Origin of the sequence: Microbacterium sp. Se63.02b, assembly GCF_014171575.1 — a bacterium.
In the GTDB taxonomy this organism is placed as follows: Bacteria; Actinomycetota; Actinomycetes; order Actinomycetales; family Microbacteriaceae; genus Microbacterium.
Genome location: NZ_CP050453.1, coordinates 2,326,082 through 2,440,699 on the forward strand (window position 1 = coordinate 2,326,082; position 114,618 = coordinate 2,440,699).

The 114,618-nt window shown below is 68.1% G+C and carries 106 protein-coding genes, 2 tRNA genes and 20 pseudogenes (1 of these 128 running past the window's edge); 38 read left to right on the plus strand and 90 right to left on the minus strand.

Features of this window, described 5'->3' with window-relative positions; all coding sequences use genetic code 11:
- Positions 1–480 precede the first annotated feature (480 nt).
- Both G4G29_RS11460 and G4G29_RS11465 read left to right on the plus strand, forming a co-directional pair.
- Positions 481–1,071 carry a DUF305 domain-containing protein gene (locus G4G29_RS11460; protein ID WP_183150217.1) on the plus strand — a complete coding sequence of 197 codons (591 nt, stop codon included), beginning with the start codon at positions 481–483 and terminating at the stop codon, positions 1,069–1,071.
- Between the two features lie 281 nt (positions 1,072–1,352).
- On the plus strand, positions 1,353–1,763 hold the full coding sequence (locus tag G4G29_RS11465; RefSeq protein ID WP_244631930.1) for a CueP family metal-binding protein: 411 nt from the start codon (positions 1,353–1,355) through the stop codon (positions 1,761–1,763).
- Between the two features lie 78 nt (positions 1,764–1,841).
- Here G4G29_RS11465 and G4G29_RS11470 read toward each other — a convergent pair whose 3' ends face one another.
- The 9 genes from G4G29_RS11470 to G4G29_RS11505 form a co-directional block, all read right to left on the minus strand.
- Complete coding sequence (locus tag G4G29_RS11470) at positions 1,842–2,126, minus strand: hypothetical protein (protein ID WP_183150218.1); 285 nt, start codon at positions 2,124–2,126, stop codon at positions 1,842–1,844.
- A gap of 107 nt (positions 2,127–2,233) precedes the next feature.
- Positions 2,234–3,241, minus strand: a complete 1,008-nt coding sequence (locus tag G4G29_RS11475; RefSeq protein WP_244631932.1) for an Lrp/AsnC family transcriptional regulator — start codon at positions 3,239–3,241, stop codon at positions 2,234–2,236.
- Between the two features lie 23 nt (positions 3,242–3,264).
- On the minus strand, positions 3,265–4,164 hold the full coding sequence (locus G4G29_RS11480; protein WP_183150219.1) for an alpha/beta hydrolase: 900 nt from the start codon (positions 4,162–4,164) through the stop codon (positions 3,265–3,267).
- 29 nt (positions 4,165–4,193) lie between these two features.
- Complete coding sequence (locus tag G4G29_RS11485; RefSeq protein WP_183150220.1) at positions 4,194–5,372, minus strand: Xaa-Pro peptidase family protein; 1,179 nt, start codon at positions 5,370–5,372, stop codon at positions 4,194–4,196.
- A gap of 9 nt (positions 5,373–5,381) precedes the next feature.
- Complete coding sequence (locus tag G4G29_RS11490) at positions 5,382–6,077, minus strand: ABC transporter permease (protein WP_244631934.1); 696 nt, start codon at positions 6,075–6,077, stop codon at positions 5,382–5,384.
- A 32-nt stretch (positions 6,078–6,109) separates the two neighbouring features.
- Positions 6,110–6,166 (minus strand): hypothetical protein, encoded by a 57-nt coding sequence (locus tag G4G29_RS22050; protein ID WP_244632588.1) that lies wholly within the window; start codon positions 6,164–6,166, stop codon positions 6,110–6,112.
- Positions 6,167–6,277: 111 nt separating this feature from the next.
- On the minus strand, positions 6,278–7,240 hold the full coding sequence (locus tag G4G29_RS11495; RefSeq protein ID WP_183150221.1) for an ABC transporter permease: 963 nt from the start codon (positions 7,238–7,240) through the stop codon (positions 6,278–6,280).
- A gap of 32 nt (positions 7,241–7,272) precedes the next feature.
- Positions 7,273–8,892 carry an ABC transporter substrate-binding protein gene (locus G4G29_RS11500; protein WP_183150222.1) on the minus strand — a complete coding sequence of 540 codons (1,620 nt, stop codon included), beginning with the start codon at positions 8,890–8,892 and terminating at the stop codon, positions 7,273–7,275.
- Positions 8,892–10,097 carry a membrane dipeptidase gene (locus G4G29_RS11505; protein WP_202045229.1) on the minus strand — a complete coding sequence of 402 codons (1,206 nt, stop codon included), beginning with the start codon at positions 10,095–10,097 and terminating at the stop codon, positions 8,892–8,894. Before G4G29_RS11505 ends, G4G29_RS11500 begins: the two co-directional genes overlap by 1 nt.
- Positions 10,098–10,266: 169 nt before the next feature.
- Here G4G29_RS11505 and G4G29_RS22055 point away from each other — a divergent pair.
- Together G4G29_RS22055 and G4G29_RS23435 are read left to right on the plus strand one after the other, a co-directional pair.
- Positions 10,267–11,370: pseudogene (locus G4G29_RS22055) on the plus strand (ATP-binding cassette domain-containing protein); the annotation flags it as partial.
- Positions 11,371–11,524: 154 nt separating this feature from the next.
- The gene (locus G4G29_RS23435) at positions 11,525–11,971 is read left to right on the plus strand and encodes an ABC transporter ATP-binding protein (RefSeq protein ID WP_274601242.1); all 447 of its coding nucleotides are present in this window, start codon (positions 11,525–11,527) and stop codon (positions 11,969–11,971) included.
- Here G4G29_RS23435 and G4G29_RS11515 read toward each other — a convergent pair.
- From G4G29_RS11515 to rplU, 10 genes and pseudogenes are all read right to left on the minus strand, one after another.
- Complete coding sequence (locus G4G29_RS11515) at positions 11,937–12,629, minus strand: SDR family oxidoreductase (RefSeq protein WP_183150224.1); 693 nt, start codon at positions 12,627–12,629, stop codon at positions 11,937–11,939. The genes G4G29_RS23435 and G4G29_RS11515 overlap by 35 nt on opposite strands.
- Position 12,630: 1 nt before the next feature.
- Positions 12,631–13,011 carry a ribosome silencing factor gene (gene rsfS / locus G4G29_RS11520; protein ID WP_028501610.1) on the minus strand — a complete coding sequence of 127 codons (381 nt, stop codon included), beginning with the start codon at positions 13,009–13,011 and terminating at the stop codon, positions 12,631–12,633.
- Complete coding sequence (locus G4G29_RS11525; RefSeq protein ID WP_183150225.1) at positions 13,011–14,180, minus strand: hypothetical protein; 1,170 nt, start codon at positions 14,178–14,180, stop codon at positions 13,011–13,013. Before G4G29_RS11525 ends, rsfS begins: the two co-directional genes overlap by 1 nt.
- A complete protein-coding gene (nadD, locus tag G4G29_RS11530) occupies positions 14,177–14,782 on the minus strand; it encodes a nicotinate-nucleotide adenylyltransferase (RefSeq protein ID WP_183150226.1) in 606 nt (201 codons plus the stop codon). The genes G4G29_RS11525 and nadD overlap by 4 nt, the downstream gene beginning before the upstream one ends.
- A gap of 6 nt (positions 14,783–14,788) precedes the next feature.
- Positions 14,789–15,013: a hypothetical protein gene (locus G4G29_RS11535; protein ID WP_183150227.1), complete on the minus strand. Its 225-nt coding sequence runs from the start codon at positions 15,011–15,013 to the stop codon at positions 14,789–14,791.
- Between the two features lie 64 nt (positions 15,014–15,077).
- A pseudogene (locus G4G29_RS11540) lies at positions 15,078–16,330 on the minus strand (glutamate-5-semialdehyde dehydrogenase).
- A 9-nt stretch (positions 16,331–16,339) separates the two neighbouring features.
- Positions 16,340–17,122: a glutamate 5-kinase gene (proB, locus tag G4G29_RS11545; protein WP_183150228.1), complete on the minus strand. Its 783-nt coding sequence runs from the start codon at positions 17,120–17,122 to the stop codon at positions 16,340–16,342.
- A pseudogene (obgE, locus tag G4G29_RS11550) lies at positions 17,119–18,617 on the minus strand (GTPase ObgE). The gene proB and the pseudogene obgE overlap by 4 nt, the downstream one beginning before the upstream one ends.
- Positions 18,618–18,718: 101 nt before the next feature.
- On the minus strand, positions 18,719–18,976 hold the full coding sequence (gene rpmA, locus G4G29_RS11555; RefSeq protein WP_017202370.1) for a 50S ribosomal protein L27: 258 nt from the start codon (positions 18,974–18,976) through the stop codon (positions 18,719–18,721).
- An 18-nt stretch (positions 18,977–18,994) separates the two neighbouring features.
- Positions 18,995–19,303 (minus strand): 50S ribosomal protein L21, encoded by a 309-nt coding sequence (rplU, locus tag G4G29_RS11560; RefSeq protein WP_045258321.1) that lies wholly within the window; start codon positions 19,301–19,303, stop codon positions 18,995–18,997.
- A 245-nt stretch (positions 19,304–19,548) separates the two neighbouring features.
- Here rplU and G4G29_RS11565 point away from each other — a divergent pair, with 245 nt between their 5' ends.
- Complete coding sequence (locus G4G29_RS11565) at positions 19,549–19,815, plus strand: DUF4031 domain-containing protein (RefSeq protein WP_183150229.1); 267 nt, start codon at positions 19,549–19,551, stop codon at positions 19,813–19,815.
- On the opposite strand, the gene G4G29_RS11570 is transcribed toward G4G29_RS11565, so the two are convergent.
- Positions 19,780–22,464 carry an Rne/Rng family ribonuclease gene (locus G4G29_RS11570; protein WP_183150230.1) on the minus strand — a complete coding sequence of 895 codons (2,685 nt, stop codon included), beginning with the start codon at positions 22,462–22,464 and terminating at the stop codon, positions 19,780–19,782. The two genes, G4G29_RS11565 and G4G29_RS11570, sit on opposite strands and share 36 nt — an antisense overlap.
- 283 nt (positions 22,465–22,747) lie before the next feature.
- Here G4G29_RS11570 and G4G29_RS11575 point away from each other — a divergent pair, with 283 nt between their 5' ends.
- Positions 22,748–23,365 (plus strand): vitamin K epoxide reductase family protein, encoded by a 618-nt coding sequence (locus G4G29_RS11575; protein ID WP_183150231.1) that lies wholly within the window; start codon positions 22,748–22,750, stop codon positions 23,363–23,365.
- Positions 23,366–23,438: 73 nt separating this feature from the next.
- On the opposite strand, the gene ndk is transcribed toward G4G29_RS11575, so the two are convergent.
- From ndk to ileS, 4 genes are read right to left on the minus strand one after another with little or no spacing between them, the layout of a single operon-like run.
- Positions 23,439–23,855: a nucleoside-diphosphate kinase gene (ndk, locus tag G4G29_RS11580; protein WP_017830321.1), complete on the minus strand. Its 417-nt coding sequence runs from the start codon at positions 23,853–23,855 to the stop codon at positions 23,439–23,441.
- Position 23,856: 1 nt separating this feature from the next.
- Positions 23,857–24,273 (minus strand): DUF4233 domain-containing protein, encoded by a 417-nt coding sequence (locus tag G4G29_RS11585; RefSeq protein WP_244631936.1) that lies wholly within the window; start codon positions 24,271–24,273, stop codon positions 23,857–23,859.
- Positions 24,270–25,622 (minus strand): folylpolyglutamate synthase/dihydrofolate synthase family protein, encoded by a 1,353-nt coding sequence (locus G4G29_RS11590; protein ID WP_183150233.1) that lies wholly within the window; start codon positions 25,620–25,622, stop codon positions 24,270–24,272. Before G4G29_RS11590 ends, G4G29_RS11585 begins: the two co-directional genes overlap by 4 nt.
- The gene (gene ileS, locus G4G29_RS11595; RefSeq protein WP_183150234.1) at positions 25,619–29,011 is read right to left on the minus strand and encodes an isoleucine--tRNA ligase; all 3,393 of its coding nucleotides are present in this window, start codon (positions 29,009–29,011) and stop codon (positions 25,619–25,621) included. Before ileS ends, G4G29_RS11590 begins: the two co-directional genes overlap by 4 nt.
- Positions 29,012–29,333: 322 nt before the next feature.
- On the opposite strand from ileS, the gene G4G29_RS11600 reads away from it, so the two are divergent.
- The gene (locus tag G4G29_RS11600) at positions 29,334–29,984 is read left to right on the plus strand and encodes a pentapeptide repeat-containing protein (protein ID WP_183150235.1); all 651 of its coding nucleotides are present in this window, start codon (positions 29,334–29,336) and stop codon (positions 29,982–29,984) included.
- Here the strand turns inward: G4G29_RS11600 and G4G29_RS24040 are convergent.
- From G4G29_RS24040 to G4G29_RS11655, 18 genes and pseudogenes are all read right to left on the minus strand, one after another.
- Entirely contained in the window at positions 29,974–30,144 is a 171-nt protein-coding gene (locus tag G4G29_RS24040) for an ABC transporter ATP-binding protein (protein ID WP_345941201.1), read from the minus strand. The genes G4G29_RS11600 and G4G29_RS24040 overlap by 11 nt on opposite strands.
- A pseudogene (locus G4G29_RS11605) lies at positions 30,144–31,193 on the minus strand (ATP-binding cassette domain-containing protein); the annotation flags it as partial. The pseudogene G4G29_RS11605 and the gene G4G29_RS24040, both read right to left, overlap by 1 nt.
- Before the next feature lie 100 nt (positions 31,194–31,293).
- Positions 31,294–31,581, minus strand: a pseudogene (locus tag G4G29_RS24045) (ATP-binding cassette domain-containing protein); the annotation flags it as partial.
- Positions 31,476–31,832: an ABC transporter permease subunit gene (locus tag G4G29_RS22065; protein WP_244631938.1), complete on the minus strand. Its 357-nt coding sequence runs from the start codon at positions 31,830–31,832 to the stop codon at positions 31,476–31,478. The gene G4G29_RS22065 and the pseudogene G4G29_RS24045, both read right to left, overlap by 106 nt.
- Before the next feature lie 450 nt (positions 31,833–32,282).
- The gene (locus G4G29_RS11615) at positions 32,283–33,230 is read right to left on the minus strand and encodes an ABC transporter permease (RefSeq protein ID WP_183150236.1); all 948 of its coding nucleotides are present in this window, start codon (positions 33,228–33,230) and stop codon (positions 32,283–32,285) included.
- Between the two features lie 25 nt (positions 33,231–33,255).
- Complete coding sequence (locus G4G29_RS11620) at positions 33,256–34,752, minus strand: ABC transporter substrate-binding protein (protein ID WP_244631940.1); 1,497 nt, start codon at positions 34,750–34,752, stop codon at positions 33,256–33,258.
- A gap of 207 nt (positions 34,753–34,959) precedes the next feature.
- On the minus strand, positions 34,960–36,036 hold the full coding sequence (locus G4G29_RS22070; protein WP_202045231.1) for a serine hydrolase domain-containing protein: 1,077 nt from the start codon (positions 36,034–36,036) through the stop codon (positions 34,960–34,962).
- A 119-nt stretch (positions 36,037–36,155) separates the two neighbouring features.
- Positions 36,156–36,482: pseudogene (locus tag G4G29_RS23440) on the minus strand (serine hydrolase domain-containing protein); the annotation flags it as partial.
- Positions 36,479–36,667: a hypothetical protein gene (locus G4G29_RS20640; protein ID WP_202045233.1), complete on the minus strand. Its 189-nt coding sequence runs from the start codon at positions 36,665–36,667 to the stop codon at positions 36,479–36,481. The gene G4G29_RS20640 and the pseudogene G4G29_RS23440, both read right to left, overlap by 4 nt.
- Before the next feature lie 214 nt (positions 36,668–36,881).
- Complete coding sequence (locus tag G4G29_RS20645; RefSeq protein ID WP_202045235.1) at positions 36,882–37,109, minus strand: gamma-glutamyl-gamma-aminobutyrate hydrolase family protein; 228 nt, start codon at positions 37,107–37,109, stop codon at positions 36,882–36,884.
- A 76-nt stretch (positions 37,110–37,185) separates the two neighbouring features.
- Complete coding sequence (locus G4G29_RS22075; protein ID WP_244631942.1) at positions 37,186–37,662, minus strand: membrane dipeptidase; 477 nt, start codon at positions 37,660–37,662, stop codon at positions 37,186–37,188.
- A gap of 41 nt (positions 37,663–37,703) precedes the next feature.
- A pseudogene (locus G4G29_RS22080) lies at positions 37,704–37,778 on the minus strand (hypothetical protein); the annotation flags it as partial.
- Complete coding sequence (locus G4G29_RS22085) at positions 37,775–38,278, minus strand: membrane dipeptidase (RefSeq protein WP_244631944.1); 504 nt, start codon at positions 38,276–38,278, stop codon at positions 37,775–37,777. The gene G4G29_RS22085 and the pseudogene G4G29_RS22080, both read right to left, overlap by 4 nt.
- An 18-nt stretch (positions 38,279–38,296) precedes the next feature.
- On the minus strand, positions 38,297–38,596 hold the full coding sequence (locus G4G29_RS23445) for an aminotransferase class IV (RefSeq protein ID WP_274601165.1): 300 nt from the start codon (positions 38,594–38,596) through the stop codon (positions 38,297–38,299).
- Between the two features lie 115 nt (positions 38,597–38,711).
- Positions 38,712–39,188 (minus strand): annotated as a pseudogene (locus tag G4G29_RS23450) (aminotransferase class IV); the annotation flags it as partial.
- A 26-nt stretch (positions 39,189–39,214) separates the two neighbouring features.
- Positions 39,215–40,363: an o-succinylbenzoate synthase gene (menC, locus tag G4G29_RS11645; protein ID WP_183150237.1), complete on the minus strand. Its 1,149-nt coding sequence runs from the start codon at positions 40,361–40,363 to the stop codon at positions 39,215–39,217.
- Positions 40,360–41,049 (minus strand): SIS domain-containing protein, encoded by a 690-nt coding sequence (locus G4G29_RS11650; RefSeq protein WP_183150238.1) that lies wholly within the window; start codon positions 41,047–41,049, stop codon positions 40,360–40,362. The genes menC and G4G29_RS11650 overlap by 4 nt, the downstream gene beginning before the upstream one ends.
- On the minus strand, positions 41,046–41,825 hold the full coding sequence (locus tag G4G29_RS11655; protein WP_183150239.1) for a GNAT family N-acetyltransferase: 780 nt from the start codon (positions 41,823–41,825) through the stop codon (positions 41,046–41,048). The genes G4G29_RS11650 and G4G29_RS11655 overlap by 4 nt, the downstream gene beginning before the upstream one ends.
- A 119-nt stretch (positions 41,826–41,944) precedes the next feature.
- Between G4G29_RS11655 and G4G29_RS22090 the strand changes: the two genes are divergently transcribed.
- The 13 genes and pseudogenes from G4G29_RS22090 (at position 41,945) to G4G29_RS23465 (ending at position 51,449) form a co-directional block, all read left to right on the plus strand.
- Positions 41,945–42,118 (plus strand): hypothetical protein, encoded by a 174-nt coding sequence (locus G4G29_RS22090; protein ID WP_244631946.1) that lies wholly within the window; start codon positions 41,945–41,947, stop codon positions 42,116–42,118.
- Positions 42,079–43,269, plus strand: a complete 1,191-nt coding sequence (locus tag G4G29_RS11660; protein ID WP_244631947.1) for a M20/M25/M40 family metallo-hydrolase — start codon at positions 42,079–42,081, stop codon at positions 43,267–43,269. Before G4G29_RS22090 ends, G4G29_RS11660 begins: the two co-directional genes overlap by 40 nt.
- An 83-nt stretch (positions 43,270–43,352) precedes the next feature.
- Positions 43,353–45,185, plus strand: a complete 1,833-nt coding sequence (locus tag G4G29_RS11665) for an ABC transporter substrate-binding protein (protein ID WP_183150240.1) — start codon at positions 43,353–43,355, stop codon at positions 45,183–45,185.
- Between the two features lie 72 nt (positions 45,186–45,257).
- Entirely contained in the window at positions 45,258–46,301 is a 1,044-nt protein-coding gene (locus tag G4G29_RS11670) for an ABC transporter permease (RefSeq protein WP_183150241.1), read from the plus strand.
- Positions 46,298–47,212: an ABC transporter permease gene (locus tag G4G29_RS11675; protein ID WP_183150242.1), complete on the plus strand. Its 915-nt coding sequence runs from the start codon at positions 46,298–46,300 to the stop codon at positions 47,210–47,212. The genes G4G29_RS11670 and G4G29_RS11675 overlap by 4 nt, the downstream gene beginning before the upstream one ends.
- Before the next feature lies 1 nt (position 47,213).
- Positions 47,214–48,377, plus strand: a complete 1,164-nt coding sequence (locus G4G29_RS11680) for an ATP-binding cassette domain-containing protein (RefSeq protein ID WP_244631950.1) — start codon at positions 47,214–47,216, stop codon at positions 48,375–48,377.
- Positions 48,278–48,862 (plus strand): ATP-binding cassette domain-containing protein, encoded by a 585-nt coding sequence (locus tag G4G29_RS22095; protein ID WP_244632590.1) that lies wholly within the window; start codon positions 48,278–48,280, stop codon positions 48,860–48,862. The genes G4G29_RS11680 and G4G29_RS22095 overlap by 100 nt, the downstream gene beginning before the upstream one ends.
- A complete protein-coding gene (locus tag G4G29_RS11685) occupies positions 48,859–49,563 on the plus strand; it encodes an LD-carboxypeptidase (RefSeq protein ID WP_244631951.1) in 705 nt (234 codons plus the stop codon). The genes G4G29_RS22095 and G4G29_RS11685 overlap by 4 nt, the downstream gene beginning before the upstream one ends.
- Positions 49,560–49,811, plus strand: coding sequence for a hypothetical protein (locus G4G29_RS22100; protein ID WP_244631953.1), 252 nt, complete (start codon positions 49,560–49,562; stop codon positions 49,809–49,811). The genes G4G29_RS11685 and G4G29_RS22100 overlap by 4 nt, the downstream gene beginning before the upstream one ends.
- Positions 49,808–50,641: a serine hydrolase gene (locus G4G29_RS11690; protein WP_183150243.1), complete on the plus strand. Its 834-nt coding sequence runs from the start codon at positions 49,808–49,810 to the stop codon at positions 50,639–50,641. The genes G4G29_RS22100 and G4G29_RS11690 overlap by 4 nt, the downstream gene beginning before the upstream one ends.
- Positions 50,638–50,964 (plus strand): annotated as a pseudogene (locus tag G4G29_RS23455) (serine hydrolase); the annotation flags it as partial. The gene G4G29_RS11690 and the pseudogene G4G29_RS23455, both read left to right, overlap by 4 nt.
- Before the next feature lie 116 nt (positions 50,965–51,080).
- Positions 51,081–51,296: pseudogene (locus G4G29_RS23460) on the plus strand (serine hydrolase); the annotation flags it as partial.
- A 21-nt stretch (positions 51,297–51,317) separates the two neighbouring features.
- Positions 51,318–51,449: a hypothetical protein gene (locus G4G29_RS23465; protein ID WP_274601266.1), complete on the plus strand. Its 132-nt coding sequence runs from the start codon at positions 51,318–51,320 to the stop codon at positions 51,447–51,449.
- 38 nt (positions 51,450–51,487) lie between these two features.
- On the opposite strand, the gene G4G29_RS22105 is transcribed toward G4G29_RS23465, so the two are convergent.
- Positions 51,488–52,069, minus strand: coding sequence for a P1 family peptidase (locus tag G4G29_RS22105; protein ID WP_244632591.1), 582 nt, complete (start codon positions 52,067–52,069; stop codon positions 51,488–51,490).
- Positions 51,961–52,533, minus strand: a complete 573-nt coding sequence (locus G4G29_RS22110) for a P1 family peptidase (RefSeq protein WP_244631957.1) — start codon at positions 52,531–52,533, stop codon at positions 51,961–51,963. The genes G4G29_RS22105 and G4G29_RS22110 overlap by 109 nt, the downstream gene beginning before the upstream one ends.
- 158 nt (positions 52,534–52,691) lie before the next feature.
- Between G4G29_RS22110 and valS the strand changes: the two genes are divergently transcribed.
- Together valS and G4G29_RS11710 are read left to right on the plus strand one after the other, a co-directional pair.
- Complete coding sequence (valS, locus tag G4G29_RS11705; RefSeq protein ID WP_183150244.1) at positions 52,692–55,307, plus strand: valine--tRNA ligase; 2,616 nt, start codon at positions 52,692–52,694, stop codon at positions 55,305–55,307.
- Entirely contained in the window at positions 55,307–55,522 is a 216-nt protein-coding gene (locus G4G29_RS11710; protein ID WP_183150245.1) for a hypothetical protein, read from the plus strand. Before valS ends, G4G29_RS11710 begins: the two co-directional genes overlap by 1 nt.
- Before the next feature lie 237 nt (positions 55,523–55,759).
- Here the strand turns inward: G4G29_RS11710 and G4G29_RS11715 are convergent, their stop codons facing one another.
- Positions 55,760–56,383, minus strand: a complete 624-nt coding sequence (locus G4G29_RS11715; RefSeq protein ID WP_183150246.1) for a helix-turn-helix domain-containing protein — start codon at positions 56,381–56,383, stop codon at positions 55,760–55,762.
- Between the two features lie 121 nt (positions 56,384–56,504).
- Here G4G29_RS11715 and G4G29_RS11720 point away from each other — a divergent pair.
- Positions 56,505–58,555: pseudogene (locus tag G4G29_RS11720) on the plus strand (M3 family metallopeptidase).
- Positions 58,556–58,629: 74 nt separating this feature from the next.
- Here the strand turns inward: G4G29_RS11720 and G4G29_RS11725 are convergent.
- From G4G29_RS11725 to G4G29_RS11775, 12 genes and pseudogenes are all read right to left on the minus strand, one after another.
- The gene (locus G4G29_RS11725) at positions 58,630–59,415 is read right to left on the minus strand and encodes a hypothetical protein (protein WP_183150247.1); all 786 of its coding nucleotides are present in this window, start codon (positions 59,413–59,415) and stop codon (positions 58,630–58,632) included.
- Positions 59,412–60,680 (minus strand): ATP-dependent Clp protease ATP-binding subunit ClpX, encoded by a 1,269-nt coding sequence (clpX, locus tag G4G29_RS11730; protein ID WP_183150248.1) that lies wholly within the window; start codon positions 60,678–60,680, stop codon positions 59,412–59,414. The genes G4G29_RS11725 and clpX overlap by 4 nt, the downstream gene beginning before the upstream one ends.
- 176 nt (positions 60,681–60,856) lie before the next feature.
- Entirely contained in the window at positions 60,857–61,708 is an 852-nt protein-coding gene (locus tag G4G29_RS11735; protein ID WP_183150249.1) for an aldehyde dehydrogenase family protein, read from the minus strand.
- Positions 61,705–63,144 (minus strand): annotated as a pseudogene (locus tag G4G29_RS11740) (aldehyde dehydrogenase family protein). The gene G4G29_RS11735 and the pseudogene G4G29_RS11740 overlap by 4 nt, the downstream one beginning before the upstream one ends.
- Before the next feature lie 13 nt (positions 63,145–63,157).
- Positions 63,158–64,158 (minus strand): annotated as a pseudogene (deoC, locus tag G4G29_RS11745) (deoxyribose-phosphate aldolase).
- Entirely contained in the window at positions 64,155–64,670 is a 516-nt protein-coding gene (locus G4G29_RS23470; protein ID WP_258566824.1) for a sugar-binding domain-containing protein, read from the minus strand. Before G4G29_RS23470 ends, deoC begins: the two are co-directional and overlap by 4 nt.
- Complete coding sequence (locus tag G4G29_RS23475) at positions 64,667–65,083, minus strand: sugar-binding domain-containing protein (protein ID WP_274601166.1); 417 nt, start codon at positions 65,081–65,083, stop codon at positions 64,667–64,669. The genes G4G29_RS23470 and G4G29_RS23475 overlap by 4 nt, the downstream gene beginning before the upstream one ends.
- A gap of 153 nt (positions 65,084–65,236) precedes the next feature.
- The gene (locus G4G29_RS11755; RefSeq protein WP_183150250.1) at positions 65,237–65,878 is read right to left on the minus strand and encodes an ATP-dependent Clp protease proteolytic subunit; all 642 of its coding nucleotides are present in this window, start codon (positions 65,876–65,878) and stop codon (positions 65,237–65,239) included.
- Between the two features lie 20 nt (positions 65,879–65,898).
- A complete protein-coding gene (locus G4G29_RS11760) occupies positions 65,899–66,492 on the minus strand; it encodes an ATP-dependent Clp protease proteolytic subunit (RefSeq protein ID WP_183150251.1) in 594 nt (197 codons plus the stop codon).
- An 82-nt stretch (positions 66,493–66,574) separates the two neighbouring features.
- Complete coding sequence (locus G4G29_RS11765) at positions 66,575–67,069, minus strand: tetratricopeptide repeat protein (RefSeq protein ID WP_183150252.1); 495 nt, start codon at positions 67,067–67,069, stop codon at positions 66,575–66,577.
- 71 nt (positions 67,070–67,140) lie between these two features.
- Positions 67,141–68,625, minus strand: coding sequence for a trigger factor (gene tig / locus G4G29_RS11770; protein WP_183150253.1), 1,485 nt, complete (start codon positions 68,623–68,625; stop codon positions 67,141–67,143).
- A 63-nt stretch (positions 68,626–68,688) separates the two neighbouring features.
- Positions 68,689–68,762: transfer RNA gene (locus G4G29_RS11775), tRNA-Pro, on the minus strand.
- Between the two features lie 123 nt (positions 68,763–68,885).
- On the opposite strand from G4G29_RS11775, the gene G4G29_RS11780 reads away from it, so the two are divergent.
- From G4G29_RS11780 to G4G29_RS11790, 3 genes are all read left to right on the plus strand, one after another.
- A tRNA-Gly gene (locus tag G4G29_RS11780) sits at positions 68,886–68,956 on the plus strand.
- A 124-nt stretch (positions 68,957–69,080) separates the two neighbouring features.
- Positions 69,081–69,251: a hypothetical protein gene (locus G4G29_RS11785; protein ID WP_183150254.1), complete on the plus strand. Its 171-nt coding sequence runs from the start codon at positions 69,081–69,083 to the stop codon at positions 69,249–69,251.
- A complete protein-coding gene (locus G4G29_RS11790) occupies positions 69,248–70,315 on the plus strand; it encodes a hypothetical protein (protein WP_183150255.1) in 1,068 nt (355 codons plus the stop codon). The genes G4G29_RS11785 and G4G29_RS11790 overlap by 4 nt, the downstream gene beginning before the upstream one ends.
- 74 nt (positions 70,316–70,389) lie before the next feature.
- On the opposite strand, the gene G4G29_RS11795 is transcribed toward G4G29_RS11790, so the two are convergent.
- The 15 genes and pseudogenes from G4G29_RS11795 to G4G29_RS11865 all read right to left on the minus strand — a co-directional run bounded on the left by G4G29_RS11795 (position 70,390) and on the right by G4G29_RS11865 (position 86,419).
- Positions 70,390–70,743: an RNA polymerase-binding protein RbpA gene (locus tag G4G29_RS11795; RefSeq protein ID WP_183150256.1), complete on the minus strand. Its 354-nt coding sequence runs from the start codon at positions 70,741–70,743 to the stop codon at positions 70,390–70,392.
- Positions 70,743–70,991 carry a preprotein translocase subunit SecG gene (secG, locus tag G4G29_RS11800; protein ID WP_183150257.1) on the minus strand — a complete coding sequence of 83 codons (249 nt, stop codon included), beginning with the start codon at positions 70,989–70,991 and terminating at the stop codon, positions 70,743–70,745. The genes G4G29_RS11795 and secG overlap by 1 nt, the downstream gene beginning before the upstream one ends.
- An 81-nt stretch (positions 70,992–71,072) precedes the next feature.
- The gene (gene tpiA / locus G4G29_RS11805) at positions 71,073–71,864 is read right to left on the minus strand and encodes a triose-phosphate isomerase (RefSeq protein WP_183150258.1); all 792 of its coding nucleotides are present in this window, start codon (positions 71,862–71,864) and stop codon (positions 71,073–71,075) included.
- Positions 71,855–73,067, minus strand: a pseudogene (locus G4G29_RS11810) (phosphoglycerate kinase). The gene tpiA and the pseudogene G4G29_RS11810 overlap by 10 nt, the downstream one beginning before the upstream one ends.
- 10 nt (positions 73,068–73,077) lie before the next feature.
- Positions 73,078–74,088 (minus strand): type I glyceraldehyde-3-phosphate dehydrogenase, encoded by a 1,011-nt coding sequence (gene gap, locus G4G29_RS11815; protein ID WP_183150259.1) that lies wholly within the window; start codon positions 74,086–74,088, stop codon positions 73,078–73,080.
- A 114-nt stretch (positions 74,089–74,202) separates the two neighbouring features.
- Positions 74,203–74,829, minus strand: a complete 627-nt coding sequence (locus G4G29_RS11820; protein ID WP_183150260.1) for a superoxide dismutase — start codon at positions 74,827–74,829, stop codon at positions 74,203–74,205.
- A 212-nt stretch (positions 74,830–75,041) separates the two neighbouring features.
- Positions 75,042–76,018: pseudogene (whiA, locus tag G4G29_RS11825) on the minus strand (DNA-binding protein WhiA).
- Between the two features lie 67 nt (positions 76,019–76,085).
- Entirely contained in the window at positions 76,086–76,958 is an 873-nt protein-coding gene (gene rapZ / locus G4G29_RS11830; RefSeq protein WP_183150261.1) for an RNase adapter RapZ, read from the minus strand.
- 36 nt (positions 76,959–76,994) lie between these two features.
- The gene (uvrC, locus tag G4G29_RS11835) at positions 76,995–78,899 is read right to left on the minus strand and encodes an excinuclease ABC subunit UvrC (protein WP_183150262.1); all 1,905 of its coding nucleotides are present in this window, start codon (positions 78,897–78,899) and stop codon (positions 76,995–76,997) included.
- Positions 78,899–81,787 (minus strand): excinuclease ABC subunit UvrA, encoded by a 2,889-nt coding sequence (gene uvrA / locus G4G29_RS11840; RefSeq protein WP_183150263.1) that lies wholly within the window; start codon positions 81,785–81,787, stop codon positions 78,899–78,901. Before uvrA ends, uvrC begins: the two co-directional genes overlap by 1 nt.
- Positions 81,788–82,364: 577 nt before the next feature.
- Positions 82,365–83,510: a DUF58 domain-containing protein gene (locus G4G29_RS11845; RefSeq protein ID WP_183150264.1), complete on the minus strand. Its 1,146-nt coding sequence runs from the start codon at positions 83,508–83,510 to the stop codon at positions 82,365–82,367.
- Positions 83,511–83,671: 161 nt separating this feature from the next.
- A pseudogene (locus tag G4G29_RS11850) lies at positions 83,672–84,642 on the minus strand (MoxR family ATPase).
- Entirely contained in the window at positions 84,632–84,766 is a 135-nt protein-coding gene (locus G4G29_RS23480; protein WP_274601167.1) for a hypothetical protein, read from the minus strand. The pseudogene G4G29_RS11850 and the gene G4G29_RS23480 overlap by 11 nt, the downstream one beginning before the upstream one ends.
- A 45-nt stretch (positions 84,767–84,811) precedes the next feature.
- Positions 84,812–85,906: a DUF4129 domain-containing protein gene (locus G4G29_RS11860; RefSeq protein WP_244631960.1), complete on the minus strand. Its 1,095-nt coding sequence runs from the start codon at positions 85,904–85,906 to the stop codon at positions 84,812–84,814.
- Positions 85,907–85,975: 69 nt separating this feature from the next.
- Entirely contained in the window at positions 85,976–86,419 is a 444-nt protein-coding gene (locus G4G29_RS11865) for a MarR family transcriptional regulator (protein ID WP_183150266.1), read from the minus strand.
- A gap of 44 nt (positions 86,420–86,463) precedes the next feature.
- On the opposite strand from G4G29_RS11865, the gene G4G29_RS22115 reads away from it, so the two are divergent.
- Entirely contained in the window at positions 86,464–86,706 is a 243-nt protein-coding gene (locus G4G29_RS22115) for a hypothetical protein (RefSeq protein ID WP_220173433.1), read from the plus strand.
- A gap of 72 nt (positions 86,707–86,778) precedes the next feature.
- Here G4G29_RS22115 and G4G29_RS11870 read toward each other — a convergent pair whose 3' ends face one another.
- From G4G29_RS11870 to rpsA, 11 genes and pseudogenes are all read right to left on the minus strand, one after another.
- Positions 86,779–87,057 carry a TfoX/Sxy family protein gene (locus G4G29_RS11870; protein ID WP_244631962.1) on the minus strand — a complete coding sequence of 93 codons (279 nt, stop codon included), beginning with the start codon at positions 87,055–87,057 and terminating at the stop codon, positions 86,779–86,781.
- A 15-nt stretch (positions 87,058–87,072) separates the two neighbouring features.
- Positions 87,073–89,145 carry an excinuclease ABC subunit UvrB gene (uvrB, locus tag G4G29_RS11875; protein WP_183150267.1) on the minus strand — a complete coding sequence of 691 codons (2,073 nt, stop codon included), beginning with the start codon at positions 89,143–89,145 and terminating at the stop codon, positions 87,073–87,075.
- Between the two features lie 37 nt (positions 89,146–89,182).
- Positions 89,183–89,437, minus strand: coding sequence for a hypothetical protein (locus G4G29_RS11880; protein WP_183150268.1), 255 nt, complete (start codon positions 89,435–89,437; stop codon positions 89,183–89,185).
- Between the two features lie 395 nt (positions 89,438–89,832).
- Positions 89,833–90,432 carry a dephospho-CoA kinase gene (gene coaE / locus G4G29_RS11885; RefSeq protein WP_183150269.1) on the minus strand — a complete coding sequence of 200 codons (600 nt, stop codon included), beginning with the start codon at positions 90,430–90,432 and terminating at the stop codon, positions 89,833–89,835.
- A gap of 30 nt (positions 90,433–90,462) precedes the next feature.
- Complete coding sequence (locus G4G29_RS11890; protein ID WP_244631963.1) at positions 90,463–91,047, minus strand: CoA-binding protein; 585 nt, start codon at positions 91,045–91,047, stop codon at positions 90,463–90,465.
- Positions 91,044–92,345, minus strand: a pseudogene (locus G4G29_RS11895) (O-acetylhomoserine aminocarboxypropyltransferase/cysteine synthase family protein). The gene G4G29_RS11890 and the pseudogene G4G29_RS11895 overlap by 4 nt, the downstream one beginning before the upstream one ends.
- Positions 92,342–94,338: pseudogene (gene acs / locus G4G29_RS11900) on the minus strand (acetate--CoA ligase). The pseudogenes G4G29_RS11895 and acs overlap by 4 nt, the downstream one beginning before the upstream one ends.
- Before the next feature lie 2 nt (positions 94,339–94,340).
- Positions 94,341–95,198, minus strand: coding sequence for an ABC transporter permease (locus tag G4G29_RS11905; protein WP_244631965.1), 858 nt, complete (start codon positions 95,196–95,198; stop codon positions 94,341–94,343).
- Positions 95,195–96,235, minus strand: coding sequence for an aliphatic sulfonate ABC transporter substrate-binding protein (locus tag G4G29_RS11910; protein ID WP_183150270.1), 1,041 nt, complete (start codon positions 96,233–96,235; stop codon positions 95,195–95,197). The genes G4G29_RS11905 and G4G29_RS11910 overlap by 4 nt, the downstream gene beginning before the upstream one ends.
- Positions 96,232–96,965, minus strand: a pseudogene (locus tag G4G29_RS11915) (ABC transporter ATP-binding protein); the annotation flags it as partial. The gene G4G29_RS11910 and the pseudogene G4G29_RS11915, both read right to left, overlap by 4 nt.
- A gap of 256 nt (positions 96,966–97,221) precedes the next feature.
- Complete coding sequence (gene rpsA / locus G4G29_RS11920) at positions 97,222–98,676, minus strand: 30S ribosomal protein S1 (protein WP_183150271.1); 1,455 nt, start codon at positions 98,674–98,676, stop codon at positions 97,222–97,224.
- A 235-nt stretch (positions 98,677–98,911) separates the two neighbouring features.
- Here rpsA and G4G29_RS11925 point away from each other — a divergent pair, with 235 nt between their 5' ends.
- The 3 genes from G4G29_RS11925 (at position 98,912) to G4G29_RS11935 (ending at position 101,236) form a co-directional block, all read left to right on the plus strand.
- Entirely contained in the window at positions 98,912–99,460 is a 549-nt protein-coding gene (locus G4G29_RS11925) for a hypothetical protein (RefSeq protein WP_183150272.1), read from the plus strand.
- 251 nt (positions 99,461–99,711) lie between these two features.
- A complete protein-coding gene (locus G4G29_RS11930; RefSeq protein WP_210274171.1) occupies positions 99,712–100,218 on the plus strand; it encodes a hypothetical protein in 507 nt (168 codons plus the stop codon).
- 79 nt (positions 100,219–100,297) lie between these two features.
- On the plus strand, positions 100,298–101,236 hold the full coding sequence (locus G4G29_RS11935) for a 5'-3' exonuclease (protein WP_183150274.1): 939 nt from the start codon (positions 100,298–100,300) through the stop codon (positions 101,234–101,236).
- 17 nt (positions 101,237–101,253) lie between these two features.
- On the opposite strand, the gene G4G29_RS11940 is transcribed toward G4G29_RS11935, so the two are convergent.
- Together G4G29_RS11940 and trpD are read right to left on the minus strand one after the other, a co-directional pair.
- Complete coding sequence (locus tag G4G29_RS11940) at positions 101,254–102,240, minus strand: PHP domain-containing protein (protein ID WP_183150275.1); 987 nt, start codon at positions 102,238–102,240, stop codon at positions 101,254–101,256.
- Positions 102,241–102,243: 3 nt separating this feature from the next.
- Entirely contained in the window at positions 102,244–103,314 is a 1,071-nt protein-coding gene (gene trpD / locus G4G29_RS11945) for an anthranilate phosphoribosyltransferase (protein WP_183150276.1), read from the minus strand.
- A 288-nt stretch (positions 103,315–103,602) separates the two neighbouring features.
- Here trpD and G4G29_RS11950 point away from each other — a divergent pair, with 288 nt between their 5' ends.
- The 7 genes from G4G29_RS11950 to G4G29_RS11980 all read left to right on the plus strand — a co-directional run bounded on the left by G4G29_RS11950 (position 103,603) and on the right by G4G29_RS11980 (position 109,430).
- Entirely contained in the window at positions 103,603–104,160 is a 558-nt protein-coding gene (locus tag G4G29_RS11950) for a heme-copper oxidase subunit III (protein WP_205828862.1), read from the plus strand.
- 20 nt (positions 104,161–104,180) lie between these two features.
- On the plus strand, positions 104,181–104,981 hold the full coding sequence (locus tag G4G29_RS11955) for a cytochrome c (RefSeq protein ID WP_183150277.1): 801 nt from the start codon (positions 104,181–104,183) through the stop codon (positions 104,979–104,981).
- Positions 104,982–105,017: 36 nt separating this feature from the next.
- Positions 105,018–106,094, plus strand: coding sequence for a Rieske (2Fe-2S) protein (locus tag G4G29_RS11960; RefSeq protein WP_183150278.1), 1,077 nt, complete (start codon positions 105,018–105,020; stop codon positions 106,092–106,094).
- Positions 106,091–107,908, plus strand: a complete 1,818-nt coding sequence (locus tag G4G29_RS11965; RefSeq protein WP_183150279.1) for a cytochrome bc complex cytochrome b subunit — start codon at positions 106,091–106,093, stop codon at positions 107,906–107,908. The genes G4G29_RS11960 and G4G29_RS11965 overlap by 4 nt, the downstream gene beginning before the upstream one ends.
- A 76-nt stretch (positions 107,909–107,984) precedes the next feature.
- The gene (locus G4G29_RS11970; RefSeq protein ID WP_183150280.1) at positions 107,985–108,389 is read left to right on the plus strand and encodes a Rid family hydrolase; all 405 of its coding nucleotides are present in this window, start codon (positions 107,985–107,987) and stop codon (positions 108,387–108,389) included.
- Between the two features lie 62 nt (positions 108,390–108,451).
- Positions 108,452–108,928 (plus strand): GNAT family N-acetyltransferase, encoded by a 477-nt coding sequence (locus G4G29_RS11975; protein ID WP_309491575.1) that lies wholly within the window; start codon positions 108,452–108,454, stop codon positions 108,926–108,928.
- An 82-nt stretch (positions 108,929–109,010) separates the two neighbouring features.
- The gene (locus G4G29_RS11980) at positions 109,011–109,430 is read left to right on the plus strand and encodes a rhodanese-like domain-containing protein (protein WP_183150282.1); all 420 of its coding nucleotides are present in this window, start codon (positions 109,011–109,013) and stop codon (positions 109,428–109,430) included.
- 59 nt (positions 109,431–109,489) lie between these two features.
- Here the strand turns inward: G4G29_RS11980 and G4G29_RS11985 are convergent, their stop codons facing one another.
- From G4G29_RS11985 to G4G29_RS12005, 5 genes and pseudogenes are all read right to left on the minus strand, one after another.
- The gene (locus tag G4G29_RS11985) at positions 109,490–109,924 is read right to left on the minus strand and encodes a cytochrome c oxidase subunit 4 (protein WP_183150283.1); all 435 of its coding nucleotides are present in this window, start codon (positions 109,922–109,924) and stop codon (positions 109,490–109,492) included.
- A 3-nt stretch (positions 109,925–109,927) separates the two neighbouring features.
- Entirely contained in the window at positions 109,928–111,580 is a 1,653-nt protein-coding gene (ctaD, locus tag G4G29_RS11990; RefSeq protein ID WP_051662515.1) for a cytochrome c oxidase subunit I, read from the minus strand.
- 84 nt (positions 111,581–111,664) lie between these two features.
- On the minus strand, positions 111,665–112,567 hold the full coding sequence (coxB, locus tag G4G29_RS11995; protein ID WP_183150285.1) for a cytochrome c oxidase subunit II: 903 nt from the start codon (positions 112,565–112,567) through the stop codon (positions 111,665–111,667).
- Between the two features lie 108 nt (positions 112,568–112,675).
- Positions 112,676–113,038, minus strand: coding sequence for an iron-sulfur cluster insertion protein ErpA (gene erpA, locus G4G29_RS12000; protein WP_183150286.1), 363 nt, complete (start codon positions 113,036–113,038; stop codon positions 112,676–112,678).
- Between the two features lie 70 nt (positions 113,039–113,108).
- A pseudogene (locus G4G29_RS12005) lies at positions 113,109–114,511 on the minus strand (dipeptidase).
- 45 nt (positions 114,512–114,556) lie between these two features.
- Here G4G29_RS12005 and G4G29_RS12010 point away from each other — a divergent pair.
- Positions 114,557–114,618, plus strand: partial view of a DUF3043 domain-containing protein gene (locus G4G29_RS12010; protein ID WP_244632592.1) — the beginning only. 508 nt of this gene lie beyond the right edge of the window; 62 of the gene's 570 nt are visible here — the first part of the coding sequence; its start codon is at positions 114,557–114,559; its stop codon lies off the right edge, out of view.

Consider the following 114,618-nt stretch of genomic DNA (forward strand, 5'->3'; position numbering starts at 1 on the left):
GGCTGCTGGCCACCGGGATCATCGTCGGTCTCCTGGCGATGCACACCCTGAATCTGCACGGCACCGCAGCGGCGGACGCCCCTACGTCTCTCTCGGCGTCCGTCTCCGAGCCGGCTGCGGCACACCACGTCAGCGCGGCGGCGCGACTCCGGTCACGGGTCAGGCGACCGCGACATGTCCTGTGCGGGGTGCGGAACCGACGATCACGCGGGCATGGCGATGGCGTGTGTGCTCGCTCTCCTGCTGCTCCTGCTCCTGGTCGCCCCGCCGCACCTCCTGCGGGCATGGACGCGACTGTTTCTCTGGTCGCCTCTCGACGGGGTGCCGGGGCGCGGGTCCTCCCCACGCGCCCTCTCTGCACGTTCTCTGCATCAGTCGTACCTGAGCCGACACGAGCCGACGTTCCCACGCCAGGCTCACCGCTCGCACCGGCGCGACGCCATCCGGCCGCGCTGACGACTATGCACATTTGGAGAACACATGAAGATTCGTGCTGCGGCCGTGTCCGCACTCACCCTGTCCGCCGTCCTGATCCTGTCCGGTTGCGCCGATGGCGCCGATGACGGCTCCACGCCCGGCATGGACCATGGCTCGAGCGCCGCATCCACCGAGGCGAACGACGCCGACGTGATGTTCGGCTCGATGATGATCGTGCACCACGAGCAGGCGATCGAGATGAGCGACATCGTGCTCGCCGCGGAGGACGTAGACCCGGCGGTGACCGCCCTCGCCGAGCGCATCAAGAATGCGCAAGGCCCCGAGATCGAGCAGCTCGAGGGCTGGCTGGACGAGTGGGGCGTCGAGGCCGAGGACCGCGACGCCGTCGGGATGGACCACGGCGACGGGATGATGAGCGACGACGACCTCGCCGCCCTCCAGGCCGCCGACGGCGCTGAGGCGTCGCGGTTGTTCCTGGAGCAGATGATCGTGCACCACGAGGGCGCGGTCGAGATGGCCCAGGCGCAGGTCGACGACGGGGAGAACCCCGAAGCGGTCGAGCTCGCCCAGGCGATCATCGACGCCCAGAACCAGGAGATCCAGGAGATGAAGGACCTCCTGGCCGCTCTCTGACGACGCTCGACGGGGCCGGTGCCGGAGCGTTCGGCCGGCATCGGCCCCACCCCGTACGAAGGACCACACCATGAACAACCCCGGGCCCACGTCTCCCGTATCCTCTCGCCGATGGAGGATGTCGGCAGTGCTCGCCGTGCTGGCGGTCGCCGGCCTCACCCTCGCGGGGATGCGCCGCCCCCGCCCCGGAGGCCGCCGGACCCGCACCTGCGGACGAGATCCTCGCCCGCTATGACCTCGCAGGCCTCGACGTCGGAGAGGTCATCGAACGGCTCGACGCGATGCCGATCGAGGACCGCCCGACCGACCTGCTCGCGTCGGTGCAACCGGACTCCCTCGTGCTACGCGATGACACAGGACGAGAGACGCGCATGCCTCTCCCCGCGGACGAGGTGTACATCTCCGTCGCGCCGTTCCGCGAACAGACCCACGAGTGCCACTTCCACAGCCTCACCACCTGTGTCGGAGAACTCGCCGACACAGAGCTCCGCGTCATCCTGACCGGCGACGACGGAGAGGTGTTGATCGACGAGACACGGCGCACGTACGACAACGGCTTCGCGGGACTCTGGGTGCCCCGCGGCGTCTCGGCAACACTCACGATCGAGCACGCCGGACGCACAGGGAGCGCGCCGATCTCCACCACATCACCCGATGATCCGACCTGCATCACGAACCTGCAGCTGGTCTGAGAATCGCGGACGAAGAGGAAAGCGCGCCTCCTCGACGATCGAGGAGGCGCGCTTCTGCCACAGCTCTCGGCGCGGCGGCTACGTGGTCGCGAGCGGCGGACGATGGGCGATCGAGATCGGGCGTGTCGCCCTGCTCGACCCTCGCATCCTCTCGACGTCTTCGAGCACCTCGAAGACGGTCCCGTAACGGCTCGCGAGCGGAAGGTCGCGCAGCCAGGTCACCTCGACCTCGGTCTCGGCGAGCTCGTACACGCAGGCGACCACATGTCGCGGATCGTTGGGTGCGTAGCGAAGATCGTTGATCACCCATTCCGACGCGGTGATGCGGTTCAAGATGAACCGCGGATCCGGAAGTTCAGACATCTGGGGGCCCTCCAGGACTCTCTCTTCCTCAAGAGTGCGGCCCTGACCGTGGCTGGGGAAGCCCCTTGACACCGCGCGCCGAGGATGCGGTGGGCGGACGATCGCCGCTACGACACGGATTCGACCCCGCCGGCGGACGCGACCTGCGCACGCCACCACGGCGTCTCGATGAAGCCGCGCTTCATGAAGACCAGCTCCATCGCCGCGTTCCACCCGCGGACGCCCTTGAGATGCGCGATCGTCCCGGTGAGGAAGTCGTGCAGCGTCTCGGTGCTCGGCAGGATGATCTCGCAGTACAGCGAGTTCTCCTCCAGGGCGGCCGCGAGGAATCGGACCGATACGTGGTGGGCGAGCGTCTGCGCCACCGCCGCGATCCGCGAGGGCTCGACCCGCAGGATGAGCAGCGTCTCGGCGCTCATCCCCAGTGCGGATGCCGGCACCATCGTCACCGTGGTCAGGCAGCCCGCGTTGCGCATCCGCTCGTACCGGCGACGAACGCTGCTCTCGTTCATGTCGAGCGTGTCGCCGATGGACTGGAACGACGCCCTGCCGTTGTGACGCAGTTCTTCGACGATCGCCCGGTCGGCGTCGTCGAAGTGCGTCGGATCGCAGGTGTTGGGCGCCGGCATGTACGACTGCGGGTCGGTCGTGGCCTCGGCATGTGCGTCGTAGAGCTGCCGCCCCCAGTCGAAGCTCACCTTGTAGGTGTGCACGACGAGATCGCTGCGCCAGCGCTCGACTCCCGGTATGGCCTGCAGGTCGGTGAGCACGTGCGCGTACGTCGCGGAGTCACCCGGGATCACGACCTCGGCGAAGACGTCGAACTTCCCGGTGACCAGCGTCACGAATCGCACGTACGGCGACCCGATCAGCGCCTGCGCGACGCCCAGCTGAGAGCCCGGGGTGCAGTTGATCCGCACGAAGAACGTCTCCACGTGGCCTTCGCTGCCGAGCGTCGGCACGATCCCGACCCGCACCAGTCCCTCAGCGAGCAGCTGCTGACCGCGGCGCGTGACGGTGGACACCGGAGCACCGGCGAACTCGGCGATCGAGGTCCAGCTCGCCCGTCCGTCCTGCTGCAACGCGACGACGATCCGGCGGTCGAGGTCGCTCACTTCCCTCGTCAGGTGGATACCGCTCATCGGGTCGGCGGGTACACCCGGTGCAGGAACGTGCGCACCGTCTTCGTCCACGCCTCTGCCTCCTCGATCTGCGGGGAGTGCCCCGATTTCTCGAACACCACCATCTCGGAGTCCGGGATGAGATCGGCGATCGTCTGGCTACACGATACTGGCGTGATCCAGTCCGTCCGCCCCACCGTGATGAGTGTCGGCACACCGATCTCGGGCAGTCGCGGCTTGAGGTCGTAGTTCGGGAGGTTCACCGAGAAGGCGTAGTTGTGGGCGCGGTACCGGTACGGCGTCGCCTGCACCTTCCGCTCGACGGCCTCCGGGTCGTAGGTGAAGTCGTAGAGCGGCAGGATCTCCCGCCAGCAGTCCTTGAGGTCCTCGTCGTCGCGGACCTGACCGACGTCGATGCGATCGAACTTCTCCATGTCGATCGTCACGCGGTCGGAGGCCAGGGCGTTCTCGCGCGCAAGGTGAGCGTTGGAGTTGTCGGGAGATGTGTCCCGCAGCACCATCGCAGCCACCCGATCCGGGTACCGCAACGCGTACTCCATCGCCATGAAGCCGCCGTACGAGCCGCCGGCGATCGCGATCCTGTCGGCGCCGATCCACTCCCGCAGACCGTCGATGTCGGCGGCCCACTGCTCGTGACTGTAGGTGCCTTCGCCCTCGCTCTGGCCACTCCCGCGAGCATCGAACACCACGACACGGTATTCGTCGGCGAGGCGCCCGAAGCTGGCCCGAGGCTCCGCGCGGGAGCCGAGCCCCGGTGCGCCGTGGTGCGTGATGATGACGGGCGCGCCCTCCGGGCCGAGCACCTCGACGGCGAGATGGTTGCCGTTGATCTCGACCCACTCGTGGGCGCTGGTCGCTGCGGCGAACTCCGGGGATACGGGCGGGGTGGATGTCATGTCGTGGTCTCTCTCTCGGTTCCGGGGCGTCAGAGCGCGATGATGCAGTCGTCGAGGCTGCGGGGGAAGGTGGTCAGAGGCTCGGCACCTGTGGCGGTCACGAGCATGCTGTCGCTGATGCGGTACCCCGCATGGCCGGGGACGTAGATGCCCGGCTCGTTGGAGACGACCATGCCCTCCTGCAGCAGCGTGGCGTCGCCGTCTTCCAGCCACGGGGCCTCGTGCATGCCGAGTCCGATGCCATGCCCCTGGCGATGGCGGATGAACTCGCCGAGCCCGGCGTCGCGGATCACGTCGAGACAGAGCCGGTTCGCCTCGCGGCACTCGAGTCCGGCGCGGATCGTCTCGCGTCCGCGCAGCTGTGCCGCGTGGATCGTGTCGTGATAGCGCCGCTGCTCGGCGGTCGGCTCCCCGAGCACGAAGGTCCGCTCGCCCTCGATGAACCTGCCGCCGACCGCGCACCCGAGCGAGAGCATGAAGGTGTCTCCCGCCTTGAGGCGGTTCACCGACGGCAGGCCGTGCGGGAACGCGGAGTTCGCCCCCGAGTACACCAGGCCGCCCGCCAAGAGCGAAGCCACCACCACGTTGCGGTGCTCGGCGTACATGATGCCCGTGCCCGTCGCGGTGACATGGCGCTCGAGCTCGGCCTCGGTGGGGAGCTCGCCCCGGGCGGTAACAGCATCAACCACCAGCTGCACACCGGCGTCCAGCATCCGATCCGTGACCCGTGCCGCCTCGCGGTGCAGCGCCACCTCCTCGGGGAACTTGACGTACCGGATCCGTGTGAGAAGGTCCGAAGGGACGAGTGCCGCCTGCCCCATGGCGGCCTGCGCCGCGGACAGCCGCTGGTACGGCATCGTCGACGCGAAGCCGACCCGCCCGCGCGGCATCACCGCGGCGGCGAGCACCTCGAACGGCGCGACCACGCCCGGGTACTCGAAGAAGGCGACGAGCTCGGCCCTGGACGACTGCGAGTCCGCGTACTCCCGCTCCAGCTCCGGCAGCAGCATCACGATGCGGCCGGTGGCCTCGATCCATATCGCCACCGGACGCTCTGAGGGGTGGTGGAAGAAGCCGGTGAGGTACGCGATGTCCTCCGGATGATCGGTGAGGAAGGCGTCGAACCCCTCCTCCGCCATCTGCGCACGCACACGTGCCTGCACGCGGTCGAAGAACTCGGGTGCGAGCCGCTGATCGAATTCGGCCATCTCATGCTCCTATCGGGCGAGGTGACGCGGGTTGCGCGCGTCGTTATAGGCGATCGAGAGGAGGGTCGCGGAGAGCACCAGGATAAGGATCGCGATGGAGGGGAAGAGCGTCAGCCACCACGCGCTCACCATCGCGCCGGCCTGCTGAGCCTCGTACAGGATGCGACCCCACGACCAGGTCGTCGGGTCGCCGAGGCCGAGGAACGCGAGTCCTGCCGCCGAGAGCACGGCCCGCGACGCGGTCACGACCACGGACACCACCACCACGGGTGTCACCGCCGGAAGGACGTGCCTGGTGATGATCCACACGGGGGAGGTCGTCATCAACCGCGAGGCGTCGACGTAGGGAAGGCCGACCACGGTCAGGGCCTGCGATCGCACGAGGCGCGTGACCTCGGGCCAGGAGAACGCCGCGACCACGAAGATGATCGTCGATGTGCTCGGCCCGACCAGGGCGGCGATCAGGATCATGAGCGGCAGCACCGGCAGCGAGAGCGTCATGTCGACGATCACGCTGATGACGCTGTCGAGTCGGCGGAAGTAGGCGCCGAGCACGGCGATGATCGTGCCGAACACGATCGCGATCACGGATGCGGCGACCGCGACGAGCACGCTCTGCTGCGTCCCCCAGATCACCTCGGAGAACACGTCGCGGCCGAGCGCGTCGGTGCCGAACCAGTGATCACCGCTCGGCGGACGCAGCACGTCGGGGCCGTAGCTGGCCGGGTACGGTGCGATCAGAGGGCGGCCAGGGCGACGATCACGAGCAGCACGAGCAGCCCGAGGGAGATCATGCCGAGCGGGTCGCGGCGGAACGCACGCCAGGTGTGGGCGCTCGCCCGCTCGCTCCCCCGCGGCGGTCGGCTCGCTCGGGGCGAGGGTCTCTGAGGAGGGCATCGGAGCGGTCATGAGGTCTTCACTCTCGGGTCCAGGTAGCCGTAGATGATGTCGGTGATCGTGTTCGCCACGACCACGGTGACGGCGAGCATGAGGAACGCTCCCTGCAGGACGGGGAAGTCGAGCTGGGTGACGGCCTCGTAGATGCCGCGGCCGATCCCCGGATAGGCGAACACCGTCTCGGTGAGCACGGCACCGCCGACCAGGAATCCGAGTTGCAGACCGATCAGCGTCGTCGTCGGCAGCAGGGCGTTGCGCAGCGCGTGCTTCCAGAGGATGCGACCGCCGCGGATGCCGTTGGCCTTCGCCAGGAGGATGTAGTCCTCGCCGAGTGTCTCGATCAACGTCGAGCGCATCGTGAGCACGTACGAGCCGACCTGGATCAGCATGAGCGACACGGCGGGCAGCACGAGGTGCTGTGCGACGCTGAGGTACCACTCGAAGCCGTAGGTGTTGTTGGTGTACGCCCCGCCGATCGGGAACCAGCCGAGGTTCAGGCCGAAGACGAACAGGAGCAGGATCGCGACGCTGGGGACGAACAGCGACTGTCCCGTCACGCCGACGACCTGCACCGCCCTGTCGATGAAGCGTCCCTTGTGCGAGGCGGCCGCGACCCCGAGCGGGACGCCGATGACGATCGTGAGCACCAGCGCGGTGATCGTCAGCAGCAGGGTCCACGGCAGTCGCTGCAGCAGGACATCGGTGACCGGGATCGACTGGGTGAACGAGATCCCCATGTTCCCCTGCAGCAGCTGCCACATGTACAAGCCGTACTGCACGATCAGGGGCTGGTCCAGCCCGTACTGCTCGAGGATGGTCGCCCGGATGTCGTCCGTCATGTTCGGGCTCGCCAGCGCCAGGGCCGGATCGCCGGGGAGCAGGCGCAGGAGCAGGAACGTCACGGTCACGGCGAACCAGATCGTGAGCAGACCTCTCCCTGCGCGACGGAGTATGAACGATGCTCGGGACACCCGGGCGACCTTCCTCGAGAGTGCGGTGGTGGTTACTCGACCGGGTGTGCGCTCGCGAGCGAGAGCGGGTTCACGATCGAGAGCAGCTCGCTCGGCTTCGAGATGAAGCCGGCCCATTCGTCGCTGGCCGCGAAGAACAGATTCTGCGTGTACATGATGTTGTCGTAGACCTGCTCGTGGACGATCTTGTTCGCCTCGCGCATGATCGAGATCTTCTCGTCCTCGTCGAACGTGACCATGCCCTCTTCGATCAGGGCGTTCAGGTCGGCGTCGTCCACGTGCGTGTAGTTGATCGCGCCGCCTGGCAGGTACGAGAGGGCGAAGTTCGTCACCGGGTCGTCCATGATGGCGAAGTTGCCGGCGTAGATGTCGTAGTCGCCCTCGTTGGTCATCGAGAGGTACGTGTTCCGCTCCGTGCCCTGCAGCGCGATCGTGATGCCGGCCTCGGCCGCGCTGTCCTTGACCATCTGCGCCCACTGGCTCGTCACGCTGTCCTGCAGGGAGTAGATCAGCCGGAACGAGACCGGGAAGGTGCCATCGGAACCGGCGGTGTAACCGGCCTCCTCCATCAACGAGCGCGACTTCTCCGGATCGAACTCGTACTCGGTCACCGAGTCGTCGTAGTACTTGGCGAGCACGGGCATGAGCGCGCTGGACCCGGTCGACACGGCCTGGCCCTGCAGCACCACGGTACGGATCGCGTCATAGTCGACCGCATGGGCGAGCGCCTGACGCACCTCGGTCTTCGCGAGGTCGGGCTTGTCCATGTTGTAGACGAGGTGCGCGTAGCCGAGGCCGGGAGCCTCGATGACCTGGAGGCCGTCGGTGCTGCTGAGCTGCTCGACCTGTGCGGGCGGCAGGGCGTTGGCGATCACGTCGATCTCGCCGCTCTGCAGCGCCAGGATCTCGGTGTTCACATCCGGGTACACGCGGTAGACGACCTCGGCGGGGCCGGGAACGCCGCCGTCGACGAGGGGATAGTCCTCGACGCGCTCGAGCGTGTAGTGCTGGCCGACCTGGAAGTCGCTCATGATGAACGGCCCCATGCCCACCCAGCGGCCGTCGCTGCCGTCGTTCGCGAATTCGGCGATCGAGCCCTTCGGCTCGAACACGTGTTGAGGGACGACGACGCCCCAGAACCCGATCTCGTCGATGATGGACGAGTCCGGCTGCGTGAGCGTGAGCTCGACCCTGGTGTCGGAGACGGCCGTCGCGGTCTCGAGATTGCCGAGCTGTCCGTAGAACGTGCCGGGCGCCTGATCGCGCTTGACCGCGTTCAGGGTCCAGGCCACGTCCTCGGCGGTCAGCGGTTCGCCGTCGCTCCAGGTGAGGTCGTCGCGGATCTCGTAGAACCCCGTGGTGTCGTCGACGTAGCCCCAGTCGGTGGCCACGTGGGCTTCCTTGGTGCCGTCGTCGCTGATGCTCAGCAGGTGCGGATACATCAGGTTCGTGATCCACGAGTCCGTGCGGCTGTTGCCGAGCACCGGGTTGAAGTTGACGACATCGGTGGTGGTGCCGATGCTGAGCGTCTCATCGCTGGGACCGGTGGAGCCGGACGACTCCCCCGGTTCCGGCGCGGACGGGGCGCACGCGGCGAGACCGACGGCGAGAACCGTGGCCGCGCCGAGGGCGAGGAACTTGCTGTACTTCATCAGACCCAGACCTCCTCGAGTACGCGCATGGTGTTCCCTCCGACGACGGCGCGAATCTCGTCGTCGGAGTAGTCGTGCTTCACGAGCCAGCCGATGATGTTGTAGAAGGCCTCGGCCGGGTTCTCGATGCCGTCGACGTACGGCTGCTTCTCATAGTCGACGTTGGCGTGCGCCTGTCCGAGCGACAGGTTCGAGGAGAACGCGTCGTGCAGGCCGACATGGTCGCCGAACAGGGTGTCCGGACCGAAGCTGACGTGCTCCAGACCCACCAGGTCGACGCAGTACTGGAAGTGGTCCATGACCGACTCCAGCGAGTGCTTCGGGTGCTGGGGCGAGATGGTCGTGTGGGGAGCTGCCTCGATGCCGATCACCCCACCGCGCTTCGCGCACTCGATGATCGTCTCGTCGGTCTTCATCCGGTTCGTCGGCCACAGCCCGCGGGCGCCGGCGTGCGTGATGAACACCGGCTTCTTCGAATGCGCGATCACATCGAGACAGGTCTGATCGCCGGAGTGCGAGATGTCGATGGCGATGCCGAGCTTGTTCATCCGCTCGACCGCGCGCTCGCCGAAGTAGGTGAGTCCGCCGTCGCCGCGTTCCTTGAGCCCGCCGCCGAGCATGTTGGCCTCGGAGTAGGCGATGCCCATCTGCCGCACGCCGAAGCCGTAGAGCACGTCGAGGCGGTCGACCTCGTTCTCGATCATGGTCGAGGCTTCGAGCGCGAAGATGTGCGCGACACGACCGGTCTCGGCGGCGTGGCGGATGTCCTTGATCGACTCGGCCTTGATCACGAAGTCCTGATGCGCGAGGTCGGCCATGCGCACGCCCAGGTCGAACAGCACGTCCTGGTATTTCCATCCGGCGTCGCTGGAGATGCAGCAGGTGCCGTCCATACCGTTGTCGAACACGGCGGTCAGACCGGAGCGGGCGAGGCCCTGGTAGCCGGTGGGTTCGCGGCCCTGACGGATGTGGTCGCGGAGTTCGCCCATGTCCTCGGGGAACACCTGCACGTGCTCATGCAGCGAGATCACGGTCTCTTCACGGAGCAGGCGCTCGGTGCGTTCCTGCTGCGCGTCGCTCAGGCCGAGGTCGTACGCCGGCACGCGGCCGATCTGCTTGGCATAGCGGAACTCGCGGTAGTCCTTGCCAGCTTCGAGGTAGTCGTAGGCGGTGTAGCCGGTGTACCGGCCTGCTTCTTCGAGCACGGATGCGCTCCTTCGGTTCGATGATGCGGATGCCACTCCCGATCGACGAGCGGGAGATTCCTCGAATCTGGAGGAATTCGGCATAGAAGTCAACTCTTGTGATTATCTTCGGCTGAAATGTTTCCTGTTCGAAACAATTCAGAACTCGGAAGCTGGCATGATGGCATCCATGGAGAACACTTCCGACACCGCGAACGCCGTCGTCCTCGACGTCGAGGGACTCACCGTCACCCTGACCGGCGATGGCCGTCACAATCGCGTCGTCGACGGGATCGACATCGCCGTCCGCCGAGGCGAGGTGTTCGCACTGCTGGGCGAATCAGGGTCGGGCAAGTCGATGACCGCCCGGGCGATCATGGGCCTCATCGACAACGGAGACGTCGAGGCGACCACCATGGCACTCGGCGGAACGGACCTCCTCTCGCTCTCGCCGGAGCAGCATCGCCGCCTGCGGGGCGTGCAGGTGAGCCTGGTCATGCAGGACGCGCTCTCCGCGTTGAACCCGGTCCTCAGCATCGGCGACCAGATCATCGACCTCATCCGCGCTCACCGCGGCATCAGCCGGCGCGCCGCCGAAGAGCGCGCGGTGGAACTGCTCGGTCTCGTCGGCATCCCCACCCCCGACAAGCGCGTGCACGACTACCCGCACCAGTTCTCCGGCGGCCAGCGCCAGCGCATCCTGATCGCGATGGCGATCGCCCTGGATCCCGATCTCATCATCGCGGATGAGCCGACGACGGCACTCGATGTGACGGTGCAGGCGCAGATCCTCGATCTGCTGCTGTCGCTGCGGGAACGACTCGGCATGGGGATCCTGCTCATCACGCACGATCTGGGTGTCGTGATGGAGGTCGCAGACCAGGTCGCGGTCATGCGCACGGGTCGCATCGTCGAGTCCGGCACGGCCGATGACGTGCTCACGAAGCCGCAGCATCCCTATACGATCCAGCTCCTGGACTCGATGCCGCGCGAGGTGAGCGCGGCTGCCGACGACGACGGCACGGCGCCCATCCTGGAAGGTCGTGGCCTCGAGCGCACGTTCCGCTCGGGAAGCGGGCGACGCGCCCACCGCGTCGCCGCGGTCGCCGGGGTCGACCTCGAGCTCCGGCAGGGCGAGATCCTCGCGATCGTCGGCGAGTCGGGCAGCGGGAAGTCGACGCTGGCCCGGATGCTGGTGGGCCTCGATGCACCGGATGCGGGCACGCTGCGCTATCGGGACCAGGACGTGACACGCGGCCGTCTGCAGGACAGGAAGATCCTGCGACGAGGGGTGCAGATGGTGTTCCAGGACCCGTACATGTCTCTCAACCCGCGGATGACCGTGCAGCAGATCATCGCCGAACCCCTCGCGGCCACGCGCACCGGTTCCCCGCGAGCCGGCGTGAGCGCGTCGCCGAGCTGCTCGCGCTCGTCGGGCTCACCCCGAGATGGGCTCGCGCTTTCCCCACCAGTTCTCCGGCGGCCAGCGCCAGCGCATCGGCATCGCCAGGGCGCTCGCGCTCGACCCGGACGTCCTGGTGTGCGACGAACCCGTGTCCGCGCTGGACGTGTCGATCCGCGCGCAGATCATCGACCTGCTGTGCGAGCTACGCGAGCGGCTGGGCATGTCGATCGTCTTCATCGCCCACGACCTGTCCCTCGTGCGGCACATCGCCGACCGGGTCGCCGTGATGTATCTCGGCGAGATGGTCGAGATCGGAGACACGGAAGAGGTCTACCGGCACCCGGAGCACCCGTACACGCGGTCGCTGCTGTCCGCCATCCGCCGCAGACGCGTGCCGATCGCGGCATGCTGCAGCGTCGGACACGCCTCACGGCCTGAGGGGCGATTCCCGCTCCTCAGCGGCTGCCGGGTCGGACCGTCAGATCGGTGATCTCCGCGTCGCGCGGAAGGTCGAGTGCGGTGAGGATCGTCGAGGCGACGGAATCCGGCGTCATGAAACGATCGGCGTCGTAGTCCGCGCCCTCCTGATGGTGGACGCGTTCCTGCATGGGAGTCGCCGTGCGCCCGGGGAAGATCGACGTCACCCGCACACCGTGCTCCGCCTCTTCTGCGCGCAGTGCGTCGGCGAGGGCTTTGAGACCGTGCTTGGACGCCGCGTACGCCGACCAGCCGGCGTTGGCGCGCAGCCCCGCACCCGAGTTCACGAACACCACCTGGCCTTGAGACACGCGCAGAACGGGAAGGAGGAGTCGAGTGAGCTCGGCGGGGGCGACGAGGTTCACTGCGAGCTGCTGCTCCCAGAGGGAGGCGGGGAGGTCCGCCACATCGCCGAGGTCGACGACCCCGGCCACGTGCACGAGCGAGTCGATGCGGTCGGGCAGGTGCTGCTTCGACAGCGCCCAGGAGAGGCGCCCCGGTTGGGACAGGTCACCCACGAGGGGCGTCGCCCCAGGAAGGTCGGCAGCGATCTGGGTGGCCCGACCCACGTCACGTGCCAGGACGACCACGTCGTCTCCGCGATCCAGCAGCCGCCTCGCGAGCACCGCGCCGATTCCGGAGCCCGCTCCGGTGATCAGGTGCGTCGCCATGTCAGCTGGGGTCTGCGGCCGGCTCGACGACGTCGATCGGGACGACCGGGCAGTCCTTCCACAGGCGCTCGAGCCCGTAGTAGACGCGCTCCTCCTGGTGGAAGACGTGCACGATCAGATCGCCGAAGTCGAGCAGCACCCAGCGGGCTTCCGCGCGCCCCTCGCGGCGCACGCGCTTGTGGCCCGACTCGATCAGCCGGTCTTCGATCTCGTCCGCGATCGCGGCGACGTTGCGCTCGCTGTTTCCGGTGACCAGCAGGAAGATGTCGACGAGCGGAAGGGGCTCCGAGACGTTGAGTGCGACGAGATCCTCACCGCCCTTGTCGATCGCGGCTTGTGCTGCAAGGCGCAGCATCTCTTCGGCGGTTTCAGGTGATTGCATCAGAGCACATTCGTTGTGAAGGCGAAAATGAGGGCGACGCCCAAGGCGAGGGCGAGCCCTCCGGCGACGATCGCCAGGGTCAGCATGAGACGGTTGCCCTTCTCAGGGGCCGGGGGCCGGATGACTTCACCGGCGGGCTTGATGGTGCTGACGGCCGAACTCGCGGCGATCGGCGTGGGCGAGGATGCCGGGGGCAGCTCACCGTCGATGAGGACCGCGTCGACGTCCTTGCCGTCGGTCGTGCCGAGAGCGTGCCCCTGGGAGCCCATGCCCTGCGGCAACTCGTAGGAGCCGGTGACCAGGATCTCACCGGTCGATGCGACCGGGCCGGACAACGACCCCTCGCCCGGAGACGGCGTGAAGATCAACGCGTTCGGGGCGGAGTGCTGCGAACCCGTGGAATCGCCCACCGTGAGGAGATCGTCGAACGAGGGACGGAACGGGGCGTGGGGATCGGGCGCGTCCGCGAGGATCCCCTCGCCGAATGCCGAATTGACCGTGGGGCGGACACCGGGGGTCTCCGTGTCGTCGACGGCTTCGTCGACGTCCGCGAGCACGTCGTCGTCGGGCGCGGTCTCGGAGTCCTCCGCGTCGAGTCCGAGCACGGCCTCGACGTCGTGCGCGCTCTGGGCCTCGTCCGATGGCGCCTCTTCCGCCTCGAGCGGGACCGCACCCACGGAGTCGGCGGCGGCGGACGCGCTCACCGGAACGACCGCGATCTCGTCATCGACGACATCGTCATCATCGAGGTCGGTGCGGCTGAAGTCCGGGATCCCCGAGACGATGGCGGCAGGCGCGACGACGGGCGACGGTGCGGGGATGACGGGCTCGGACGCAGGTTCGTCCGCCGACTCAGCCGAGTCGTCCGCCTCTTCGGCGTCGGCTCCGACCACCGGGACGGAGGCCGTGCGGACTTTCTCCTGCTCACGCGCCTGCCGTCGGGTCAGCGGGGCATCGGCACGCTGGTCTGCGGCGACGGGCTCAGGTACCGGCGGCGCGGCGGTCGCGACGGGTTCGGCGGCGCGCGGCAATGGCGGCGCGGGGACCGCCGCCTCGGCCGCTGCCGCAGCCTCCTCGCTGGAGATGACAGGTGTGGAACCCGTCAACCGGATCTCCCGCAGCTGCTTGCGGGTCAGCGGACCCTGCTCCTGCTGATCCGATGTGCTCATGCCTTGCTCCGATACAGGTGATGCTTCGCGATGTACTGAACGACCCCGTCAGGGACCAGATACCAGACCGGCTGATCGTCGCGAACGCGTTCACGGCAGTCCGTCGACGAGATCGACAGCGCCGGCACTTCCAGTTGGCTGACGTTGTCGCTCGGGAGGCCGTCTGTGCTCAGGACATGTCCTGGACGCGAGACCGCGACGAAGTGGGCCAACTCCCACAACTCATCATGGTCCCTCCAACTGAGAATTTGCGCTACGGCGTCCGCGCCGGTGATGAAGAACAACTCCGCATCGGGGCGATCACGCTTCAGATCGCGCAAGGTGTCGATCGTGTAGGTGGGGCCTTCGCGGGCGATGTCGACGCGGCTCACGGTGAACTGCGGGTTCGACGCGGTCGCGATCACGGTCATCAGATAGCGGTGCTCGCTCGGGGAGACACCCGACTTCTGCCACGGATGCCCGGTCGGAACGAAGACCACCTCGTCGAGGTCGAACGAGTTCGCGACCTCACTGGCTGCGACCAGGTGGCCATGGTGGATGGGGTCGAACGTTCCGCCCATCACGCCGATGCGCGGGGTGCGCGTGGTCGCAGCGTCGTTCATGGGGGCCTAGTGGCCGTGTCCCGCCTCGTGACCGTCCTTGCCGTGCTTCGCGGCCCAGGCCTCGGCCTTCGCCGAGTGACGGTTCGCCACGTTCTTGTACGAGAACGTCACGAAGCCCAGCGCCGCGAACACGATCGCGGCGATGACCCCGAAGATCAGCGTCTCGAGCGCGACGTTGCCGTGGTGCTCGGTCTCGGCGGCGGCCATCGCGATCTGTGCGACGAGGTTCATCCTGGCTCCGTTTCGTGGCGTGCTGTTCGGGTCCTGCGGGGTACAGCGTCCCCCAGTCTAGCCCTCAGCCGCGGGTCTGCCCCGACCCACGCGCGAGCCATTTCGTGCTGGTCAGCTCTGCGAGCCCCATCGGTCCGCGAGCATGCAGCTTCTGCGTCGAGATGCCGACCTCCGCACCGAAGCCGAACTCGCCACCGTCGGTGAATCGCGTCGAGGCGTTGACCATCACGACGGCCGAGTCCACCTCTGCGAGGAACCGGTCGGCATTGCGGGAATCGGTGGTGATGATCGACTCGGTGTGGCCGGTGCTGTAGCGGCGGATGTGGGCGATCGCCTTGTCGAGCGACTCGACGACCTTGATCGCGATGTCGAGACTCAGGTACTCCGTCGCCCAGTCCTCCTCAGTGGCGGGGATCACGTTCGACATGAGGCCGAGGACCATGTCGTCGCCGTGGATGGCCACCCCTTCGCTCTGCAGCGCGCTGGCGACCAGCGGGATGAGCCGCGGGGCCGCCTGGCGGTGCACGAGAACGGTCTCGACCGCGTTGCAGACACTCGGACGCTGCACCTTGGCGTTCACCACGATATCGCGTGCCCAGTCGTCAGGTGCGGTCTCGTCGAGGAAGATGTGGACGTTGCCCGCCCCGGTCTCGATGACGGGCACGGTCGACTCCGTGACGACCGTCTCGATGAGGCCGGCACTCCCCCGCGGGATCAACACGTCGATGAAGCCGCGACCGTGCATGAGCGCCTTCGCCCCGTCACGGCCGAAATCGTCGACCGTCTGAACGGCCTCGGCGGTGAGACCGGCGTCGGCGATCGCTCGGCGCATGACATCGACGAGCACGGTGTTCGAGTCGCGGGCGGCGCTCCTCCGCGCAGGACGACCGCGTTGCCGGAGCGCAGGGCCAGCGCAGCGATGTCGACTGTGACGTTGGGACGGGCCTCGTAGATCGCTCCGACGACGCCGAACGGCACCCGAACCTGTTCGAGTGCCACACCGTTGGGCATCCGGTGACCGCCGACCACGCGTCCCACCGGGTCGGGCAGGGCCGCGACCTCGCGCACTGCCGCGGCCAACGCCTCGACGCGCTTCTCATCGAGCCGCAGCCGATCGATCAGGGATTCCCCGATGCCGCCCTCGCGCCCGCGATCGATGTCACGACCGTTCGCCTCGATGATGCGCGGAGCAGCATCCAGGAGGGCGAGGGCGATCGCCTCGAGGACACGCGCCTTGTCGTCGCTGGTGAGAGCCGCGGTGGCTCGAGAGGCCTCTTTGGCGCGCTCGAGGCGCACCTGCGGGGTCTGGTCGGTCATCCGCCCAGTTTATGAGGTGGCCGGTTCGAACCAGGTGCCTATTTCGGCCCCGAGAGCCTTGTCCACGAGATCGGCGCTCGTCACGAGCACACCGATGCCGGATGCCGCGGCCAGACGCGCCGCAGAGACCTTGGTCGCGGCTCCCCCGGTGCCGACGCTGTTGACGACCGTCGCTCCGAACTCGAGTCCGGTGAGGTCGGCATCGGGTGCGACGATGTCGATCGGCTCCGCGCCGGGGTCGGTCGGCGGCTTCGTGTACAACGCCTCGATGTCGCTCAGGAGGATGAGGGCGTCGGCCTCGATCAGTTGAGCCACGAGCGCGCCGAGTCGATCGTTGTCGCCGAAGCGGATCTCCTGCGTCGCGACGGTGTCGTTCTCATTCACGATCGGGAGGGTACGCAGACCCAGCAACCGCTCCATCGCGCGACGGGCATTCGAACGCGACGTCGGATTCTCGAGGTCGCCGGTCGTGAGGAGCACCTGTCCTGCGACGATGTCGAACGGACGGAGCGCTTCCTGGTACCGGTAGACGAGGATGTTCTGCCCGACGGCGGCCGCCGCCTGCTGCGTCGCGAGGTCTGTGGGGCGCGCGTCCAGACGCAGGAACGGGATGCCCGACGCGATGGCGCCGGACGAGACCAGCACGACCTCCGCACCTCGGGCATGCGCCGCCGCCAGTGCCTCGACGATCACGGGGATACGCCAGGACGACTCTCCGCTGATCGACGACGAGCCGACCTTCACGACGATACGGGACGCGGTCGCGAGATCCGCGCGGGTGCGTGCGGTCACTCGCCGTCCTCGCGGTAGGCGGCCAGACGCTGGGTCTCCACCTCGGCCCGTGCCTCCGCCTTGGCATCCATGCGCTCGTAGTACTGCTCCCGACGCTCCGACGTCGTCCGTCGCGCGTTGGGCGCGAGACGGGGGTCGGTGCCACGAGGCGCCGTCATCAGCTCCGCCGCGGAGGTCATGGTGGGCTCCCAGTCGAAGACGATGCTGTCGCCCTCGCCGATCACCACGGTCGAGCCCTGCACGGCACCGAGGCGGAAGAGCTCGTCCTCGACTCCCAGCTTCTCGAGACGATCGGCGAGGTATCCGACGGCCTCCTCGTTCTGGAAGTCGGTCTGCTGCACCCAGCGCACCGGCTTCTCGCCGAGGATGCGGTACAGGTTTCCGTACGTTCCTCCTTCGACGCGGATCGAGAACTCCTTCTTCGAACCGCGCGGGCGGATGACGACACGCTCCGGCGGGGCCTCGACGGCGGCTTCGGCACGGTGCTTCTCGACCAGCTCGCCGAGGGCGAAGGTGAGTGGGCGGAGCCCCTCGTGCGAAACAGTGGAGATCTCGAACACGCGGAACCCGCGCGCCTCGAGCTCCGGCCGCACGAGCTCGGCGAGGTCGCGCGCCTCGGGGACGTCGACCTTGTTCAGGGCGATGAGCTGCGGGCGCTCCAGCAACGGCGTCTGACCTTCGGGAACCTCGTAGGCCCCGAGCTCGGCGAGGATCACGTCGAGGTCGGAGATCGGGTCTCGACCGGGCTCGAGCGTGGCGCAGTCGAGCACGTGCAACAGCGCGGTGCAGCGTTCGACGTGGCGCAGGAACTCGAGACCGAGCCCCCGCCCCTCGCTCGCGCCCTCGATGAGGCCGGGCACATCGGCGACCGTGTAGCGGAAGTCGCCCTGCTGCACGACGCCGAGGTTCGGGTGCAGCGTGGTGAACGGGTAGTCGGCGATCTTCGGACGGGCGGCGGAGATCGCGCCGATCAGGCTCGACTTGCCCGCTGACGGGTAGCCGACGAGGGCGATGTCGGCGACGGTCTTCAACTCGAGGACGACGTCGCCCTCATGCCCCGGTGTGCCGAGCAGCGCGAAACCGGGTGCCTTGCGCTTGGGCGTGGCGAGGGCGGCGTTGCCGAGTCCGCCCATGCCGCCCTTGGCGACGACGAACCGCTCCCCGGCACGATCATGTCGATCAGGACATCGCCTGCCGTGTTCTTCACCACGGTGCCGACGGGCACGGGAAGCTCGAGCGTCTCGCCGAGGAACCCCGAGCGGTGATCGCCCATCCCCGGTCCGCCGTTGCCGGACGAGCGGTGGGGCGAGTGGTGGTACGAGAGCAGGGTGCCGGTCTGCGTGTCGGCGACGAGCACGATATCGCCGCCGTCACCGCCGTTGCCACCATCAGGACCGCCGAGGGGCTTGAACTTCTCGCGGTGGACGGAGACGCAGCCGTTGCCGCCCTTACCCGCACGCAGGTGCAGTGTGACGGTGTCGACGAACGTGACCATGTGCGAGTTCCCCTGGATTCGTAGGTGGTGAAGGTGTGCAGATACACGGACGGGGCGAGCCGAAGCCCGCCCCGAACCGGATGACTAGTGTCGCGCTGAGATCACTCAGCTGCAGCGACGATGTTGACGACCTTGCGGCCGCCCTTCGCGCCGAACTCGACCGCGCCGGCGGCCAGTGCGAACAGCGTGTCGTCGCCGCCACGGCCGACGTTCACGCCGGGGTGGAAGTGCGTGCCGCGCTGGCGGACGATGATCTCGCCGGCGAGAACCTGCTGACCGCCGAAGCGCTTCACGCCGAGGCGCTGTGCGTTGGAGTCACGACCGTTGCGGGTGGAGCTTGCGCCCTTTTTGTGTGCCATGTCCTGGTCTCCTCGGTCTTACTTGATGCCGGTGATCTTGACGCGCGTGAGCTCCTGGCGGTGGCCCTGACGCTTCTTGTAGCCGGTCTTGTTCTTGTACTTCTGGATGATGATCTTCGGGCCGCGGAGGTTGCCGAGAACCTCTGCCGTGACCTTGACCTTCGCCAGCTTGTCAGCGTCGGTGGTCACCGTGGCGCCGTCGACGAGCAGCACAGCGGCAAGCTCGATCTTCTCGCCCTGGGCAGCCTGCACACGGTCGAGCTGAACGATCGTGCCGACCTCGACCTTCTCCTGCCGCCCACCGGCGCGCACTACTGCGTAAACCACTTCATACCTTGTTTCGTTGGGGAGCACAGCGGCTCCGAGAATGTCACGGGAAGACTGTTGCTTGCATGCGCCGCAGGGCGACGGGTGCGAACGCAAGGCTCTCCGCTCCGTCCGGCGAGGACGACGCGGCATACGCACCAAGGGACTACTTTACCGGATGCGGGACGGTGTCGCAAAGCGGGCCGATTCCGGCACGTTCGCACCCGTACGCACCCTCCCCGCCGACGCGCGCATAGGCTGACGAGGTGACCGTACTCGTCGACGACCCCATCTGGCCCGCCCACGGACGCCTGTGGGCGCACCTGGTCAGCGACGACAGCATCGACGAGCTCCACGCCTTCGCGAGAGCCAACGACGTGCCCGCACGGGCGTTCGACCTCGACCACTACGACGTGCCGGAGGAACTCATCCCCCGGCTCGTCGCCGCCGGCGCCCATCAGGTGAAAGGCAAGGAGCTGGTGCGGCGCCTTATCGCCTCAGGACTCCGAGTCCGAGGTCGCGATCGGCGCTGAGGGTTCGGAGTTCACCGACACCGGAGTGCCCGTGAGCGCAGCCGTGCTCACCCGGCGGCGCCCTCGTCCCTGACCCGGAGCCTTCGGCTCAGGAAGGGCGTCGAGAACCGAGTCGAGAAGCTGCTCGGCGGGAGACTTCGGTGCCTTCCGCTCGCCGCCGCGCTTCTTGCGGGCCTTCTTCGGCCGATCCGTCGCGACCGACGCGTCACTCGCCACGTCTGCCCGCTCGGCCTCTGCCGAACCTTCCGCCGCCGGAGCGATCGTGGACGCCGCGATCTGAGCCAACGCCGACTTCGCACCCTCGGTGATGCTGTGCGTGACGTTCGGCGCCGCAGGCGCGTTCTGACTCTGGCCGTTGCCGCCGTTGCCGCCACGCTGACGACGACCGCTCTGGCCATTGCCACTGCCGTTGTTGTTGCCGCCGTTGCTGTTGTTGCTCGAGCGGTGCTTCACGACCGGGTCATGGTGGACGATGACACCACGGCCGGCACACACCTCGCAGGCCTCGCTGAAGGTCTCCAGCAGCCCGAGACCGAGCTTCTTGCGGGTCATCTGCACGAGGCCGAGCGAAGTGACCTCGGCGACCTGGTGCTTCGTGCGGTCGCGGCTCAGGCACTCGATCAGACGGCGCAGCACGAGGTCGCGGTTGGACTCGAGCACCATGTCGATGAAGTCGACGACGATGATGCCGCCGATGTCGCGCAGACGCAGCTGGCGGACGATCTCCTCGGCCGCCTCGAGGTTGTTCTTGGTGACCGTCTCCTCGAGGTTTCCGCCGGAGCCGACGAACTTCCCGGTGTTGACGTCCACCACCGTCATGGCCTCGGTGCGGTCGATCACGAGGGATCCGCCCGACGGCAGCCATACCTTGCGGTCGAGGGCCTTCTCGATCTGCTCCGTGATGCGGAACGCATCGAACGGGTCGATCTCGTCCTCATACGCCTCGACACGCTCGAGCAGATCGGGGGCGACGCTCTCCAGGTAGGCACGGATGGTCTGCTGCGCATCCTCGCCCTGGATCAGCATCTTCGTGAAGTCCTCGTTGAAGACGTCGCGGACGATCTTGACGAGAAGGTCGGGCTCGGCGTGCAGGAGCGCAGGCGCCTGCTGGTTCTCGACCTGCTTCTGGATGTGCTCCCACTGCGAGGTGAGACGCTGCACGTCGCGCGTGAGCTGGTCTTCGGTCGCGCCCTCTGCCGCGGTGCGCACGATCACGCCGGACGACTCGGGGAGAACCTCCTTGAGGATGCGCTTGAGCCGCGCACGCTCGTTGTCGGGGAGCTTGCGGCTGATGCCGTTCATCGACCCACCAGGGACGTACACCAGGTAACGGCCGGGGAGCGAGATCTGGCTGGTCAGACGGGCACCCTTGTGGCCGACCGGGTCCTTCGTGACCTGCACGAGCACACGATCGCCCGCCTTGAGGGCGAGCTCGATGCGACGCGGCTGGTTGCCCGTCTCGACGCCATCCCAATCCACCTCGCCCGAGTACAGCACGGCGTTGCGTCCGCGGCCGATGTCGACGAACGCGGCCTCCATGCTCGGCAGCACGTTCTGCACGCGGCCGAGATACACGTTGCCGATCAGCGAGGCGTCTTGATTGCGAGCGACATAGTGCTCGACGAGAACGCCGTCTTCGAGGACGCCGATCTGCGTGCGGCCGTTCTTCGAGCGCACGACCATCTTGCGGTCGACCGACTCGCGACGAGCCAGGAACTCCGCCTCGGTGACGACCGGTCGACGGCGTCCCGCATCGCGCCCGTCGCGACGACGCTGCTTCTTCGCCTCGAGCCGCGTCGACCCCTTGATGGCCTTCGGCTCGGTGATGTACTCGACCACGCGCTGACGCTGGCGCGGCTCATCCCGCTGCTCATCGCCGTCGGATCCCCCGCGGCGACGACGTCCGCGACCGCGCGGCGCCGATTCCTCCTGCGGCTGCTCACGGTCGGCGATCCGATCGAAGATGCGCTCGCGTCCCGGACGTGCAGGAAGCGGCACGACCTCGGGCGCGTAGAAGTGCAGTTGCGTCGACACCTGCGAGACGAACACCTCGGGAAGCAGGCCCAGCGACACGGCGGTCACCGCGGCAGGAACCTCCGGCGCGGCAGGAGCCTCCTCGACAGGCGTCTCCTCGGCGGGAGCTTCCTGCGCGGGAGCTTCGTCGGCAGGAGCATCGTCGGCAGGAGCGTCGTCGGCAGGAGCGTCCTCGACGGAAGCGCCATCGGCAGCCGCAGCGGCATCCTCCTCGACGATCGCCTCGGAGACCACCTCGGCATCCGCGTCCGAGAGGTTCTCGGAGCCGGCGCTCTCGGAGGGAGTCTCGGCGGCCTCTCGTTCGATCGCCGCCTCTGCCGCGATCACCGCGGCGTCCTCGGCGGCGGCGTCGGCAGCTTCGTCGTCATCCGCTGCGGCAGCATCCGCTGCGGCCTCGGCGTCGTCGGCTGCGGCCGCGGCATCCTCGGCAGCGGCGTAACCGGCGGCGACATCGTCGGCCGCGGCATCGGCGGCGACATCTGCCGCATCCGACCCCGCGGCACTTTCGTCCGCCGATGTGTCGGGCTCGGGAGCGGTGGACTCCGTCAGCGGCTCCGCGGCGTCAGCCGGGAGGTCGAGGGCGGGTACGTTGTTGTCATTGTTCTCATCGGCCATCTCTGGCTTACTCCCTGCACGGAGCACTGGGTGCTCCATGAAATCTCATGCGGTACCCGCGGGTTCCGCGAACTCACTCGGTGTGCGACCGGCTCATGGCTCTGATCGCGTGGGGCATGGGGCCCCGAAGTCTGCGTCGACGCGTGTCGCGGCAAGGCCGTTCATCGCGTCACAGGCCATTATCGCACCAAGTCGTCGCGTTCATGGCATCCCGGCGCGACCAGCGCGTTTTCTCCGGCCTGTTCTCGCCACATCCATAGCAGTCGCTGGGATAATCCACGGTATGAGCGAGCAGCGCACCCGCCCCGTCTTCTACGCCGTCTGGCTGATCTTCGCGAGCGTGGTGGGCTGGTTCGCCGCCTTCCAACTCACGGTCGAGAAGTTCGTCCTGGCGGCCAATCCGGATGCGGCACTGAGCTGCAACGTCAGCGTGATGATCCAGTGCGGAAAGAACCTCGAGTCCTGGCAGGGCGCGGTCTTCGGCTTCCCCAACCCGATCATGGGGATCGCCGGATGGATGGCGCCCCTGTTCATGGGCGTCGCACTGCTGGCCGGGTCGCGGTTCCCTCGGTGGTTCTGGCTGACCTTCGGCGCTGGTGTGACCTTCGCGTTCGGCCTCGTCTGCTGGCTGATCTGGCAGAGCATCTACGCCCCCAATCTCGGCGTGCTGTGCCCCTGGTGCATGCTCACCTGGTCGGTCACCATCCCGACCTTCTTCGCCACCATGCTGCACCTGACACGCAATGGCAGCTTCACGAGCAACAAGAAGGTGCAGGAGCGCGCGAATCGGCTGATGGCCTGGGTTCCGCTGGCGACGATCCTCGCCTACGCCGTCGTCATCCTGCTCGCCCAGTTGCGCGGACTCGACCTCCTCGGCGAGGTCATCGGCATGATCTTCTGATCCCACTTCGACGCGAAGAAACCCGCCGCCGATCCGAGGATCGGCGGCGGGTTTCTTCGTGTGATCGCAGGTGTCAGTCGAACCAGATGCCCAGCTCGCGGGCCGCCGACTCGGGGCTGTCCGACCCGTGCACGAGATTCTGCTGGACCTTGAGTCCCCAGTCACGACCGAAGTCGCCCCGGATCGTGCCCGGCGCAGCGGTCGTCGGGTCGGTCGTGCCGGCGAGAGAACGGAAGCCCTCGATCACGCGGTTTCCCGCGAGGCGGATCGCGACGGACGGACCCGAGAGCATGAACTCGAGCAGCGGCTCGTAGAACGGCTTTCCTTCGTGCTCGGCGTAGTGCTCAGCGAGGAGGTCGCGGTCGGGCTCGACCAGGCGGATGTCGACGAGGGCGTACCCCTTCGCCTCGATGCGTGCGAGGATCGCGCCGGTGAGGCCGCGGGCGACGCCGTCGGGCTTGACGAGGACGAGGGTTTCTTCGGTGGCCATGTCATTCACTCTCTGTCTGAGTCTCGGTCGTGGGCTCGGCGGGGCGTCGTGCGTCCAATCGGGCCCCTCCGATGGTCGCATACGCCCACATCCCGCCGAAAATCAACACGACGAGCAGGATCGCCGGGACGAAGAACGCCGACAGGGCGACGATCGCCTGCACGACCCACCCCGCAGTGAGCGCCCAGGGCTTGGTGATCATCCCCGCGATCGCGATGCACGCGAGAGCGAGCACCGCTCCCCCGACGATGCCCCACCACTGTTCGATGCCGGCGGGAAGCTGACGCAGGCCGAAGATCGTGAGCCCGACGAGGAACACCACGATCGCCTCGAAACCGAGCACGATGGGGGCGAGCTTCTGCACGAGGGTGCGCGGCGGCCGAGGAGCGCGCGCCGGTCGCGCGGCATCCGCGCTCATGCGCGCCACCCCGACTTCCAGTCCTCGTCCTCGGCGAGCACGATCGCCTCGCCCGCGAGCACGACCGAGCCGGCGATCACGACGGCGCGGCGATCGGACGAGGCCGCCCACTCGCGCGCCGCATCAGCCGCGTCGGCCAGGGAGTGGTGCACGGTCGCCCGCTGACCGCTCTGCTCCACGAGGTCGGCGATCGCATCGGCGTCGCTCGCCCTGTCGGAGTCCGGAGCCGTCGCGAAGACGTGCGCGACCGCGGGAACGAGACGCTCCACGATGCCCGCGGCGTCTTTGTCGGCCAGCACGCCGAGCACCAGGCCCCACTCGTCGAAGTCGAAGCTGTCGTCCAGGGCCTGCGCGAGAGCGGCGGCTCCGTGCGGGTTGTGGGCGGCGTCGACGACCACGGTCGGCGCGATGCCGAGCAGCTGCAGTCGTCCCGGCGAGGTGGTGCCCTGCAGACCGTCGGAGATGATGTCCCCGGCGATGGCCTGCGATGCGCCGCCGATGAGCGACTCCACAGCTGCCACGGCGAGAGCGGCGTTGTGGCCCTGGTGCGCACCGTACAGCGGCAGGTACTCCTCGGCGTATTCGCCCGCGAGCCCGCGGATCGTGAGCAGCTGCCCGCCCACGGCGAGCTTCTGCTCGGTGAGCCCGAACTCCTCACCCTCGAACGAGATGGTCGCATGGTGCTCCGCCGCGACCCGACGGAGCACCGCGGCGGCCTCCGGAGGCTGCTGCGCCGAGACGACGGCCGCACCCTCCTTGATGATGCCCGCCTTGACCTGCGCGATCTCCTCGATGGTGTCGCCGAGTCGATCCGCGTGATCGATGTCGATCGGTGCGAAGACGGCGACGTCGCCGTCGGCTGTGTTCGTGGAGTCCCATTCCCCGCCCATGCCGACTTCGAGCACCAGCACATCGACGGGGGCATCCGCCACGGCGACGAACGCCAGCACCGTCAGCAGCTCGAAGAACGTCAGGGGCGCGTCGCCCGCGGCCTCGAACTCGGCGTCGACGATGTCGACGAACGGCTCGATCTCGTCCCAGGCATCGGCGATCGCCTCGTCGGCGATGGGCTCGCCGTCGATCATGATCCGCTCCGTGAAACGCTCGAGGTGCGGGCTGGTGAACAGTCCGGTGCGCAGGCCGTGCGCACGCAGGAGGCTCTCGATCATCCGCGCCGTCGACGTCTTGCCGTTCGTGCCTGTGATGTGCACGACGCGGTACGTGCGCTGCGGATCGTCGAGGAACGCGAGGATGCGCGCCGTGCGCTCCTTGCGCGGCTGTACCCACCGCTCCCCCGCTCGGCTCAGCAGCGCCTCGTACACGGCATCTGCGCGATCCCTGTCGCTCATGCTCCGACCTTTCCGCTCACGACCGCTGTCGCATCGATCGTCACGATCACCGGTGCCTTCGTCGACCCCAGCGCCCGCGCTCCCGAACGGAAGACGCCGTCGTCGGGGCTCGTGACCTCGTCGACCAGGGCCTCGATGTCGTCGGTCGGCTGCACGGCGAAGGCGACCGCGAGCGTCTCCGCGGCGATCAGCTCGGCATGAGCCTCCAGCGCGGCGGCATCATCCGGCGCGGCGTTGAGCGCCAGGACGATGCGATCGCTCACGTCGAGTCCGGCATTCTTGCGCGCCTCCTGGACGACACGGATCGCATCGCGGGCGAGGCCTTCCGCCTCGAGCTGCGGCGTCGTCTGCGTGTCGAGCAGCACGAAGCCGCCGGACGGCACGATCGCGAGCGCCTCTCCCTCCGGACGCCCTGTGGTCTCGAGCGCGAGCTCGTACTCGGAGGGCTCCAGCGTGATCCCGCCCGCGGTGACGACCCCGCCCTCCTCGGACCAGTCCCCCGCCTTGGCGGCCTTGATCACGGTCTGCACGTTCTTGCCGAGGCGCGGACCGGCCGCGCGCGCATTGACGCTCAACCGGTGCGTGATGCCGTACTCGCCCGCAGTCGTCTCCTGCAAGGGCACGAGTTCGACCGACTTGACGTTCAGCTCCTCCCGAAGGATGTCCTCGAACTGGCCCAGCGAGCCGGCCAGGGGGGACACGACCGTGAGCCTCGCCAGCGGCAGTCGCACGCGCAGCTTCTCCTTCTTGCGCAGCGCATTGCCGACGCTCGACAGCTCGCGCACGGCATCCATCGCGTCGCGGATGTCGTCAGCCGCAGGGAACTGCCTGTCATCCGGCCAGTCGGTCAGGTGCACGCTGCGCCCGCCCGTGAGTCCCTGCCACACGCGCTCGCTGACCAGCGGCACAAGGGGCGCCGCGACGCGGGTGAGCGTCTCGAGCACGGTGTAGAGGGTGTCGAAGGCTTCGCGGCTCTTCGGGTCGTCCGTCACGCCGACCCAGAAACGGTCACGCGAACGACGGATGTACCAGTTCGTGAGCACTTCGGCGAAGTCACGCAGGCGGGCTGACGCGGTGGTCGAGTCGAGGCCTTCCAGATCGGCGCGCACCTCGCGCACGAGATCTCCGAGCCGGGCCAGGATGTAGCGGTCGAGCACGTCGGTGGAGTCCGTGCGCCATTCGGCCTCGTATCCGTCGGCACCGGACGCGTTCGCATATGTCGCGAAGAAGTACCACGAGTTCCACAGCGGCAGCAGGAACTCGCGGACACCCGAGCGGATGCCCTCCTCCGTCACGGCGAGGTTGCCGCCGCGCAGCACGGAGCTCGACATCAGGAACCAGCGCATGGCGTCGGACCCGTCGCGGTCGAGCACCTCCGACACATCGGGGTAGTTGCGCAGCGACTTCGACATCTTGTAGCCGTCGCTGCCCAGCACGATGCCGTGGCAGCTGACACCGGTGAACGCCGGGCGGTCGAACAGCGCGGTCGACAGCACGTGCATGACGTAGAACCAGCCGCGGGTCTGACCGATGTACTCGACGATGAAGTCCGCCGGCGCGTGCGAGTCGAACCACTCCTGGTTCTCGAACGGATAGTGCACCTGCGCATACGGCATCGATCCGGAGTCGAACCACACGTCGAAGACGTCCTCGATCCGGCGCATCGTGCTCCTGCCGGTGGGGTCGTCCGGGTTCGGCCGCGTCAGGTCGTCGATGTACGGGCGGTGCAGATCGATCTCGCCCTCGGGGTTGCGCGGCAGCGTGCCGAAGTCGCGCTCCAGGTCTTCGAGCGAACCGTAGGCGTCGACGCGCGGGTACTCCGGGTCGTCGCTCTTCCAGATCGGGATGGGTGAGCCCCAGTAGCGGTTGCGGCTGATCGACCAGTCGCGCGCGCCCTCGAGCCACTTGCCGAACTGGCCATGCTTGACGTTCTCTGGCACCCAGGTGATCTGCTCGTTGTTCGCGAGCATGTCGTCCTTGATGTCGGTCACGCGGATGAACCAGCTCGACACGGCCTTGTAGATCAGGGGGTTCCGGCAGCGCCAGCAGTGCGGGTACGAGTGCTCGTAGCTCTGCAGCCGGATCAGGCGGCCGTTCTCGCGGATGAGGCGGACCAGCGGGGTGTTCGCCTCCATCCACAGCTGTCCAGCGACATCGGTCACGTTCGGGAGGAACTTCCCGCCGTCGTCGAGAGAGAGGATCGTGGGGATGCCGGCAGCGCCCGCGACCCGCTGGTCGTCTTCACCGTAGGCCGGGGCCTGGTGGACGATGCCGGTGCCGTCGCTGACCGTGACGTAGTCGTCCACGAGGATGCGCCAGGCATTCTCGGTGCCGTACGTCTCGGTGTCGGCGTAGTAGTCGAACAGGCGGTCGTAGGTGACGTCCTGCAGCTCCGACCCGCGGACGGTCGCGTCGACCGCAGCGAGGGCGTCATCCGTGCTCTCGTAGCCGAGGTCCTTGGCGTAGCCGCCCAGCAGTTCCTTCGCGAGCAGGTAGCGGTGCGCGGACGACTCGATAGCGGCATCCGTGGTTCCGGCAGCTTGGTGCACATCGGCGGCACCGGCCGGACCGGCGGGGACGACGACGTATTCGATGTCGGGCCCCACGGCGAGCGCCAGGTTGGTCGGGAGTGTCCACGGCGTGGTCGTCCAGGCGAGGGCACGGACGCCGGTGAGGCCGAGAGCCTCCGCCTTGGCGCCGGTCAGCGGGAACGTGACCGTGACGGAGGGGTCCTGACGCATCTGGTAGACGTCGTCGTCCATGCGCAGCTCGTGCGCGGACAGGGGGGTCTCGTCGCGCCAGCAATACGGGAGGACGCGGTAGCCCTCGTACGCGAGGCCTTTGTCGTAGAGGGTCTTGAACGCCCAGAGCACACTCTCCATGTACCCCAGGTCGAGGGTCTTGTACCCGCGGTCGAAGTCGACCCAGCGCGCCTGACGGGTGACGTAGTCCTGCCACTCGTGCGTGTACGCCAGCACCGAGCTCTTGGCCTTGGCGTTGAACACGTCGATGCCCATGTCCTCGATCTCGGCCTTCTCGGTGATCCCGAGCTGCTTCATCGCCTCGAGCTCGGCGGGCAGGCCGTGCGTGTCCCACCCGAACACACGGTCGACCTTGTGTCCGGTCATCGTCTGGAAGCGGGGGAACACGTCCTTCGCGTAGCCGGTGAGGAGGTGGCCGTAGTGCGGCAGACCGTTCGCGAACGGAGGGCCGTCGTAGAACACCCACTCGGGTGCGCCCTCGCGCTGAGCGATGGAGGCGCGGAACGTGTCGTCCTCCTCCCAGAAGGCGAGCACCTCCTCCTCGATCTGCGGGAAGCGAGGACTCGGGGCGACGGGGCTGGTCGAGGCGTCGGCGGCGGGGCCGAAGGAGGAACGGGGGTAGGTCATCGTGTCTCGCAGTGGTCGTCGTGGCGGATGCTCCTGCGAGGACGACCCTCGCGGACCGCGGTACCACCTCGCGTGCGCTGCTTCCCCCGGAGGGTCGGTTCGCGCCACTCTCACTGCGGCTGTGACGGGCCTGCCCCGCTCGGTTCTACTGGGCCCGTCGCCGAGCTGTTCTTCCGAGAGCTCCCCGGTGATGCCGGATCGATGCTCGTGCCTCCATTGTACGCAGGTGCGCACGCCCGCTCTCCCCCACTCCCGAATCTGCGACCTCACGCGCAGGCAGGCGCACGGCTCGGGCGTCGGGGGCAGGGCTTAGCCTCGTGGAATGCCCCGCACTGCCGACTCCCCCGCCGCGCCCCGTGTCTCCGCTCCCGACCTGCCGCCCGTGCTGGAGTCCGCAGCCCCGGGCCGCCGCGCGGACGTGATCGCCGCTCGGCTCGATCTCTCCGGCACGGTCGATCTCGCATACTCGACACTCGAGCAGTGCGTCGTGAGCGCGGACGCGGACGCGGTCGACCTCACGGGTGCGACGGTGGTCGACGTCGACCTGCCAGGTGTGCGCATCGCCTCGCTCCGCCTGCGGGATGCCGGCGTCCGACGAGTGCGGATCAGCGGCGGCCGGATCGGCACCCTCGACCTCAGCACCGCGAGCATCGCAGAACTCGAGCTGCGCGACGTGCGGATCGACTACCTGAACCTCGGTGCCGCGAAGGTGACCGACCTCGATGTCTGCGGCTGCGCCATCCGCACGATCGACATGCCGCAGGCCGAGCTCACCCGTGTGCGGTTCGACTCCACGTCGAGCGACGAGGTCGACACCCGCGGCATGCGGGCGAAGGACCTGGACCTGCGCGGCCTCGACGCCCTGGCCTATCTCGACGCCAACAGCCTCCGCGGTGCCACTCTCACCTCGTTCCAGGTGCAGCAGCTGGCGCCGATCCTCGCGGCCGGAATCGGCATCCAGGTCAAGGACTGACGGGACCGCTCGCCGCAAGCAACTCCCTCGTGAAGGGATGCTGCGGAGCGGCGAACACCTCCGCCGTGACGCCCTGCTCGACGACCCGGCCGTCCTGCATCACGAGCACGTCGTCGGCGACGGCACCGACCACGTCGAGGTCGTGCGACACGAGGATCATCGTGAGCCGGCGCTCCTCCTGCAGCCGGGCGAGCAGCCGGAGCACGCGCTCGCGCACCGAGGGATCGAGCGCGGACACGGGTTCGTCGAGCACCAGCACCTCGGGGTCGGCAGCGAGTGCCCGGGCGATCGCGGCCCGCTGTCGCTGTCCCCGGAGAGCGCAGCCGGACGCCTGTCAGCGAGTTCCGGCCCGAGACCGACCTCGGCCAGGAGTTCCGCCACGCGCGCCCGCCGCTGTGCGCGGGGCACTCCTCCGGCTTCGAGCGCTTCGCGCAGCGAACGGCCGATGGTCCATCGGGGGTCGAATGCGCCGAGCGGGTTCTGGTGCACGAGCTGCACCCGCCGCTGCCGCACCCAGTTCAGGGTCCCGCTGTCCGGTGCGTCCACGCCCACGACCATGCGGGCGAGTGTGGTCTTGCCCGAGCCCGACTCTCCCACGATGCCCAGCGTCCGACCGTCTGCCACGGTGAAGGAGGCGTCGACGACGGCGGGAACCGCGTCGAAGCTGCGCGAGACGCCGGTGGCCACCAGCACCGGCTCCGAACTCGCCGGGGTCGTGGAGCGGGGTTCGTGGATGGTCGCCGCGATGAGCTGTTTCGTGTACTCGTGCCGAGGATCGTGCAGGACCTCGCCCACGGGGCCCGACTCCACGACGACCCCGCCGCGCATCACCAGCACGCGGTCGGCGACCCTGCGGACGGCAGCGAAGTCGTGACTGATGAAGACGAGGGCGGTTCCCGCATCCGTGATCTCCCGCAGCAGGCCGAGGATCCGGGCCTGCACGGTGGCGTCGAGGGCGGTCGTCGGCTCGTCGGCCACGAGTACCGCCGGGTCGCCGGCGAGCGCGGAGGCGATGAGCGCCCGCTGCCGCAGACCGCCGGAGAGCTGATGGGGATGCTGTCGCGCCCGGCGCGCAGGTTCCGGCATCCACACCCTGCCGAGGAGGTCCTGCACGCGCGCCGCCCTGGTCGCACGACCTCGGGCGATGCCGTGCAGCAGCAGCGGCTCGGCGACTTCGGCTCCGATCCGACGCAATGGATCGAGGGACACGAGGGCGTCCTGCGAGACGAGCGCGATGCCCGCTCCGCGGAGACGTCGCCACGCGCGCTCCGAGCGACGTCGCGTCCGTCCCGCCGATGGCCAGCCGGTCGACCGTGATGGCAGCGTTCGCGGGCGTGAGGCCGAGCAACGCTCTGGCCGTGAGCGACTTGCCCGCCCCGGACTCGCCGACGATCGCGACGCACTCTCCAGGGTCGACGACGAAGGACACGCCGTCGACCACCGGTGTCCCCTCGAAGGCGATCCGGAGTCCCCGCACCTCGAGCGCCGCGGTCACGTCGTGCTCCCGTCTGCGCGTGCCCGGAGGATCCGTCCGACGACCGTCGCAGACACGACGGTGAGGGTGATCGCGATGCCGGGGAACACCGAGATCCACCACGCCTGCCCGAGCACGTTGCGTCCGCCGGCGAGCATGAGTCCCCATTCCGGCGTCGGCTCTGACGGCCCGAGTCCGAGGAAGCTGAGTCCCGCCGCCGCGAGGATGCTCGATCCGATGCCGATCGTCGCGAGCACGCTCAGCGCGCCGAGGACACCGGGCACCACATGCCGTGTGAACGCGCGCACGCGAGGGACACCGAGTATCCGCGCGGCCTCGACGTGTTCCGCGACCCGGAGCGTCTGCGTCTGCACTCGCGAGTCGGATGTACACGGGGACGGCGGCGAGCGTCACCGCGATGGCGATGTTCACCGGCCCCGGCCCCAGCACCGCGACCACCACCAACGCGACGAGGAACTCCGGGAAGGCCATCAGCACGTCGTTGACGCGCATCACAGCGGTGTCGACGGCCCGTGGTGCCGTGCCGGCGACGGCGCCGATGACGAGGCCGACAGCGAGCGCGATCCCGGTGGCGAGGAGACCGATGCCGACGGACCTCCCTGCCCCGTGGACGACGCGCGAGTACACGTCGCGCCCGCTCTGGTCGGTGCCGAAGAGGTGCTCGGAACTCGGCGGGAGCAGGGCCGACCGCACGTCTGTCTGCAGCGGATCGGCTGTCGCGAGGAGACCGGGCCATACGGCGGCGACGGCGATCAGGGCGAGGACGGCGACGGCCGCTCCGAGCAGCACGCGTTGCGCGAGCCTCACCGGACGCCCCCTGCCCCGAGCACGCGCACCCTGGGGTCGATCAGCGGGTGCACGAGTTCGACGACGATGTTGACCGCCACGAACACGAGGGCGCTCAGCAGGATGATCCCGGTGAGTACAGGCAGGTCCCGGTCGCTGATCGCCGCGAGGGTCACCCTGCCGAGGCCGGGACGGGCGAAGACCGTCTCCACGAGCACGGCGCCTCCGAGCACGGAACCGGTCAGGTACGCGGCGAGAGTCACAGCCGACGCCGCACCGTGACGCAGGCCGTGCCGCAGCGTGAACCACGACGGGCTCGCTCCGCGCGCACGCACCGTCTCGGCGAACGGCATCCGCTCCGCCTGGGTGAGCCCGTCGCGCAGCACCTGGCTGAGCAATGCGGCGACCGGAAGCGCGAGGGTGATCGCCGGAAGCACGAGCGTCGCCGGGTTGCGCGCGCCTGATACGGGGAACCATCCGAGCCCGAACGCGAAGACGCTCAACAGCACGAGACCGATCCAGAACACCGGGGACGACAGCACGATGAGCTCCACCCCGGAGGCGACCGCGCGAGCGGTGCGACCGCGGACGAGTACCGCGACCGCCAGCGCGAGCACGACCGCGATCAGCAGCGCCAGGAGGGAGAGCTGCACCGTCGGGCCGAGCTGCCTTCCGATGACATCGGTCACCGGCATCCGCAGCTGGTACGACTCGCCGAGGTCGCCCCTGGCCAGCTGTCCGATGAAGACGACGTACTGCTCGAGCGGCGGTCGATCGAGACCCAGCTCCGCCCTGATCCCGTCTTTCACCGCATCGCTCACCTGGGCCAGCGGTCCCAGCATCACCGAGACGGGGTCGCCGGGGATGACCCGGAACGCGAGGAACGCGACCGTCGCCGCACCCCACAGGACGATGACGACGGACGCGGCGAGACCGGCGAGACGGACGAGAGCAGCCTTCACCACTCGTGCCCTCCGCTCAGCCGGCGGTTCAGCCGACGGTCACATCGTAGAACAGGGGCCGACCGTACAGGTCGTACTGCAGTCCCTCGACACGCTCGCCGACCGCGGTGATCGCCGACGGCGTGTACAACGGCACGATCGCCGTGTACTCGGCGTTCCACTGCTGCAGTTGGGTGTACAGCTCGTTGCGCTCGTCCTGGTCGCTGCTCGCGACCGCCTGCTCCAGGAGCGCATCGATCTTCGGGTCGCTGACCTGCGAGGCGTTCTGGAAGCCGTCGGTGTGCAGGTGAGCGCGCAGGAAGTCCGCGTCGACGCCCGAGAAGCCCCAGTCTGTGAGGTCGAAGGTCTTCGGCTCGTACTGCGCGTTGTACGCACCCGGCTCGAGCACCTCGCGCTTCACCTCGAAGCCGATCTCCTTGAGGTCGGACTGGATCGCGTTCGCGAGGGCGGCACGGTCGTCCGGGACCGGGGTCCAGGCGATCCAGCGCACCGACAGGCGCTCGCCGTCCTTCATCCGGATGCCGTCCGCATCGCGCTCGGTCCATCCCGCCTCGTCGAGCAGCGCGTTCGCGGTGTCCTGATCGAAGGGCCAGCTGTTCTCGAGCGAGGCGTCGTACCCGGGGGTGGTCGATCCGAGGACGCTCCACGCGCGGGGGAACTGCCCGAAGTAGATCTCCTCCACCGCGGCGTCGATGTCGATGCCCCTGGCGAACGCCTGCCGCACCTTCTCGTCGGCGAAGACGCCGTACTCCTCGTTCAGGTACAGCGAGTAGGGCAGTCCCGGGTACTCGATCGAGTCGACCGTGATGCCCTCGCCGAGGTCCTTGGCGAGGTTCGGCGGGATGTTGCTGGCGAGGTCTGCTTCTCCGCTCTCCACGACCCCGGTGCGCACCGACGCCTCGGGCTGGATCTCGACGCGGAGGGTCTCGATCGACGGCGCCTTCTCGTCATGCGGGCCCCAGGCGTAGTCGTCGTTGCGGGTGTACACGATCTCCTGGTCGGGGGTGTACTCCGTCAGCTCGAACGGTCCTGTGCCCACCGTGATACCGGGACTACCGGCCGCGAGCTGGTCGGCCGACTCCGCCAGCACGGCCGGGGAGTAGAAGCCGAGCTGCGGGGTGCTCGCGGCCTGCAGGAACGGCGCGTAGGGCTGGGTGAAGCTGACCTTCACGGTGTGGTCGTCGACCACCTCGGTGCCCTCGTAGTAGTCGGCGCCCATCATGCTCGCCGCCTGCTTCGAGGCGGTCGCGGGGTCGACGATACGGTCGAAGTTCGCCTTGACCGCCGCCGCGTCGAACGGCTCGCCGTCGGTGAACGTCACATCGTCACGGAGCGTGAACGTGTAGGCGGTGCCGTCATCGGAGACGTCCCAGTCCGTCGCGAGCCACGGGGTGAACGTGCCGTCCGCCTCCTGGAACACCAGCGAGTCGAGCACGGCCCTCTGCACGAGCCCCGAGACGTCGAGCTGGCTGACCTGCGGGTCCATGTGGCCGGCCGCGAGGTTGGCGCCCTCGATCGACCACACCAGTTCTCCCCGGCGTCGTCTTGCGAGCCGGGAGCAGCGCATGCGCTGAGCACGAGGGCACTGGCTGCGGCGAGCGCGGCGAAGGGCAGGAGACGACGCACGGGTTTTGCGGGCATGACGATTCCTCAGAAAGCGGTCGGGATGCCTCCAGTCTATGGGCATTTCTTGGACGGGGTCGAAAAGCGACGAGCCCCTGTCCCGCTCCACTCACCTGGTCGGCAGCACCACGCGATGGTGATCAGCGGCGGCCGGAAGCTCATCCGCTGTCAGGCGCTCGCCGGAACCGACGACCACGACGCTCACGCTCTGCACGAGGGGCGCGGCGATGCCCACCAGCCGCACCTCGACGCGGAGGTCCGCGCGCTCTCCGCGGATCCGCCAACGCAGTTCGGCCTCGTTCGCCGCGGTGACCACGCGCTCGGCGAAGGGCGGCTGGTGCGCCCGCACGCCACCGACCTCTGCCTGCTGTGCCGCCAGCCGCGCATCGCGCACCTTCGCCGGCACATCCTGCAGCACGTGCTCGGCGAGGAACGGATACTCCGCCGCAGACAGCCCGTCGAGCATCGCGGCATCGATGGCCTGTGCGGCTCGCACCGTCTCCGTCCAGGGGTGCACCACCGCTGACGGCGCCTCGGTGCGCTCGAGCACGGCCTGAAGCGCCGCACCCGCGACCCTTCGTGCCGCGAACTCGTCCGAGTTGCCGAAGGCCACGACCCCCGTACCGGTCGCCGCGTGCCACCGCATGTGCGCGGAGAACCCGGGAAGGCCTCCCGAGTGCTGCACCACGCGGCCGAAACGGCGGTCCTCCTCGACGAAGAGTCCGTAGCCGTAGCCCGCTCCCGCGAGGTCGCGCCCGTCGAACATCGCCGACGGCACAGGGATGGGCGTCCGCGGCTGCTGCATCTCCCGCCGCGACGCCGGCGCCAGCACCTCCGGGGCCAGGGGCCCGTCGGTGAAGGCCGAGCCGAGGAACCACATCCAGGTCGCGATGTCGTCGACCGTGCTGAACATGCTGCCGATGCAGCCCAGCGCACCGGAACCGACGAAGGGCTCGGGGAGGAAGGTCGCGCCGTCGTCGAAGGTGCGGAATCCGCCCGCGAGGTCCTCGGCACGGTATGGGTCAGGCGCATGCGCCGTGCGGTGCAGTCCGAGCGGCACGATCAGCGTGTCGCGTACGACGTCTTCCACGGCACGACCGGTGACGACTTCGACCGCCCTGCCGAGCAGCGACTGTCCGAGGTTGGAGTATTGATACGTCGTGCCGGGCGCGGCGGCGAGGAGCACGCCTTCGGCGAAGACCGCGGCGATGTCCTCGCGCGTCGCACCGAGGTGTCGATCGACCCAGGCGTTGTCCTCCCCAGCCCCGAGCGGTTCGACAGCAGGAGTTCACCGGTCAGCACGGCGGAGTCTCCTCGATACCGTGCCCGCACATCCGGCACATACTCCGTGATCGGCGCCTGCAGGTCGAGCAGCCCGCGGTCGCGCAGCGCGAGCACGGTCGCAGCGAGGAAGCTCTTCGACATCGAGGCGATCCGGAACACGGTGTCGCGCGTGGTCGAGCCGTCGTCGCCGCGCGGGTGCCCGTACGTGTGCACACCGCGGACCTCTCCGCGTTCGCACACGGCCACGATCGACGCGGGCGCGACGCGCCGAGCCCGGGCGTCGAGGACGCTGTCGAGCACATCGTCCGCCACCGCCGTCACCGCAGAGGAGCCGCCGTCCGCGGTCATGCGCCGACCCCGGAGAGCACCTCGTCGGCGAAGGCATCGACGAGGCCACGACTCGCCGCCGTGTTGTGCGGGTCGACGCGCTCGGCGGCGGCGATGAGGTCGGGCAGCGATCGGCCTTCGCCGCGCAGAGCCGCGTCGTCCCAGCGGGCGAGGTCTGCGGCGGAGGCCTCGGGGTGGAACTGCACGCCCCTGACGTGCGCCCCGAGCCGGAACGCCTGGTTCTCGACGACATCGCTCGAAGCGAGAAGTACGGCATCCGGGGGAGGCGCGTGATCATGTCCTGGTGGTTCTCGATCATGGGGGCACCGTCGCCGAGCACCGAGAGGACCGCGTCCTCTCCTCCGGCCGTCGTGGGGTGGATGCGCGTCGCGCCCCGCTCGACCGGTCCGGTCTTCGCCTTCACCTCTCCCCCGCCACGTGGGCGAGGAGCTGTCCGCCGAGGCAGATGCCCAGCGTGGGGAGATCGCGATCGATCGCCTCCGCCGCGAGTGCGCGCTCCGCAGCGAGCCAGGGGGCGCGGTCGTCGTCGTCCGGCATGAGGCCGCCGCCGAGGAGCACCAGCCCGGCATATGCCTCGAGCGACGAGGGGAGCTCCTGCTGCGCACCGACGACCGCCTCGACCGTCACCCCCGATCGGCGAGCCAGGTCCCCAGTCGGCGCGGCCCCGAGGCTGCGGAGTTGACGACGACGAGAACACGCGCGCTCACAGCGCTCCCTCGCGAGCGGTCGTGTCGACGGCAGGAGTGAGCGCCGCGGGTGCGGGTTCCCCGGCCGTCCCTGCGAGGAACGCCTCGTGGTCCTGGTCGGACGCCGCGAGCACACGCAGCACGTTCTCGTTGGCGAGGCCGGCGAGGTCCGCCTCCGACCATCCGCGCGTGCGCAGCTCCGCGAACAGCGTCGGATACCCCGACACGTCTGCGAGTCCCTCCGGCATCGCGTCGGAGCCGTCGTAGTCCGCGCCGATCCCGACCGCGTGCGCCCCGGCCACCCTGCGGATGTGGTCGAGGTGATCGGCCACGTCGCGCACCCCGACACGCGGGGCGTCTCCCTCGCCCCCGGCCTCCCACCAGTCACGGCGGGCCTGGGAGAGGAAGGTCGGGACGAACGGGACCATGACGACCCCGCCCTGCGCGCCGATCGCGGCGAGGACGTCGTCGGGGACGTTGCGGGGTGATCGCACAGCGCCAGCGCTCCCGAGTGGCTGACGATCACGGGGCGCGTCGTCTCTTCGAGTGCATGGCGCATCGTGGTCGGGGCCACATGCGAGAGGTCGACCAGCACCCCGATGCGGTTCATCTCGCGAACCACCTCACGCCCGAAGGCCGTGAGTCCCCGTGCCGCGGCTCGTCCGTCGCGGAGTCCGCCCAGGGGATCGTCCGCGACCAGGTGAGCGTCATGTACCGCGCCCCGAGTCGGGCGAACTGCCGCAGCACCGCCAGCGAACCGCCCAGTTGATCGCCGCCCTCGATGCCGATCAGAGAGGCGATCCGACCGTCCCTCATGGCTGCACGCGCGTCTGCGGCCGTCCGGGCGAACGCGAACCGCTCCGGATGCGCGTCGACCAGTCGGCGCACGAAGTCGATCTGCTCGAGCGTGGCCACGACCTGCTCCGCGCCCTCCAGCACGGGGTCGACCCAGACCGACCAGAACTGACCGGCCACTCCGCCGCGCGTGAGCCTCGGCAGATCGGTCTGCGTCGTCGGCACGTCGCCGCCGAGCTCCGCCACGCGATAGCCGAGGAGCGTCCTGCTCGCCCACGCCAGGTCGTTGTGTCCGTCGATCACGCCGTCGATCATCTGCTCCACACCTTCCGGTCAGTCCTCGCGTGCATCCAGCACCGCGTTCATCCGCGCCGTCAGCGCGAGGTCCCACGTCCACGCCACGCCGTCGAGCTCCCGCACGGGAACGGCACCGCGCGTGCTGGAGCACAACCACAGGGCATCCGCCCGATCCAGATCCTCCCGCACGAGCGCCGCCGTGCCGACGGAAAGATCGGCGATCCCCTCGAAGACGTCGGCCTGGGTCGTGCCGGGGAGCACGCCGAACTCCGGCGGCGGTGTCACGAGCCGCCCGTCGATACGCGCGATCAGTGTCGAGCGCGGACCCTCCAGCACGAACCCGTCGCTGCTGATGAAGACGACATCGTCGGCGCCGCGGCGTGCCGCCTCCCCGCAGTGCAGCCTCGTTCACCGCGTACGCGAGCGACTTCGCACCCTGCAGCAGCCACGGCGAGGTCTGCATCACATCGTGCCGGTAGCCCCGATCGAGCACGACGGCACGGGTCCCCGTCGCCCTGACCGCCGAGGGGTCGTTGCCCGCGAAGCCGAGCACCCACCCGGTCGGAGCGGCGCGGTCGATCTCGTCGCCGCGCGTCATCACGAACTTGATCGATGCCCGCTCGCCCGCCTGCAGCACGTCGGGCTCCGAGACCGCGGCGGCGGCCCGCAGCACCGCCGTCCGCCACAGGTCGAGCCGCGGCGACGGCAGCTCCAGAAGAGCCGCGGAGCGCTCGAGTCTGGCGAGGTGCGCCTCGAGGGCCTGCGGTCTGCCGTGCCGCACGACGGCCGTCTCGAACACGCCATCACCGCGGTTCACTCCGAGGTCCGTCGCCCGCACGATCGGCTCGCGAGGATCGACGGGGTGGATGCTGTCCGCGACGGACGCCGTGCCCGAAAGGTCGAGCCGGTACAGCAGCAGTGCGCGCATGGGATTCCGTTCCGGAGAGAAGGGCGTCAGCCGCGCGCGAGGGCGGAGCCGTGGACGTGGGTCGCTGCGGTGTCGAAGGTGCGAGACGACTCGCGCTCGATGCGCTCGACGAGGACCTCGTGCCCGATGCCCGGCCCCTGGGGCACACTCACACGGCCCGACTCCGCGCGCACCGGCGGGTCGACGATGTCGGCGGCGTAGTACTTGTCGGACCCGGAGACATCGGACGGGAGCAGGAAGCCCGGCAGCGACGAGATCGCGACGTTCGCGGCCCTCCCGACCCCGAACTCGTGCATGCCCCCGCACCAGACCGGGATGCCGGCGTCGACCGCGATGTCATGCGCTGCACGGGCCACGCTCAGACCACCCATCCGCGAGACCTTGATGTTGAGGACGCGGCCGGCCCCCAGGCGGATCATCGAACGCAGATCGCCCAGCGCGACGACCGACTCGTCGAGGCACACATCCGTGCCGATGCGCGCCTGCAGCGCGGCGTGCGCGACCAACTCGCGCGGCCCGAACGGCTGCTCGATCATCGTCAGCCCCTCGCCGTCGAGGCGGGCGAACACCGCGGCCGAGTCCGCATCGTCCGGGTAGGCGCCGTTCGCGTCGACGTGCAGGTCGAGGTCGGGATGCGCTGCGCGCACGGCGCGTACCGGCTCGACGTCCCACCCCGGCGCGATCTTGAGCTTCACGCGCGGATACCCCGCCGCTCGCTGGACCTCCACCTGCGCGAGCAGGTCGTCGATCGACGGCTCGATCCCGAGCGACACACCCGCGACGACCTCGCTGCGCGTGCCGCCGAGGGCCGCGGCGAGCGCGAGCCCCCTGGCGCGGGAGTACAGATCCCACACCGCGCCCGAGAAGCCTGCCTTGGCGAACTCATGACCGCGGATCCGATCCCACACGGCCTCCAGGTCGGCGGGTTCCTCTCCCTCGGCGCCGAGCAGGGCGGGGACGAGGTAGCGCGTGGCGATCTCCCATGCCGTGACCGTGGTCTCCGCGCCGAAGTACGGGTCGCTCGGTGCGGCGACCTCGCCCCAGCCTGTCCGTCCATCGGCATCCGTCAGCTCGACGAGGATGTGCTCGATGCCCGACTTGCGATGCGAGCTCGTCTCGAAGCTGTGGCGCAGGTCCTGGCGCAGCACGAACAACCGGATCCGTTCGATCCTCACGCGTCGACCTCCCCGTCGGCTCGCGGCCGCGGCTGCTCCGGCCCGTAGAGTCCCAGGCGGGCGACCAGACGGTCGCGCTCGGCCAACCTCCGACGTGCCCCCTTCGCACTCGCGGTCGTCAGGGCGCTCAGCAGGTGGCACACGGCGGCCACCGGGGTCGGCGAATCCGCGTACGAGGCCGATCCTGTGCGCACGCGGATCAGCGATGTCGCTATCGACGCGAGCGGCGCGTCCTCGCTGTCGGTGATGACGACGAGCTGTCCGCCTGCCTCGTGGAACAGACGCCCGAGGCGGACGGTCTCCTCGCGATAGCGGCGCAGGGAGAACGCGATGAGCACGTCGGAGGACCGCACGTCGGTCAAGACCGTGAGCGGCTGCAGAGCGTGGCCGTCGACCAGGAACACGTTCGACAACGTCGCCGACAGATCGGCGTTGAGCAGCTGGGCATAGGCGGCTGCCTTCCCCTCGCCCGCGATGTACCGGCGTCGAGCACCCAGCAGCAACGCAGCCGCCTGCGGCACCTGGGCCGAACGGCTCAGCTCCTCGAAGGTCTGCGCGAGCGAGCGCTGCTCGGTCTCGATGATGCGCGCCTGGATGCTCTCCGCCGAGAGGTTGGTGCGGATGCGCTCGCCGAAGCGGTCCCGCGGCGAGACGAGATCGCGGTCCTCGTGATTCTGATCGCTCATGTCGTGCTCTCCCCTGGTATCGCGCGGTAGGCGGCCGTGTCGTCATCGATGCGTGCTGCGGCGACCAGCACTCCGCCGCGGCGGAAGACATCGCTCATCGCCCGGTCGAGGTCGGATCGCAGCGCGTCTCGTTCCCCGGCACGGAGTTCTCGGGGCCGCGCGGGGATGGCGATCCAGGTGGCATCGTCGATGTCGAGCGCGCGCCCCCAGTCGTCACGACCGAGCGCGGGCGGGACCACCGGGGCGGAGCGCACGGGAGGCTCGGCGGCGAGGTCCCAGGCGACCACGAGGCGGTCGGTGTCCGGGCGAGCGTAGTAGTCGCGCTCGAACGCGATGCCCACCGCCCCGAGGGAGTTCAGGTTGAAATGCGCGTTCCGGGCCAGCAGCGGATCGAAGGTCCAGCGCATGCTCCGCTGTCCCCAGCGCAAAGCCACCTCGCGCTGGGCCTGCTTGAGCGCCTGGCCGACCCCTCTCCCCTGGTGCCCCTCGTCGACCGCGGCGGCCTGGGAGTAATGGAACACGTCGCCGCGGCCGTCGCATCCGGCGAAGCCGTACGCGAACCCGATGAGGGCGCCGTCGTCCGTGAACGCGCCGACCGCCGACCCGCCGTTGCGCGCCAGTGCGGTGAGCAGATTGGCGTTGAGCGCGTATTCGCTCTCGGTGTAGGCGAACACCCGCGCATACAGCGCCGACGCCTCTCGGAACTCCGTGTACTGGGTGAGGTCGCGGCAGCCGAAGCCGACGCCTGCGTCGGCGGCCACCGAGGAATGAGGCACGATACGTTTCCTAAGATCGACGAGTTCTGTTGCTCTGAGCGATGTTATCGGCGGGTTGCGGTGCAATCAAGAGGCAGATACGGTTCGTAACCGTGACGACTTATCCGGCGGATCGTGCAATGGGCGACACTTCTGACGACATCATCGCACTCGTGCGGGAACTCGTGCTCCTCGAGACGCCGAGCCGAGACTCGGCCGCGAGCGCGCGTATCGCCGACCTCCTCGCGGGCTGGTTCGGCGAGGTGGGGGCGCCGTGCACCAGGCGCCCACCGCCGCCGGGGTCGATCTCGTGATCGACGTGCCGGGAACCGGCGCACCGGTGCTGCTCATCGGACACACCGACACCGTCTGGCCCCTCGGCACGCTCGAAGGCGACGTGCCCTGGTCGGTCGACGGCGATGTCGTGCGCGGACCGGGCGCCTACGACATGAAGGCCGGAATCGTCGTGATGCTCGAAGCACTGCGGGCGCTGCAGCCCCTGCCCCTCGATCGCCGACGAGCGGTCCGCGTCGTCCTCGTCGCGGACGAGGAGATCGGATCCCCGGAGTCGGGCCCGCTGCTCGCCGAGCGTGCACATGGGGCCGCCGCCGCCATCGGGTTCGAGTCGCCGCACCCCGACGGGGCGCTCAAGGTCGGCCGCCGCGGCAGCGCCCGCGTCAGACTCACCGTGACCGGACGTGCTGCGCACGCCGCGCTCGACCCCGAGCACGGCATCTCCGCGGTGGACGAGCTCGTCGACCAGCTGCTGCGGATTCGGGAGATCGTCTCCGACCCCGGCCTGCCCGGCCCCGTGCTGAGCAACGTCGGGACGATCGCGGGCGGAGCGCGCACCAACGTCGTGCCAGCGCACGCGGCGGCCGAGATCGGTCTCCGGTTCACCGACCCCGCCACCGAAGCGGCGGTGCTTCGCGCCCTCAGCGCGCTGACGCCCGTGCGCGACGGGGCGATCGTCGCCGTCGACGTGCTCAGCGCGCGGCCCGCCTGGCAGGCATCGCCGGACGACGCCGCTCTGCTCGATCGGATCGCCGCGGTCGGCGACGGCCTCGGACAACGGATCACGGGGCGTCCGGCAGCGGGAGCGGGAGACACCAACCTCCTGGGAGCCCTCGGCCTGCCGACGGTCGACGGGTTCGGCCCCGCGGCGGCGGCGCCCATGCCGTGGACGAGCACTTCCTGGGATCCGCTCTGCGGGAACGCATCGATCTCCTGCGCGCCGTGCTCACGATCCCCGCGGTGTGACGATACGCTTCCCGTTCGCGCGCCCGGGCTCCGCTTCCAGGGATACGTTCCGGATGTCGGTCTCATCGTCTGCGCTTTCCTGCTCAGGTGTTCGTGTCGCGCATCCTTCCATCCGCGTGTTTCCGCTGTGTTACACCGCATGATCCATGCGCATCTCGTCGCCTTCTTTCGATTTTTCTTGGGCGATACGCATCAGATCCCTTGACCCAGAGGCCGTCTTCCGCTTGCATGGTCTGCACCGACCCGGCTTCACAGTGGATCCGGGCGGCGCCCGAAGGGACTTCTTCCATGCGTCTTGCCCCCCGCTCCAGAACTGCGCGAAGTCTGACCGCCGCCGCGATCGCCTCCGCGCTCCTCATCGCCGTTCCCGCCGGCGCCGCCCAGGCGCAGTCGGTGAGCGCGGCCACCGAATCCCCCGCGTCCGAGACCACACTGCGGATCGCGACGTCGGGGTTCGTCGACACGTTCAACCCGTTCATCTCGATCTACCTGACGCCGACGAACATCATCCGCTACGTCTACGAATCCCTCGTGCAGAACGACGCCGAGGACGGATCGCCGACGAAGGGCCTCGCCGACTCGTGGGAGCCCACGGACGGCGGACAGACGTGGACCTTCACGCTGCAGGACGACCTGGTGTGGTCGGACGGGGAACCGATCACCTCCGCCGACGTCAAGTACACGTACGAGCAGATGATGACCGTTCCGGCCCTCGGCACCGCGAACGGCAACCTGGTCTCCAACTTCGACACCGTCGAGACCCCCGACGACAAGACCGTCGTCATCACGCTGAAGACCCCGCAGGCGCCGAACCCCGGCTCGGAGATCCCCATCGTGCCGAAGCACATCTGGGAGGCCGTCGACGACCCCACGACGTTCGCGAACGACTCCGACGTGGTCGGCTCCGGCCCGTTCCTCCTCGACAGCTACTCCGCCAACCAGTCGATCGCCCTCAAGGCGAACGAGAACTTCTGGCGCGGCGCCCCCAAGATCGACGCCATCCAGTACGTGTACTACACGAACTCCGACGCGCAGGTGCAGGCGCTCAAGGCGGGAGACGTCGACCTCGTCACCGGCCTCACGCCGACCCAGTTCGAGGCGCTCGACGGCGTCGACGGCATCACGACGCACTCCGGCGAAGGCCGCCGCTACCACTCGATCAGCATCAACGTCGGCCAGCAGACCCGGGACAACGTGCCCTACGGCACGGGCAACGCGGCCCTGAAGGAGCTCGAGGTGCGTCAGGCCATCCGCCTCGGCACCGACACCAAGACGCTGCTCGACAAGGTCCTCACCGGCGAGGGCGTCCTGGCGACGAGCTTCATCCCCGCGTCGTTCCCGAAGTGGCACCTGTCCGACGATGACGACGTGATCGTCGGCTTCGACCCCGAGGCGGCCATGGCCACGCTCGAAGACGCGGGATGGACCGCCGGAGCGGACGGCATCCGCGAGAAGGACGGACAGCGCCTCGCACTGCGACTGCTGACGGACGCCGACGACTCCAACGAGCAGTCCATCGCCGACTTCTTCGTCCCGTGGATGAAGGACATCGGCATCGAGATCACGGTCGAATCGACCGACTCCGACACGATCAGCGCGAAGGCCACCTCCGGTGACTACGACCTGTACTTCAGCGGATGGTCTGTCAACCCCGACCCGGACTACCAGCTCGGCATCAACACCTGCATGAACCTCCCGACCGCGACCGATGGGACCGGCGGCACGACGCAGGACGGCTACTGCAACCCCGAGTTCGACGAGATGTACGCCCAGCAGCGCTCCGAGACCGACGAGGAGAAGCGCCAGGAGATCGTCCACGACATGCTCGCGCTGAACTACACCGACACGGCACAGGTCGCCACCTGGTACGCGAACTCGCTCGAGGCCTACCGCTCCGACCGCTTCACCGGGTTCACGCTCCAGCCCAAGGACGGCGGCATCATCGCCAACCAGGCCGGGTACTGGGGATACCTCACGGTCGAGCCCGTCGAGGGCGCGACCGCCGGCGGCACCGGCACCAACACCGGACTCATCATCGGAGGCATCGTGGTGGGAGTGGTCCTCATCGGAGGACTGGTCTTCTTCCTGATCCGACGCCGCAACATCGCCGACGTCGAATGAGCCCAGCGAGACGCCGCGGGTGGCGGGCAACCGCCCCCGCGGCGTCTCCCGGTCCGCTGTAAGGAGACCCCCATGTCCAACGCGGTTCCCCCATCCACCTCCGCCATAGCCACGAGCGCTGCGGCCGAGGAGCAGCCCAAGGGCGTCGGCGCCCTCCGCTACGTCCTGGTCAAGCTCGGCGGCGCAGCCATCAGCCTCGCTATGGTCATCCTGCTCGGATTCTTCGCCTTCAAGATCCTGCCGGGCGACCCGGTCGCGTCGATCGCTCGCGAACGCGGCATGAGCGCGGAGCAGGCCGCACAGCTCCGCGAGCAGCTCGGTCTGAACAAGCCCCTGTGGCAGCAGTTCTTCGACTACCTGGGCAACGTGTTCACCCTGAACTTCGGCACGAGCTACGTCTACCGCACGTCGGTGTCCGAGCTCATCGGCGACTACTTCTGGAACACGATCCTGCTCACGGGCACCGCGGCCGTCATCGCCATCGCCCTCGGCCTCTGGCTGGGCCAGAAGGCGGCGTGGAAGCACGGCTCCACGTTCGACCGCATCGTCTCGGGCACCTCGCTCGTGTTCTGGTCGGTCCCGACGTTCTGGCTCGCTCTGCTGCTGCTCATGATCTTCGGCGGGACGCTGCACTGGTTCCCCACGGGCGGCATGGTCTCCCCCAACCCGCCCACCGATCCGGTCGGCGCGGTGCTCGACGTCATCTCGCACATGGTCCTACCGGTGATCACGATGGTCGCGGTCGTGTACGCGCAGTACCTCATGGTCATGCGCAGCTCCCTGCTCGAGGAGATGGGCGCCGACTACCTCACCACCGCCCGCGCCAAGGGCCTCCGCGAAGACCTCGTGCGCCGACGCCACGCGGTGCCGAACGCCCTGCTGCCCACGGTCACCCTCGTGTTCATGCACATCGGCGGTCTGATCGCCGGCGCGGTCACGGTCGAGACCGTGTTCTCGTGGCCCGGTCTCGGCAAGCTCACGTTCGAAGCCATCTCAGGACCGGATCTCCCCCTCCTGCAGGGCACCTTCGTGGTGTTCTCGACCATCATCATCGCGATGAACCTCGTCGCGGACCTCATCTACCGTCAGCTCGACCCGAGGGTGAGGCGCGCATGACCACGGCATCCCCGACCATCCGTTCACCCAGAGCCCTGGCCTGGCACCGTCGCCGTGCGGCCTTCGCCGACTTCTGCCGCCAGTTCGCCCACCACAGAGCGGGCATGGTCGGGCTCGTCTTCCTGACCGTCGTCGCGCTGGTCGCGATCTTCGCCCCGGTGATCGCCCCCGCGAGCATGCTCGACGTGACGAAGCTCGTCGACGTGCAGCGATTCGCCCCGCCCTCGTGGGAGCACCCTCTCGGCACCGATCATCAGGGTCGCGAGATCTGGGTGCGCATGGTCTGGGGGGCGCGCGTGTCCCTGCTCGTCGGTCTCGCCGCCACCGCGATGTCGATGATCATCGGCACCCTGGTGGGCATCGCCGCGGGACACTTCACCGGGTTCTTCGGCGGCCTGATGATGCGCATCATCGATTTCTTCCTCGTGCTGCCGTCGCTGATCCTCGCCATCGTGCTGTCGTCGGTGCTGAGCCGCGGCGTCTGGACGATCATCATCGCCATCGGACTCACGTCGTGGGCCGGCACGGCCAGGGTGGTGCGCGCCCAGACGCTGTCCGTCGAGTCGCGCGACTACATCGAGCGCTCCCGGGCCCTCGGCGCCGGGCACTGGCACATCATCATGAAGCATCTGCTCCCGGGAGTGCTGCCGCTCGTGCTCGCCAACACCACGCTCACCGTGGGGTCGGCGATCATCTCCGAGTCGACTCTGGCGTTCCTCGGCCTCGGAGACACCACCCTGCAGTCCTGGGGCTCGATCCTGAAGAACGCGATGGACGTCTCCGCCGCGACGAGCGGGTACTGGTGGTACGTGCTCGTCCCTGGTGTCGCGATCGTCCTGGTGGTGCTGTCGTTCACCCTGATGGGCCGCGCCGTCGAGAACATCACCAACCCGACGCTGAGGAGCCGCTGAGATGCCCGATCTGACCTTCGACGACGTCTCCGTCACGTACCGCACCTCCGGCCGTTCGGGGCGTGACGAGGTCGCCGCCGTGCGCAACGTCTCCTTGACGCTCCCCGCCGGCCAGACCCTCGGCATCGCCGGCGAGTCCGGCTCTGGCAAGTCCACACTGGCCATGAGCGTGCTGCGGCTGCTGCCCCGCAACGCGACGCTGAGCGGCCGCGTGCTGCTCGGCGACCAGGATGTGGCGACGCTCTCGTTCGGACAGCTGCGGGCGGTGCGCTGGGCGAAGACCTCGATCGTGTTCCAGGGCGCAATGCACTCGCTCAACCCCGTGCGCACCGTCGGATGGCAGCTCCTCGAAGCGCTCGAGCTGCACGCCGGCGATCGGTGGAAGACCGAGAATGCGCGCAAGGAACGCGCCCTCGAGCTGCTCGACATCGTCGACCTCCAGGCGCAGAAGTCGGAGTCGTACCCGCACGAGCTCTCCGGAGGGCAGAAGCAGCGCGTGATGATCGCCATGGCGCTCGCGTGCGACCCCGAGGTCATCATCGCGGACGAGCCGACCACCGCGCTGGACGTGATCGTGCAGAAGCAGATCCTCGACATGATCTCCCGGCTCGTGTCGGAGCGCGGCATCTCCATGCTCATGATCAGTCACGACCTCTCCGTGCTCGCGACGGCCTGCGACCGCATCGCGATCATGCGCGACGGCGAGCTCGTGGAGGTCGGCGAGAGCTACGCGGTGTGCACGACTCCCGTGCAGGCGTACACCCGCCAGCTCGCCGACGCCTTCCCGACCATCGGTGACCCGGCATCACGGATGGCGCCGGTCACCCGGCACGGCCGCGGTGCCGAGGAGGTGCCCGAGATCGCCCACGAAGACGAGGTGCTCCTGGAGGCGAGGGGCGTCAACGTCACCTACCGGTCCGGCGGCAGGCCCGTGCACGCGGTGCGCGACGTCGACCTCTCGGTGCGCAAGGGCGAGATCGTGGCCCTCGTCGGGCAGTCCGGGTCGGGAAGTCGACGCTCGCGCGCGCTCTCATGGGCCTGCAACCCGCAGACCCGGGATCGCAGATCCTGTTCGACGGTGCGCCCATCCCGACCAAGGGACGCGGACTCGCCCGGTTCCGCTCGCAGGTGCAGCTCGTGCTGCAGGACCCGTGGGCGGCTCTGAACCCCAAGCACAGCGTGTACGAGTCCGTCGCCGAAGGGCTTCGCGTGCAGCGGTTCGCCGGCGATGAGCGCGAGCGCGTGGCGCAGAGCCTGGCCGATGCCGAGCTCACCCCGCCGGAGCGCTACTTCGGGGCCATCCCGCAGGAGCTCAGCGGGGGTCAGCGGCAACGCGTCGTGATCGCCGGCGCGCTCGCCGTGCAGCCTCAGATGCTGATCGCCGACGAACCGGTCGCTTCTCTCGATGCCTCGGTGCGCGGTGAGATCCTCGGCCTCCTGCTCGACCTTCGTCGTCGCCTCGGCCTCTCCGCCCTGGTCATCACGCACGACCTCGGCCTCGCATGGAACATCGCGCACAGCGTGGCGGTGATGTACCACGGGGAGATCGTCGAGCACGGCAGCACCGAAGAGGTCCTCCTGAACCCGCAGCACGCCTATACCAAGCACCTGCTGTCGGCGGCGCCCCGTATCGAGGAGAAGTCGGCGTGAGCGGCACGGTCTCGCCCTACCTCGACTCGGCGCCCCTGCAGCCCGGCGACACGGTGGCCATCGTGTCGCCGTCCGGGCCGGGCAACGAGGAGAACACGCAGCGCGCCGTCGGGTACTACGAGTCCTGGGGCCTGAAGGTCCGCGTCGGAGAGCATGTCCTCACGCCCCATCCCCGCGCGTCGTACCTCGCCGGCCCCGACGACCTGCGTCGCGCCGACCTCGTCGCCGCGTGGACCGATCCGGATGTCGACGCGGTCATCGCGGCGCGCGGCGGATACGGTGCGCTGCGATTGCTCGACGGCATCGATTGGACCGACATGCGTCGCGGCGCTCTCCGTCGCGACGGGCGACCCAAGCTGTTGACGGGCTCATCCGACGTGACCGCGTTGCACGAGACGTGGCGCGCGCACCTCGACATCGCGACCCTGTTCTGCCCGATGGCGGGCAACAACGTGTTCCGCGACTCCGAGCAGGTGCGCGACGACGTGCAGCGGTGGCTGTTCGAGCCCTGGCGCGCACGCGAGCTCATCGGCCCGAAGACCGAGATCATGACCCAGGGCCGGGCCGAGGGCCGCTTCACCGGTGGCAACCTCAGCCTGCTCGCGGCCGGGCTCGGGCACCGGAGGCGGGCGTTGCGGCACCCGGCATCCTGTTCCTGGAAGACATCACCGAGGAGCCATACCGGCTCGACGGCTTCGTGACCCAGCTGCGGCGGGCGGGGCGCCTGGCGCAGGCGACCGGCGTGGTGCTCGGTTCCTGGCACGAGTGCGGAGACCTGGAGCTCGTGCACGCGCTGATGCGCGAGGAGTTCGCGGATGCGGGTGTACCTGTGCTCTGGGAGCAGGGCTTCGGGCACGACCCGAACGCGCTGACGATCCCGCTCGGCGTGGACGGGGTGCTGGATGCGACCGGCGATGCGCCGCGCTTGACCGTCGGGCTCACCGCATGATCACCCTGCCGCCCCTCGATCCGCGCGTCACATGGTCGGTGCGACTGCTGGATGCGGACACCGGAGACACCCTGGCCGAGCACGACCCTCACACGCAGTGCGAGACCGCGAGCATCGGCAAGATCTTCCTGCTCCTCGAGGTCGCCAGGCGGCTCGAGGACGGCATTTTCTCATCCGACGACCGGATCGAGATCCCCGACGAGCACCAAGTCGAGGACTCCGGGCTCCTGTACCGGATGCAGGACCAGCGCGTCACGGTGCACGACGCGGCCCTGCTGGTCGGCGCCGTGAGCGACAACCTCGCCACCAACGCACTGATCCACCTCTGCGGCCTCGATCAGGTGCGGGCCGTGGCCCCGGCACTCGGCTATCGCGCGACCTCGCTGCACGACTACATCCGCAACGAGCGCACACCCGACCTTCCCTGGACCCCGTCGTACGGCACTGCGGCCGAGCTCTCCGATGTCATGCGACGCCTCGGCACCGGTGACGCGTTCTCTCCCGCGGTGAGCGCGCGCGTGCTGGACTGGCTCGCCGCCGACACCGACACCTCGATGACCGCCGACGCGTTCCTCGTCGACCCCCTCGCCCACGTCGAGGCCGAGTACCAGGGCATGGTGCTGCGCCACAAGACCGGCAGCGTGGGCTTCGCGCGCGTCGACGTGGGACTCCTGCGCGGCCCGGAGGCCGCGATCGCCTACGCGGTGGCCGCGAACTGGAAGGGGTCGCCGGTCGACCTCCGCGCACCGGTGCTCGACGACATGCGGGCCATCGGCGAACGCATCCGCGCCCAGGTCACCGCGCGTGCCAGGGATGAGTCCGCCGGATGAGCGCGATCGAGGTGGAGCTGCCCGCCGAGAACGGCACCGTGTGGTCGGTGCTGGTGCAGGACGTCGACTCGGGCGAGGTGCTGCTGCGCCACGAGCCGGAACGCGTCCAGGACACGGCGAGTGTGGGCAAGATCTTCCTCCTGCACCGGCTCCTGAGCGAGGTCGACGCGGGAACACGCACGCTCGAAGACCGCGTGACCCGCCGCCCTGTCGAGGCGATCGAGGACTCCGGCCTCTGGTACCTGCTGCAGGCGGACGAGCTGTCCCTCTACGATGTGGCCGCGCTCATCGGGGCCGTGAGCGACAATGCGGCGACCAACACGCTGGGCCGCGTCATCGGCATCCCCCAGGTGCAGGAGCACACGCGCGCTCTCGGCTACACCGCCTCCGCACTCGACGACATCGTGCGCTGGCCGATCCGCCCGGCGCCCCGCGCACCCTGTCGCACGCGAACGCCACGGAACTCGTGCGCTTCATGTCGCGTCTCGCCGACGGTGCCGATCTCTCGCCGGCGTCGGCCGATACGCTGCGACGCTGGCTCGGCGCCGGCATGGACCTGTCGATGGTCGCGTCGGCCTTCGAGTTGGACCCGCTGGCCCACTGGGGGTTCGACCGCGGCATCTGGCTGCTCAACAAGACCGGGACGATCTCCCGCGTCCGCGCCGACACCGGGATCGTGATGTCACCCACCCGCAGGATCGCCTACGCGGTGCTCGCCACGTGGGACAGCGGGGCAGACGGTCGCGGTCCGGCACTCGCCGCGATGCGTGCGATCGGCGACGGCATCCGCACGGCGCTCATCGGCTGAGCGCGGAACACGGCGCATCGCGCAGGACGCGGCGTCCCTCAGACGACTCCTGCTGCGGCCAGCCGCTCACGCACGAGGTCGAGAGGCACGGCGTGAGCGGTGCGCCCTTCCGGGCCGACCGTGGTCTCCGCGGCGAGGACCGAGTTGATCAGCGCCTCCTCCACGGCGTCCATCGTGGCGGCGAAGAGCGGCGACAGGGCGTCGTCCGGCAGGGGCCCCGCCTCGACGAGGTCGTGCACCGAGAACGCGATCGCATAGTCGCCGCTGCCCTGCGCATAATCCGCCCCGACCCCGCGCATGGCGAACACGGCGCGGTTGGCCACACGTCCGAGTTGACGTCCGTCGACCGGGGCGTCCGTCGCGACCACGATCATGCAGGAATTGCCCACCGGCACCGCGGGCGGCCGGGCGAGAAGCTCTTCGGCGGCGAGCGGCACCCCGGCGATGCGCAGCGTCCCGCTGAAGTTCGTCTGCACGAGAGCCCCGACCGTGCGCTCCACTCCGTCGAGCATCAGCACTCGTGACGCCGTGCCGATGCCGCCCTTGTACCCCAGCGCGACCGTGCCGGCACCCGCGCCGACGCCTCCCTCCGCGACGGCGCCGGTCGAGGCCGAGGCCAGCGCCTGTTCGACCTGCTCCTCCCCACGGCACGACGCCGGATGTCCGACAGGAAACCGTCGTTCGTCTCTCCGACGATCGGGTTCAGGGTCGTCGTGGCGCCGTGGGCGGGAGTCGCCAGCAGGTGGCCGAGGAACGCGTCGGCGACACGGAAGACCGAGAGCGTCGAGGTCAGCAGGATCGGGGTCTCGATCGCCCCCAGCTCCTGCAGCTGCGTGGCGCCGACGAGCTTGCCGTATCCGTTGCCGACCGCGAGGTTCGCCGGGAGGCTGCGACGCTCGGCGCTCAGCGCATCGGGCACGATGGCCGTGACGCCCGTGTGGAGGCCGTCGCCGTGCACGGTGGCGTGTCCGACACGGACTCCGACGACATCCGTGATGGCGTTCGCCGCACCGCGCGCGAAGGCTCCGGAGGGAACGCCGAGGTCGGCGAGGCGGGCACGGGAGGAAGGCGACGACGACGTCATGCACCGATCCTCCCAGTCGTGCGACGGCGTGCACCCGCGCCGCGCCGCATGGTCCTCGCCGGTCGAGCATGCCGTCCTGGCGATCGGTAGACTGGGCGGCACCACCCACACTCAGGCACGCTCACACAGTGCCGCATAAATCGCTCGAGGAGACCTCCATGCCTGCTTCCGAAACGGCGCAGAACCCGATTCCCGACAAGCCCGCACTCGAAGGCCTCGAAGCGAAGTGGGATGCGGCATGGGCGGAGCGGGGCACGTACCTGTTCGACCGTCTGCGCGCCGCCGAGCGCGGTCGTGAGGGCGTGTACTCGATCGACACCCCGCCGCCGACGGCCTCCGGCAGCCTCCACATCGGTCACGTGTTCTCCTACACGCACACCGACGTCAAGGCGCGGTATGAGCGCATGCGCGGCAAGACCGTGTTCTACCCGATGGGCTGGGACGACAACGGGCTGCCCACCGAGCGCCGCGTGCAGAACTACTACGGCGTGCGCTGCGACCCCTCGCTCCCCTACGACGCCGATTTCACGCCGCCGTTCGAGGGCGGCGACAACAAGTCGAGCCGCGCCGCCGACCAGCAGCCGATCAGCCGCCGCAACTTCATCGAGCTGTGCGAGCGCCTCACGATCGAGGACGAGAAGCAGTTCGAGGCGCTGTTCCGCCAGCTCGGACTCAGCGTCGACTGGACGCAGACGTACCGCACGATCTCCGACGACACGATCCGCCAGAGCCAGCTCGCGTTCCTGCGCAACATCGAGCGCGGCGAGGCGTACCAGGCTCTCGCGCCGACGCTGTGGGACATCGATTTCCGCTCCGCGATCGCGCAGGCCGAGCTCGAGGACCGCGACCAGCAGGCCGCGTACCACACCATCGAGTTCCCCTTCGCGGACGGCTCCGGCTCCATCGCGATCGACACCACGCGCCCCGAGCTCCTCCCCGCCTGCATCGCGATCGTGACCCACCCCGAGGGGCCGCACAAGCACCTCATCGGCACGAAGGTGCGCACTCCGTTCTTCGGCGCCGAGATCGAGATCCACGGTCACCACCTCGCACAGCCCGACAAGGGCACCGGCGCCGCGATGGTCTGCACCTTCGGTGACGTGACCGACATCATCTGGTGGCGCGAGCTGCGCACCGCTGCCGGCGAGTCCCTGCCGAACATGACGGCGATCGGCCTCGACGGCCGTTTCCTCCCCGAGGCCCCGTCGATCGTGACCGCCGCCGACGCGCGCGCCTGGTACGCCGAGAACGTGGCGGGCAAGACCGTGTTCAGCGCCCGCAGGGCGATCGTGGAGAAGCTGCAGGAGACCGGCGACATGACCGCCGTCGGCAAGCCCTTCAACCACGCCGTGAAGTTCTTCGAGAAGGGCGATCGGCCGCTGGAGATCGTCTCGACCCGCCAGTGGTACATCCGCAACGGGGCGCGTGACGGCGACCTGCGCGATCGGCTCCTCGCCCACGGGCAGGAGCTCGCGTGGCACCCCGACTTCATGCGGGTGCGCTACGAGAACTGGGTCGGCGGCCTGACCGGCGACTGGCTCGTGTCACGCCAGCGCTTCTTCGGCGTGCCGATCCCGCTCTGGTACGGCCTCGACGACAACGGCGACCGCGACTACGAGCGGGTGCTGACACCCGACGCGGCTGCGCTGCCGATCGACCCCACGACGGATGTCCCCGCGGGCTACACCGAAGACCAGCGCGGCGTGCCGGGAGGGTTCGACGCCGAGGCCGACATCCTCGACACGTGGGCGACCTCCTCGCTGACTCCGCAGCTCGCGGGCGGATGGCAGCGCGACGAGGAGCTGTGGCAGCTCACCGCACCGTTCGACCTGCGCCCGCAGGGGCAGGACATCATCCGCACGTGGCTGTTCTCCACGATGCTGCGCTCGACGCTCGAAGACGGCCGCGCTCCGTGGCGCAACGCCGCGATCTCCGGCTTCATCGTCGACCCCGACCGCAAGAAGATGTCGAAGTCGAAGGGAAATGTGGTCACTCCGGCCGACGTGCTCGACGCCCACGGCTCCGACGCGGTGCGCTACTGGGCGGCGTCGAGCCGCCTGGGCATGGACGCGGCCTTCGACCCGCAGAACCCGACGCAGGTGAAGATCGGCCGCCGCCTGGCGATCAAGGTGCTCAACGCGGCGAAGTTCGTGCTGTCCTTCCCCGTGCCCTCCGGTGCACAGGTGACCCACGCGCTCGACGCCTCGATGCTCGCGGCTCTCGACGCGGTGGTGGCCGAGGCGACGAAGGCCTTCGACCGCTACGACGCCGCGCGGGCGCTCGAGGTGACGGAGGCGTTCTTCTGGACGTTCTGCGACGACTACCTGGAGCTCGTGAAGGAGCGCGCCTACAACCAGACCGACGTGGGGCAGGCATCGGCCGCTCTCGCGCTGCGTCTGGCGCTGTCCACGCTGCTCCGACTGCTCGCGCCGGTGCTCTCCTTCGCCACGGAGGAGGCCTGGTCGTGGTTCGAGGAGGGTTCCGTGCACACCGCCGCCTGGCCGGAGGCGCTCGGCATCGAGGGCGATCCTGCCGTGCTGGCGGTGGCGAGCGAGGCGCTCATCGGCATCCGTCGCGCGAAGACCGAGGCGAAGGCTTCGCAGAAGACTCCGGTCTCCCGCGCAGCGATCGCGGCTCCGGCCGCGAAGGTCGAGGCTCTCCGTGCAGCCGCCGACGATCTTCGCGCGGTCGGCCGGATCGCGGAACTCGAGATCACCGAGGCCGAGGAGTTCGCGGTCACCGCGATCGAGCTCGCCCCGGTCGAGGCCTCCTGATGCAGCTCGGCACGAGGTGGGCGACGGGATCGGAGGCTCCGGCCTCGGTCCCCGCATCGCTGCGACCCGCGATCGCCGAAGTGGAGTCGAAGGGCCTCACCGGGCATTGGACCCTCACCTGGCTCGAGGGCCGCGCGATCGCCGAGCTCGATGCGGGCTGGGAGGTCTTCCAGACCGCCTCGGGCGACGTCGTGGCTCGTCCCTTCGAGGACTGATCTCCCGGCGTCGAGCCGACCCGTCAGCGCCGGTTCAGTCCCATCTGCGCGAGCAGATGGTCCACCGTCCGCGGGTCGTTTCGTCGCGCCTGCTGCTCGCGGAGAAGGTCGAGCGCGAGACTCCGCTTCGTGGCACGCCGGTCGATGCGGTGCTCGACGTACGCCGTGAGGCGTGCCGCCAATCGCAGCAGGCCGCGCTCGGCCTGGGTCGGGCGGACAGGGGCAGCGTTGCGCTGGTCATGATGCCGTCCGCCCGTCGTCCGGCGTGTCGGAAGATGCTGACTGCGGCGTCGGCAGGTCGAAGAGTTCGGCGCGGAGGGAGACCCGCCGCACGTCGGCACCGGTCTGCCCACGGAAGCGCTCGATGGCGCGCTCGATGGTCGTCTCCAGCTCTCCCCTGAGCGCCAGGGCCTGAGCGGGCGTGAGGTCGAGATGGGTCGTCATCGTCATGCCGACGTCGCGCCATTCTTCGGGGACATCGGCGCTCGACCGGTTGAGATAAGCCATCAGCGTCTCGTGCCGCAGGCGGAAGAACTCCGAGGTCACGATCTGCGCCGCGGCGCGGTTCGCCGGCGATGTCATCTCATCGGGCCCCGGCACGTCGATGCGCCCCTTGGGACGCTCCCACCACCGCTCCCGCGCCGTGCCCCTCCCCTCGACTTCGCGGATGAGGTCGTGAGCGGCGAGGGCGCGGAGGTGGTAACTGGTCGATCCCGAGTTCTCGCCGACGAGCGCCGCAAGGGAACTGGCGGTCTGCGGTCCGCGTGCCGCGAGCAGGTCGAAGATCTTGACGCGGAGCGGATGCGCCAGCGCTTTCAGGGCTCCGGCATCGAGTGTCCGCACCTGGATGTCTTCGTTCATGAATGCAAAGATACCCTTGCAAACAGTTCTTTGCAAGTGTTCCTCTGCATCTTCTCAACCCCCTCGTTCCCTGTGCGCTTCGCTCCCGATCCTCAGACAGGCCGGTGGCTAGGCTCGGAGCATGACCGACGCCACGAACCCGCTCCTGCAGCCGTCGCAGCTCCCCTTCGGACTCCCGGACTACGGAGCCATCCGCCCCGAGCACTATCTCCCTGCTTTCCAGGCAGGGTTCGCGGAGCAGCTGCGCGAGGTCTCACGCATCACCATGGTGCGGTCGATGCCGACTTTCGAGAACACTCTGGAGGCGCTGGAACGATCGGGCGAGCTGCTCGACCGCGTCGCGCACACCTTCTACACCGTCAGCTCGGCGGACGCGACGTCCGAGATCCAGGAGATCGATGAGCATCTCGCTCCGCTCATGGCTGCACATCAGGACGCGATCACGCTCGACGGCGCGCTGTACTGGCGGGTGCAGCAGGTGTGGGAGCAGCGGGACGCCCTCGGCCTCGACGCGGAGCAAAGATATCTGGTGGAGCGCCGGCACCGCGAGATGACGCACGCCGGCGCTGCGCTCGGCGACGATGCCAAAGCGCAGCTGACCGCCTTGAACCAGAGACTCTCGACGCTGACCAACACGTTCGAGCGCAATCTTCTGAACGACACGAACGCTCTGGCCGTGGTCTTCGACTCTGCGGACGAGCTCGACGGGCTCAACGCCGGCGAGCTGTCGGCTGCGATACGCGCGGCCGCCGACCGCGGGCTCGACGACAGGCTCCTCCTCACGCTCCCTCTGTTCACCGGTCATCCCGCCCTTGCCCAACTGCGCGTGCGGGAGTCGAGGCGGCGCATCATGGCGGCCTCGCTGGCGCGGGCTTCGCGGGGCAACGCGAACGACAACCGTGCCGTGCTGCGCGAGATCGTGGGTCTGCGGGCCGAGCGCGCGAGCCTTCTCGGCTACGGTTCACACGCCGCTTACGTCACCGCCGACGAGACGGCGGGAACTCCTGAGGCCGTGGAGCAGATGCTGCGGCGACTGGCCGAACCGTCGGCCCGCAACGCCCGGTCCGAGCGGGAGGCTCTGCAGGCCGTCGTGGACGACACCGAGGCCGAACCCTTCGAGATCGAGGCCCATGACTGGGCGTTCTACACGGAGCGGATCCGCACCGCCAGATACGACATCGATGCGAGTGCGCTGCGTCCGTGGTTCGAAGCGGAGAGGGTGCTGCAGGACGGCGTCTTCTTCGCTGCGACCCAGCTGTACGGCATCACCTTCTCGGAGAGGGACGACCTGGTCGCGTATCATCCCGGCGCCCGCGTGTTCGAGGTGCGCGACGACGACGGCTCGCCGCTGGGCCTCTACGTGCTCGACCTGTACACCCGCGACTCCAAGCGCGGCGGAGCATGGATGAACGCGATGGTGAGCCAATCCCGGCTGCGCGGCACCTCCCCCGTGGTGGTGAACAACCTCAACGTGCCCCTGCCCGGCGAGGGCGAACCCACGCTGCTGACGCTCGACGAGGTCACCACGCTCTTCCATGAGTTCGGTCACGCGCTGCACGGTCTCTTCGCGACCGTGACGTACCCGCACTTCTCGGGACCAACGTGTTCCGTGACTTCGTGGAGTTCCCGAGCCAGGTGAACGAGATGTGGATCCTCTGGCCCGAGGTCCTGGACAACTACGCACGCCATTTCGAGACGGGTGCTCCGCTCGACCCGGCCATCGTCGAGCGGCTGCGTGCGACCGAGACGTTCGATCAAGGACACGCGACCAGCGAGTACCTCGCCGCAGCCTGGCTCGATCAGGCGTGGCACCGGCTGGCCGCCGACGAGGACGTCGACGATGTCGCCGCCTTCGAGGCTGCGGCGCTTGCCGACATCGGGTTGGACGATCCCGCCGTACCCACACGCTACTCGTCGACGTACTTTGCCCACGTGTTCTCCGGCGGCTACAGTGCGGGCTATTACTCGTACATCTGGAGCGAGGTGCTCGATGCCGACACGGTGGAGTGGTTCCGAGACAACGGTGGACTGACGAGGAAGAACGGCGACCGGTTCCGCGACCGTCTGCTCGGCGTCGGTGGTTCGAAGGATCCGCTCGAGGCGTATCGGGACTTCCGCGGTCGCGACGCCGCGATCGAGCCGCTGTTGAAACGCCGGGGACTCGACTCCTGAGAGAGCCCGTCAGCTCCGGGGCGACGCGCAGGTGACCGATCCTGACGCGGTGTCGAGGCTCTGCCTTGGCCGCGTCAGCGCGGCGGTGCGGTGTACAGCGCCGGCGAGCAACCGGTCTCCCCTGGCTCGAGCCAGATCCGATCGTAGGGCGGCGACACGACGTCTCCCGTCGTCCGCCGCACGCGGAGGACGCAATCGGTCCCCGGAGTCACACCGACCGCGACGACCCACTCGCCGCCGGCGGTCTGCTCGACCTGCACGATGACGTGGGCGTCGGGGAACTCGTCCCGCAGCGCCTGGGTCGGGTCGGTGCCGCCCGAGGCGGCGAGCACCCGATCCACGCGTTCCACCGTGTCCAGCGGCAGTTCGGGACGGGTCGACGCGGGAGGAGCGACCGGCTCCGCGATCCCCGAGCACGGGATCTCCTCGTGGGCGACCTTCCCCGACGCGGTCACCGCGTACCGGTAGCACCGCTCGGAGGATCCCGCCGACGTCGACGGCGCGAAGAGCGCCCCACTGCTGCTCTCCTCGACGACGGCGCTGATGCGGGCTTCGATCACGATGCCGCCGCCGTCGCTGAGCGTGCCACTCCAGGTCAGCGGCTCGACGGTCGCGCTTCGGGAGTGGAACATCTCGGCAGCGACGGTCGCGGCATCCGTGAGGTCTCGCGCGCCGCGCAGGTCATCGGCCAGGGCATCCGCCACGTGCTCGACTGTGCCGTCGGCCACATCATCGCCGTCCTTGTCCCGCGTGGAGACCAGGAAGACGGTGACGAGCACGATCCCCGCGAGCACGATCGCCGCCGCCGGTATCGCGAGCAGTGTCGCGACTCCCTGCCCCAGCGAGCGGCGAGAGGTCACGCGCTCTTGCGCTTGCGCTCCATCACGATGGTGGGCGGTGCGCCTTCGTCGACAGCCGCGCGGGTGACGATGACCTTCGCGACGTCTTCCGCCGAGGGGATCTCGAACATGATCGGGCCGAGGACGTCTTCGAGGATCGCCCGGAGTCCGCGTGCTCCGGTTTTGCGCTCGACCGCGAGGTCGGCGATGGAGCGGAGGGCTTCCTCTTCGAACTCGAGCTGCACACCGTCGATCTCGAACATGCGCTGATACTGCTTCACGAGCGCGTTCCGAGGGCCGGTGAGGATGTCGATCAGCGCCGTCTGGTCGAGGGGCGAGACGTTCGTGACGACGGGGAGACGGCCGATGAACTCGGGGATCAACCCGAACTTGTGCAGGTCTTCCGGAAGAACCTCGCTGAAGAGGTCGAGGTCCTTGCCCTTGTCGTGCAGCGGGGCTCCGAAGCCGATGCCGTGCTTGCCCACGCGGGCGGACACGATGTCTTCGAGACCCGCGAAAGCGCCGGCGACGATGAACAGCACGTTGGAGGTGTCGATCTGCAGGAACTCCTGGTGCGGGTGTTTGCGACCCCCCTGCGGCGGCACGGAGGCGACGGTGCCCTCGATGATCTTCAGGAGCGCCTGCTGCACACCCTCGCCCGACACGTCGCGGGTGATCGAGGGATTCTCGGCCTTGCGGGCGATCTTGTCGACCTCGTCGATGTAGATGATGCCCTGTTCGGCGCGCTTGACGTCGTAGTCGGCGGCCTGGATGAGCTTGAGGAGGATGTTCTCCACGTCTTCACCGACATAGCCGGCCTCGGTGAGCGCGGTGGCGTCGGCGACGGCGAAGGGCACGTTCAGGCGCTTGGCGAGCGTCTGCGCGAGGTACGTCTTGCCGCAACCGGTGGGACCGATGAGCAGGATGTTGCTCTTCGCGATCTCGACCTCTTCGGCGCGCTGTTCCGCCGTCTGCAGCGTGCCGTGAGCGCGCACGCGCTTGTAGTGGTTGTAGACGGCGACGGAGAGGGCGCGCTTCGCCGGCTCCTGGCCGACGACGTACTCCTCGAGGAAGGAGAAGATCTCTCGGGGCTTCGGCAGCTCGAACTCGGCGACGCCGTCGGCGGAGGACTCCGCCATCCGCTCCTCGATGATCTCGTTGCACAGCTCGACGCACTCATCGCAGATGTACACGCCGGGGCCGGCGATGAGCTGCTGCACCTGCTTCTGGCTCTTTCCGCAGAACGAGCATTTGAACAGGTCAGCGCTTTCACCGATACGGGCCATGCGCGTCCTCCTATGGGGGATCAGAGATCGTCCTTCGAGCCTAACCGCTGCATACGACACCGGGCCGCATTGGAGGCACTCGACATCGGGTCGTGACACGTGAAGGGTCAGGAACTGCCGCTATCTCCGGTTCCGGAGCGGCGATTCCCGACCCCTCACGAGATCGGCGGAGCGCGTCAGACCATGCTCTTCGTATGCCACACGGTCTTCACCTCGGTGAAGGCGCCGATACGCTCCGGCGAGGCGACGACATCACCCGGAGTGAGGACGCGCTTCAGGGTGTCGGCGGCCGCGATCTGCATGTCGACCCACTCGAGATCGCCCGCTCCCGCCAGGTCGAGGGCGTTCACGTCCTGGTGGGATGCCAGCCAGGGGGCGATCTCGGCGGGCGAACCGGTCAGCACGTTGACGACACCACCGGGGACGTCGCTCGTGGCGAGCACCTCCGCGAGGCTGATGGCCGAGAGTGGATGCTGCTCGCTCGCGATGACGACGACCGTGTTCCCGGCGACCAGCGCGGGGGCGACGACCGAGACCAGCCCGAGCAATGCGGAGTCCTGCGGCGCGACGATCGCCACGACACCGGTCGGCTCGGGGACCGAGATGTTGAAGTACGGGCCAGACACCGGATTCGCATTGCCCGCGACCTGTGCGTACTTGTCGCACCACCCGGCATACCAGACCCAGAGATCGATGGCCTCGTCGACCTGCGCTGCTGCGGCGGAGGAAGACAGCCCCTGCTGCGCGACGATCTCGTCGATGAACTGGGCACGGCGACCCTCGAGCACCTCGGCGACGCGGTAGAGCACCTGCCCGCGGTTGTAGGCGGTCGCACCCGACCAGCCCTTGACCGCGGCGCGAGCGGCGACCACCGCGTCGCGAGCATCCTTGCGGGAGCCCTTGGCGGCGTTCGCGAGGAATGCGCCCTTCGGGGAGAGCACCTCGTACGTGCGTCCGGACTCGCTGCGCGGGAAGGCGCCTCCGATCGCGAGCTTGTACGTCTTCGGCACGGTCAGACGCTTGCTCATGCTGCGGCTCCCTTGAGGTAGGCGGTGAGTCCCTGACGACCGCCTTCGCGACCGTATCCGGACTCCTTGTAGCCGCCGAACGGGCTCGACGGGTCGAAGCGGTTGAAGGTGTTGGCCCAGATCACGCCCGCGCGCAGGCGGTCGGCGACGGCGAGGATGCGGGATCCCTTATCCGACCAGATGCCCGCGGAGAGGCCGTACGGCGTATTGTTCGCCTTCGCGACCGCCTCCGCCGGTGTACGGAACGTGAGCACCGAGAGCACGGGGCCGAAGACCTCGTCACGGGCGATGCGGTGCGATGCCTCGACGCCGGTGAAGATCGTCGGGGCGAACCAGAAGCCCTGCTCCGGGATCGCGCAATCGGCGGTCCACCGCTCGGCGCCCTCGGCCTCCCCGATGTCGCTGAGTTCGCGGATGCGGGCGAGCTGGGCCGCGGAGTTGATCGCTCCGATGTCGGTGTTCTTGTCGAGCGGGTCGCCGAGACGCAGCGTCGACAGGCGCGTCTTGAGCCGGTCGACGACCTCGTCGTGGATCGACTCCTGCACCAGCAGGCGGCTGCCAGCGCAGCAGACGTGTCCCTGGTTGAAGAAGATGCCGTTCACGATGCCCTCGACGGCCTGGTCGATCGGCGCGTCGTCGAACACGATGTTGGCGGCCTTGCCGCCCAGCTCCAGCGTGACCTTCTTCTTCGTGCCGGCGACGGCGCGCGCGATGTCGTCCGACACCGGTCGATCCCGTGAAGGCGACCTTGTCGACGTCGGGGTGGCGCACCAGGGTCGCCCCCGTGGCGCCGGCTCCCGTGACGATATTGACGACTCCGCGGGGAGGTCGGCCTGCTGCAGGATCTCCGCGAAGATCAGCGCCGTCAACGGCGTGGTCTCTGCGGGCTTCAGCACGACGGTGTTGCCCGCCGCGAGGGCGGGCGCGATCTTCCACGCCAGCATCAGCAGCGGGAAGTTCCACGGGATGATCTGCCCTGCGACGCCGAGCGCCTGCGGGTTCGCACCGAGTCCGGCGTGATCGAGCTTGTCGGCCCAGCCTGCGTAGTAGAAGAACCAGGAGGCGACGAGCGGCACGTCGACGTCGCGGCTCTCCTTGATCGGCTTGCCGTTGTCGAGGCTCTCGGCGACGGCGAGCTCGCGCGCACGCTCCTGCACGAGGCGCGCGATGCGGAAGAGGTACTTGCCCCTGTCGCGGCCGCTCATCCTCGACCAGGTCTTGTCATAGGCACGACGAGCAGCGGCGACCGCACGGTCGACGTCCGCGTCGCTCGCGGAGGCGATCTCGGCGATGTGCTTCTCGGTCGCCGGCGAGATCGTGGCGAACGGAGCGCCGGAGCCGTCGACGAACTCTCCATCGATGAACAGGCCGTAGCTGTCCTTGAGATTCAGGATCGCGGTGGACTCCGGTGCGGGAGCGTATTCCAGAAATGACATGTTCGTCTTCCCGTCAGTCGATCGTGACGTAGTCGGGGCCCGAGTAATGGCCGGAGGTGAGCTTCTGGCGCTGCAGGAGCACATCGTTCAGGAGGCTGGAGGCGCCGAAGCGGAACAGGTGCGGCTGGAGCCACTCCTCGCCGACGGTCTCGGCGACCGTGACGAGGTACTTCACGGCGTCCTTCGAGGAGCGGATGCCGCCGGCCGGCTTCACGCCGATCTTCTCCCCCGTGCCGCGGTACCAGTCGCGCACGGTCTCGAGCATGAGCAGCGTCGTCGGCAGGGTCGCCGCGGGCTGCACCTTGCCCGTCGAGGTCTTGATGAAGTCGCCGCCGGCGAGGATCCCGAGCCACGACGCGCGCTTGATGTTGTCGTAGGTGTTGAGCTCACCGGTCTCGAGGATCACCTTGAGCGAGGCGGACGAGCCATCCGCGCGGCGACAGGCCTCCTTGACCTGTGCGATCTGATCGAACACCATGCCGTAGCGGCCGGAGAGGAACGCGCCGCGATCGATCACCATGTCGATCTCGTCGGCGCCCGCGGCCACCGCCTCCGCGGTGTCTGCGAGCTTGATCGCCAGGGACGCGCGCCCACTCGGGAACGCCGTGGCCACGGCCGCCACCGAGATGAGGCCGTCGTCGGGATCCCCGTGCAGGCCGCCCAGGGCGGAGACAGCGTCGCCGACCATGTCTCCGTAGACGCAGACGGCCGCGACGCGAGGCGCGGACGGGTCGGCGGCATCCGGATTCTTCGCCTTCGCGACGAGCGAGCGCACCTTGCCGGGGTGTCGGCCCCCTCCAGTGTGGTCAGGTCGATCAGTCTGATGATCGTGTCGAGCGCCCACGCCTTCGAGGTGGTCTTGATCGATCGGGTCCCGAGTCCGGCGGCGCGCTGCTCCAGTCCGACGGCGTCCACGCCGGGGAGTCCGTGCAGAAAGCGCCGGAGGGTGGCGTCGTCCGGTTCTCCGCCGAGGACATCCACCGCCGTCCTGCGGCTGAGTGCTGTGGTGGTCACTGTTCCTCCAACAATGCTCGTGCTGTGGTCTCATCGGTCACCAGAACGCCGCACAGGCCGCTGGTCACCACTGTCCGTGCGATGTCGTGCTTGGCGGGGCCCGCCGTGACGAAGATCGCTCGCGGGGCTCCCCGCAACCGGTCGAGCGAGACGCCGACGGTGCGTGCGTCGAGCTGCGAGTCGACGATGTTGCCCTCGGCGTCGACGTACCGCCCCAGGACGTCTCCGACCGCGCCACGTCGCGCGAGCTCTTCGACCTCCTCCGTGGTGAGGTAACCGTTCTCGACATGCGCGGATGAGGCATCGCACGGGCCGGCGGTGAAGAGGAAGGCCTGCGCTTCGGCAGCTTCCTCCAGCACGGCGGCGACGGTGCGGTCGGATTCGATGGCCTGCTTCGTCTCGACCCGCTCGAGGATGGCGGGGCTCGGAAGAAGCGAGACCTGGCCGGAGGCGCGCTGCGCGATCGTGACGGCGAGCCCCGCCGCGCCACCCGATCGCCGGTTGAGGCTCACTCCCCGTTGAGCTGCACCACGGTGACGCCGTTGGCCCAGCCGTCGGGGAGCGCCTCCGCGACGGCGCGGAGCGTGCGACCCCAACTGAGAGTCCGTGGGACGGGCCGCAACGCCGTCAGGAAGTCGGCCGCCGCCTGTGCGACCCGTTCCAGAGTTCCGTCGTCTCCGTCGGGAGCCGGGACGACGACGGCGTCCGTCAGGCCGAACCGCTCCACCAGGAGCCGTTCCAGGCCGAGTCGACGCGCCCGCGGGTGCACGATCTCGATGCGCACGATACCGCGGTCCTTGGCCTGCGTGAGAAGGCGGCCCACCTTCCACCGGGAGACCTTGAGGAGCCCGCCGATCTCATCCTGGGTCTTGTCCTCGTCGTAGTAGAGCTCGGCGACCCGAACCATGAGCAGATCATCTTCCACGGCAGCCTCCTTCCTCGTTCCAGACTAAGCCCGATCCTGCGTTCGCGCATCATGTTGCTCATATGCGCAGCGATACGGGTTGCCCTGCACATCCGCCGGGCACGACGAAGGGCGCCCGTCGAGATGACGGACGCCCTTCGGGATCGAACGGGCTCAGGCGCGCTTGCGCGAGGTGAGCACCTGGTCGACGATGCCGTACTCGTGCGCTTCCTTGGCCGAGAGGATCTTGTCGCGATCGATGTCGCGGTTCACCTGCTCCACCGGCTTGCCGGTGTGACGAGCCATCGTCTCCTCGAGCCACGTGCGCATGCGCAGGATCTCCGCGGCCTGGATCTCGATGTCGGAGGCCTGTCCGTGACCGGCCTCCCCCATCGCCGGCTGGTGCATCAGCACGCGGGCGTTCGGCAGAGCGAGACGCTTGCCGGGAGCACCGGCGGCGAGCAGCACCGAGGCCGCCGAGGCCGCCTGACCCAGCACGACCGTCTGAATCTGCGGCGCGACGTACTGCATCGTGTCGTAGATGGCCGTCATCGCGGTGAAGGAGCCACCGGGCGAGTTGATGTACATGGTGATGTCACGCTCGGAGTCCTGGCTCTCCAGAACGAGGAGCTGCGCCATCACGTCATCTGCCGAGGCGTCGTCGACCTGCACGCCGAGGAAGATCACGCGATCCTCGAACAGCTTGTTGTACGGGTCCTGACGCTTGAAGCCGTAGGCCGTGCGCTCCTCGAACTGCGGGAGCACGTAGCGGCTGGAGGGCAGGTCGCCGGCTGAGCGGAAGGTGGGTGTGTACATGAGTGTCCTTTCGCTTTCCGTTACTCGGTGTCCTGGTCGGTTCCGCCGCCGCCGATGACGTCGGAGGCCGATTCGCGGATGTGGTCGACGAAGCCGTATTCCAGCGCCTCTTCGGCCGTGAACCAGCGGTCGCGGTCTCCGTCGGCGTTGATCTGCTCGACCGACTTGCCGGTCTGGGCGGCGGTGATCTCTGCCAGGCGGTTCTTCATCGACATGATGAGCTGCGCCTGGGTCTGGATGTCGCTCGACGTGCCGCCGAAGCCACCGTGCGGCTGGTGCAGCAGCACTCGCGCGTTGGGCGTGATGTACCGCTTGCCCTTGGTGCCGGCCGTCAGCAACAGCTGCCCCATGGAGGCGGCCATCCCGATGCCGACCGTGACGATGTCGTTGGGCACGAACTGCATCGTGTCGTAGATCGCCATGCCCGCGGTGATCGAGCCGCCGGGCGAGTTCACGTAGAGGTAGATGTCTCGCTCGGAGTCCTCTGCGGCGAGAAGAAGGATCTTCGCGCAGATCTCGTTCGCGTTCTCGTCTCGCACCTCCGAGCCGAGCCAGATGATGCGGTCCTTCAGCAACCTGTCGAAGACGCTTGTCGCGACGAGGGGTTCAGCCATGTCAGCTCCTGGTTCCGTGTTTCAGTGATTTCGAATCTACCGGCGACAACGCAGCACCCAGGCCGTGTTCGCCGTCGGCATATCAGGTGTCGGCGTCCGCGATCTCGTGGGCGTATGCGGTCATCGACCGGTGGTAGCGCGGGAGATGCGGCACGAGCGCCAGCAGCGCCACCGACAGTCCCTGCGCAGGGCGCCCGGCACTGGCGAGGATCAGCGCATGGACCGTCGCGACCGCGTCACGGTACGGCCCCTCAGCCGACAGCTCCTCCTCCGCGCGGATCACGGCGAGAGCATCCTCGTACTCCCCCAGGTTGCGCAGCGAGCTCGCCAACTGGATCACGCACTGCGGACGGTGTTCGTCGTCGAGCCCGAGCTCGAGAGCCCTCCGATACAGCACGACGGCCTCTGCCGGCCGTCCTGCCGAGTCCCTCGCGCCGGCACGCTCGAATTCTGCGCGGGCGTCGTCCGCACCGCGCTCTGCCGCCAGCGCATCGATACGTGCGATCGTGTCGTCGCCGACCTCTTCGCCGGTCGCGTCGTCCCACACCTCGTCGATGCGCTCATCCCACGTCTTCATCGCCGCTCTCCCCTCGGATGGAAAAGAGGGCGGATGCCGCAGCACCCGCCCTCTTCACCGGATCGTGTCGATCACTCGGCCTTGTCGGCAGCCTTCTTGGCCGGAGCCTTCTTGGCAGCGGGCTTCTTCGCAGCCGGCTTCTCGGCGGGAGCCTCGTCGGCGTCAGCGTCGGCGGCCTTCTTCGCCGGAGCCTTCTTGGCAGCGGGCTTCTTGGCGGGGGTCTTCTTGGCGGGCTTCTCCTCGGTCTCAGCCTCGGCCTCGGCGTCAGCAGCCTCGTCGTCGGTGACGATGAAGTCGGACAGGTCGACAGCCTTGCCGTTGCTGTCGACGACCTTCACCTTGCCGAGGGCGATCGCGAGCGCCTTGTTGCGGGCGACCTCGCCGACGAGAGCGGGAAGCTGGTTCGAGGACTGCAGCGCCTCGACGAACTCCTGCGGCGCCATGCCGTACTGGGCAGCGGACTGGATGAGGTACTGGCTGAGCTCCTCCTGCGAGACCTGCACGTCGGCCTGCTCGGCGATCGTGTCGAGCAGCACCTGCGTGCGGAACTGCTTCTCGCTCGCCTCGGTGACCTCGGCGCGGTGCACGTCGTCCTCGAGACGACCCTCACCCTCGAGGTGGTTGTGCACCTCGTCCTCGATCAGCTGCGGCGGGACCGGGATCTCGATCTGCTCGAGGAGCACCTCGACGAGCTTGTCACGCGCGGCAGAGCCCTGCGTGAAGACGCCCTGCTGGGCGACCCGCTCGGCCAGGCTCTCGCGGAGCTCGGCGATCGTGTCGAACTCGCTCGCGATCTGCGCGAAGTCGTCGTCGGCGTCGGGGAGCTCGCGCTCCTTGACGGCCTTGACGGTCACGGAGACCTCGGCCTCGGAGCCGGCGTGGTCGCCGCCGACGAGAGCGGAGCGGAACGTGGTGTCCTCACCGGCGGTGAGCGACTCGATCGCGTCGTCGATGCCCTCGAGCAGCTCGCCGGAGCCGATCTCGTAGGAGACGCCCTCAGCGCGGTCGATCTCGGCGCCGTCGATCGTGGCGACGAGGTCGAGTTCGACGAAGTCGCCCTTCGCTGCGGGGCGGTCGACCGGGACCAGCGTGCCGAAGCGCGCACGCATGTTGTCGAGCTCGGCGTCGAGCGCTGCCTCGTCGGCCTCGACGGCGTCGACCGTCACGGTGATCCCGTCGTAGGAGGGAAGCTCGATGTCGGGACGGACATCGACCTCGATGTCGACGAGCAGGTCGCCCGAGAAGTCCTTCTCGTTCGGCCACTGGGTGATGTCTGCGGACGGACGACCGACCACGCGCAGCTTGTGCTCGGCGGTCGCGTCCCGGAAGAACTTGTCCAGGCCCTCGTTCACCGCGTGCTCGATGACGGCTCCACGCCCGATGCGCTGATCGATGATGGGCGCCGGGACCTTGCCCTTGCGGAAGCCGGGGATCTGGACGTCCTGGGCGATGTGCTCGTACGCGTGAGCGATGCTGGGCTTGAGGTCGTCAGGGGTGACCGTGATGCTGAGCTTGACCCGGGTCGGGGTCAGCTTCTCGACGGTGCTGTTCGCCATGCTGGTGTGTTCTCCTCGTGATTTCCGCGCGGTATCGCGGCCGTAAGGTCCGTGGGGGCCGTGTCGGGGCGACAGGAGTTGAACCTGCGACCTCCCGCTCCCAAAGCGGGCGCTCTACCAAACTGAGCTACGCCCCGGGGAATCCGCACGCGGATTCAGCCCCACCGAGTCTAACGGACGAGAACACCCTCGACAGTCCGCTATGATCGATGAGTCCGGAGATGAGATTCCGGCCCGTTCCCGGGATTTCCCGGAGACGCGGGGCTGTAGCTTAGTGGTAAAGCCTTAGTCTTCCAAACTAATGATGCGGGTTCGATTCCCGTCAGCCCCTCCGCTTGAGAAGGCCCCCACTACACGGTGGGGGCCTTCTCGCATTCCCGTGTCGGGTGGTCGCAAAGCCTGACAGCATTGACGTACGCAGTCTCCGACCGGAAGGCACTCCGAATGGGCACGACGTGACCGCCCCATCCCGGCCGCACCAGGGCGACGAGCCGCCGCGCACGGACGGTGGCGATCACGGGCTCCCGCAGCGGTTCGCCTCCCGCGAGCACTCCCCGCTCGACCGCGCACGCGGCGCCGGCCTGCCAAGAACCTCGTCATCGGGCTGCTCTGCGGCGTGGCGGTGATCGCCGCCATCGCGGTGGCACAACTGGCGGCGAACCTCGGGTACGACAGTGCGGCAGCGCGGTACGAAGACGCCGCGACGACGACGAACGGAACGAAGTCGCAGACCGAACGGGAAGCGGCCGATCTGCGCGTCACCACGCAAGCAGCGTCGCAGATCCTCAGCGCACAGACGCGCGCCATCCCTGTCGATCCGGAACTCGAAGCGACACTGAGCGAGGCCGTGGCCGACGCCGAGACCGCCGCGACGAGGGCGGATGCCGCCTCGGCAGGCGACGTGCCCACGATGGGAGACAAGCCCATCTGGTTCTGGGAGTTGTTCGGCGCCACCGAGCTCTGGGAGCGCCGTCTCACCCAGGTGGAGAAACTCGACGACGACCTGCGCGCGGCGATCACCGACATGACCTCGGCCGACGAGCGCGTCACGCAGGGCGGCCTGTCGCTCGTCTCCGCAGCGGGCGAGGCCGCCCCCGATTTCGAGGAAGCTCACCGCTCGGCACGCAACGAGGCCGTGATCGCCCTGCGGAGTGCGGCCTCCGATGCCGTGGAGACGACCGTCCTGGACGACACCGCGGCCTCCGCGTACCTCGCCCTGCAGACGGCTGCGGCGCAGGTCGTCTCCACCGAGGCGGAGGAGATGGCGGAGAAGTCGGGGCCGTTGAAGACCCAGCGCTTGGAGATCGAGGCGTTCGCCCGATCTCTCGCGCCCGGGGTGCTGCTGGAGTTCGACTGGTCTCCCGTCGTGAACGGCGCCGGCTACGACGGCAGCATGGGCGGGTACACGACATGGTGGTGGGATGATCCAGGGCGCGCCACGATCGAGCTCTCCGACTCCGTCGCCGAGCAATGGCCGGCAGAACGGAGCAGGGCTCTCGTCGCACATGAGGTCGGCCATGCGATCAGCGTGAAATGCGAGGGCATGTACGACTCGTCGACGCAGGACAGCATCGAGAAGTGGGCGACGGCCTGGGCCATCAGCATGGGATTCACGGACGACGCCAACGGGGTGTGGGCATACGGCTACCCGCCACAGAACTACATCGACGCGGCGGCCGGCTGCCGCTGAGGCCTCGACCCGGACCGGAGACGGAAGAAGCCGCCGCGATGACTCGCGGCGGCTTCTTCGATGTCAGGCGGAGGTCACTGCCCCCGGCGCTCGCGCAACTGCGTCAGCGCATCGTCCAGCAGCTGGACGGCTTCCTCGTCGGTGCGACGCTCCTTCACGTAGGCGAGGTGCGTCTTGTACGGCTCGGCCTTCGCGAGAGCAGGAGGGTTCTCCTTGTCGCGACCTGCCGGGAGACCGCTCTGCGGGTGATCGATGATCTCGGGGATCTCGTCTTCCGGAAGGCCGGCGGCGAAGTAGCGCACGGTCTCGTTGCCGAGCCCGTCCCAGTAGGAGACCGCGATGCGGTCGGCGTGGTAGCCGTGGTCCTGCTCGCCCATGGGACCGGAACCCACGCGGGTTCCACGGATCGCGTTTCCACCGGTAGCCATCAGATGACCTCGAATTTCGTGATGAGGCCCAGGGCGACGATGGAGATGAACCACGTCAGGGCCAGGATGACGGTGAAGCGGTTCAGGTTCCGCTCCGCGAGGCCGGACGACCCGACCGCGGAGGTCATGCCGCCGCCGAACATGTCGGACAGACCGCCGCCACGACCTTTGTGCAGAAGGATGAGGAGGGTCAGCAGAACGCTGGTGATGCCCAGCACGACCTGCAGGACGAACTCGAGAATTGCCACGAGAAAGAGCCTTTCGCTGGGGCCGGAGCGCCCCCGTAACGGTCAAGTATACGGTGCAGCGGGGCCGCAGCCCCGCTGCACTCACACGCCGACGTGCTTCTCGAAGCGGATGATGGCGGCGAACTCGTCCACGACGAGGCTCGCTCCGCCGACCAGAGCGCCGTCGACATCGGGCTCGCGCATGAAGCTGGCGATGTTCGCCGCCTTCACCGAACCGCCGTACAGGATGCGCGTGCGCGCGGCGGCCTCGTCGCCCAGGACCTTCGCGATGACGGCGCGCAGGGCTGCGCAGACGTCCTGCGCCTGCTGCGGCGTCGCCGCCTGACCGGAGCCGATCGCCCATACGGGCTCGTACGCCACGACGATGTCCGCCTTCGGCGAGACGCCCTGGAGCGCCGCCTCGAGCTGCGACACCGGAACCGCGCTGGCTCCGAACTTGTCCAGGTCGCCGGCGGTCTCTCCGACGCAGATCACCGGCACGAGGCCGTGCTTGAGCGACGCCTGCACCTTCGCCGCCACGACGTCGTCGCCCTCGGCGTGGTATTCACGACGCTCGGAGTGCCCGATGATGACGTACTTCGCGTCGAGCTTCGCCAGGAAAGCCCCCGAGATCTCGCCGGTGTACGCGCCGGCGTCGTGTGCCGACACATCCTGCGCACCCAGCGCGAACGGGATCTTGTCGGCGTCGATCAGCGTCTGCACGCTGCGGATGTCGGTGAACGGCGGGAAGACCGCCACCTCGACCGAACCGTCCTCGTGCTTCGCGTCCTTCAACGTCCAGTGCAGCTTCTGCACTAAGGCGACCGCCTGAAGGTGGTCGAGATTCATCTTCCAGTTTCCCGCGATCAGCGGGGTACGGGAGTTCACGCCCATCCGAGGACCTCCAGCCCAGGTAGTTTCTTGCCCTCGAGGAATTCGAGGCTCGCGCCGCCGCCGGTCGAGATGTGACCGAACTCGTCGTCGGAGAAGCCCAGTTGACGCACAGCAGCCGCGGAATCGCCGCCGCCGACGACGCTGAGGCCGTCGACCTCTGTGAGCGCCTGCGCCACGGTCTTGGTGCCCGCCGCGAACGCCGGGAACTCGAACACGCCCATCGGGCCGTTCCAGAACACGGTCTTCGACGCGCGGATGACCTCGGCGAAACGCGCAGCCGTCTCCGGGCCGATGTCGAGTCCGATGCCGGAGGCGCCGAACGGGGTCGACTCGATCGCGTCGGCTGCGGCGACTTCGTGAGCCGCATCAGCGCCGAACGACGCCGCGACGACGACATCGGTCGGGAGCACGAGCTCCACCGCGCTCGGCCGCTTCTGCGATGTAGCCGCGAACGGTGTCGAGCTGGTCCTCTTCCAGCAGGCTCGAGGCCACGTCGTGACCCTGCGCCTTGAGGAAGGTGAACAGCATTCCGCCGCCGACGAGGATCCTGTCGACCCGCGGCAGCAGGTGCGAGATCACGCCGAGCTTGTCGCTCACCTTGGAGCCGCCGAGGACGACCGCGTACGGACGCTCGGGATTCTCGGTGAGCCGGTCGAGCACGTCGAGCTCGGTCGCGATCAGAAGACCGGCCGCCGATGGCAGCAGTTCGGCGAGCTCGTACACGCTCGCCTGCTTGCGGTGCACCACGCCGAACCCGTCGGAGACGAGCACGTCGCCGAGCTTCGCGAGCTCCGCCGCGAACGCGCCCCGCTCCGAAGCGTCCTTCGACGTCTCGCCGGGGTTGAATCGCAGGTTCTCGATGACGACGACCCCGCCGTCCTCGAGCGAGGCCACGGCCTCCTGTGCCGACTCGCCGACCGTGTCGCGTGCGAACGCGACAGGAGCACCGAGCAGCTCGGAGAGCCGCTGCGCGACGGGCTCGAGGCTGTACTGCGGATCGGGCGCGCCATCCGGTCGCCCGAGGTGAGAGCACACGACGACGCGGGCTCCCGCGTTGATGAGTGCGTTGAGGGTCGGCAGCGAGGCGCGAACGCGGCCATCGTCCGTGATGATCCCGTCCCGGAGCGGGACATTGAGATCACAACGGACGATGACGCGCTTGCCCTCGAGCGACCCCAGGGTGTCCAGGGTGCGCAGAGTCATGTTCCTGAGCTTAGAGGCGCTCGGCCACGTACTCGGTCAGGTCGACGAGACGGTTGGAGTAGCCCCACTCGTTGTCGTACCAGCTGGACACCTTGATCAGGTTGCCGCTGACGTTGGTCAGCGTCGAGTCGAAGATCGAGGAGTGCGGGTTGTGCACGATGTCGCTCGACACGATCGGGTCCTCGTTGTACTGCAGGTACCCGGCCAGTCGACCCTCGGCAGCGGCCTTCTTGTAGGCCTCGTTGACCTCGTCGACCGTCAGGTTCTCGCGGTCGGTGATGAGGGTGAGGTCGACGATCGATCCGGTGGGAACCGGCACGCGGTACGACGAGCCGCTCAGCTTGCCCTGGAGCTCCGGGAGCACCTCGCCGATGGCCTTGGCCGCACCGGTCGAAGCCGGGGTGATGTTGATCGCGGCCGCACGGGCACGGCGCAGGTCGCTGTGCGGGCCGTCCTGCAGGTTCTGGTCGGCCGTGTACGCGTGTGCCGTCATCATGAAGCCGCGGTCGATGCCGAAAGCGTCGTTGAAGACCTGAGCCAGCGGCGCGAGGCAGTTGGTGGTGCAGGACGCGTTGGAGATGATGTGGTCGGTCTCCGGGTTGTACGTGTCTTCGTTCACGCCCATGACGAACGTGCCGTCGACGCCCGTGCCGGGGGCCGAGATGAGGACCTTCTTGGCCCCGGCCTCGATGTGCTTCTTGGCCAGCTCCGCCTTCGTGAAGAAGCCGGTCGACTCGATGACGATGTCGACGCCCAGCTCGCCCCACGGGAGGTTGGCGGGGTCGCGCTCGGCGAAGGCCTTGATCGCCTTGCCGTTGACGGTGATGCTGTCGTCGTCGTAGCTGATCTCGGCGTCGAGGACGCCGCCGACCGAGTCGTACTTCAGCAGGTGCGCCAGGGTCTTGTTGTCGGTGAGGTCGTTGACCGCGACGATCTCAAGGTCTGCGCCCTGCGCGAGAGCCGCGCGGAAGTAGTTGCGTCCGATGCGGCCGAAGCCGTTGATACCGATCTTGACAGACACTCAGGTCTCCCTGTTTCTCGTGCGCTGTGCGCAGCTTGGCAGCATGCGTCATACGCGGATTTTTTGGCTGAGAGGGCGTCCCGACGAGCCGTGGCCCGTCGGGACGCGACCCGATTACGACAGTACCAGCAGGCCGTTCGTCTGCTTGCGGGCAACCTCGAGACGCTGCGCCACGTTCTCCCAGTTGGCGATGTTCCACGCGGCCTTCACGTAGTCGGCCTTCACGTTCAGGTAGTCGAGGTAGAAGGCGTGCTCCCACATGTCGAGCTGGAACAGCGGGATCGTGCCCTGCGCGGTGTTCGACTGCTGGTCGAACAACTGCTGGATGATGAGGCGCGATCCGATCGAGTCCCAGCTGAGCACTGCCCAGCCGGAGCCCTGGATCCCGGTCGCCGCAGCCGTGAAGTGCGCCTGGAACTTCTCGAACGAGCCGAAGTACTCGTCGATCGCGGACTTCAGCTCGCCCTCGGGCTGACCGCCGCCGTTCGGCGACAGGTTGGTCCAGAAGATCGAGTGGTTGACGTGACCGCCGAGGTTGAAGGCGAGATCCTTCTCGAGCTTGTTCACGTTCGCGAGGTTGCCGCTCTCACGGGCCTCGGCGAGCTGCTCGAGAGCGGTGTTCGCGCCGGCGACATAGGTCGCATGGTGCTTGTCATGGTGCAGCTCCATGATCTTGCCGCTGATGTGCGGCTCGAGGGCTGCGAAGTCGTAGGGAAGGTCGGGGAGCGTGTAGGTCGCCATGTCGCTTTCATCCAATCCGCGCCGCGCCGCGGCGCTTGCCGATCCTCCGCGCCGCCGATGTGCGACGAAGAGCGGACATCTCTCATCCTAGTGACGACAACACGGCGTCGGACGGGATCCTTCCGGGGGTTGACACATCGAGTCATCCTGGTCGGCGAGAGCAGCGATCCCGGACTCATCGACCGATGCCGAGCCCGCCGGACGCCGTACCCTCAGACGTCGAGACCGACCGGGACGGCCGCTTCGGTGCCGGGGATGCCCTCCTGCTGCGCACGCTTGTCGGCCATCGCCAGCAGGCGACGGATGCGTCCGGCCACGGCATCTTTCGTGAGGGGCGGGTCAGCGTGGTGCCCGAGTTCGTCGAGGCTGGCGTCGCGGTGTGCGAGACGGAGCTCTCCGGCCACCTTCAGATGATCCGGCACCTCGTCGGCGAGGATCTCGAGTGCGCGCTCCACGCGCGCGCAAGCGGCCACCGCGGCCTGCGCCGAGCGCCGCAGGTTCGCGTCGTCGAAGTTGACCAGTCGGTTGACGCCGGCACGCACCTCGCGTCGCTGGCGCAGCTCTTCCCACGCGACGGCCGTCTTCTGCGCGCCCATCTCGTTCAGGATCGTGCGGATCGCCTCACCCTCACGGACGACGACGCGGGGCATACCACGCACCTCCCGCGCCTTGGCCGCCACGCCGAGACGATGGGCGGCGCCCACCAGAGCCATCGCGGCCTCCGACGAGGGGCAGACGACTTCGAGCATGGCCGATCGGCCCGGCTCGCTGAGCGTTCCTGCGGCCAGGAAAGCACCACGCCACAGACCCGCGACTTCCGCCCGGGAGCCCGTGGTGAGTCGGTTCGGCAGTCCGCGCACGGGGCGACGACGCTGGTCGAGGAGTCCGGTCTGGCGGGCGAGCGTCTCCCCTGCGCGATCACGCGCACGGCCCAGCGTGCCCCCTCGTTCGCGGTGCTCGACTGCACCTGAGCGATCTCGGGGCGCACACCGTAGATCTCCGCGAGGTCTCTGGCCACCCGCCGCGCGAGCGTCTCCGCGTCCACCTCCGCCTCGACGGCCACGCGACCGGCGATCGAATGCAGCCCACCGGCGAACCGGAGGATCGCGGTCACTTCCGCGACACGCACCGTCGGGGGTGCGTTGCGGATGCTGACCAGCTCGGCCTTGACGTCGGTGGTTAGTGCCACGACACTCCTTCACGTTCACGCGCCGGATCGCGGCGCAAACGTCCAGCTTACTCGGCCGGGCGGCCCGCTACTCTCGGCCGAGGTCCCGGTGACGGACGGTCACGGCCACACCGGGGATGGCGGCGAGCCGCCGAGCGAGCTCCTCCGACATCGCCACGGAGCGGTGTTTGCCGCCCGTGCACCCGATCGCGATCGTGGAGTGGCTCTTGTTCTCGCGCTGGTAGCCCTCCAGCACAGGCACGAGGGCCGTGGAATAGGCGTCGAGGAACTCCATCGCACCGTCGCGCGAGAGGACGTAATCGCGGACGGTCTCATCCTGGCCGGTGAGTCCGCGCAGTTCCTCGTTCCAGAACGGGTTGGGGAGGAACCGCATGTCGGCGACGATGTCGACATCGGTCGGCAGCCCGTACTTGAACCCGAAGCTGAGTAGCGTGACCCGATGACGGGCCTCACCCTCTTCGGAGAAGATGTCGGACACCTTGGTGGCCAACTGGTGGATGTTCAGGCCCGAGGTGTCGATGACCAGATCCGCGGCCTCACGGATCGGCGCGAGCCTGGTCCGCTCGGTGCGGATGCCGTCGAGCAGCGTGCCACCAGCCTGGAGCGGGTGCGGTCGACGCACCGATTCGAACCTGCGCACCAGCACATCGTCGGACGCATCGAGGAACAGGACCCGGACGGACCCCCGCGAGCGCAGCGCCCGCGCCACGCCGGGGAAGTCGTCGAACAGGTTTCGTCCGCGGACATCGACGACGGCGGCGACCTTCGGAAGCGCGTCCCCGCCCATGTCGGTCAGGTCGAGCAGGGGGCGCAGGATCTGCGGGGGAAGGTTGTCGACGACGTACCAGCTGAGATCCTCGAGCGCGTTCGCCACGGTGGTCCGACCCGCGCCGGACATCCCCGTGACGATGAGGAACTCGCCCTTCTCCCCGTCAGCCATCTCTCTCAGCGCTCCCTCTCCCCCTCTGGCTCCAGCCTAGCGAGTGGAGAGGTGCGTATGGATGTTCTGGGCGAGTACCGGCCCGATTCCCTGGACCTGTTCGATCTCGCCCGGCTCCGCCGCGCGGAGCGCGGTCACCGAGCCGAAGTGCTTCAGCAGCACCTTGATGCGCGAAGCCCCCAGCCCTGGCACCTCAGACAGGATCGAGCCGATGTCGTTCCGCCGCTTCTTGCGCTGGTGGGTGATCGCGAACCGGTGCGCCTCGTCACGCAGGCGCTGGAGCAGGTAGAGCGCCTCGCTCGTGCGCGGCAGGATCACCGGGAAATCCTCGCCGGGCAGCCACACCTCTTCCAGGCGCTTGGCGATGCCGCACACGGCGATCTCGGTGTGTCCGGCGTCTCGGAGCGCTCTGGCCGCGGCCTCGACCTGGGGTTTGCCGCCGTCGACGAGGAGGAGCTGCGGCGGGTACGCGAAGCGGGGCTTGCGCCGCACGGTCGCCTCGCCGAGGTCTTCTCCGACGATCTCGTCCGTGGTGGGATCGATCACCTCGATCTCCTCCGGGCGGTCGAGGTGAGCGAGCCGACGCCGGAGCACCTGATACATCGAGTCGGTGTCGTCGGTCGTCTCGGCGATGTTGAACGAACGGTACTGGTCTTTGCGAGGAAGCCCGTCTTCGAAGACCACCATCGACGCGACGACGTTCGTGCCACCGAGGTGCGAGATGTCGAAGCACTCGATGCGCAGCGGCGCTTCGTTCATCCCCAGGGCTTCCTGCAGATCCGTCAATGCCTGGGTGCGTGCGACGTAGTCCGTCGTACGCCTCGTCTTGTATCTGATGAGCGCCTGCTGCGCGTTCAGGGTGGCGGTGCGCATCAGATCGGCACGCTGACCACGCTGCGCGACGGCGATCTCGACCTTCTTGCCGCGTCGTTCGCGCAGCCACATCTCCAGTTCGACGGCATCGTCCGGCAGTGTGGGGACCAGGATCCGTCGAGGGACATCCTGCGCTTCGCCGTACGCCTGCTGCAGAACCTGCTCGACGAGCTCACCGCTGGAGATGTCGATCTCCTTCTCGATCGTCAGGGCACGGACGCCGCGTACTCGCCCACCGCGGATCACGAAGTGCTGCACGGCGGCGGCCAGCTCGTCTTCCGCGATCCCGAAGAGGTCGGCATCCTCGTCGGCGGGGAGCACGAGGGCGCTCTTGCCGAGCACGGCCTCGATCGCGGACAGCTTGTCGCGGTACTTCGCCGCCGCCTCGTAGTCCATCGCTGCCGACGCGGCCAGCATCCGTTTCGTGAGGTCTCGCGTGAAACGTTCGTCGCCGCCGGCCATGAACGCGACGAAGTCGTCGACCATCGCGCGGTGCTCTTCGATCGTCACGGTCATCGAGCACGGTCCGCCGCACTTGCCGATCTGGCCGGGGAAGCACGGCCTCCCGGTCTGCATGGCGCGACGGTAGCTGGAGTCGCTGCACGTGCGGATCGGGAACACCTTGATCATCAGGTCGATGGTCTCGTGCACCGCCCACACCTTCGGGAAGGGACCGAAGTACCGCGCCCCGGGGATCCGGCGATTGCGGGTGACGATCACGCGAGGTGCCTCGTCGGCGAGCGTCACCGCCATGAACGGGTACGACTTGTCGTCTTTGTACCGGACGTTGAAGGGCGGATCGAACTCCTTGATCCACATGTACTCCAGCTGCAGGGAGTCGACGTCCGTCGGCACGACGGTCCACTCCACCGACGCCGCCGTGGTGACCATGCGGCGCGTGCGCTCGTGCAGCGTCCGCAGCGGTGCGAAGTAGTTCGACAGCCGCTGCCGGAGGTTCTTCGCCTTGCCGACATACAGCACCCGGCCGGAGGCGTCGCGGAAGCGATACACCCCCGGATCGGTGGGGATCTCCCCCGGCCGTGGCTTGTACGGCAGGACATCGGCCATCAGCTGGCCTTCCGCGCGGCGCGCCCCTCACCCAGGATCTCGCCGAGGAACAGCCCGGTGTGGCTCTCCTCGACACGCGCGATCTGCTCCGGGGTGCCCGTGGCGATGATCTGGCCTCCGCCGGAACCGCCCTCGGGGCCGAGGTCGATCACCCAGTCGGCCGACTTGATGACATCGAGGTTGTGCTCGATGACGATCACCGTGTTGCCCTTGTCGACCAGGCCGTTCAGCACCTCGAGGAGCTTGCGGACGTCTTCGAAGTGCAGACCGGTCGTCGGCTCGTCGAGCACGTAGATGCTGCGGCCGTTGCTGCGCCGCTGGAGCTCGGTCGCGAGCTTGACGCGCTGAGCCTCTCCCCCGGACAGTGTCGTCGCCGACTGTCCGAGTCGGACGTAGCCCAGACCGACGTCGACGAGCGTCTTCATGTAGCGGTGGATCGCCTGGATCGGCTCGAAGAACTCCGCGGCCTCCTCGATCGGCATCTCGAGCACCTCGGCGATGTTCTTGCCCTTGTAGTGCACGGCCAGCGTGTCGCGGTTGTAGCGCTTGCCGTGACAGACCTCGCAGTCGACGTACACGTCGGGGAGGAAGTTCATCTCGATCTTGATCGTGCCGTCGCCCGAGCACGCCTCGCAGCGACCGCCCTTGACGTTGAAGCTGAAGCGACCAGGCTGATAGCCACGGACCTTCGCCTCGGGCGTCTCGCTGAAGAGGGTGCGGATGCGGTCGAACACCCCGGTGTAGGTCGCCGGGTTCGACCGCGGAGTGCGGCCGATCGGAGCCTGGTCGACGTGGACGACCTTGTCGAGGTTGTCGAGTCCGGTCACGCGCGTGTGCTTGCCAGGGACCGTCCGCGCACCGTTCAGCCGCGAGGCGAGCACCTGGTACAGGATGTCGTTCACGAGCGAGGACTTGCCCGAGCCGCTCACGCCGGTGACCGCGGTCAGCACGCCCAGCGGGAAGTCGGCCGTCACATTGCGGAGGTTGTTCGCGCGCGCGCCCACGACGCTCAGCATGCGCTTCTTGTCGATCTTGCGACGCTTGGTCGGCATCGGGATCTCACGGCGGCCGGAGAGGTACTCGCCCGTCATCGACTCGCTGTCGCTGAGCAGTGCCGAGTAGGGCCCCGAGTGCACGACCTCACCGCCGTTGACGCCGGCTCCTGGTCCGATGTCGACCACCCAGTCGGCCGCCTCGATCGTCTCTTCGTCGTGCTCCACCACGATCAGCGTGTTCCCGAGGTCGCGGAGCGTGAGCAGCGTCTCGATGAGACGGCGGTTGTCCCGCTGGTGGAGTCCGATCGACGGCTCGTCGAGCACGTAGAGGACCCCGGTGAGGCCGGAGCCGATCTGCGTCGCCAGCCGGATGCGCTGCGCCTCCCCGCCCGAGAGAGAGCCCGCCGAACGGCTGAGGTTGAGGTAGGAGAGCCCGACCTGGAGCAGGAAGTCCAGGCGCAGTCGGATCTCGCGCAGCACCTGAGCGGCGATCTTCGCCTCGCGGTCGGTGAGGGTCAGCGTCTCCATGAACGCGCGGGCATCGGCGAGGCTCAGGTGCGACACCTCGGCGATCGAGTGGCCGTGGACCTGCACCGCGAGCACCTCGGGCTTGAGGCGGTTGCCGTCGCAGACCGGGCAGGGCACCTCGCGCAGGTACTCGCCCCACCGGCTGCGCTGGTTGTCGGACTCCGCCTGGAGGTACTGGCGCTCGATGTACGGCACGACGCCTTCGAACCCGGAGGCGTAGCGCATCTCGCGACCGTAACGGTTCTTCCACTTGACGGTGACCTTGTAGTTCTCGCCGCGCAGCACCGCGTCCTGCACATCGGAGTGCAGCTCACGCCATGGGGTGTCGAGCGAGAAGTCGAGGTCGCGCGAGAGGCCCTCGAGCAGCCGTTCGTAGTACTGGAAGAGTCCCTTGCCCTGGGTGGTCCAGGGGATGATGACACCCTCGCGGATCGACAGGTCTTCATCGCCGAGCATCAGGTCGACGTCGACGGACATGCGCGTGCCGAGTCCGGAACATGCGGGGCAGGCGCCGAACGGTGCGTTGAACGAGAACGTGCGCGGCTCGATCTCGGTGAGCGTGAGGGCGTGACCGTTGGGGCAGGCCAGCTTCTCGGAGAAGGTCTGCCACGCGTCGTCGCCCTCGCCGTCGACGTAGTTGATCTGCACGACGCCGCCGGCGAGCCCGAGAGCCGTCTCGACGGAGTCGGTGACGCGGCCGAGGATGTCGTCGGAGGCGACCAGGCGGTCGACGACCACGGCGATGTCGTGCTTGTAGCTCTTCTTGAGCGTCGGGGGTTCTGCGAGCTGGATGAGCTCGCCGTCGACGATCGCCCGCGAGTAGCCCTTCGCGCCGAGTTCGCGGAACAGGTCGACGAACTCGCCCTTCTTCTGCGAGACGATCGGAGCGACGACCTGGTAGCGGGTGCGCTCCGGCAGCTCCATGAGCTGGTCGGCGATCTGCTGCACGGTCTGGCGCTGGATGCGCTCTCCGCACTCCGGACAGTGGGGCACGCCGATACGCGCCCAGAGGAGACGCATGTAGTCGTAGATCTCGGTGATCGTGCCGACCGTGGATCGCGGGTTGCGGTTCGTGGACTTCTGATCGATCGAGACCGCGGGGCTCAGGCCCTCGATGAAGTCGACGTCAGGACGGTCGACCTGCCCGAGGAACTGGCGCGCATAGGCGCTCAGCGATTCGACGTAGCGACGCTGCCCCTCGGCGAAGATCGTGTCGAACGCGAGACTCGACTTCCCCGATCCGGACAGGCCGGTGAACACGACGAGGGAGTCGCGGGGGATGTCGATGTCGACGTTCTTGAGATTGTGGACGCGGGCACCGCGGACACTGAGTTTTCCTGGGGAAGCAACGGGGACGATGGGCACCGAACAAGTCTACGAGGGGCCACGGACATCGGCTCCGGATGGGCTCCCAGACTCCGCCTCCACGCCCGCGTCCGCCCGCTTCGCTGCGCGCAGTCCGAGCAGCACGCCGCAGAGCAGAGAGCCGCCGCGGCCGGCGCGAGCCAGGCGATGCCTCGGTCGACGCCGCTCGGTGCCAGGAGCCACGCGGCGAACACCAGCGGCTGCGAGAGCGCCTGGATGACAGCGAAACGCATGAGGGTAGGACGCAGCCCTTGCAGTGCGAGGCGTGATGCCATCGGCACCACCAGGCTCAGGGACGCGAGGATGTGCACGGCGTGCACCAGCAGCACCGCGATCGCCGTCCGCCCCGGTGCGGGCTCGGTGAGGATCACGCCGAACACGAGACACGTGGCCGCCGCCCAGGCGGCGAGCGACCGGGGATGATCACCGACACCACGGCTGCGAGAAGCGCGACGCCCTGCCACAGGGGGAATGGTACGAGGACCGCCGCCCCCACCCCCCACGACGACGACGAGCAGCAGTCGGAGCGTGATGCCGCGCACCGCGCCAGGCACCCGGATGGAGCGGACGCGGCGATTCATCGGCGCACCGCTCGCATCCGCTGTTGACGGAGCGCCGCCACGCGCATCGCGGCGTCCGCATCGGGCTCAGCCCACGACAGCACCTCGATCCCGGTCCTGCGCAGTTCGATGAGGATGTCTGCGCGTTCCGCCAGGACTGTCCGAAAGGCGATCCGCTGTTCGCGCGTGAGGCGCGCCGTGTCGGGCGTCGGAAGCACATCGACGGCGACCACTGCATGGCCGGCGGCGCGCCATCGTGTCGCAAGCTGCGCGGCGACCCCGTCGAAGAACGTCGAGAGCACGAACACGATGGAACCTGCAGGCACGACCGGCGACCGGCGATAGCTCGTGCCGTCCGCGCTCTGACCGGTTGCGGCGATGACATCGTGTATCCGGGCGAGATGACGCGCTCCTCCGCCGGACGGTACGCTCCTCCCGCCGACCGCCAGGGCGTGATACGTGACCCGATCTCCCTCTTCGACCGCCGCTGTCGCGATGGCGAGCGCTGCTTCGCGTGCGAGGTCGAGAGATGTGACGCCCGACCGGTCAGGGTCGGCCGCATCCCAGCTCGCCACTGCCGTGCCCAGATCCTCGATCGTGTCGACGGCGATCGCGACCGAAGATTCGCTCAGCGTATTGGTCCTCCGCACCAGCAGCTCACCCGGTCGCCGGGCGGCCCGTGCCGTGGCGCGCCAGTCCACCCGGCGCAACTCGTCGCCGGGCGCGAACGGATGGATGTCGCGGAAATCGCCGCCCTGACCGGGACGCCCTCCCTCGTGGGAGCCGTGCAGACCCGCGAGGCGCGGCGCGACGGGAAGCCGGCTGATGCGTCGAAGCCGCGGGGGCGTGTTCCAGCGGATCCCCACACGCGGTGCGTCCTCCGTGATCCAGGCGCCGTCCAGCGTGACGCAGCGAGCCGTGACGGCCAGCAGCTCCAACGGACCGGAGTGCTGCAGACGTGTCGCCGACTCGAGCACGGCACGTCCGGGGCGGACGTCGGCGAGACCCGCCGGACCTTTGTCCTGATCGATCGCCAGCTGCACCCATTCCGCGTCGACGCGGATGTCGACGTCTGCCCGCGCCTCCGGCTGCCCCTCACCTCCACCCGGCCGCGCGCGCAGCTCCAGCTGCAGGTCGGCGCTCTCCGGTCGGCGCAGCAGCATCCACACGGTCGAGGGGCGAGGGGCAGGGCGATGCCGATGACGTCGGGCCGGGAGAACGCAAGTCCCGCGCCCACGAGCAGGCCGACGCCGGCGAGTCCGACCGCCACCAGGCGTCCGCTGCCAGTGGAGGGTGACGCGCCGTGTGGTGCGCATCGTGTCGGTCACCGGGCCGCCGACACGGTCGGAGGCACCGGGGTGGTCGCGACGGCCGTCGCGACCACCGAGCGTGGATCCACGCCCTGGGCCCAGGCCTGAGGTGTGAGGGTCAGCCGGTGCGCGAGCACCGGCTCAGCGATGCGCTTGATGTCATCCGGGCGAACGTAGGCGCGCCGTCCAGGGCCGCGAGAGCGCGGCCGAGAAGCACCAACGACTGCGACCCACGGGGCGACGCGCCCACCGACACGTTGGCAGCGACCCGCGTCGCTCTGACCAGCTCCACGCAGTACCGTGCGACATCCTCGTCCACGTGGATGCGCTCCACGGCACGCTGGATCGCCCGAAGGCCCTCGGCATCGACGACCGGCTCGACGACGACATCCGCCGTCTCCCTCCGCACGCGATCGAGGATGATGCGTGTCTCGTCCTCGACGATGGGATAGCCGACGGAGAGTCGCACCATGAAGCGATCCAGCTGTGCCTCCGGGAGCGCATAGGTGCCCTCGTACTCGATGGGATTCGACGTGGCGATGACGTGGAACGGCTGCGGCAGCGGGAAACTGTTCCCTTCGACGGTGACCTGGTGCTCCGCCATGGCCTCGAGCATCGCGGACTGCGTCTTCGGCGTGGTCCGGTTCACCTCGTCCGCCAGCAGGAGACCGGTGAAGATGGGGCCGGGGCGGAACTGGAACTCTCCTGTCGCCGGCGCATAGACGTAGGAGCCCGTCACGTCGCCGGGGAGCATGTCGGGGGTGCACTGCAGCCGCCGGAAGTCGAGTCCGAGCGCCGTCGCCAGGCTCCGCGCCGCGAGGGTCTTGCCGAGTCCTGGGACGTCTTCGAACAGGACGTGACCGCCGGCGAGGATGGTCCCGAGGGCGAGCGTGAGCGGCTCCTCCATCCCGACGACCGCGGTTCCGACGCTTTCGCGGACACGCCGTCCGAGAGCGGCGATCTGCGTGATCTCATCAGTGTTCATCGGTGTTCCTCCGGTCGGTGGACGGCGTGTCGGGGGTCGGGGCCGTGTCTTGAAGCGGGTCGGCGGGCAGGCGCTCGATCGCGTCGAGCACGCGTTCGAGATCATCAGCCCGCACCTCGCGCATGTGGAGCGCGTCACGCACCCCGCGCCGAGGAGGGCATCGATGTGATCACGCACCTCGGGGTCGTCGAGGTCGAGGCCGCGAAGAGCGAGCCGGCGTCGGAGGACGTTCTGAACTCGACGCACCACGACGTGTCCGGCCACGCCGGTTCGGGAGTTGATGGACCAGGCGAGGCGCGACACCTCGGAGCCGCGTTCGGGGTGCCGGGGGCGTTCGGGTGGCCAGAGCGAGCCCTCGTCGAAGAAGACCTGACGACTCACGAGAACGATCGTCAGGACGATCATCGCCCAGGACAGGGCGAACGCCACCGGTACACCCAGCGCTCCCAGGACGGCCACTCCGCCGACGGCGACGACCGTGCACAGGGCGACAAGGATGAATCGTCGCCTCATCGCCATCCGCCTGGATGCCGCGCAGACACGACGCCGCTGCGGCACGGTCGCCCTCATCCGCGTCGAGGCCGCCGAAGCGCACCTGCTCGTACAGGCCCAGAAGGGTGACGACCTCGGCGCCGATGCCGGCTCGACGTCCGATGATGCGAGCGGTGAACTCCGAGGGCGTCTCGTTCACGCCGCGACCCGCCCCGGCATCCGCTGCCGACTCCTCGAGCCCGACCCAGGCTGCCACGATGCTGTCGCCCGGCGACGGGCGAGCGTCGATCGTGCGGATCGCCTCGTCGATCCCCCGCCGGATCGTCTCCGCATCGGGCTCGGGGTCCCGGCTCACGGCCATCCCCCGCGTCGCCTCGACCTCGGACGCTTCGCGCCGCGTCAGGGGGCGATCCCGCCAGAGTCCCCTCAGAAAGCGGACGAGCATGCGCGCGGCCATGATCAACAGTGCGAGCACCGCGACAGTCACGAGGACCGCCATCACGATGCCGATGATCCGGAGCAGCGGCGAATCGCCGGGTGGCACCATCGGCGGCGGTGTGGTCTCCGAGGGCAGGGGCTCGATGATCTCGCCATCGATGCGTTCGGGCTCGGCGTCCGGCAGGACACCGAACTGCGGACGCCCCTGCTGTGCGGCAGCGAACATCAGAATCGCGAACAGACCGACCACGGCGCTCAACGGAAGCAGGAAACGGATCACACCGAGACCCACGACGCGGCGGTCGCCGTCGACCGGGGCTTCAGTGCGCGACATGTCTCCCACCCTAGGCGCGGGGCGGCGCAACCCCGCTCTGTGGCGCGGATATCGGACAGCCGAGGATACTCATGCGAGGTCGGGGCGCCTCCCGGCGAAGGGCCCCAGGCCGTCTCGGAGCGCCGAGATCTGGTCGATGTCCATCCCCACCGCCGCCATGACCTGGCGCGGGACGTCGACAGCACGTTCGCGCAGCGCAGCGCCCGCCGGGGTGAGCGTGATCTCCAGGCGTCGCTCGTCCTCGCTGCTGCGCTGCCGGGCGACGAGACCCTCGGCTTCGAGGCGCTTCACCAGTGGCGAAGCTGTCGCGGGTTCCAATGCCAGATCGGCCGCGAGGTCGTTGAGGGTGCGCGGCGCCCTCTCCCAGAGCGCGAGCATGACCAGATACTGCGGATGGGTCAGGCCGAGAGGCTCGAGGATGGGGCGGTACAGGGCTACGACGTTGCGCGCCGCGGTCACCAGGGCGAAGCACAACTGGTTCTCCAGTTTGAGCAGGTCGTCGGTCGCGGTCACAAGGCGACTATACAACCGCGCTAATGATTAGTACACTAATGAACATGGCTCAGGACTCCGAACGCCCTCCCCTCCGCACGCGGATCCGCGAGGCCGGAGGCCTCTACTCCTGGGTGAACTCGAACCTGATCCGTTTCGCAGGTCCTGCGTCCGTCGGACCGTACGAGAAGACACCGCCTCCCAGTCCCGCTGAGCGCGCTGAGCGCGCCTGCCCCCTGTGCGGCGCACCGATGTCGCAGCACGAGATCGACCGCTCAGGCCCGAAGACGCTGGTGCACTGCCCGTAGCGTCAGTCTCGCTCCGACGCCTCGACAGCGGATCCTGACGACTCTCGCGCCGCGTCGAGCCAGAACATCAGGTCATCGTCTGTCGCGATGGCGCCGGGAACGACGTCGAGCCATCCCGAGCTCATCGTGCGCGCTCCCATCACCGCGCGTCGCCCCGGGCCTGGTGAGCAGCGCCGCGCCGCTCTCCTCGTCGAGGCGGACCAGGAGAACGCCGCCCGGCCTGGCGCCCAGGAGGATGTGCCCGTCATGGAGAAAGGCGCGTGTGCCGAACATGCGCCGCTCCTCGACCTCGGCGTCGGCGCTCAGCAGCGCCCTGATCCGATCGGCCAGCTCGTGCCCCGCAGCATCCATCTCTCGGTCTCCCGTCTAGGCGTGGCCCGCACGCTCCATCGCGCGGAGCTCCTTCTTGAGGTCTTGCACCTCGTCGCGCAGCCGACCGGCCAACTCGAACTTCAACTCCGAAGCCGCCGCGAGCATCTGGTCGGACAGATCCTGGATCGTGGCCTCGAGCTGCAGCGCGCCCTCGGCGGCGATCCCGGTACGACGCAGGTTCGGTGTCGGCGACTTGCCCTTGCCGGATGCGCGCCCCCGACCCGACATCATCTCCGCCGTGTCCGCACCCTCGCGCGCGAGCACCTCGGTGATGTCGGCGATCCGCTTGCGCAGAGGCTGCGGGTCGATGCCGTTCTCCTTGTTGTACGCCACCTGCTTCTCGCGACGGCGATCGGTCTCCTCGATCGCCTTCGCCATGGAGTCGGTCATCTTGTCCGCATACATGTGCACCTCGCCCGAGACGTTTCGCGCCGCGCGGCCGATGGTCTGGATGAGGGAGGTGCCCGACCTCAGGAACCCCTCCTTGTCGGCATCCAGGATCGCGACGAGTGACACCTCGGGGAGGTCGAGTCCCTCGCGGAGCAGGTTGATGCCGACGAGGACGTCGTACACTCCGGCCCGCAGTTCGCTGAGCAGTTCGACACGGCGCAGGGTGTCGACATCAGAGTGCAGATACCGCACGCGGACGCCGTGCTCGCCGAGGAAGTCGGTGAGCTCCTCGGCCATCTTCTTCGTCAGCGTCGTGACGAGAACCCGCTCGTCCCGCTCGACGCGCACACGGATCTCCTCGAGCAGATCGTCGATCTGTCCCTTCGACGGCTTGACGACGATGTGCGGGTCGACGAGGCCCGTGGGGCGGATGATCTGCTCCACGACGCCGTCGGCGATCCCCATCTCGTACTTGCCCGGCGTCGCCGAGAGGTAGACGGTCTGGCCGATGCGGTTCTTGAACTCGTCCCAGCGAAGCGGCCTGTTGTCCATCGCGCTCGGCAAGCGGAAACCGTGGTCGACGAGGGTGCGCTTGCGGGACGCGTCGCCCTCGTACATCGCGCCGATCTGCGGCACCGTGACGTGCGACTCGTCGATCACGAGGAGGAAGTCGTCGGGGAAGAAGTCGAGCAGCGTGTGCGGCGGCTCCCCCGGCGCGCGGCCGTCCATGTGACGCGAGTAGTTCTCGATCCCGGAGCAGAAGCCGAGTTGTTGCAGCATCTCGAGGTCGAAGGTCGTGCGCATGCGGAGTCGCTGCGCCTCGAGGAGCTTGCCCTGGCGCTCGAACTCGGCGAGGCGCTCTTCGAGCTCGGCCTCGATCGTGCCGATGGAACGCTGGATGACATCGGTGCCGGCGACATAGTGCGACGCCGGGAAGATCGGGACGGCATCGAGCTTCTCGATGACCTCGCCCGTGAGCGGGTGGAGCGAGTACAGCGCCTCGATCTCATCGCCGAACAGCTCGATGCGGATGGCGTGCTCTTCGTAGACCGGGATGATCTCGATCGTGTCGCCGCGCACCCGGAAGTTCCCGCGCGAGAAGTCGACGTCGTTGCGGTTGTACTGCATCGCGATGAACTGACGGATCAGTGCGTCGCGGTCGTACCGCTCCCCCACCTGCAGGGCGACCATCGCGCGCAGATACTCCTCGGGGGCGCCGAGTCCGTAGATGCACGACACCGTCGACACGACGACGACATCGCGTCGACTGAGGAGCGAGTTCGTCGTCGAGTGCCGCAGCCGCTCGACCTCTGAGTTGATGGAGGAGTCCTTCTCGATGAAGGTGTCCGTCTGCGGGACGTAGGCCTCCGGCTGGTAGTAGTCGTAGTACGAGACGAAGTACTCGACCGCGTTGTTCGGCATGAGTTCGCGGAACTCGTTCGCCAACTGCGCAGCGAGCGTCTTGTTGTGCGCGAGGACAAGCGTGGGGCGCTGCACCTGCTCGACGAGCCACGCCGTGGTGGCCGACTTTCCGGTACCGGTCGCACCGAGCAGCACGACGTCGGTCTCCCCGGCATTGATGCGCGCGGCGAGGTCGGCGATCGCCTGCGGCTGGTCGCCGGCGGGCGCGTACTCGCTGATGACCTCGAAGGGGCGGACGCTGCGCGTGGGTTGCATACTTCCAGCGTAGGCCGCCCCTCCGACATCGAGGCCGTCAGGCGACGATGGTCGCGGTCTGCGCCGAGGGCTCGGACGCCCAGGTGGTCGTGCCGCCGTTGACGAGCCGCATCGTCGCCGTCGAGGTCAGCGTGCCTGGCGCAGTGCCGACCACGTTGAAGGTCAGTCCGTCTCCGAAGTTCGGCGGTGTCTTCGTGAAGGTGAACACCGTGGCCGACGACCCTCCCGGCGGGACGGACGCCCACGAGCCGAGCGGGGAGGCGGGGTCCAGCGTCACGGGCGAGCTGAACACGACGACGACCTCCAGAGGCCCCGGCCGGCGGGTTCACCCACGGGTCGGCGCGATAGCTGATCTGGGTGCTGAAGGTGGCCTTGAGCCCACCCGTCGCCGGCACCAGGGTGGTGAACCCGCCTTGCGCCTCGGCATCCCAGTAGTAGTTCGCCGCGTCGTTGGTGATGACGTTGCCGCTCGCGGCGGCCATCGGCATCGCGACGGCTGCGGCGATCACCGGCACCGACCAGGCGGCTCCTCGGATCACTGTTCGGCGCGAGATGCCACGGTTGTCCTGTGTCACTTTTCCACTCCCCAGAGCGCGCGGAAAAGCTATCCCCCAGCAGACCATCCCCTGGTGCGTCCCCACGCCCACAACCAGAATACCAGTGGGGTCGAGGACTGCCGTCCAGTCGTCACGGTCGGCTGATGCGCTCCCAGAGTGCGTCCGCCTGCTCGTGCGTGTGGGCCAGAGTGCCCCCGGTATCGATCACGACGTCGGCGATGGCGAGGCGGCGTTCATCCGAGACCTGCGCATCGATCCGCGCCCTCGCCGCGCGCTCGTCCATACCCCGGAGAGCGACCAGTCGCCGCAGACGCTCCTCGGACGGGGCGTGCGCGACGACGATCTGGTCCCACGGATCGTCGACCCTCGCCTCGACGAGCAGCGGCACGTCGTACACCACCACGGCGTCGGGGTCGGCGGCGAACGCCTCGTCGAATCGCCGTTGCGACTCCGCCCGCACGGCGGGGTGCACGATCGCGTTCAGCTGCGCGAGGAGGTCGGCGTCTCCGAAGACCTTCGCGCCGAGAGCCGCCCGGTCGAGGGTGCCGTCCGCCGCGATCACCGCCGATCCGAAGAACTCGGCGATCCGGTCGAGGACCGGCGATCCCGGAGCCTGCACATCGCGCACGATCTGATCCGCGTCGACGATGACCGCCCCGTGTTCGGCGAGCCGTCTGGCAATGGTCGACTTCCCCGACGCGATACCGCCGGTGAGCGCGATGAGAGGCATGCCGCCAGTCTAGGGTTCGGCCCAGGCGGCTCAGCGCGAGAGGAGCTGACGTCGCGAGCTGATCACACCCGTGTCGAACCCGGCCAGGTGCAGCCCGCCATGGAACCGCGCGTGCTCGATCTTGATGCACCGGTCCATCACGACCGAGAGGCCGGCGGCCTCGGCGATCGCGGCGGCATCCTCGTTCCAGGAGCCGAGCTGCAGCCATAGTGTCTGCGCTCCCGCGTCGATCGCTTCCTGCGCCACCCCGGGAAGGTCGTCGTGGCGGCGGAACACGTCCACGATGTCGGGGATGACGGGAAGATCATGAAGCGATGCATACACCGGCTGACCGAGGATCTCGGTCTCGCGCGGGTTGACGAGGTACACGTCGTAGCCGGTGCTGGAGAGGAGGTACGTCGCCACGAAGTACGACGCACGCGCCGGATTGTTCGAGGCCCCCACGATCGCGATCGACTTCGCGCGACGAAGCAACGCGAATCGCGCCTGTTGATTCGGCCCCTCCCAGGTCCGCTCGGGGTGTGCTGCCGGAGCCCCCGGCAGAGCGCACGCCGCAGCGTCCGTCGACGCCGGCACGCTGCAGGTGTCTCCCTCGGTGGTCGGCGTCGCGCTCATCGGTTCGCTCCCGTCGCGGTGGTGAGGGCCTGGTCGAGGTCCCAGATGATGTCCTCGGCGTCTTCCAGGCCGACGGAGATGCGGATCAGGTCGGGGCGCACTCCCGCGGCGACGAGCTGCTCTTCCGTGAGCTGGCGGTGCGTCGTGGAGGCGGGGTGGATGACGAGCGTGCGGGCATCGCCGATGTTCGCGAGATGCGAGGCGAGCTGGAGGTTCTCGATGAGAATCTCCCCGCGGCACGACCGTCTTCGGCCGCGACGCCGAACGCGAACACGGAACCGGGTCCGAGCGGCAGGTACTTCGCCGCGCGCTCGCGATGCGGGTGCCCGTCGAGTCCAGCCCACGTGACGTAGGCGACCCGCGGGTCCGACTCGAGCCAATCGGCCACGATGCGGGCGTTCGCGAGGTGAGCGTCGATGCGCTGCGGGAGGGTTTCGATCCCCTGGAGGAGGTTGAACGCCGACTGCGGGCTCAGGGCGGGGCCGATGTCCCTGAGCTGCTCCGACCGGAGCTTGGTCAGGAACCCGTACTCGCCGAAGTTGTCCCACCACTTGATGCCGCCGTACGAGTCGACGGGTTCGGTCATCTGGGGGAACTTGCCGTTGCCCCAGTCGAACGTGCCCTTCTCGATGACGACGCCGCCGAGCGTGGTCCCGTGCCCGCCGAGGAACTTCGTGACCGAGTGGATGACGATGTCCGCACCGTGCTCGAGAGGTCGCGCGAGGTAGGGCGTCGCCAGCGTCGCGTCCACGACCAGCGGCACCCCGGCGTCGTGGGCCACCGCGGCGAGACCTTCGATGTCGGCGATCTCCCCGAGGGGTTGCCGATCATCTCCACGTACACGACCTTGGTCTCCGGGCGGATGGCGGCCGCGTAGTCCGCCGGGTCGGTGGAGGAGACGAACGTGGTCTCGACTCCGAAGCGCCGCAAGGTGACGTCCAGCTGGGTGACGGTGCCGCCGTAGAGCTGCGCGGCGGCGACGACGTGGTCCCCCGCGCCGACCAGTGCGGCGAAGGTGATGAACTCGGCGCTCATGCCCGAGGCAGTCGCCACGGCGCCGATGCCGCCTTCGAGCGACGCGAGGCGCTCCTCGAGTGCCGCGACGGTCGGGTTGCCGATGCGGGAGTAGATGTTGCCGTACTTCTGCAGGGCGAACAGGTTGCCCGCGTCGGCGGCGTCGTCGAACACGAAGGAGGTCGTCTGGTAGATCGGAACCGCCCTCGCGCCGGTCGACGCGTCGGGGTGCCTCCGGCGTGCAGAGCTCGGGTGCGGAATCCGAAGCGGTGTTCTTCCGTCATGCTGTCCTCAGTTCGGCGGCGGCGAGCACGTCGGCGATGTCGTCGACGGCCCAGGGGTTCTGCAGCGATGTGGTGTCTCCGAGCGGTCGGGGATCACGGCCGGCTCTCCGGTCCTGCTCGGCTTCCCACAACTCTGCCAGGAGTCGGCGCATGATCTTGCCCGAGCGGGTCTTCGGCAGGTCGGGGACCACCACGATGTGCTTGGGCTTGGCGACGGGGCCGATCGCCTCTGCGACCTGGCTGCGAAGGGCGGAGGGCGTCACGTCGGCGCGTCCGGACGGCGTGACGAAGGCCACGACGGCCTGCCCGGTGACGGGATCGGAGACGCCTGCGGAGCCCGCCTCCCCCACGGTCTCGTGGGCGACGAGGGCCGATTCGATCTCGATCGTCGAGAGGCGGTGTCCTGACACGTTCACGACGTCGTCGAGCCGTCCCAGAATCCAGATGTAGCCGTCTGCGTCCCGGGTCGCACCGTCACCGGCCACGTAGAATCCGCCGTGCTCGCCCCGACCGGCATACGTCGACCAGTACGAATCGCGGTAGCGGATCGGATCGCCCCACACGGTGCGCGCCATCCCCGGCCACGGACGCCGGACCACCAGGGTTCCGGATCGACCGGGGCGACTTCTTCTCCGCGCTCGTCGACGACGGCGACGTCGATGCCGGGAAGCGGCACCGAGGCCGATCCCGGCTTGAGCGTCGTGACGCCCGGCAGCGGGGCGATCATCGCCGCACCGGTCTCCGACTGCCACCACGTGTCGATCACCGGTAGTTCGTCGCGGCCGAAGTTGCGCCGGAACCACACCCAGGCCTCGGGGTTGATGGCCTCGCCGACCGTGCCGAGGAGTCGAAGGGTCGTCAGGTCGTGTCCTGCGGGCAGTTCCACCCCGAACCAGGTCATGAACGTGCGGATCAGCGTGGGCGCCGTGTAATAGACGGTCACCCCGTAGCGCTCGATGATCTCGAGGTGGCGCTCTCGGTGCGGCGTGTCGGGGGTGCCCTCGTAGATGACCTGCGTGAGTCCGTTGGAGAGCGGACCGTAGATCTCATACGTGTGCGCGGTCACCCAGGCGAGGTCCGCGGTGCACCAGTGCACGTCGTCGGCCTTGGCGTCGAAGTGGGCCCAATGCGCCCAGCTCGCCTGCGTGAGGTACCCCCCCGAGGTGTGCACCAGCCCCTTGGGCTTACCGGTCGTCCCTGAGGTGTAGATGATGAAGAGCGGATGCTCGGCATCGAACGACTCCGCCAAGTGCACGGGCGAGGCGGTGTCGACCACGTCATGCCACCACACATCTCGACCGTCGGTCCACGGCACGTCCTGCCCGGTGCGGCGCAGCACGAGCACGTGCTCGAGTGCCGGCAGGTCGGCCGCGGCGATGTCGGCCGTCGACTTGACCTCGGTGGCCGCTCCGCGGCGATACTGCCCGTCACTCGTGACGAGCAGCTTCGCACCGGTGTCCACGAGGCGGAATCGCACGGCCTCGGCGGAGAATCCGCCGAAGACGAGGGAGTGCACCGCGCCGATCCGTGCGCAGGCGAGGGTGATCACGATGGTCTCGACGAGCACGGGAAGGTAGATCACCACACGGTCGCCGGGCCCGATGCCGAGGGCCGTGAGCGCGTTGGCGGCGCGCGACACGCGCCGCAGCAGGTCCGCGTAGGTCACGGGGATCCGGTCACCCGGTTCCCCTTCGAAATGCAGAGCGATCTTGTCGCCGAGTCCCGCTTCGACGTGACGATCCACGCAGTTGACCGCGACGTTGAGCCGGCCGCCGACGAACCACCGCGCAGCGGGAACGGCATCGCCTGCCGGAGGGTCCCATTCGTGTGCCGTGTGCCACGGTTCGGACCAGTCGAGACGGCGCGCTGCCTCCTCCCAGAAGCCGACGGGGTCGGACTCCGCACGCGTGTACGCCTCCGCTGTGACGTTCGCGTCGACGAATCCCGCGGGCGCGGCGTACGCGCGCGACTCCTGCAGTCGAGCCTCGGTCACGCTCACACCCACCGACGGAGCAGGTACTTCTCCACCAGCACGAGAATGCCGTTGGTGATGGTGCCCAGGAGCGCCAGCAGCACGATGGAGAGCAGGATGCGGTCGACGCGACCACTGCTCTGCGACTCCGTCAACAGGAATCCGAGTCCCATGGACGCGGCGATGAGTTCGGCGGCGACCAGGAACAGCCACGCCTGCGCGAGCGCCAACCGCAGTCCGGAGATGACCGAGGGCACGACCGCCGGCAGCTGCACGATCCGGAACAACGACCAGCCGCTGAGGCTGAACGAGCGGCCGGCCTCCACGAGGTGCGGATCGACGTGCCGGAGTGCCGACGCGACGGTCGTGTAGACGGGGAAGAAGGCGCCGATCGCGATCAGTGTGACCTTCGACTCCTCGCCGATCTGCATCCACAGGATGAGGAGCGGCACCCAGGCGAGCGAGGGCACGGCGCGGACAGCGGCGAGAGTCGGGCTGAGGAGTACGTCGCCGATGCGCGAGAGTCCGACCACCCCGGCGACGGCGAGACCGATGACCGATCCGATGGCGAATCCGAGCAGCACGCGCTGCACGGATATGGCGATGTGCGTCCAGAGCTGTCCGGTCTCAGCCAACTCGACGCCGGCCTGGAACACCGAAGCCGGCGGGGGCAGGCGGTACGGCGGGACCATCCCGCTCGTGGTGGCCACCTGCCAGGTGATCAGGATGACCGCGGGAAGCAGGAGCCCGGCGAGGATCCGCACGGCCGGTCGATCCCACACGCGCCGCGCAGTCCTGTGCCGAGGCTGCGCGACACCCTTCGCGAAATCGAGCGCGTCGCGCGATTCCTCGGGAACGATCAGTCGGTCGGGAATGGTCACTCGCCGTCGACCGCCTTCTTCGCGAAGGTGTCGTTCACGATCGAGGAGAGCGCCTTGTCCACGGAGTCCTGGCCGCCCTGCACATCGCCGGATTCGACGAGGACGGGGGCGATCTTCTCGAGCACGGCGATCTGGTCGTCACCGGGGACGCCGCTGACGTCGAGGTTGGAGCGCTCCTGGATCACCGTGGCGGCGACGTCGGGGTCGATGCCGGCGACCTCGGCGAGCAGCGCCGCCGTGTCTTCCGGATTCTCCAGCGCCCATTCCCTGGCCTGCTCGTACGCGTCGACCACGGCCTGTGCGAGGTCGGGGTGGTTCGTGATGAAGTCCTCGGTGGCGTTCAGGAACCCGTAGGTGTTGAAGTCCACGTTGCGGTAGATGAGCTTGTCGCCCGACTCCACCTCGGCGGCGGCCATGATCGGGTCGAGGCCTGCCCAGGCATCCACCGAGCCACCGTCGAGCGCGGCGCGGCCGTCGGCGTGCTGCAGGTTCTGCACCTCGACATCGGAGAGGGACAGGCCGCCCTCTTCGAGCGCCTGCAGCAGGAAGAAGTAGGGATCCGTGCCCTTGGTGGCCGCGATCGACGCACCCTTGAGGTCTTCGACCGAGGAGATGTCGCTGTCCGGCCCGACCACGATCGCCGACCACTCGGGCTGCGAGTAGATGTCGATGACCTGGATGGGCGAGCCGTTGGCACGGGCGAGGAGAGCAGCGGAGCCGGCCGTCGAACCGACGTCGACCGATCCGGAGCGCAGCAGTTCGTTCGCCTTGTTCGAGCCGGCGGACTGCACCCATTCCACGGCGACGTCGTCTCCGAGGATGTCTTCCAGGATGCCCTGGTCCTTGATCACGAGGCTCAGCGGGTTGTAGGTCGCGAAGTCGATCGACAGGGTGTCGGACGACCACTCGGTCGTGCCGGGCGTGCTCTCGGTGTCCGACGCGGTGGCGTTCTCTCCGGCGACGCAGCCGGTGGCGACGAGCATCATCGTGCCGGCGATCGCGATCGCAGGGACGATTCGGCGGGTGATGGTGCTCATCGGGACTCCTCGGTGATGCGGTGGTGGGTGTCGACGCCGAGGCCTTCGAGAAGGTCGGCGCGCAGGTCGGCGAGTCCGCGATCGGCGCGGTCGCGGGGCGGTCGCCCGGTACGGAGACCGTCCGGGCTACGGATGATTCGTCGTCGCCGGATCCGCCCAGCGTGCGCAGCAGCAGGACACGGTCGGCGAGGTAGAGGGCCTCTTCGACGTCATGGGTGACGAGAAGGATGGTGGTCGGCTCCGCGGCGTGGATCTTCAGCAGCAGGTCGTGCATGCGAAGCCGGGTCAGGGCGTCGAGAGCTCCGAACGGCTCGTCGAGCAGCAGCACCCCGGGGTTGCGCGCGAGCGCTCTGGCAAGAGAGGCACGCTGTGCCATTCCTCCGGACACTTCGCGGGGGCGCTGATTCGCCGCATGATCGAGGCCGACCAGGTGCAGAAGTTCGGCGACGCGCTCACGGCCAGCCCGACGAGCGGTGCCGCGAGGCAGACCGAGCTCGACATTCTGGGCGATGGTGCGCCACGGGAGCAGGCGAGGCTCCTGGAATGCGACGGCGGTGCGCTCGTCCACGTCGGCCACGCCGATGCCGTCCAGCTGGATGCTGCCGCGTGTCGGGGCGTCGAGTCCGCCGATGAGCCGCAGCAGGGTCGACTTGCCGCAGCCGGAGGGACCGACGACGGCGACGATCTCGCCCGCAGCGATGTCGAGCTCGACGCCGCGGAGCACGTCACGACGTCCCTGCGGCAGGGGGAACGACCGCTCCGTCGTCCAGGCGCACGGACTGCGCTGCGCCTGCCGTCGTCGAGGCGTCAGCAGTGCGCGATGCGGGCAGCAGGGCGGTCATACCTTCATGCTGGCCGAGGGGATCGATTGTTACGAATGCGATCGTAATGTTGCGTCACGCAACCGGGTTCCGTGTCGGGGACATGCGAAAACGGGCCGCCACGCCCGCCCGAAGGCGAGGTGGCGACCCGTTTCAGAGTGCTGCTTAAGCGTTGCCGCCCGAGAGCTTCTCGCGCAGAGCGGCGAGAGCCTCGTCGTCCGCGAGGGTGCCGGCACCGGCTGCCTCGCTGGAGAAGGACTGGCCGCCGAAGTCTTCGCCGGCTGCCGCCTCGGCCTCGGCCGCCTTGACGACCTGAGCCTTGTGCGCCTCCCAGCGAGCCTGGGCCGCAGCGTACTCCTGCTCCCATGCCTCGCGCTGAGCGTCGAAGCCTTCCTTCCACGCACCGGTCTCGGCGTCGAAGCCCTCCGGGTACTTGTACTCGCCGTTCTCGTCGTACTCGGCGAGCATGCCGTACAGGGCCGGGTCGAACTCGGTGCCGTTGGGGTCGACCGACTCGTTGGCCTGCTTCAGCGACAGCGAGATGCGACGACGCTCGAGGTCGATGTCGATGACCTTGACGAAGACCTCTTCGCCGACCGACACGACCTGCTCAGCCAGCTCGACGTGCTTGCTGGAGAGCTCGGAGATGTGGACGAGGCCCTCGATGCCGTCTGCGACGCGCACGAAAGCACCGAACGGGACGAGCTTGGTGACCTTACCCGGCGTGACCTGACCGATCGCGTGGGTACGGGCGAAGACCTGCCACGGGTCCTCCTGCGTCGCCTTCAGCGACAGGGAGACGCGCTCGCGGTCGAGGTCGACCTCGAGGATCTCGACGGTGACCTCCTGGCCGACCTCGACGACCTCGGAAGCGTGCTCGATGTGCTTCCAGGACAGCTCGGAGACGTGCACGAGGCCGTCCACGCCACCCAGGTCGACGAACGCACCGAAGTTGACGATCGACGAGACGACACCCTTGCGGACCTGACCCTTGTGCAGGTTGTTCAGGAACGTGGTGCGCGACTCCGACTGCGTCTGCTCGAGCAGCGCGCGGCGGCTGAGGACGACGTTGTTGCGGTTCTTGTCGAGCTCGAGGATCTTCGCCTCGATCTCCTGGCCGAGGTACGGCGTGAGGTCGCGGACGCGACGCAGCTCGATGAGCGAAGCCGGGAGGAAGCCACGGAGGCCGATGTCGACGATGAGTCCACCCTTGACGACCTCGATGACCGTACCGGTGACGACGCCGTCGTTCTCCTTGATCTTCTCGACGTCTCCCCAGGCGCGCTCGTACTGTGCGCGCTTCTTGGAGAGGATCAGGCGGCCTTCCTTGTCCTCCTTCTGGAGGACGAGGGCCTCGACCAGGTCACCGACGGCGACGACCTCGTTGGGGTCGACGTCATGCTTGATCGAGAGCTCGCGCGAGGGGATGACACCCTCGGTCTTGTAGCCGACATCGAGGAGGACCTCATCGCGGTCGATCTTGACGATCGTGCCTTCGATGATGTCGCCGTCGTTGAAGAACTTCAGGGTCTTCTCGACCGCGGCCAGGAAGTCCTCAGCAGATCCGATGTCGTTGATGGCGACCTGCTTGGTGGCCGGGGCGGTCGTTGCGGTAGTCATGTAGTGGGTTGTCCTTGTTGAATGGAGACTCGGGCTGAGACCCAACGACCGCGCACGGCCGACTGCATGGTTCTCAGCGGTTGGATTTTGGCTTCTCGTCACGAGGGCACGCGTATACACGCCACGAGTGACGGTTAAGGCTATCAGAAGTTGGGATGCCGCAGGGAGCGCGATCTGGACCTTCCTCTGTGGATAACTCCTGACGGCGCTCCCCCATTCCTTCTACGGTGACCTGGTGCCGTCGCTCACCGCCCTCACCCGGCCTCGCCCGCTCCGCATCGCGGGGCTCGCCGCCGTTGTCTTGCTCCTCGCCGGATGCGCACCCGATCCCGCTCCGACCCCGACTCCCGCCTTCGCATCGGAGGAAGAGGCCTTCGCCGCCGCCGAAGCGACGTATCGCGCGTACACGGATGCGCTCAATGATGTCGATTACGCCGATCCTGAGACGTTTGAGCCGGTCTATCTATTGTTGTCGGACACCGCAGCCAAGTCGACGCGGCTGGCCTTTAGCGAGTTTCATGCGAAGGGGATCACTTCAACCGGCGACACGCGCTTCTATTTGTTCTCGGGAGTCTCTGCGGATTTAGCCCAGGGAGTCATCGACGCAAACGTCTGCGTTGACGTCAGTCGGGTTGCGGTAGTCGATGCGACGGGCGCATCAATCGTGTCGGCAGAGCGCCCTCCACAACAACCGATGGGTGTGACTTTCGTTGCACACTCTAAGGCGGACAATCTGACGATCTCCGCTCTTCATGCGTCAGAGGAGTTCACGTGCGCGCCGTGATGTTGCTTGGCTCGTTGCTGATTCCTCTGACCATCACATCCCTGCCCGCAAGCAACGACTGCAACGCAGCCATCTCCGTGACTATCGGATGCTCCAACGACGGGACGCATTTGACGCTCTCCGGGACGCAAACCGAACGCAACAACTCACCATCCCCGGACAGTCATCACAACCCATCCGACGGTCCACCTACTCCCCCTACCCCCTGTACATCGGATCCCGTGCGTGTGGCCTCGTGCGAGTTCTCCGCGGTGCACGTCACGAATGACGCCGGTGCCCCGCTGACGATCACCGATGTCGCGCAATTCGCACCGTCGCCTGTCACCACCGCCGCCGAACCGGGAGATGTCGGCGTCGCGGGGCTGCCGATGAACTTCGTGGCCGGCGCGACAGCGCAGAATCGCAGCGGCACGCTCCTCGGCAGACCGATCACGGTGCGGTTCACCCCCACGCACGTCGATTTCGTCTACGGCGATGGCGAGTCGCGGACATCGACCGCTGGCGGTGAATCCTGGGCCGCACTCGGCCAGGCATCGTTCACACCGACTCCGACGAGCCACACCTATCGGGCTCGCGGCACATATCTCACGCACGCGACAATGCACTACACGGCCGAGGTCGACATCGGAGGCGGGTGGTTTCCCGTCACGGGTGAGCTGGCGATCGACGGCTCTGTTCGACGGGTTCGCGTGTACGAGGCCGACACGGCGCTCGTCGCGCGGACCTGCACCGAGCAAATCGCCGCCCCCGGATGCTGATCACCGGGGTCGCACGCGGACCCGTGCACCACCTCGCCGCGATCGAGACTCGTGACGCCGCCGTGCCAGACTGTCGTTCGTGACCGATCGCCTCATGCTGCTCGACACCGCCAGCCTCTACTTCCGCGCGTTCTACGGAGTGCCCGACAAGGTCACGGCACCCGACGGCTCGCCGATCAACGCGGCCCGTGGTCTGCTCGACATCATCGCGAAGCTCGTCACCCTCTACGAGCCGACGCACGTCGTCGCCTGCTGGGACGACGACTGGCGTCCACAGTGGCGTGTCGACCTCATTCCCAGCTACAAGACGCACCGTGTCGTCGAGGTCGTGGTCAGCGGACCCGACGTCGAAGAGGTCCCCGATCCGCTGGAGGCGCAGATCCCCCTCATCCGCCAGACACTCGCCGCCATCGGCATCCCGATCGTCGGCGTTGCGGAGCACGAGGCGGACGATGTGATCGGCACGCTCGCGACCGACGCCACGATGCCCGTAGACATCGTCACCGGCGACCGCGATCTGTTCCAGCTCGTGGACGATGCGCGCGACGTCCGCGTCATCTACACGGCACGCGGAATGAGCAACCTCGAGATCGTGACCGACGCCACCGTCGTCGCGAAGTACGGTGTGCTCCCGTCGCAGTACGCCGACTTCGCGACGCTGCGCGGCGATGCGTCCGACGGTCTGCCCGGCGTGGCGGGTGTGGGTGAGAAGACAGCGGCCACTCTCCTCCAGACGCACGGCGACCTGGAAGGCATCCGTGCCGCAGCCGAAGCGGGCGAGGGTATGAGTGCGGGCGTCCGGGCGAAGGTCCTCGCGGCATCCGCGTACCTCGACGTCGCCCCGACCGTGGTCGCTGTGGCCACTTCCCTTCCGATCACGGCACCCGACGTCCCGCTGCGAGTACTCGACCCCGCCGAGGCCGACGCGGCTTCCGCCCTCGCGGAGAAGTGGAATCTCGGCAGTTCGATGACGCGCGCAGTCACCGCGATAGCGAAAGCTGCCCTCCCGACCGGCTGACTCTCGGACCGGCGGCGTCAACCCGCCCAGGCGAGCAGACGCTCGAGGCCCCAGGTCGTCACGATCCGCGAGACGGGGACGCCGGCCCGCTCGGCCCGCTCGGCGCCGTGATCGAGAAGCGAGAGCTGCCCAGGGGCATGCGCATCCGAGTCGATCGAGAACAGGCAGCCCGCTTCGAGGGCGATGGCGATCAGCTCATCCGGCGGGTCCTGCCGCTCCGGACGTGAGTTGATCTCGACGGCGACACCGTTCTCGGCGCACGCGGCGAACACCGCCGCCGCGTCGAACGCGGAGGGAGGACGTGTGCCACGATCGCCTTGCACCAGACGGCCTGTGCAGTGCCCGAGGACGTTCACCCGCGGGTGAGAGACAGCCGCGATCATCCGCGCCGTCATCGGCCGGGCGTCCATGCGCAACTTGGAATGGACCGAGGCCACGACGATGTCGAGTTCTGCCAGCAGGGCGTCTTCCTGGTCGAGGGCACCGTCTTCGAGGATGTCGACCTCGATCCCCGCGAGGAGTGTGAATCCTTCGCCGGACTCCGCCCGCACCAGCGGGATCTGCTCACGGAGACGCTCGGCCGAGAGTCCTCGTGCGACGCGCAGCCGGGGCGAATGGTCCGTGATCGCCTGGTACTCGTGTCCCTGGGCTCGCGCTGCGGCGGCCATCACCGAGATCGGCGTCGTGCCATCCGACCAGTCGGTGTGCGCATGCAGATCGCCGCGCAGCTTGGCGCGAAGCGCCGAGACCCGCTCGGGCTCGACGTCACCGCGCAATTCGACCAGGTAGTCGGGGACCTGTCCGGCCTGCGCCTGTCGGATCACGGCGAACGTGGATTCGCCGATCCCCTTTGCCGCGCGCAGCCTCGTGGGATCCGCCGTGATGTCGTCGGGCAGATCCTGGAAGGTGGCTGCCGCCTGCCGGAACGCCTTCGCGCGGTACCGCGACGCGCGCTCGCGCTCCAACAAGGAGGCGATCTCGAGCAACGCGTCGACGGGATCCATGACTCACCCCTGCGGTGTCGCCAGCTCGCGGCTCACATCGATCCACTGATCGAGCTTCGCGAGCGCACTGCCGTCATCGACCGCTGCCGTCGCCTTGTCGTACCCGTCGCGCAGACGCTCGAGGATAGGTCGCTGCACCTGCCCGGCGTCTTGGGACAGTTCGAAAGCGACGATGCCCGCTGCCGCGTTCAACAGCACGATGTCGCGCACAGGCCCGGTCTCGCCCGCGAGCGTGCGCCGGAGGATCTCCGCATTGTGCTGCGGCGACCCTCCGATGAGGTCGGCGAGGTCGGCGATCGGGATGCCCAGGTCGCGAGGGTCCAGGTCGTGCTCGTGGATGTCGCCTCGAGTGACCTCCCAGATACGGCTGTGCCCCGTCGTCGTGAGTTCGTCCAGGCCGTCGTCACCGCGGAACACGAGCGCGGTCGCGCCGCGTGTGCGGAAGACGCCCGTGATCAGCGGAACGCGCTCGATCTGCGCCACGCCGACGGCATTGGCCTCGGCACGCGCCGGGTTGCACAGCGGCCCGAGCATGTTGAAGACCGTCGGAACGCCGAGCTCGGCGCGCACGGGACCTGCGTGTTTGAAACCGGGGTGGAACGCACCCGCCCAGGCGAACGTGATCCCGGTGCGGTCGAGGATGGATGCCACCGCAGCAGGATCGAGCGAGAGCTCGAGACCGAGGGCCCCGAGGACATCGGAGGAACCTGAAGCGGAGCTCGCGGCACGGTTGCCGTGCTTGACGACCGGTACCCCGGTCGCGCCGATGATGATGGCGGCCGTGGTGGAGACGTTCACCGTGCCGACACGGTCGCCGCCGGTTCCGACGATGTCGAGCACGTCGGGGGAAACCGGAAGCGGCACGGCCGCCTCGAGGATGGCATCGCGGAACCCGACGATCTCGTCGATCGTCTCCCCCTTCCCGCGGAGGGCGACCAGGAAGCCTGCGAGTTGCGCCTCACTCACGCTGCCCTGCATGATCTGACGCATCGCCCACGTGGACTCCCACACGCTGAGATCGCGACGCTCCAGCAACGAGGTGAGCACATCGGACCAGGTCAGCGAATCAGCCATGTGTGCGATCCTATCGGCGCGGAGAAAACATGCAGATGCATCCGCAGGCATGCGCGCGCGGGCCTCACCCCCTGTTTCCCGCGGATTCACCGGGTATTCGCAGTGTTTTCTTAGGGTCCCCTAAGTCATCCGCAGCCAAAACAACGGCCTCCGGTGCAAGAATCACGCTCGAGGATCGGCCATAATGGAGGGGTGACGACCTCAGCGACGTATGCCCCGGCGGCGAGAACGATCAAGCGGCCCAACCCGGTAGCTGTCGGCACCATTGTGTGGCTCGGCAGTGAGGTGATGTTCTTCGCGGGACTCTTCGCGATCTACTTCACCCTCCGCAGCACCTCACCGGAGCTGTGGGCCGACCGGACCGAGCTGCTGAACGTCCCGTTCGCCGCAGTGAACACGGCGATCCTCGTCCTCTCCTCGTTCACGTGCCAGATGGGCGTGTTCGCGGCAGAAGACCTGCAGCCGTACAAGATCGGCAAGGGCCAGAAGAACGGCGCCGGCCGACGTCGCCTGTTCGGCTGGGGAATGGTCGAGTGGTTCTTCCTCACCTTCGCCCTCGGCGCGATCTTCGTCTCGGGCCAGGTCTGGGAGTACGCCCAGCTGGTCGCTGAAGGCATGCCCATCAACGCCGACTCCTACGCATCCGCGTTCTACCTGACGACCGGCTTCCACGCCCTGCACGTCACGGGCGGCCTGGTCGCGTTCCTGCTCGTCATCGGCCGCGCATACGCCGTCAAGAACTTCCGGCACAAGGAGGCGACCTCCTCGATCGTGGTGTCCTACTACTGGCACTTCGTCGACGTCGTCTGGATCGTGCTGTTCCTCGTTATCTACTTCCTGAAATAAGAGCGGAGCTGATCCCCGAGATGGCACGAGAGAAGAAGCGCCGTTCCCGCGGTCGTCGCAGCCCTTTGGCGGCGGCCGCCCTCATCGGCGCAGGCCTCATGATCACGGGCGCGGTGTATGCCGGCACGACCGCCGCGTTCGCTGCGTCCGACACGCAGACCGCATCGACCCAGTTGACGGTCGAAGACGGCGAGAAGCTGTTCCAGGCGAACTGTGCGACCTGTCACGGTCTCGACCTGCAGGGAACGGCCAACGGCCCCAGCCTCTACGGCGTGGGTGAGCTGGCCACCGAGTTCCAGCTGTCGACCGGCCGCATGCCGCTGCAGATGCAGGGGCCGCAGGCACCGCAGAAGGCACCGCAGTTCACGGAAGACCAGATCCTGGCGATCTCTTCGTTCGTGCAGTCGGAGGCACCCGGTCCGACGTTCCCGTCCGACCACCTCCTCGACGGCAAGGGCGATGTCGCGAACGGCGCGGAGTTGTTCCGTGTCAACTGCGCGATGTGCCACAACGTGGCTGCCGCCGGTGGAGCGCTCACCGAGGGCAAGTACGCTCCGGGACTCAGCGAGACCAGCGCACTGCACATGTACGCGGCCATGGTCACCGGCCCGCAGAACATGCCGGTCTTCGGCGACATGAACCTGTCCGACGAGGACAAGCGCGACATCATCTCGGCGCTGCTCTTCCAGCAGCAGTCCGTGCAGATCGGCGGATTCTCGCTCGGTTCGCTCGGCCCGGTCTCCGAGGGCCTGTTCGTCTGGATCTTCGGAATCGGCGCGCTCGTCGCCATCACCGTGTGGATCACGGCGAAGTCCAACTGACGCTTATTCATCGAAGAGGAACGTACGAGGAGCACCATGGCACACGACGACGACTCGCAGGCTCTTGACAGGGCCTACCAGCCCTCTCCGGGGCTGGGTGTCGCAGTCAGCGATCCCGTGCAGAACCCCGGTCTTCCGCCGCATCGCGAGCGGATGACCGACAAGGACCCGCGCGCTGAGAAGGCCGCTGTCCGCACCGTCTACACGCTGTTCTACCTCTCGCTCGCCGGCAGCATCTGGGCGGTCGCCGCCTACATGCTGTTCCCGATCGAGAGCGGCGCGCTCATCGACATCCGGCAGAACAACCTCTTCATCGGGCTCGGCATCGCTCTCGCGCTGCTCGCACTCGGCATCGGCGCGATCCACTGGTCGAAGGCGCTCATGTCCGACAAGGAGCACATCGAGCACCGCCACCCGACGCGGGGCAAGGACTCGACGCGCGAGGCCGCCATCAAGGCGTTCGCCGACGCGAACGAGGAGTCCGGCTTCGGACGCCGCACGGTGATCCGCAACTCCCTGTTCGCGGCGATCGTCGCATCGATCATCCCTGGCGTCACGCTGTTCCGCGGCCTGGCCCCGCACTCGACGCCCGACGACCCCACAGCAGGAGACCCGGTCGTGCTGCTCAAGCACACGATGTGGGAGAAGGGCGCGCGACTGGTCCGCGACCCGGACGGCACGCCCATCCGCGCCGCGGACGTGACCCTCGGGTCGGCGTTCCACGTGATCCCGGAAGATCTCGCCACCCTCAGCCACCACGACGGCTACCTCGAAGAAAAGGCGAAGGCCATCGTCCTGATGATGCGCCTGCGCCCCGAGCAGCTGATCGAGGCCGAGGACCGCAAGGACTGGTCCTACGACGGCATCGTCGCGTACTCCAAGGTCTGCACGCACGTCGGATGCCCCGTGGCTCTGTACGAGCAGCAGACCCACCACCTCCTGTGCCCGTGCCACCAGTCGCAGTTCGACGTCACGGACCACGCAAAGGTCATCTTCGGCCCCGCGGCTCGTCCGCTGCCGCAGCTGCCCATCACCGTCGATGACGAGGGCTACCTGGTCGCACGAAGCGACTTCACGGAACCCGTCGGCCCGAGCTTCTGGGAGCGCCATTGAGCACCGCAACGCTGTCCAAAGAGGACAAGGACACCAAGGCGCCCCTCGGCGGTCGCTTCGTCGGTGCCGCGTCGAACTACATCGATGAGCGCACCAGCCTCTCGGGCTTCGTCAAGGAGCTCGGGCGCAAGATCTTCCCGGACCACTGGTCCTTCATGCTGGGCGAGATCGCGCTGTGGAGCTTCGTCGTCGTGTTCCTCTCCGGAACCTTCCTGACGTTCTTCTTCCAGGCGTCGATGGTCGAGACCCACTACACCGGGGCCTATGCGCCCATGCGCGGCATCGAAATGTCCGCGGCGCTCGAGTCATCGCTGCACATCTCCTTCGACCTGCGCGGCGGGCTGCTCGTCCGTCAGATCCACCACTGGGCGGCGCTCGTCTTCATCGCGGGTATCGGCGTGCACATGCTCCGCGTGTTCTTCACCGGAGCGTTCCGCAAGCCGCGTGAGCTCAACTGGGTCATCGGCTTCATCCTGTTCATCCTCGCGATGGCAGAGGGCTTCACCGGCTACTCGCTCCCCGACGACCTGCTCTCGGGTAACGGCCTCCGCATCATCGACGGCATGATCAAGGGTCTCCCCCTGATCGGAACCTGGACCTCGTTCCTCCTCTTCGGCGGCGAGTTCCCCGGAACCGACATCGTGGGGCGTCTCTACACGCTGCACATCCTGCTGCTGCCGATGCTCGTCATCGCGCTGATCGTCGTGCACCTGATGCTCATGATCATCAACAAGCACACGCAGTTCGCCGGCCCCGGTCGCACGAACGACAACGTCGTCGGCTACCCGATGATGCCGGTGTACATGTCGAAGATGGGCGGGTACCTGTTCATCGTCTTCGGTGTGATCGTGCTGATCGCGACGTTCTTCCAGATCAACCCGATCTGGAACTACGGCCCGTACGACCCGTCCCCCGTCTCGGCCGGTACACAGCCTGACTGGTACATCGGTTTCGCCGATGGTGCGTTGCGTCTGGCCCCGTCGAACTGGGACATCGTGTTCCTCGACCGCACCTGGTCGTTCGGCATCATCGCGCCGGTCCTGGTCCTCGGCCTCTTCATCGTCGTCGTCGCGATCTACCCCTTCATCGAAGCGTGGGTCACCGGCGACAAGCGTGAGCACCACCTGGCCCAGCGTCCCCGCAACGCGGCGACGCGCACCGCGATCGGCGTCGCCGGCGTCATCTTCTACGCCGTCCTCTGGGCAGCAGCCTCGTCCGACCTCATCGCGACGCACTTCATGCTCACGATGGAGGGAGTGATCCACACCCTCCAGGCACTGCTCTTCCTCGGCCCGATCCTCGGCTACTTCGTCACGAAGCGCATCTGCATCGCGCTGCAGAAGAAGGACCGTGAGATCGTGCTGCACGGATACGAGTCGGGCCGCATCGTCCGCCTCCCCGGCGGCGAGTTCATCGAAGTGCACCAGCCGGTCGACAAGTACGACCGCTGGAAGCTCATCGACGTCGACGGTTACGAGCCCCTCGTGGTTCGCCCGAACGCCAAGGGACGCATTCCGTGGACGGAGAACCTCCGCTCCTCGATCTCCCGCTGGTTCTTCGAGGACCGTCTCGCGCCGCTCACGCAGGCAGAGGTCGAAGCCGCCGACGCGCACCAGCACCACGTCACCGCTCACAACGACGAGACCGAGGCCGCGGAGATCCAGGGCGCTCACGAGCGCGCGGGCTTCCCCGACGCTCCCCTCACGGTGGATGAGACGCACGTCGACGAGACGCCGAACACCCCCAGCACGGTGATCGCCACCGAGCCGGTGAAGAAGCCTCGTCGCAAGAACACGGAAGAGGATGGCGAGTAGCCACTCCTCCTCCTGAAGAAGGCCCCGTCCGCGCGGACGGGGCCTTCTTCGTCTCCGAGGGTGAAAGGATCGGACCATGCCTTCCGTCGTCCAACTGCTCCGCGCCGACACCCTCGCCGATGCCCCCTATGCATACGCTGCCACCGCACCGGCAGGATCTCGCCTGATCTTCCTCGCCGGCGCCTGCCCCCTGGAGGATGACGGGACGACGACGGCGCCGGGCGACTACGCCGCGCAGGCCGCCCGGTGCATCGTGACGCTCACGGCCGCTCTGCACGCCGCGGGTGCGACCCTCACCGACGTGATCAGCACGCGCGTCCTGGTGGCATCCTCCCGACAGTCCGACCTAGTCGCGGCGTGGGATGTGGTCCAAGAGGCGTTCGACTCCCACGACGTCCCCAGCACGCTGTTGGGCGTCACCGTACTCGGCTACGACGATCAGCTCGTCGAGATCGAAGCGATCGCGGCCGTGGCGGAGTGACGATGGTGTTCCGCGTGCGTCCCGCCTCCCCTTCCGACGAGGACGCAACCGGACGGATCGAGGTGGCCGCCGACACAGTGCTCATCGATCGATTCGGTGCGTTGGACTGGCCTCCCCCGACTCCGCCGCAGGAGCGCACCGCGGCGCCCGGCTTCGTGCTCGTCGCCGAGACCATCGAGACGACCGATGCGACCGATGCGGCCGGTGCGAAGGATGCGACGGTCGTGGGCTTCGTGCACGTGCTCGAGATCGACGGTCACGCGCACCTCGAACAGCTCTCCGTCTTGCCTTCTCATGGACGGCGTGGCATCGGCCGTCGACTCGTCGAGGCCGCGCTGGCGGAGGCTCGACGCCGCGGACACCCCCGTGTCTCGCTGCGGACCTATGCTGACGTGCCGTGGAACGCGCCGTTCTACGCCTCGTGCGGCTTCATCGTGACCGAACCTGACACCCCGCTGCTTCGCAGCCTGATCCGGATCGAGACCGATCTCGGCCTCTTCGAACACGGTCACCGTGTGCAGATGACCGCTGTGCTGTGAGTGCCTCGAACTGACCGGAATCGCACCCGCGACGGCAGTAAAGTGCTCGAGGCCTGCGGCCGCCCCGTCATAGGCTGAGGCCATGATCGACCGCACCGACTATTACTCCGCAAAGCTCTCGTACGAGACGGACCCGAGCGATGTACACGCCGCGCAGAAGGCGGGCGAGAACGTCGTCATCATCGACGTGCGCTCCGCCGAGGCATGGGCGCAGGGCCGTGTCGCGGGAGCCGTGCACATGCACTACAGCGAGATCGCGAACCGTGCCCCCGTCGAGATCCCGGCCGATGCCGACGTCGTCGTGTACTGCTGGAGCCCTGGGTGCAATGCCGGAGCGAAGGGCTCCCTCGAATTCGCGAAGCTCGGATACCGCGTCAGGGAGATGATCGGCGGCTTCGAGTACTGGGTTCGCGAGGGCTATCCCGTCGAGGATGCCGACGGGGTGCACCGTCGCCCGGTCGACCCCCTCACCGGCATCGCACGCGTCCGCACCCACGCCTGAACCACACCCGCAAAAGAGAAGGCCCCCGGACGGATCCGGGGGCCTTCTTCATGAGTGTGTCAGCGGGCGAAGTTCCCGCGGTAGTACTCGTACACCCATCCGACGATCGCGACGACGAAGATCGCGAGACCGATCGGGAGCAGGAAATGACCGACAGCGAGTCCGACGACGAAGACTCCGGCTGAAGCGGCGAGCACGATCGGCCACCACGACCACGGGCTGAACTCGCCGAGCTCGGGGTCTCCGTCATCGATGTCGGACGTCAGGATGTCTTCGGGCAGCTCGCCCCTCTGCGCCTTGTGCGTGCGGTCGAGGTAGAACGCGATCATGGCTGCCATGAACGCTGCGAAGAACAGGGCGACGGTGCCGACCCATTCGATCCGCTCCGCGAAGTTGTCGGAAGGCGTGGCGAGGATGTGCCAGCCGGTGTAGACGACGCCGACGAGAGCGAAGAACGCCGTCAGGATCCACCAGAGAATGACGTTGTCGCGCATGACTTAGTGGGCCTCTCGCTCGCCGGGCGCCGTGGTCGCGAACTCGGCTGCCTCCGGGTGGTTCAGGTCGAACGCAGGACGCTCGCTGCGAATGCGCGGGATCGACGTGAAGTTGTGTCGCGGCGGCGGGCACGACGTCGCCCACTCGAGCGAAGCGCCGTAACCCCACGGGTCGTTCACGGTGACCTTCGGTGCCTTGCGCGCCGTGATCCAGACGTTCAGGAAGAACGGCAGCATCGAGGCACCGAGGATGATCGCGCCGATCGTCGAGACCTGGTTCTGCCAGGTCCAACCGTCGGCTGCAGAGTAGTCGGCGTAGCGACGCACCATACCGTCGACACCAAGCCAGTGCTGGATGAGGAAGGTCATGTGGAAGCCGATGAACAGCATCCAGAAGTGCACGTAGCCGAGGCGCTCGTTCAGCATGCGCCCTGTCCACTTCGGCCACCAGAAGTAGAAACCGGCGAACATGGCGAACACGACGGTGCCGAAGACCACGTAGTGGAAGTGGGCGACGACGAAGTACGAGTCGGAGAGCGCGAAGTCCAGCGGCGGAGCGGCGAGGATCACACCGGTGAGGCCACCGAAGACGAACGACACGAGGAACCCGAGGGCGAAGACCATCGGAGTCTCGAAGGTCACCGACCCTCGCCAGAGCGTGCCGATCCAGTTGAAGATCTTCACACCCGTCGGCACCGCGATGAGCATCGTCATCAGGGCGAAGAAGGGAAGCAGGACGGAGCCGGTGACGTACATGTGGTGCGCCCACACGGCCACGGACAGCGCGGCGATCGCGATCGTGGCGTAAACGAGCGTCTTGTATCCGAAGATCGGCTTGCGGCTGAAGACAGGGAAGATCTCCGACACGATGCCGAAGAACGGCAGCGCGATGATGTAGACCTCGGGGTGGCCGAAGAACCAGAACAGGTGCTGCCACAACAGGACGCCGCCGTTCGCGGGGTCGTAGATGTGAGCGCCGAGGATACGGTCCGCAGCCGCGGCGAAGATGGCTGCAGCGAGCACCGGGAAGGCCATGAGGATCAGGAGGCTCGTGATGAGCGTGTTCCACGAGAAGATCGGCATGCGCCACATCGTCATACCCGGGGCGCGCATGGTGATGATCGTGGTGATGAAGTTCACGGCACCGAGGATGGTTCCGAATCCGGAGATACCGAGACCCACCATCCACAGGTTGCCACCGGCACCGGGCGAGAAGGACGCTCCGGCCAGCGGTTGATACGCGAACCAGCCGAACGACGCCGCACCCTGGGGTGTGAGGAAGCCGGCGACCGCGATGGTCGAGCCGAAGAGGAAGAGCCAGAAGGCGAACGCGTTCAGACGCGGGAACGCCACATCGGGAGCGCCGATCTGGAGCGGGAGGATCGCATTGGCGAAGCCGGCGAACAACGGTGTCGCGAACATCAGCAGCATGATCGTGCCGTGCATCGTGAACAGCTGGTTGTACTGCTCCTTCGTCGGGACGATCTGCATACCCGGCGCGAACAGCTCAGCGCGGATGACGAGGGCCATCACGCCGCCGAGGAGGAAGAACAGGACCGAGGCGATCAGGTACATGTACCCGATGGTCTTGTGGTCGGTGGAGGTGATCCACTTGACGACGATGTTGCCCTTCTGCTCCACACGCGAGGAGCTCATGAGAGCAGCCTGGCGTGCCGGCAGAGTGGTGGGACGGGAGCGAGGCGCTTCGTCCGTGCGAGGAGCTTCGGTGGTCGACATTGCTTACTCCTCTCCTTCCTCGGTTTCGGTCTGCCCGGACGTGCCAGGCAGATTGGAGAGTCGGTCGTAAGCGTCGGTGATGTCGCCCGTGTTGCCCTTCTCCTCAAGGGACTCGAGGTACGCGTCGTACTCGTCCTGCGAGACGACCTTGACGTTGAAGAGCATCATCGAGTGGTACTCGCCGCAGAGCTCGGCGCACTTGCCGGCGTACTCGCCCTCGCGGGTCGGGATGAAGGACCAGGAGTTGTCCTTCCCGATGAACATGTCCTTCTTGTAGAGGAAGTCGATGATCCAGAAGGAGTGGATGACGTCGCGCGACTGCAGGTCGATCGTGACCTTCTTGTCGACCGGGAGCACCAGAGTGGGCAGCTGCGACTGGTCGATGTTGCCTTCCGCATCAGGCTGGGCCTGGATCCCCATCGTCCACACGGCGTCGGAGTTGTCTTCCTCTTCGCCGTCGTACTGGAAGTCCCACGCCCACTGCTTCGCGATCGCGGTGATCTCGACGTCGGGGTCGTCCCACTTCGCCTCGATCTCCGTCTGGTCGCGCGCCGTGAAGAAGAACATGCCCAGCACGAGGATGAGCGGCACGATCGTGTAGAAGATCTCGATCGGCATGTTGTAGCGCATCTGGACCGGAAGGCCGGTCTGCCCCTTGCGGCGACGGTACGCGATCGCGGCCCAGGCCATCAGGCCCCAGGTGATGACGCCGACGGCGAGAAGCACGATCCAGGAGTTCACCCAGAGTGACGACACGCGCTCGGTCTGATTGGTGGCAGCGGGGCCGCCCTCCACGAAGCCCGGAAGAAAGCCGTTCAGCTCGGTGGGAGTACATCCCGCCAGGGCCAAGGCTGCCGCAACTCCCACAGGGAGGGCGGCCCAACGAAGGCTGCGTTTCGAGGGCACGATGCACCTTTCAGATCGCGAACAGAGCACACCCAAGTCTAGGGCAACCTCACACCTGATTCATGCCAACCACGCAGGTTGAGAACGTTCGCCAGGTGCCGTGCCGACTCAGTGGAAGCTGTCTCCACATGCGCAGCTGCCTGCAGCGTTGGGGTTGTCGATCGTGAACCCCTGCTCGGAGATCGTGTCCTTGAAGTCGATCGACGCGCCGTCGAGGTACGGGATGCTCATGTTGTCGACGATGACCTCGACGCCGTCGAAGTCGACCGTCTCGTCGCCCTCGAGGTAACGCTCGTCGAAGTAGAGCTGGTAGATGAGGCCAGAGCATCCGCCGGGCTGCACGGCGACGCGCAGACGCAGATCGTCGCGGCCTTCCTGCTCGAGCAGGTTCTTCACCTTGGTCGCGGCGGCGCCGGTCAGGCTGATCCCGTGGGCCTTGGTGATGTCTGAGGTCAGGGTGGTGTCGCTCATGTCGCTCCTTGTGACGGGCCGCTGGGGCACGGCTTCTCGCGCAATTCTACCGCCGGTGCGGCAGAACGGCTCAGAGTCGGACCGTGTTCATCCGGGCGAGGAGCAGTGCCTCGCTCGCGACGGCATGGCGGAAGGTGTCCAGGTGGAGGGACTCGTTCGGACTGTGTGCCCGGGAGTGAGGGTCCTCGACCCCCGTGACGAGGATCTGAGCCGTCGGGAACTCCCGCACGAGGTCGGCGATGAAGGGGATCGAGCCGCCGACGCCGAGATCGATCGACGGGACTCCGTATCCATCGCGCATGGCGTCGCGCGTCAACGCCACGGCCCATCCGCTGGTGTCGACCAGGAAGCCGTCGCCGAGGTCGACGTCGGAGAACGTGAGCTCCGCCCCGAACGGCGCGTGTGCACGCAGGTGTGCTTCGAGAGCCTGGTAGGCCTCCTGCCCGGTCTGCCCCGGCGCGACACGCGCGCTGATCACGACCGTGACCTCGGGAAGCAGGGTGTTGGACGCTGCACCCACGCTCGTGGCGTCGATCCCGATGACCGTGACCGACGGCTTGTTCCAGATCCTGCTGAGGATCGTTCCGCCGCCGATGGGCGTCGTGCCGGGCAGGAGACCCGCCTCGTCGCGCAGGGTCGCTTCCGAGTACTCCGGAGTCGGCGCGTCCCGTTCGGTCATGCCCGCGACCGCGACAGAGCCGTCGGCGTTCCAGAGTGTGGACAGCAGGGTGACGGTGGCCATCATCGCGTCGGGCACGGCCCCGCCGAACATCCCGGAGTGCGAGGCATGGTCCAGTGTGCGTACCCGCATCGTGAAGCGGGCGTTGCCACGCAGGGAGACGGTGAGTCCCGGTGTCACGGAGTCCCAGTTGCCGGAGTCGGCGACCACGATCGCATCGGCGCGCAGAGCCTCCTTGTTGTCGGAGAGGAACTGCGCGAAGGACCGCGAGCCGTACTCCTCCTCCCCCTCGATGAACATGGCGATGCCGAGGTCGAGGTCGTCACCCAGCACTTCGCTCACCGCGCGGACAGAGGCGATGTGCGCCATGATCCCGGCCTTGTCGTCGGCTGCGCCACGGCCGTAGAGGCGCCCGTCGCGCACCGTCGGCTCGAAGGGCGGCGTCTCCCAGAGGGAGTCGTCCCCCGGAGGCTGCACGTCGTGGTGCGCGTACAACAGGATCGTCGGCCGGCCGTTGCGCGCGGCCCGTGTGGCGAGCACAGCAGGCTGCCCCAGCTCGTCCGTCCCGGGGATCCGTGCACGGAGCACACGCACGTCGTCGAACACACCGGAGTCGGACGCCAGCGCGGCGACCTGCTGCGCACTGCGTTCCAGCTGAGTCTGGTCGAACGCGGGCCACGCCATCCGGGGATGCGCACCAGGTGGCCGAGGTCGGAGAGCGCGGACGGGATCCCGGTCGCCACAGCCTCGAGAACAGCGGCATCGGACTCACGGGGAGGAACAGGAGAGGTCATGCGAGTAATCTTAAGGTGATCCCCGTCAGCGAACCGAGGAACTCCGTGTCCACTACCCCTGCCTCCTTCGACGAACGACGACGCCCCCGAGACGCCAGCCGTCGGAA

Coding starts and splice junctions, on each gene's coding strand:
- G4G29_RS11460 (WP_183150217.1), top strand. CDS start 481: ATGAAGATTCGTGCTGCGGCCGTGTCCGCACTCACCCTGTCCGCCGTC.
- G4G29_RS11465 (WP_244631930.1), top strand. CDS start 1,353: ATGCCGATCGAGGACCGCCCGACCGACCTGCTCGCGTCGGTGCAACCG.
- G4G29_RS11470 (WP_183150218.1), bottom strand. CDS start 2,126: ATGTCTGAACTTCCGGATCCGCGGTTCATCTTGAACCGCATCACCGCG.
- G4G29_RS11480 (WP_183150219.1), bottom strand. CDS start 4,164: ATGACATCCACCCCGCCCGTATCCCCGGAGTTCGCCGCAGCGACCAGC.
- G4G29_RS11485 (WP_183150220.1), bottom strand. CDS start 5,372: ATGGCCGAATTCGATCAGCGGCTCGCACCCGAGTTCTTCGACCGCGTG.
- G4G29_RS11500 (WP_183150222.1), bottom strand. CDS start 8,892: ATGAAGTACAGCAAGTTCCTCGCCCTCGGCGCGGCCACGGTTCTCGCC.
- G4G29_RS23435 (WP_274601242.1), top strand. CDS start 11,525: ATGGGCTCGCGCTTTCCCCACCAGTTCTCCGGCGGCCAGCGCCAGCGC.
- G4G29_RS11515 (WP_183150224.1), bottom strand. CDS start 12,629: ATGGCGACGCACCTGATCACCGGAGCGGGCTCCGGAATCGGCGCGGTG.
- rsfS (WP_028501610.1), bottom strand. CDS start 13,011: ATGCAATCACCTGAAACCGCCGAAGAGATGCTGCGCCTTGCAGCACAA.
- G4G29_RS11525 (WP_183150225.1), bottom strand. CDS start 14,180: ATGAGCACATCGGATCAGCAGGAGCAGGGTCCGCTGACCCGCAAGCAG.
- nadD (WP_183150226.1), bottom strand. CDS start 14,782: ATGAACGACGCTGCGACCACGCGCACCCCGCGCATCGGCGTGATGGGC.
- G4G29_RS11535 (WP_183150227.1), bottom strand. CDS start 15,013: ATGAACCTCGTCGCACAGATCGCGATGGCCGCCGCCGAGACCGAGCAC.
- rpmA (WP_017202370.1), bottom strand. CDS start 18,976: ATGGCACACAAAAAGGGCGCAAGCTCCACCCGCAACGGTCGTGACTCC.
- G4G29_RS11570 (WP_183150230.1), bottom strand. CDS start 22,464: ATGGCCGATGAGAACAATGACAACAACGTACCCGCCCTCGACCTCCCG.
- G4G29_RS11575 (WP_183150231.1), top strand. CDS start 22,748: ATGAGCGAGCAGCGCACCCGCCCCGTCTTCTACGCCGTCTGGCTGATC.
- ndk (WP_017830321.1), bottom strand. CDS start 23,855: ATGGCCACCGAAGAAACCCTCGTCCTCGTCAAGCCCGACGGCGTCGCC.
- G4G29_RS11585 (WP_244631936.1), bottom strand. CDS start 24,273: ATGAGCGCGGATGCCGCGCGACCGGCGCGCGCTCCTCGGCCGCCGCGC.
- G4G29_RS11590 (WP_183150233.1), bottom strand. CDS start 25,622: ATGAGCGACAGGGATCGCGCAGATGCCGTGTACGAGGCGCTGCTGAGC.
- ileS (WP_183150234.1), bottom strand. CDS start 29,011: ATGACCTACCCCCGTTCCTCCTTCGGCCCCGCCGCCGACGCCTCGACC.
- G4G29_RS11600 (WP_183150235.1), top strand. CDS start 29,334: ATGCCCCGCACTGCCGACTCCCCCGCCGCGCCCCGTGTCTCCGCTCCC.
- G4G29_RS24040 (WP_345941201.1), bottom strand. CDS start 30,144: ATGATCCTCGTGTCGCACGACCTCGACGTGGTCGGTGCCGTCGCCGAC.
- G4G29_RS22085 (WP_244631944.1), bottom strand. CDS start 38,278: ATGATCGACGGCGTGATCGACGGACACAACGACCTGGCGTGGGCGAGC.
- G4G29_RS11650 (WP_183150238.1), bottom strand. CDS start 41,049: ATGAGCGATCAGAATCACGAGGACCGCGATCTCGTCTCGCCGCGGGAC.
- G4G29_RS22090 (WP_244631946.1), top strand. CDS start 41,945: ATGGGCGACACTTCTGACGACATCATCGCACTCGTGCGGGAACTCGTG.
- G4G29_RS11665 (WP_183150240.1), top strand. CDS start 43,353: ATGCGTCTTGCCCCCCGCTCCAGAACTGCGCGAAGTCTGACCGCCGCC.
- G4G29_RS11670 (WP_183150241.1), top strand. CDS start 45,258: ATGTCCAACGCGGTTCCCCCATCCACCTCCGCCATAGCCACGAGCGCT.
- G4G29_RS11675 (WP_183150242.1), top strand. CDS start 46,298: ATGACCACGGCATCCCCGACCATCCGTTCACCCAGAGCCCTGGCCTGG.
- G4G29_RS11680 (WP_244631950.1), top strand. CDS start 47,214: ATGCCCGATCTGACCTTCGACGACGTCTCCGTCACGTACCGCACCTCC.
- G4G29_RS11690 (WP_183150243.1), top strand. CDS start 49,808: ATGATCACCCTGCCGCCCCTCGATCCGCGCGTCACATGGTCGGTGCGA.
- G4G29_RS22110 (WP_244631957.1), bottom strand. CDS start 52,533: ATGACGTCGTCGTCGCCTTCCTCCCGTGCCCGCCTCGCCGACCTCGGC.
- valS (WP_183150244.1), top strand. CDS start 52,692: ATGCCTGCTTCCGAAACGGCGCAGAACCCGATTCCCGACAAGCCCGCA.
- G4G29_RS11710 (WP_183150245.1), top strand. CDS start 55,307: ATGCAGCTCGGCACGAGGTGGGCGACGGGATCGGAGGCTCCGGCCTCG.
- G4G29_RS11715 (WP_183150246.1), bottom strand. CDS start 56,383: ATGAACGAAGACATCCAGGTGCGGACACTCGATGCCGGAGCCCTGAAA.
- clpX (WP_183150248.1), bottom strand. CDS start 60,680: ATGGCCCGTATCGGTGAAAGCGCTGACCTGTTCAAATGCTCGTTCTGC.
- G4G29_RS11735 (WP_183150249.1), bottom strand. CDS start 61,708: ATGAGCAAGCGTCTGACCGTGCCGAAGACGTACAAGCTCGCGATCGGA.
- G4G29_RS11755 (WP_183150250.1), bottom strand. CDS start 65,878: ATGTACACACCCACCTTCCGCTCAGCCGGCGACCTGCCCTCCAGCCGC.
- G4G29_RS11760 (WP_183150251.1), bottom strand. CDS start 66,492: ATGGCTGAACCCCTCGTCGCGACAAGCGTCTTCGACAGGTTGCTGAAG.
- G4G29_RS11765 (WP_183150252.1), bottom strand. CDS start 67,069: ATGAAGACGTGGGATGAGCGCATCGACGAGGTGTGGGACGACGCGACC.
- tig (WP_183150253.1), bottom strand. CDS start 68,625: ATGGCGAACAGCACCGTCGAGAAGCTGACCCCGACCCGGGTCAAGCTC.
- G4G29_RS11795 (WP_183150256.1), bottom strand. CDS start 70,743: ATGGCTACCGGTGGAAACGCGATCCGTGGAACCCGCGTGGGTTCCGGT.
- tpiA (WP_183150258.1), bottom strand. CDS start 71,864: ATGGGCGTGAACTCCCGTACCCCGCTGATCGCGGGAAACTGGAAGATG.
- G4G29_RS11820 (WP_183150260.1), bottom strand. CDS start 74,829: ATGGCGACCTACACGCTCCCCGACCTTCCCTACGACTTCGCAGCCCTC.
- rapZ (WP_183150261.1), bottom strand. CDS start 76,958: ATGGCTGACGGGGAGAAGGGCGAGTTCCTCATCGTCACGGGGATGTCC.
- uvrC (WP_183150262.1), bottom strand. CDS start 78,899: ATGGCCGATGTCCTGCCGTACAAGCCACGGCCGGGGGAGATCCCCACC.
- G4G29_RS11845 (WP_183150264.1), bottom strand. CDS start 83,510: ATGCTGCTGCGCCGACCGGAGAGCGCCGACCTGCAGCTGGAGCTGCGC.
- G4G29_RS23480 (WP_274601167.1), bottom strand. CDS start 84,766: ATGCGCGAGGTGCGGGCTGATGATCTCGAACGCGTGCTCGACGCGATC.
- G4G29_RS11860 (WP_244631960.1), bottom strand. CDS start 85,906: ATGTCGCGCACTGAAGCCCCGGTCGACGGCGACCGCCGCGTCGTGGGT.
- G4G29_RS22115 (WP_220173433.1), top strand. CDS start 86,464: ATGGCTCAGGACTCCGAACGCCCTCCCCTCCGCACGCGGATCCGCGAG.
- G4G29_RS11870 (WP_244631962.1), bottom strand. CDS start 87,057: ATGGATGCTGCGGGGCACGAGCTGGCCGATCGGATCAGGGCGCTGCTG.
- uvrB (WP_183150267.1), bottom strand. CDS start 89,145: ATGCAACCCACGCGCAGCGTCCGCCCCTTCGAGGTCATCAGCGAGTAC.
- coaE (WP_183150269.1), bottom strand. CDS start 90,432: ATGCCTCTCATCGCGCTCACCGGCGGTATCGCGTCGGGGAAGTCGACC.
- G4G29_RS11890 (WP_244631963.1), bottom strand. CDS start 91,047: ATGAGCGCGACGCCGACCACCGAGGGAGACACCTGCAGCGTGCCGGCG.
- G4G29_RS11910 (WP_183150270.1), bottom strand. CDS start 96,235: ATGAGCACCATCACCCGCCGAATCGTCCCTGCGATCGCGATCGCCGGC.
- rpsA (WP_183150271.1), bottom strand. CDS start 98,676: ATGACTACCGCAACGACCGCCCCGGCCACCAAGCAGGTCGCCATCAAC.
- G4G29_RS11940 (WP_183150275.1), bottom strand. CDS start 102,240: ATGGATCCCGTCGACGCGTTGCTCGAGATCGCCTCCTTGTTGGAGCGC.
- trpD (WP_183150276.1), bottom strand. CDS start 103,314: ATGGCTGATTCGCTGACCTGGTCCGATGTGCTCACCTCGTTGCTGGAG.
- G4G29_RS11950 (WP_205828862.1), top strand. CDS start 103,603: ATGTTCTTCGCGGGACTCTTCGCGATCTACTTCACCCTCCGCAGCACC.
- G4G29_RS11955 (WP_183150277.1), top strand. CDS start 104,181: ATGGCACGAGAGAAGAAGCGCCGTTCCCGCGGTCGTCGCAGCCCTTTG.
- G4G29_RS11960 (WP_183150278.1), top strand. CDS start 105,018: ATGGCACACGACGACGACTCGCAGGCTCTTGACAGGGCCTACCAGCCC.
- G4G29_RS11970 (WP_183150280.1), top strand. CDS start 107,985: ATGCCTTCCGTCGTCCAACTGCTCCGCGCCGACACCCTCGCCGATGCC.
- G4G29_RS11980 (WP_183150282.1), top strand. CDS start 109,011: ATGATCGACCGCACCGACTATTACTCCGCAAAGCTCTCGTACGAGACG.
- G4G29_RS11985 (WP_183150283.1), bottom strand. CDS start 109,924: ATGCGCGACAACGTCATTCTCTGGTGGATCCTGACGGCGTTCTTCGCT.
- ctaD (WP_051662515.1), bottom strand. CDS start 111,580: ATGAGCTCCTCGCGTGTGGAGCAGAAGGGCAACATCGTCGTCAAGTGG.
- erpA (WP_183150286.1), bottom strand. CDS start 113,038: ATGAGCGACACCACCCTGACCTCAGACATCACCAAGGCCCACGGGATC.